The sequence below is a fragment of the Pseudoalteromonas sp. CH_XMU1449-3 genome, from assembly GCF_037027245.1.
GTDB classification, from domain to species: domain Bacteria; phylum Pseudomonadota; class Gammaproteobacteria; order Enterobacterales; family Alteromonadaceae; genus Pseudoalteromonas; species Pseudoalteromonas shioyasakiensis.
In genome coordinates this window covers 115,344-230,686 of record NZ_JAYMDY010000006.1, presented here as the reverse complement: position 1 = coordinate 230,686, position 115,343 = coordinate 115,344, and the positions used below count along the sequence as shown (strand labels likewise).

At 42.6% G+C, this 115,343-nt stretch carries 111 protein-coding genes (2 of these 111 cut by a window edge); 44 read left to right on the top strand and 67 right to left on the bottom strand.

Going from position 1 to position 115,343, the window contains the following annotated elements:
• Positions 1-24, bottom strand: the start of a protein-coding gene (locus WA256_RS10010) for an aldo/keto reductase (RefSeq protein ID WP_208855481.1). It extends 873 nt beyond the left edge of the window; 24 of the gene's 897 nt are visible here — the first part of the coding sequence; it begins with the start codon at positions 22-24; the stop codon falls past the left edge of the window.
• A 167-nt stretch (positions 25-191) separates the two neighbouring features.
• On the opposite strand from WA256_RS10010, the gene WA256_RS10005 reads away from it, so the two are divergent.
• Genes WA256_RS10005 through WA256_RS09990 form a run of 4 tightly spaced genes read left to right on the top strand, consistent with a single transcriptional unit; the run spans position 192 to position 4,055 of the window.
• Positions 192-902 carry a YIP1 family protein gene (locus WA256_RS10005; RefSeq protein WP_058586182.1) on the top strand — a complete coding sequence of 237 codons (711 nt, stop codon included), beginning with the start codon at positions 192-194 and terminating at the stop codon, positions 900-902.
• A 48-nt stretch (positions 903-950) separates the two neighbouring features.
• On the top strand, positions 951-2,117 hold the full coding sequence (locus WA256_RS10000) for an efflux RND transporter periplasmic adaptor subunit (RefSeq protein WP_251604009.1): 1,167 nt from the start codon (positions 951-953) through the stop codon (positions 2,115-2,117).
• Entirely contained in the window at positions 2,117-2,824 is a 708-nt protein-coding gene (locus WA256_RS09995) for an ABC transporter ATP-binding protein (RefSeq protein ID WP_054562823.1), read from the top strand. Before WA256_RS10000 ends, WA256_RS09995 begins: the two co-directional genes overlap by 1 nt.
• A complete protein-coding gene (locus WA256_RS09990) occupies positions 2,817-4,055 on the top strand; it encodes an ABC transporter permease (protein ID WP_335990934.1) in 1,239 nt (412 codons plus the stop codon). Before WA256_RS09995 ends, WA256_RS09990 begins: the two co-directional genes overlap by 8 nt.
• Here WA256_RS09990 and WA256_RS09985 read toward each other — a convergent pair whose 3' ends face one another.
• Positions 4,056-4,379, bottom strand: coding sequence for a Bor/Iss family lipoprotein (locus tag WA256_RS09985; RefSeq protein ID WP_063530016.1), 324 nt, complete (start codon positions 4,377-4,379; stop codon positions 4,056-4,058).
• Positions 4,376-4,690 (bottom strand): Bor family protein, encoded by a 315-nt coding sequence (locus WA256_RS09980; RefSeq protein WP_054554401.1) that lies wholly within the window; start codon positions 4,688-4,690, stop codon positions 4,376-4,378. Before WA256_RS09980 ends, WA256_RS09985 begins: the two co-directional genes overlap by 4 nt.
• Before the next feature lie 175 nt (positions 4,691-4,865).
• Here WA256_RS09980 and WA256_RS09975 point away from each other — a divergent pair, with 175 nt between their 5' ends.
• From WA256_RS09975 to WA256_RS09965, 3 genes are read left to right on the top strand one after another with little or no spacing between them, the layout of a single operon-like run.
• On the top strand, positions 4,866-5,720 hold the full coding sequence (locus WA256_RS09975; RefSeq protein ID WP_063530015.1) for an endonuclease/exonuclease/phosphatase family protein: 855 nt from the start codon (positions 4,866-4,868) through the stop codon (positions 5,718-5,720).
• An 8-nt stretch (positions 5,721-5,728) separates the two neighbouring features.
• Complete coding sequence (locus WA256_RS09970; RefSeq protein WP_240701518.1) at positions 5,729-6,091, top strand: DUF5329 domain-containing protein; 363 nt, start codon at positions 5,729-5,731, stop codon at positions 6,089-6,091.
• 29 nt (positions 6,092-6,120) lie between these two features.
• Positions 6,121-6,798: a nitroreductase family protein gene (locus WA256_RS09965; RefSeq protein WP_055198623.1), complete on the top strand. Its 678-nt coding sequence runs from the start codon at positions 6,121-6,123 to the stop codon at positions 6,796-6,798.
• Here the strand turns inward: WA256_RS09965 and WA256_RS09960 are convergent.
• The 3 genes from WA256_RS09960 to WA256_RS09950 are packed head-to-tail and all read right to left on the bottom strand — an operon-like array spanning position 6,791 to position 11,438.
• Complete coding sequence (locus WA256_RS09960; protein WP_062564817.1) at positions 6,791-7,852, bottom strand: efflux RND transporter periplasmic adaptor subunit; 1,062 nt, start codon at positions 7,850-7,852, stop codon at positions 6,791-6,793. The two genes, WA256_RS09965 and WA256_RS09960, sit on opposite strands and share 8 nt — an antisense overlap.
• The gene (locus WA256_RS09955) at positions 7,842-11,129 is read right to left on the bottom strand and encodes an efflux RND transporter permease subunit (RefSeq protein WP_130167413.1); all 3,288 of its coding nucleotides are present in this window, start codon (positions 11,127-11,129) and stop codon (positions 7,842-7,844) included. The genes WA256_RS09960 and WA256_RS09955 overlap by 11 nt, the downstream gene beginning before the upstream one ends.
• Positions 11,130-11,132: 3 nt before the next feature.
• Positions 11,133-11,438, bottom strand: a complete 306-nt coding sequence (locus WA256_RS09950) for an ArsR/SmtB family transcription factor (RefSeq protein ID WP_335990925.1) — start codon at positions 11,436-11,438, stop codon at positions 11,133-11,135.
• Between the two features lie 133 nt (positions 11,439-11,571).
• Here WA256_RS09950 and WA256_RS09945 point away from each other — a divergent pair, with 133 nt between their 5' ends.
• From WA256_RS09945 to WA256_RS09935, 3 genes are all read left to right on the top strand, one after another.
• On the top strand, positions 11,572-11,760 hold the full coding sequence (locus WA256_RS09945; RefSeq protein ID WP_054562832.1) for a YgaP family membrane protein: 189 nt from the start codon (positions 11,572-11,574) through the stop codon (positions 11,758-11,760).
• Between the two features lies 1 nt (position 11,761).
• Entirely contained in the window at positions 11,762-12,106 is a 345-nt protein-coding gene (locus tag WA256_RS09940; RefSeq protein WP_335990922.1) for a rhodanese-like domain-containing protein, read from the top strand.
• 62 nt (positions 12,107-12,168) lie between these two features.
• On the top strand, positions 12,169-13,959 hold the full coding sequence (locus tag WA256_RS09935) for an alkaline phosphatase D family protein (protein WP_335990920.1): 1,791 nt from the start codon (positions 12,169-12,171) through the stop codon (positions 13,957-13,959).
• Here the strand turns inward: WA256_RS09935 and WA256_RS09930 are convergent.
• From WA256_RS09930 to WA256_RS09905, 6 genes are all read right to left on the bottom strand, one after another.
• Positions 13,956-14,498: a PH domain-containing protein gene (locus tag WA256_RS09930; protein WP_335990980.1), complete on the bottom strand. Its 543-nt coding sequence runs from the start codon at positions 14,496-14,498 to the stop codon at positions 13,956-13,958. The genes WA256_RS09935 and WA256_RS09930 overlap by 4 nt on opposite strands.
• Before the next feature lie 99 nt (positions 14,499-14,597).
• Positions 14,598-18,914: an alpha-1,6-glucosidase domain-containing protein gene (locus tag WA256_RS09925; RefSeq protein ID WP_335990918.1), complete on the bottom strand. Its 4,317-nt coding sequence runs from the start codon at positions 18,912-18,914 to the stop codon at positions 14,598-14,600.
• Between the two features lie 22 nt (positions 18,915-18,936).
• On the bottom strand, positions 18,937-21,831 hold the full coding sequence (locus tag WA256_RS09920; RefSeq protein WP_239963179.1) for a TonB-dependent receptor: 2,895 nt from the start codon (positions 21,829-21,831) through the stop codon (positions 18,937-18,939).
• A gap of 187 nt (positions 21,832-22,018) precedes the next feature.
• A complete protein-coding gene (locus WA256_RS09915) occupies positions 22,019-22,636 on the bottom strand; it encodes a LysE family translocator (RefSeq protein ID WP_062564810.1) in 618 nt (205 codons plus the stop codon).
• Positions 22,636-22,815 (bottom strand): DUF4177 domain-containing protein, encoded by a 180-nt coding sequence (locus WA256_RS09910; RefSeq protein ID WP_054554414.1) that lies wholly within the window; start codon positions 22,813-22,815, stop codon positions 22,636-22,638. Before WA256_RS09910 ends, WA256_RS09915 begins: the two co-directional genes overlap by 1 nt.
• A 1-nt stretch (position 22,816) precedes the next feature.
• Complete coding sequence (locus tag WA256_RS09905) at positions 22,817-23,221, bottom strand: DUF3224 domain-containing protein (RefSeq protein ID WP_335990913.1); 405 nt, start codon at positions 23,219-23,221, stop codon at positions 22,817-22,819.
• A gap of 77 nt (positions 23,222-23,298) precedes the next feature.
• On the opposite strand from WA256_RS09905, the gene WA256_RS09900 reads away from it, so the two are divergent.
• A complete protein-coding gene (locus tag WA256_RS09900) occupies positions 23,299-25,071 on the top strand; it encodes an ABC transporter transmembrane domain-containing protein (protein ID WP_335990911.1) in 1,773 nt (590 codons plus the stop codon).
• 61 nt (positions 25,072-25,132) lie between these two features.
• Here WA256_RS09900 and WA256_RS09895 read toward each other — a convergent pair whose 3' ends face one another.
• Both WA256_RS09895 and WA256_RS09890 read right to left on the bottom strand, forming a co-directional pair.
• The gene (locus tag WA256_RS09895; RefSeq protein WP_054562840.1) at positions 25,133-25,765 is read right to left on the bottom strand and encodes an OmpA family protein; all 633 of its coding nucleotides are present in this window, start codon (positions 25,763-25,765) and stop codon (positions 25,133-25,135) included.
• Between the two features lie 80 nt (positions 25,766-25,845).
• The gene (locus WA256_RS09890; RefSeq protein WP_335990908.1) at positions 25,846-26,715 is read right to left on the bottom strand and encodes a substrate-binding periplasmic protein; all 870 of its coding nucleotides are present in this window, start codon (positions 26,713-26,715) and stop codon (positions 25,846-25,848) included.
• A gap of 33 nt (positions 26,716-26,748) precedes the next feature.
• Here WA256_RS09890 and chrA point away from each other — a divergent pair, with 33 nt between their 5' ends.
• Entirely contained in the window at positions 26,749-27,885 is a 1,137-nt protein-coding gene (chrA, locus tag WA256_RS09885) for a chromate efflux transporter (protein ID WP_335990906.1), read from the top strand.
• Here chrA and WA256_RS09880 read toward each other — a convergent pair.
• From WA256_RS09880 to speA, 4 genes are read right to left on the bottom strand one after another with little or no spacing between them, the layout of a single operon-like run.
• Complete coding sequence (locus WA256_RS09880; protein ID WP_058586162.1) at positions 27,882-29,132, bottom strand: mechanosensitive ion channel family protein; 1,251 nt, start codon at positions 29,130-29,132, stop codon at positions 27,882-27,884. The two genes, chrA and WA256_RS09880, sit on opposite strands and share 4 nt — an antisense overlap.
• Positions 29,129-30,052: an acetyltransferase gene (locus WA256_RS09875; protein ID WP_062564805.1), complete on the bottom strand. Its 924-nt coding sequence runs from the start codon at positions 30,050-30,052 to the stop codon at positions 29,129-29,131. Before WA256_RS09875 ends, WA256_RS09880 begins: the two co-directional genes overlap by 4 nt.
• A gap of 28 nt (positions 30,053-30,080) precedes the next feature.
• Complete coding sequence (locus tag WA256_RS09870) at positions 30,081-30,959, bottom strand: acyltransferase (RefSeq protein WP_055020517.1); 879 nt, start codon at positions 30,957-30,959, stop codon at positions 30,081-30,083.
• Positions 30,960-30,980: 21 nt separating this feature from the next.
• The gene (speA, locus tag WA256_RS09865; protein WP_055198634.1) at positions 30,981-32,861 is read right to left on the bottom strand and encodes a biosynthetic arginine decarboxylase; all 1,881 of its coding nucleotides are present in this window, start codon (positions 32,859-32,861) and stop codon (positions 30,981-30,983) included.
• 198 nt (positions 32,862-33,059) lie between these two features.
• Here speA and speE point away from each other — a divergent pair, with 198 nt between their 5' ends.
• Positions 33,060-33,923, top strand: a complete 864-nt coding sequence (speE, locus tag WA256_RS09860; RefSeq protein WP_054562846.1) for a polyamine aminopropyltransferase — start codon at positions 33,060-33,062, stop codon at positions 33,921-33,923.
• Positions 33,924-33,979: 56 nt separating this feature from the next.
• Here speE and WA256_RS09855 read toward each other — a convergent pair whose 3' ends face one another.
• The 3 genes from WA256_RS09855 to WA256_RS09845 form a co-directional block, all read right to left on the bottom strand.
• The gene (locus WA256_RS09855; RefSeq protein WP_335990900.1) at positions 33,980-35,581 is read right to left on the bottom strand and encodes a methyl-accepting chemotaxis protein; all 1,602 of its coding nucleotides are present in this window, start codon (positions 35,579-35,581) and stop codon (positions 33,980-33,982) included.
• 74 nt (positions 35,582-35,655) lie between these two features.
• Entirely contained in the window at positions 35,656-36,885 is a 1,230-nt protein-coding gene (locus WA256_RS09850; protein WP_063527418.1) for a hypothetical protein, read from the bottom strand.
• Positions 36,872-37,489 carry a methylamine utilization protein gene (locus tag WA256_RS09845; protein ID WP_130167404.1) on the bottom strand — a complete coding sequence of 206 codons (618 nt, stop codon included), beginning with the start codon at positions 37,487-37,489 and terminating at the stop codon, positions 36,872-36,874. Before WA256_RS09845 ends, WA256_RS09850 begins: the two co-directional genes overlap by 14 nt.
• 160 nt (positions 37,490-37,649) lie before the next feature.
• On the opposite strand from WA256_RS09845, the gene WA256_RS09840 reads away from it, so the two are divergent.
• Positions 37,650-39,692: a glycoside hydrolase family 97 protein gene (locus tag WA256_RS09840; RefSeq protein WP_269407783.1), complete on the top strand. Its 2,043-nt coding sequence runs from the start codon at positions 37,650-37,652 to the stop codon at positions 39,690-39,692.
• Positions 39,693-39,858: 166 nt separating this feature from the next.
• On the opposite strand, the gene envZ is transcribed toward WA256_RS09840, so the two are convergent.
• On the bottom strand, positions 39,859-41,154 hold the full coding sequence (envZ, locus tag WA256_RS09835; RefSeq protein ID WP_054562852.1) for a two-component system sensor histidine kinase EnvZ: 1,296 nt from the start codon (positions 41,152-41,154) through the stop codon (positions 39,859-39,861).
• Positions 41,155-41,159: 5 nt separating this feature from the next.
• Positions 41,160-41,879, bottom strand: coding sequence for an osmolarity response regulator transcription factor OmpR (ompR, locus tag WA256_RS09830; protein WP_054554428.1), 720 nt, complete (start codon positions 41,877-41,879; stop codon positions 41,160-41,162).
• Positions 41,880-42,045: 166 nt separating this feature from the next.
• On the opposite strand from ompR, the gene greB reads away from it, so the two are divergent.
• The 4 genes from greB to WA256_RS09810 all read left to right on the top strand — a co-directional run bounded on the left by greB (position 42,046) and on the right by WA256_RS09810 (position 46,030).
• Entirely contained in the window at positions 42,046-42,528 is a 483-nt protein-coding gene (gene greB, locus WA256_RS09825) for a transcription elongation factor GreB (RefSeq protein WP_054562853.1), read from the top strand.
• A 114-nt stretch (positions 42,529-42,642) separates the two neighbouring features.
• Entirely contained in the window at positions 42,643-42,948 is a 306-nt protein-coding gene (locus WA256_RS09820) for a hypothetical protein (RefSeq protein ID WP_063528318.1), read from the top strand.
• 49 nt (positions 42,949-42,997) lie between these two features.
• Complete coding sequence (locus WA256_RS09815) at positions 42,998-43,579, top strand: CBS domain-containing protein (protein WP_058586152.1); 582 nt, start codon at positions 42,998-43,000, stop codon at positions 43,577-43,579.
• A 135-nt stretch (positions 43,580-43,714) separates the two neighbouring features.
• A complete protein-coding gene (locus WA256_RS09810; RefSeq protein ID WP_304636975.1) occupies positions 43,715-46,030 on the top strand; it encodes a Tex family protein in 2,316 nt (771 codons plus the stop codon).
• Between the two features lie 122 nt (positions 46,031-46,152).
• Here the strand turns inward: WA256_RS09810 and WA256_RS09805 are convergent, their stop codons facing one another.
• The 5 genes from WA256_RS09805 to bioH all read right to left on the bottom strand — a co-directional run bounded on the left by WA256_RS09805 (position 46,153) and on the right by bioH (position 54,421).
• On the bottom strand, positions 46,153-51,183 hold the full coding sequence (locus tag WA256_RS09805) for a S8 family serine peptidase (protein WP_335990890.1): 5,031 nt from the start codon (positions 51,181-51,183) through the stop codon (positions 46,153-46,155).
• Between the two features lie 279 nt (positions 51,184-51,462).
• Complete coding sequence (locus WA256_RS09800) at positions 51,463-52,194, bottom strand: outer membrane beta-barrel protein (protein ID WP_130167401.1); 732 nt, start codon at positions 52,192-52,194, stop codon at positions 51,463-51,465.
• Between the two features lie 207 nt (positions 52,195-52,401).
• Positions 52,402-53,268 (bottom strand): putative metalloprotease CJM1_0395 family protein, encoded by an 867-nt coding sequence (locus WA256_RS09795; protein WP_335990887.1) that lies wholly within the window; start codon positions 53,266-53,268, stop codon positions 52,402-52,404.
• Positions 53,269-53,273: 5 nt separating this feature from the next.
• Complete coding sequence (locus tag WA256_RS09790) at positions 53,274-53,582, bottom strand: hypothetical protein (RefSeq protein WP_054554434.1); 309 nt, start codon at positions 53,580-53,582, stop codon at positions 53,274-53,276.
• Positions 53,583-53,683: 101 nt separating this feature from the next.
• On the bottom strand, positions 53,684-54,421 hold the full coding sequence (gene bioH / locus WA256_RS09785) for a pimeloyl-ACP methyl ester esterase BioH (protein WP_130167400.1): 738 nt from the start codon (positions 54,419-54,421) through the stop codon (positions 53,684-53,686).
• Between the two features lie 58 nt (positions 54,422-54,479).
• On the opposite strand from bioH, the gene WA256_RS09780 reads away from it, so the two are divergent.
• A complete protein-coding gene (locus WA256_RS09780; RefSeq protein WP_063528313.1) occupies positions 54,480-55,196 on the top strand; it encodes a ComF family protein in 717 nt (238 codons plus the stop codon).
• Between the two features lie 6 nt (positions 55,197-55,202).
• On the opposite strand, the gene WA256_RS09775 is transcribed toward WA256_RS09780, so the two are convergent.
• Positions 55,203-57,755, bottom strand: a complete 2,553-nt coding sequence (locus WA256_RS09775) for a M14 metallopeptidase family protein (RefSeq protein WP_335990882.1) — start codon at positions 57,753-57,755, stop codon at positions 55,203-55,205.
• Between the two features lie 144 nt (positions 57,756-57,899).
• Here WA256_RS09775 and nfuA point away from each other — a divergent pair, with 144 nt between their 5' ends.
• Positions 57,900-58,475, top strand: a complete 576-nt coding sequence (gene nfuA / locus WA256_RS09770) for a Fe-S biogenesis protein NfuA (protein WP_054554437.1) — start codon at positions 57,900-57,902, stop codon at positions 58,473-58,475.
• 14 nt (positions 58,476-58,489) lie between these two features.
• A complete protein-coding gene (locus WA256_RS09765) occupies positions 58,490-58,759 on the top strand; it encodes a hypothetical protein (protein ID WP_054562862.1) in 270 nt (89 codons plus the stop codon).
• A 1-nt stretch (position 58,760) separates the two neighbouring features.
• Here WA256_RS09765 and dinF read toward each other — a convergent pair whose 3' ends face one another.
• Positions 58,761-60,095: an MATE family efflux transporter DinF gene (gene dinF, locus WA256_RS09760; RefSeq protein WP_239962341.1), complete on the bottom strand. Its 1,335-nt coding sequence runs from the start codon at positions 60,093-60,095 to the stop codon at positions 58,761-58,763.
• Between dinF and WA256_RS09755 the strand changes: the two genes are divergently transcribed.
• Positions 60,072-61,103 carry a polysaccharide deacetylase family protein gene (locus tag WA256_RS09755; protein WP_269407789.1) on the top strand — a complete coding sequence of 344 codons (1,032 nt, stop codon included), beginning with the start codon at positions 60,072-60,074 and terminating at the stop codon, positions 61,101-61,103. The two genes, dinF and WA256_RS09755, sit on opposite strands and share 24 nt — an antisense overlap.
• Here WA256_RS09755 and WA256_RS09750 read toward each other — a convergent pair.
• The 13 genes from WA256_RS09750 to WA256_RS09690 all read right to left on the bottom strand — a co-directional run bounded on the left by WA256_RS09750 (position 61,090) and on the right by WA256_RS09690 (position 73,147).
• A complete protein-coding gene (locus WA256_RS09750) occupies positions 61,090-62,124 on the bottom strand; it encodes a protein-glutamate methylesterase/protein-glutamine glutaminase (protein WP_054562864.1) in 1,035 nt (344 codons plus the stop codon). The two genes, WA256_RS09755 and WA256_RS09750, sit on opposite strands and share 14 nt — an antisense overlap.
• A gap of 8 nt (positions 62,125-62,132) precedes the next feature.
• Positions 62,133-62,750, bottom strand: coding sequence for a chemoreceptor glutamine deamidase CheD (gene cheD, locus WA256_RS09745; RefSeq protein ID WP_054562865.1), 618 nt, complete (start codon positions 62,748-62,750; stop codon positions 62,133-62,135).
• Positions 62,747-63,565, bottom strand: a complete 819-nt coding sequence (locus WA256_RS09740) for a CheR family methyltransferase (protein ID WP_062564789.1) — start codon at positions 63,563-63,565, stop codon at positions 62,747-62,749. Before WA256_RS09740 ends, cheD begins: the two co-directional genes overlap by 4 nt.
• Positions 63,566-63,630: 65 nt before the next feature.
• Positions 63,631-65,958: a methyl-accepting chemotaxis protein gene (locus WA256_RS09735; protein WP_062564788.1), complete on the bottom strand. Its 2,328-nt coding sequence runs from the start codon at positions 65,956-65,958 to the stop codon at positions 63,631-63,633.
• 29 nt (positions 65,959-65,987) lie between these two features.
• Complete coding sequence (locus WA256_RS09730) at positions 65,988-66,473, bottom strand: chemotaxis protein CheW (RefSeq protein ID WP_054562868.1); 486 nt, start codon at positions 66,471-66,473, stop codon at positions 65,988-65,990.
• A complete protein-coding gene (locus WA256_RS09725) occupies positions 66,470-68,551 on the bottom strand; it encodes a chemotaxis protein CheA (RefSeq protein WP_175083007.1) in 2,082 nt (693 codons plus the stop codon). Before WA256_RS09725 ends, WA256_RS09730 begins: the two co-directional genes overlap by 4 nt.
• Positions 68,552-68,566: 15 nt before the next feature.
• Entirely contained in the window at positions 68,567-68,929 is a 363-nt protein-coding gene (locus tag WA256_RS09720; RefSeq protein WP_054562870.1) for a response regulator, read from the bottom strand.
• A gap of 9 nt (positions 68,930-68,938) precedes the next feature.
• The gene (locus tag WA256_RS09715) at positions 68,939-69,211 is read right to left on the bottom strand and encodes an STAS domain-containing protein (protein ID WP_054562871.1); all 273 of its coding nucleotides are present in this window, start codon (positions 69,209-69,211) and stop codon (positions 68,939-68,941) included.
• Positions 69,212-69,380: 169 nt separating this feature from the next.
• Positions 69,381-69,998, bottom strand: a complete 618-nt coding sequence (locus WA256_RS09710) for an SCO family protein (RefSeq protein ID WP_239962335.1) — start codon at positions 69,996-69,998, stop codon at positions 69,381-69,383.
• The gene (cyoE, locus tag WA256_RS09705; RefSeq protein WP_335990870.1) at positions 69,995-70,903 is read right to left on the bottom strand and encodes a heme o synthase; all 909 of its coding nucleotides are present in this window, start codon (positions 70,901-70,903) and stop codon (positions 69,995-69,997) included. The genes WA256_RS09710 and cyoE overlap by 4 nt, the downstream gene beginning before the upstream one ends.
• Positions 70,904-70,912: 9 nt before the next feature.
• Entirely contained in the window at positions 70,913-71,902 is a 990-nt protein-coding gene (locus tag WA256_RS09700) for a COX15/CtaA family protein (protein WP_055020533.1), read from the bottom strand.
• 20 nt (positions 71,903-71,922) lie between these two features.
• Positions 71,923-72,417, bottom strand: coding sequence for a hypothetical protein (locus tag WA256_RS09695; RefSeq protein ID WP_054562875.1), 495 nt, complete (start codon positions 72,415-72,417; stop codon positions 71,923-71,925).
• Positions 72,398-73,147, bottom strand: coding sequence for an SURF1 family protein (locus WA256_RS09690; protein ID WP_335990868.1), 750 nt, complete (start codon positions 73,145-73,147; stop codon positions 72,398-72,400). The genes WA256_RS09695 and WA256_RS09690 overlap by 20 nt, the downstream gene beginning before the upstream one ends.
• A 14-nt stretch (positions 73,148-73,161) precedes the next feature.
• Between WA256_RS09690 and WA256_RS09685 the strand changes: the two genes are divergently transcribed.
• Positions 73,162-73,473, top strand: coding sequence for a DUF2909 domain-containing protein (locus WA256_RS09685; protein ID WP_082710866.1), 312 nt, complete (start codon positions 73,162-73,164; stop codon positions 73,471-73,473).
• On the opposite strand, the gene WA256_RS09680 is transcribed toward WA256_RS09685, so the two are convergent.
• From WA256_RS09680 to lexA, 5 genes are all read right to left on the bottom strand, one after another.
• Positions 73,373-74,248, bottom strand: coding sequence for a cytochrome c oxidase subunit 3 (locus WA256_RS09680; RefSeq protein ID WP_054562877.1), 876 nt, complete (start codon positions 74,246-74,248; stop codon positions 73,373-73,375). The genes WA256_RS09685 and WA256_RS09680 overlap by 101 nt on opposite strands.
• A 37-nt stretch (positions 74,249-74,285) precedes the next feature.
• A complete protein-coding gene (locus tag WA256_RS09675; protein WP_054554454.1) occupies positions 74,286-74,816 on the bottom strand; it encodes a cytochrome c oxidase assembly protein in 531 nt (176 codons plus the stop codon).
• Complete coding sequence (gene ctaD / locus WA256_RS09670; RefSeq protein ID WP_054554455.1) at positions 74,816-76,411, bottom strand: cytochrome c oxidase subunit I; 1,596 nt, start codon at positions 76,409-76,411, stop codon at positions 74,816-74,818. Before ctaD ends, WA256_RS09675 begins: the two co-directional genes overlap by 1 nt.
• A complete protein-coding gene (gene coxB / locus WA256_RS09665; protein WP_269407796.1) occupies positions 76,411-77,553 on the bottom strand; it encodes a cytochrome c oxidase subunit II in 1,143 nt (380 codons plus the stop codon). The genes ctaD and coxB overlap by 1 nt, the downstream gene beginning before the upstream one ends.
• A gap of 437 nt (positions 77,554-77,990) precedes the next feature.
• Positions 77,991-78,608, bottom strand: coding sequence for a transcriptional repressor LexA (gene lexA / locus WA256_RS09660; RefSeq protein ID WP_054554457.1), 618 nt, complete (start codon positions 78,606-78,608; stop codon positions 77,991-77,993).
• A gap of 161 nt (positions 78,609-78,769) precedes the next feature.
• Between lexA and WA256_RS09655 the strand changes: the two genes are divergently transcribed.
• A complete protein-coding gene (locus WA256_RS09655) occupies positions 78,770-79,207 on the top strand; it encodes a PaaI family thioesterase (protein ID WP_274168554.1) in 438 nt (145 codons plus the stop codon).
• Between the two features lie 7 nt (positions 79,208-79,214).
• On the opposite strand, the gene WA256_RS09650 is transcribed toward WA256_RS09655, so the two are convergent.
• A complete protein-coding gene (locus WA256_RS09650; protein WP_054554459.1) occupies positions 79,215-79,595 on the bottom strand; it encodes a hypothetical protein in 381 nt (126 codons plus the stop codon).
• A gap of 158 nt (positions 79,596-79,753) precedes the next feature.
• On the opposite strand from WA256_RS09650, the gene WA256_RS09645 reads away from it, so the two are divergent.
• Positions 79,754-80,479 (top strand): hypothetical protein, encoded by a 726-nt coding sequence (locus WA256_RS09645; RefSeq protein ID WP_335990858.1) that lies wholly within the window; start codon positions 79,754-79,756, stop codon positions 80,477-80,479.
• Here the strand turns inward: WA256_RS09645 and WA256_RS09640 are convergent.
• A complete protein-coding gene (locus WA256_RS09640; protein WP_054562881.1) occupies positions 80,454-80,807 on the bottom strand; it encodes a VOC family protein in 354 nt (117 codons plus the stop codon). The genes WA256_RS09645 and WA256_RS09640 overlap by 26 nt on opposite strands.
• A 116-nt stretch (positions 80,808-80,923) precedes the next feature.
• On the opposite strand from WA256_RS09640, the gene WA256_RS09635 reads away from it, so the two are divergent.
• The 3 genes from WA256_RS09635 to WA256_RS09625 all read left to right on the top strand — a co-directional run bounded on the left by WA256_RS09635 (position 80,924) and on the right by WA256_RS09625 (position 83,666).
• Positions 80,924-81,577, top strand: a complete 654-nt coding sequence (locus WA256_RS09635) for an endonuclease (RefSeq protein ID WP_335990852.1) — start codon at positions 80,924-80,926, stop codon at positions 81,575-81,577.
• 99 nt (positions 81,578-81,676) lie between these two features.
• Complete coding sequence (locus tag WA256_RS09630; RefSeq protein WP_130167390.1) at positions 81,677-83,299, top strand: S41 family peptidase; 1,623 nt, start codon at positions 81,677-81,679, stop codon at positions 83,297-83,299.
• On the top strand, positions 83,292-83,666 hold the full coding sequence (locus WA256_RS09625) for a hypothetical protein (protein ID WP_269407799.1): 375 nt from the start codon (positions 83,292-83,294) through the stop codon (positions 83,664-83,666). Before WA256_RS09630 ends, WA256_RS09625 begins: the two co-directional genes overlap by 8 nt.
• A 32-nt stretch (positions 83,667-83,698) precedes the next feature.
• Here WA256_RS09625 and hmpA read toward each other — a convergent pair whose 3' ends face one another.
• Entirely contained in the window at positions 83,699-84,862 is a 1,164-nt protein-coding gene (gene hmpA / locus WA256_RS09620; RefSeq protein WP_269407800.1) for an NO-inducible flavohemoprotein, read from the bottom strand.
• 20 nt (positions 84,863-84,882) lie between these two features.
• A complete protein-coding gene (locus tag WA256_RS09615; protein ID WP_335990848.1) occupies positions 84,883-86,115 on the bottom strand; it encodes an NnrS family protein in 1,233 nt (410 codons plus the stop codon).
• Between the two features lie 156 nt (positions 86,116-86,271).
• Between WA256_RS09615 and norR the strand changes: the two genes are divergently transcribed.
• Positions 86,272-87,834 carry a nitric oxide reductase transcriptional regulator NorR gene (gene norR / locus WA256_RS09610; RefSeq protein ID WP_269407802.1) on the top strand — a complete coding sequence of 521 codons (1,563 nt, stop codon included), beginning with the start codon at positions 86,272-86,274 and terminating at the stop codon, positions 87,832-87,834.
• Here the strand turns inward: norR and WA256_RS09605 are convergent.
• On the bottom strand, positions 87,831-88,724 hold the full coding sequence (locus WA256_RS09605; RefSeq protein ID WP_054562888.1) for a LysR family transcriptional regulator: 894 nt from the start codon (positions 88,722-88,724) through the stop codon (positions 87,831-87,833). The two genes, norR and WA256_RS09605, sit on opposite strands and share 4 nt — an antisense overlap.
• Positions 88,725-88,839: 115 nt before the next feature.
• Between WA256_RS09605 and WA256_RS09600 the strand changes: the two genes are divergently transcribed.
• On the top strand, positions 88,840-89,409 hold the full coding sequence (locus tag WA256_RS09600) for an NADPH-dependent FMN reductase (RefSeq protein WP_054562889.1): 570 nt from the start codon (positions 88,840-88,842) through the stop codon (positions 89,407-89,409).
• A gap of 16 nt (positions 89,410-89,425) precedes the next feature.
• Here the strand turns inward: WA256_RS09600 and WA256_RS09595 are convergent, their stop codons facing one another.
• Positions 89,426-89,872, bottom strand: coding sequence for a tellurite resistance TerB family protein (locus WA256_RS09595; RefSeq protein WP_058586124.1), 447 nt, complete (start codon positions 89,870-89,872; stop codon positions 89,426-89,428).
• A gap of 127 nt (positions 89,873-89,999) precedes the next feature.
• On the opposite strand from WA256_RS09595, the gene WA256_RS09590 reads away from it, so the two are divergent.
• The gene (locus tag WA256_RS09590) at positions 90,000-90,365 is read left to right on the top strand and encodes a hypothetical protein (RefSeq protein WP_055198597.1); all 366 of its coding nucleotides are present in this window, start codon (positions 90,000-90,002) and stop codon (positions 90,363-90,365) included.
• A 2-nt stretch (positions 90,366-90,367) separates the two neighbouring features.
• Here WA256_RS09590 and WA256_RS09585 read toward each other — a convergent pair whose 3' ends face one another.
• The 7 genes from WA256_RS09585 to fabR form a co-directional block, all read right to left on the bottom strand.
• The gene (locus WA256_RS09585; protein ID WP_269407803.1) at positions 90,368-90,961 is read right to left on the bottom strand and encodes a hypothetical protein; all 594 of its coding nucleotides are present in this window, start codon (positions 90,959-90,961) and stop codon (positions 90,368-90,370) included.
• 90 nt (positions 90,962-91,051) lie between these two features.
• On the bottom strand, positions 91,052-91,978 hold the full coding sequence (locus WA256_RS09580) for an SRPBCC family protein (protein ID WP_335990840.1): 927 nt from the start codon (positions 91,976-91,978) through the stop codon (positions 91,052-91,054).
• Between the two features lie 169 nt (positions 91,979-92,147).
• Complete coding sequence (leuD, locus tag WA256_RS09575) at positions 92,148-92,747, bottom strand: 3-isopropylmalate dehydratase small subunit (RefSeq protein ID WP_054562894.1); 600 nt, start codon at positions 92,745-92,747, stop codon at positions 92,148-92,150.
• Positions 92,747-94,147, bottom strand: coding sequence for a 3-isopropylmalate dehydratase large subunit (gene leuC / locus WA256_RS09570; RefSeq protein WP_054554474.1), 1,401 nt, complete (start codon positions 94,145-94,147; stop codon positions 92,747-92,749). Before leuC ends, leuD begins: the two co-directional genes overlap by 1 nt.
• Before the next feature lie 58 nt (positions 94,148-94,205).
• The gene (gene leuB / locus WA256_RS09565) at positions 94,206-95,282 is read right to left on the bottom strand and encodes a 3-isopropylmalate dehydrogenase (RefSeq protein WP_054554475.1); all 1,077 of its coding nucleotides are present in this window, start codon (positions 95,280-95,282) and stop codon (positions 94,206-94,208) included.
• Positions 95,279-96,826 (bottom strand): 2-isopropylmalate synthase, encoded by a 1,548-nt coding sequence (leuA, locus tag WA256_RS09560; RefSeq protein WP_063528590.1) that lies wholly within the window; start codon positions 96,824-96,826, stop codon positions 95,279-95,281. The genes leuB and leuA overlap by 4 nt, the downstream gene beginning before the upstream one ends.
• Before the next feature lie 357 nt (positions 96,827-97,183).
• Positions 97,184-97,813, bottom strand: coding sequence for an HTH-type transcriptional repressor FabR (fabR, locus tag WA256_RS09555; RefSeq protein WP_054562898.1), 630 nt, complete (start codon positions 97,811-97,813; stop codon positions 97,184-97,186).
• 116 nt (positions 97,814-97,929) lie between these two features.
• Here fabR and WA256_RS09550 point away from each other — a divergent pair, with 116 nt between their 5' ends.
• Positions 97,930-99,063, top strand: coding sequence for an acyl-CoA desaturase (locus WA256_RS09550; RefSeq protein ID WP_269407805.1), 1,134 nt, complete (start codon positions 97,930-97,932; stop codon positions 99,061-99,063).
• Between the two features lie 13 nt (positions 99,064-99,076).
• Positions 99,077-100,507, top strand: a complete 1,431-nt coding sequence (gene sthA, locus WA256_RS09545) for a Si-specific NAD(P)(+) transhydrogenase (protein WP_054562900.1) — start codon at positions 99,077-99,079, stop codon at positions 100,505-100,507.
• Between the two features lie 59 nt (positions 100,508-100,566).
• Here sthA and hemE read toward each other — a convergent pair whose 3' ends face one another.
• Positions 100,567-101,631 (bottom strand): uroporphyrinogen decarboxylase, encoded by a 1,065-nt coding sequence (hemE, locus tag WA256_RS09540; RefSeq protein WP_054562901.1) that lies wholly within the window; start codon positions 101,629-101,631, stop codon positions 100,567-100,569.
• Positions 101,632-102,254: 623 nt separating this feature from the next.
• Between hemE and WA256_RS09535 the strand changes: the two genes are divergently transcribed.
• Positions 102,255-102,725, top strand: coding sequence for an Rsd/AlgQ family anti-sigma factor (locus WA256_RS09535; protein WP_054562902.1), 471 nt, complete (start codon positions 102,255-102,257; stop codon positions 102,723-102,725).
• Between the two features lie 141 nt (positions 102,726-102,866).
• Positions 102,867-103,913 carry a S66 peptidase family protein gene (locus tag WA256_RS09530; protein ID WP_171037153.1) on the top strand — a complete coding sequence of 349 codons (1,047 nt, stop codon included), beginning with the start codon at positions 102,867-102,869 and terminating at the stop codon, positions 103,911-103,913.
• 54 nt (positions 103,914-103,967) lie between these two features.
• On the opposite strand, the gene fkpA is transcribed toward WA256_RS09530, so the two are convergent.
• Positions 103,968-104,723: an FKBP-type peptidyl-prolyl cis-trans isomerase gene (gene fkpA / locus WA256_RS09525; protein ID WP_062564767.1), complete on the bottom strand. Its 756-nt coding sequence runs from the start codon at positions 104,721-104,723 to the stop codon at positions 103,968-103,970.
• 200 nt (positions 104,724-104,923) lie between these two features.
• Here fkpA and WA256_RS09520 point away from each other — a divergent pair, with 200 nt between their 5' ends.
• Both WA256_RS09520 and WA256_RS09515 read left to right on the top strand, forming a co-directional pair.
• Complete coding sequence (locus WA256_RS09520) at positions 104,924-105,922, top strand: WD40 repeat domain-containing protein (protein WP_063529198.1); 999 nt, start codon at positions 104,924-104,926, stop codon at positions 105,920-105,922.
• Positions 105,909-106,121: a SlyX family protein gene (locus WA256_RS09515; RefSeq protein ID WP_054554490.1), complete on the top strand. Its 213-nt coding sequence runs from the start codon at positions 105,909-105,911 to the stop codon at positions 106,119-106,121. The genes WA256_RS09520 and WA256_RS09515 overlap by 14 nt, the downstream gene beginning before the upstream one ends.
• Positions 106,122-106,163: 42 nt before the next feature.
• Here WA256_RS09515 and WA256_RS09510 read toward each other — a convergent pair whose 3' ends face one another.
• Positions 106,164-106,367 carry a YheV family putative zinc ribbon protein gene (locus WA256_RS09510; protein WP_130167384.1) on the bottom strand — a complete coding sequence of 68 codons (204 nt, stop codon included), beginning with the start codon at positions 106,365-106,367 and terminating at the stop codon, positions 106,164-106,166.
• Positions 106,368-106,496: 129 nt separating this feature from the next.
• On the opposite strand from WA256_RS09510, the gene WA256_RS09505 reads away from it, so the two are divergent.
• Positions 106,497-108,416, top strand: a complete 1,920-nt coding sequence (locus WA256_RS09505) for an ATP-binding cassette domain-containing protein (RefSeq protein ID WP_130167383.1) — start codon at positions 106,497-106,499, stop codon at positions 108,414-108,416.
• Positions 108,403-108,834 (top strand): TIGR02444 family protein, encoded by a 432-nt coding sequence (locus WA256_RS09500; RefSeq protein ID WP_130167382.1) that lies wholly within the window; start codon positions 108,403-108,405, stop codon positions 108,832-108,834. The genes WA256_RS09505 and WA256_RS09500 overlap by 14 nt, the downstream gene beginning before the upstream one ends.
• Positions 108,835-109,116: 282 nt before the next feature.
• Here WA256_RS09500 and WA256_RS09495 read toward each other — a convergent pair whose 3' ends face one another.
• The 3 genes from WA256_RS09495 to WA256_RS09485 all read right to left on the bottom strand — a co-directional run bounded on the left by WA256_RS09495 (position 109,117) and on the right by WA256_RS09485 (position 112,501).
• Positions 109,117-110,532 (bottom strand): mannose-1-phosphate guanylyltransferase/mannose-6-phosphate isomerase, encoded by a 1,416-nt coding sequence (locus WA256_RS09495; RefSeq protein ID WP_335990819.1) that lies wholly within the window; start codon positions 110,530-110,532, stop codon positions 109,117-109,119.
• 65 nt (positions 110,533-110,597) lie between these two features.
• Positions 110,598-111,371: an amidohydrolase gene (locus WA256_RS09490; RefSeq protein ID WP_335990817.1), complete on the bottom strand. Its 774-nt coding sequence runs from the start codon at positions 111,369-111,371 to the stop codon at positions 110,598-110,600.
• A complete protein-coding gene (locus WA256_RS09485) occupies positions 111,359-112,501 on the bottom strand; it encodes a methionine aminotransferase (RefSeq protein ID WP_335990815.1) in 1,143 nt (380 codons plus the stop codon). The genes WA256_RS09490 and WA256_RS09485 overlap by 13 nt, the downstream gene beginning before the upstream one ends.
• Before the next feature lie 99 nt (positions 112,502-112,600).
• On the opposite strand from WA256_RS09485, the gene WA256_RS09480 reads away from it, so the two are divergent.
• The 5 genes from WA256_RS09480 to WA256_RS09460 all read left to right on the top strand — a co-directional run.
• Positions 112,601-113,230 (top strand): methylthioribulose 1-phosphate dehydratase, encoded by a 630-nt coding sequence (locus WA256_RS09480; protein ID WP_335990813.1) that lies wholly within the window; start codon positions 112,601-112,603, stop codon positions 113,228-113,230.
• Complete coding sequence (gene mtnC / locus WA256_RS09475; RefSeq protein ID WP_269407813.1) at positions 113,227-113,913, top strand: acireductone synthase; 687 nt, start codon at positions 113,227-113,229, stop codon at positions 113,911-113,913. Before WA256_RS09480 ends, mtnC begins: the two co-directional genes overlap by 4 nt.
• A complete protein-coding gene (locus WA256_RS09470) occupies positions 113,910-114,452 on the top strand; it encodes a 1,2-dihydroxy-3-keto-5-methylthiopentene dioxygenase (RefSeq protein ID WP_335990810.1) in 543 nt (180 codons plus the stop codon). The genes mtnC and WA256_RS09470 overlap by 4 nt, the downstream gene beginning before the upstream one ends.
• Before the next feature lies 1 nt (position 114,453).
• Positions 114,454-114,795 carry a gamma-glutamylcyclotransferase family protein gene (locus WA256_RS09465; RefSeq protein WP_055020559.1) on the top strand — a complete coding sequence of 114 codons (342 nt, stop codon included), beginning with the start codon at positions 114,454-114,456 and terminating at the stop codon, positions 114,793-114,795.
• Between the two features lie 95 nt (positions 114,796-114,890).
• Positions 114,891-115,343, top strand: partial view of a winged helix-turn-helix domain-containing protein gene (locus tag WA256_RS09460; RefSeq protein ID WP_335990807.1) — the start only. The gene runs 1,710 nt beyond the window's last position; only the first 453 of its 2,163 coding nucleotides appear in the window; it begins with the start codon at positions 114,891-114,893; the stop codon falls past the right edge of the window.

Sequence of the window (115,343 nt, the reverse complement as noted above, 5' to 3'; positions counted from 1 at the left end):
ACAACGACCTTTGCTATTCACCATAACGACCTACTATTCCTAATAAATTCGACTCAAATTAATCCTTAAACCATATCACAGATTTACTAATCACAGCTGTTAACATACAGTTACAAAACAAATTGCTAATTTGTTACTAAACAGGATATTTTAGTACCTAAAAACAAATGTTATAAAACAAGGAATAAAAAATGAAATCATCAAATGTCATGACCGCATTGGTTGATATTTTTATCAGCCCGAGCAAAGCCTTTAATGGCTTAAAAGAAGCAAAAGGTTGGTCTTTTGTTGCCTTTATTTTACTTGCCGGCATCCTCGCTGCCAGCATGTTTGCTTTTTACAATAAAGCTGACCCGCAGTTTTTAATCGATCAACAAGTGGCAGCGGCCAGTGTTGATGCCACCATTGCAGAACAAAAAATGATTCGCCAAAGCATGGAGCAAACCATAGATATGCAAGTATGGTTTGCTATATTTGGTGGCATCATTGGTTTGGCTGTTATTAATGCTCTAATGGCAGGCTACTACCTATTTGTATCTAAGCAAGATCCAGAAGCTAACTACGGTTATGGTGCGTGGTATGGCTTTGGTGTGTGGACCATGATGCCAATGATTATCTCAAGTCTTGGTTTACTCATCTTAGTATTAACTGCGAGTACCGACCAAATCTCACAGACGTTATTTAACTATGCTTCGATTAACCAACTTTTAATTGGTTTAGAAATTGGCCACCCATTTTACACCTTACTTGAAAGTCTCAATATCTTTTCTATTTGGGGTATTTTCATCGCAGCTATCGGTTTAAAGAGCTGGACTAATTTCACTTTCAATAAAGCGCTACTGTTTGCAGCTCTACCAAGTATTGTTATTTACGGTATTTGGACTGTAATCGCTCTCGTTTAATTCTGCTTTGAGCGGCAATATGCCGCTCTTAACTACCAAGGAAGTAACATGAAAAAAGCCATTATTATTGGCCTCGCTGTTACGGCATTTGTCGCTTTACTGATTTCAAAACAAGTCACAGGCAATAAAGATGCACCAGAAATGCATATTGCAGAAGTTGAACAAGGCAATATTGCCGATTCAATTTTAGCCTCTGGCAACCTAGTCTTTAACACCCAAGTGCAACTGCGCTCAGAAGTGACAGGCCGTGTAGCGAAAGTGTTTGTAGAGGAAGGTGAAAGTGTCACTGAGGGCGATATTTTAATGCGCCTAGATACGACTGCGTTTGAATCTGAAGTTGCACGCAACAAGGCCGTGCTTCGCGCAACCGAAATCGATATTAAACATAGCGAAACCCGATTAAAAAATATTGAGCGCCAATTAAGCCGCCAAAAAGAGCTTTATGAAGTTGGCCTTGCTGGCCAAGAAGTGTATGAAAACCTACAAAATGCCCGCGATCTAGCAAAAATAGATATTGAAGCAAAACGTGAAGCTTACAACCAAGCCCAAGCATCGTTATTGATTGCTGAAGACCGTTTAAATAAAAGCGTGTTTCGCGCTCCAATGAGTGGCCTACTTGCTTCGGTCAATATTAAAGAAGGTGAAACTGTTATTGCCGGAACAACTAACATTATTGGCTCAGACCTGATGTTAGTAGCAGACCCCAGCGCAATATTAGCCGAGCTTCGAGTGGATGAGACCGATATTGCCGGTATCAAATTAGACCAACATGCAGATATCTATGCCGCCGCTTACCCAAATCAACCTTTCACTGGCAAAGTAATAAACATTGGCACATCAGCAAAAAATCAAGCCGGTTCTCAGGGCTTATCATTTAAAGTCAAAGTACTGCTTGATGCCACTGACCGCCAGCTTTATGCCGGAATGAGCTGCCGCGCAGAAATCGCCACAAGCATTGCCGAAAATGGCTTAAAACTGCCTATTGAAGCTATTCAAAAAGAGGATGATAGCTACTTTGTCTGGAAGCTTAATGCAGATAATACAGTAACTAAAACAGCGGTAACGGTAGGTATTTCTTCAGATATCGAACAAGCACTAACCAGCGGTGTTGTTAAAGGAGATCGTATTGTTATCGGCCCTGCTAGACCACTTAGCTCACTAAAAGAGGGTGATACGGTAGCCGTTAAAAACAGCCCTGAAAAAGGTGCTAACTAATGTCTGCGGTGATCAAACTCAGTAATATCAATAAACAATACAAAATGGGCGAACAAGTTTTCAAAGCCCTTGATGATATTAATATTGAAATTGCACAAAATGAGTATGTTGCCATCATTGGCCCTTCTGGCTCAGGTAAATCAACCCTGATGAACTTGCTTGGCTGCTTAGATACTCCCACCAGTGGTGACTACTATTTAAAAGATAAGCTAGTAAAGCGCATGACCGAAACGGAGCTTGCTCATCAGCGTAATGAAAGTGTTGGCTTTATTTTTCAAAGTTTCAATTTATTACCACGAGCATCCGCTCTTGAAAATGTTATGCAGCCTTTGGTGTATCGATTTATTTCTGCCAAAGAGCGAAAGCAACAAGCGCTCGAATCATTACAACGGGTTGGTCTTGGCGATAAGGTAAACCACCTTTCAAGCCAGCTTTCTGGTGGCCAACGGCAACGTGTCGCTATAGCTCGCGCACTCGTTACTAAGCCCCACATTCTACTTGGTGATGAGCCTACCGGTAACCTAGATAGTAAAACCACCACTGAGATCATGGCGTTGTTTGATGAGCTTCATAACGAAGGGCACACCATCATTTTGGTTACTCATGAACAAGATATTGCTGATCACTGCCAACGTGTTATTCGCTTAGTTGATGGCAAGGTTGTTAGTGATACCCGTAAAGGCGAAGGAACAAGACAACATGTTTAAATCTGCTATCGCTGTAATGGAAGGTACAAAAGCCGCACTGATGGCAATTAAAGCCAATGCGATGCGCAGTGCCCTTACCTGCTTAGGCATTATTATTGGTGTTGCAGCGGTTGTTACCGTGGTGGCAGTGATGCAAGGGTTTACCAAGCAAATTAATGATCAGCTTGCTGATATGTCTCCCGATGTCACCAATATAAAACCTTACACTAGCGTAGAAAAAGAAATGGTAGGTCAACAAGCAAAGTTAACCTACAGCGACTTTTTAACTCTAAAAGCACGCGTAAAAGAAGCCGAAACCTTTACTGCGCTAATGTTTACTTGGCGCTTTTCTGGTGCAGCAGAGTATGGCAATAAAAGTCATGCTTCACGGGTAATGGGCACCGAGCAAGACTACCAAAAAGCTTATCGCACCTACCCAGAACTCGGGCGGTTTATTCACGCAGAAGATGATGAAAAACGTCGTCGAGTAGCGTTTATTGGACCTTCAATTATCGAAAAGCTTAACCTACCTGAAAACCCTGTAGGTGAATATATCAAACTCGGTGGTGAGTGGTTTCGCATTATTGGCGTTGCTGAAAAACAAGGTAGCTTATTGGGATTTGACCAAGACGATTACATTAATATTCCGATAAGTACCATGAGTGCGTTAGAGGGCGGCAGTGTTGATACTAATGTGCAAATGATGTTTCGTTTAAAAGACGATGCTAACGAAGTGCAAGTACTGGCTAAAATTCGCCGCATCTTACGCCAATTACATAAACTAAAAGACGGCGAAGATGACGACTTTGAGTTTGAAACCGCCGAAAAAGCCCGTGCTAATATCGATAAGTTTACTGGTAGTGCTACCGCAATTACCGCGGGGATAGTGGGTATCAGCCTGGTAGTTGGTGGTATCGGAGTGATGAATATCATGCTGGTTTCGGTAACAGAGCGTACGCGTGTGATCGGCACCTTGAAAGCATTAGGGGCAACACCTGGCTTTATTATGCTGCAATTTTTAGTTGAAGCGGTGGTGCTATCACTTTTTGGAGGCTTAATTGGTTTAGCGATAGGGTATGGTGCTGCGGCACTAATATCAGTGTTAGTGCCGAGCATGCCAGATGCCTACATACCGGGTTGGGCGATTATGCTGTCATTTGGCTTTACTTCATTGATTGGTATTGTGTTTGGCTTAGCGCCCGCTATTAAAGCGGCACGCTTAAACCCAATTGATGCACTGCGTTATGAATAACTAGTCTGGCTTATAAGGTACTTGAGCGCAGCTTATTTCAACTGTTTTCGGGTACCAAATAGGCCCAACTTGGTTTACTGCAGCTTCAGCTAGACCATTGGTGAACGACTTATAAGTGTGAACAGTTTGCCATTCGGAATCAGGGCACTCCTCAGATAGGTCGACAGGCTTTGAACCTTCGTAAAGCGCTGCGGCAAAGTTATGATGCCATTGCTCTGTTGCAGGCGCTTTATTGGCTTGTGCAGCACTGCCATTATCAAAGTAGATATTTGTGCAACCACTTAAGGTTGCTACTAACACTGTTGTTACTAGTAGGCTTTTCATAGTTGTTGCTCCTGTGCTTGTTGCTCACACCATACTTTTACTGTGTGAGGAGCATAAATTCCGAGTGTAACGAGTCCTAATGCGCCATCAGCGAATGTTTGTTGCGATTGCATTTGGGCAACTTTTTTATCTTGGCAAATAGCCTTTACATCAACGCGTTCTTCACCAACGAGGCCCCACAAAAAGAATGGGCGGCTATCTTGGTAATCAGCTTTAGTGGCTAATTTATTGGTTGTTTTTTCTGGCACTATGGTGACTGATGAACACGCTGTCACCGATAAGGCAAGCAGCATACAGGCCATTTGTTTCATGAGTAGTTCCTTTGTCTGAGTTGTTAAGCTCAGTAAGTATAAGAATATGAGTACTCATTTTGGGTAAGAAAGCGTATAGAAATTGTAGGAAATACTACAGTTTCTAACATTTAGCCTTTGAACTAAACTGGGGCTATCGACGACTAACTCTTGAGAAAAGTAACTAAAGGTCATTATGACGGCATATCTGCGTATATTTTTATTACTTGTGTGTTTGAGTGTGCTGTCTTGGTATAGCTTTTCAAGCGATCCTAGCTCTGATGAGCAACAAGGTATAACCAAAACCGCTGTGAACCTTGCAAATTGCCAACAGCAATTAGCGCAAAGCCGCATGCAAACTTATGCTGAACATTATATTTTGCCCTATCAGTTCAAGTTATTGAGTTGGAATATCTACAAAGCACAAATAGATGGCTTACTCACAGATTTGCAAAAGCTAAATGCCGATGCTGATATTGTGTTACTACAAGAAGCTATCGAAGAACCTGCACTTACAAAGCTCAAACCCTATTGGCGCTTTGCTAAAGGGTATAAGAGTGGCGGCGTGCAATCAGGGGTTATGACACTCAGCCGCTGGCCAGCTACTGTGCATTGTACACTCACCCATAAAGAGCCTTGGCTACGTAGCCCAAAAGCCACCAATATTGTGGAGTATGCGCTGCCAGATCAACAGTTATTACTGAGTATTAACCTTCATGCCATTAACTTTACGATTGGCGTAAGTGACTTTAAGCAACAGCTCGACGATGCAGCCGCTATTATGCGAACGCATAAGGGCCCAATCGTATTTGCCGGTGATCTCAATACCTGGAGTGATGAGCGTCAAGCCTTATTACAGCAAACATTAACCCAACTAGGTTTGCACGAAGCTATCTATTTAGATGATAAGCGCACCAAAGCATTTGGATTAGCACTTGACCAAGTGTGGGTGCGTGGTGTCAAAATAGAAACAACCGTTGTGCCTGAGCTTGCAAGCTCAGATCATAACCCAATTATTGCAACCCTGACGATAGAGCATCAAACGCTATGAGATTATGTATGAGAGGATATTGGTTTATCGCGTTAATATTATTGAGCATTAGCCAATTCAGTGATGCAGCCACCCCCGAACAAGAGATAAATCACCTCATTGATTTTGTTGCTAAAAGCGATGCCGTATTTATTCGCAACGGCACAGAGCACTCAAGCCAAGATGCTGCCGAACACCTTGCTATGAAGTATCGAAAAGCGACCCGCTATGCAAAAACTGCAGAAAAATTTATCGAAAACCTAGCGAGTAAAAGCTCATGGAGCGGTAAGCCCTATAAAGTAAGACTCAGCAATGGGTCGTTACTCAATGCAAAAGATTGGTTGAGCAATGAATTAAAAGAGTACCGCCGAAACCAACATATTCATAATTAAAATCATCAACACACAAGAAGCGAAAAGCCATGCAAGAACACAAAAATCAGCCACTCAACGACTTTATTGAGTACCCTCATGACGAGATGCTAAAACGCGCCGAAGAGTTTTTAGCCGTGAGTCAGCGTCGCCACAGTATTCGCAGCTTTAGCGACCGCCCAGTGCCAAAAGAAATAATCGAAACCTGTATTAGAGCGGCTGGCACTGCACCGAGCGGTGCCAATCATCAACCTTGGCACTTTGTAGCAATACACAGCAGCGATGTGAAAAAACAAATTCGAGAAGCCGCTGAAAAACTAGAGCGCTCATTTTATGAAGGTCGCGCAGGTGAAGAATGGTTAGATGCCTTAAAACCACTTGGCACAGATGCCAGTAAGCCCTACCTTGAGCATGCGCCTTGGCTAATTGCCGTGTTTAGTCAAAAGAAAGGCGGTATTTCTGCCGATGACAAAAATACCAATTACTATGTTCATGAATCTGTTGGCCTAGCAACCGGCTTTTTAATTCAAGCACTACACAGAGCTGGCCTTGCAACCCTTACGCATACACCAAAGCCAATGAGCTTTTTAACCGAAATTTGCGGCCGCGATAAAGATAATGAGCGCCCTTACATGCTGCTAATTGCAGGCTACCCAGGAACAGATGCAACCATCCCTGAGCATGCCTTAGTGAAAAAGTCGCTAGACGAAATAGCGACCTTTATTTAGCTTTAAAATCAACAGCCAGCACATCACCCGGGTTTAAACCTGAAACGATGTGCTGCTGGCCATTGACCATTTCGCCAAGCCGCACATAGCGGCGCACTATCTGATTATTTTCAAGTAAATAGACCATACTCAATTGGCCATATTGGTGCACCCAGCTTGATTCAATCAACACCCCTTTTTCAGTGGCGAGCGGTAATTGTAATTGCGCATAAAGCCCAGGCATTAACCCAGTTTGCGCATCTGTTTCTAAACGGATTTCCATACTACGCGCAGCACTATCAGCAACAGGCACAATTTCTGTCACTGTGGCAGGCATTGACGTAGATAAAGCAGGTAGTTTAACCGTTAGAGTTTGCCCAACATTCAACTTAATTGCTTGTTGTTCTCTGACATTAAATGCTAATTGCAATTGCTGTGGGTTATAAAGTGCGAGTAATGGCGTGCCAGGAGTTGCGGTATCGCCAGGCTCTGCAAAACGTTCAACCACGACACCTGAAATCGGCGCTTTAATTTGCGTAAAACTCAATGCAACTTGCGCTTGTGTTTGCTGCTGCTTAGCAATTGCTAGGTTCGCTGTTAAGTTATCGAACCTTGCTTTTGCATCGTCGTATTCGCTAACAGATACCAAGCCTTGCTTGTATAAGTCGTTAATACGCTTTAGTTGTTTCTCAGCTTGAGTCAGCGAGGCATTAATTGCATTTATTTGTGCTTCGCTTTGAGCAAGTCCTGCTTTAAAGTCATCTTGCTGCAAGGTAATTAGCACGTCACCTTGTTTTACAGTATCGCCAGCGCGTACATTTAAACGCTCAACTTGTGCCATTACACGAGAAGAGATTTGCGTATTTTGTTTTGCAATCACGGTGCCCGGTACAACTTCATCACGTGCAATATCTGCCAGTGTCACAGTCACTAACTGACCAGTGTAATCATTTGCTGATGGGTTTTTCATGCCTGCGGCTTGCTTATCAGAAAAACTGCCCGCCATGTAAAGTACCGCCACAATAATCACTGATAACGCGATGATTGAACCAATAAGTTTCGATTTACCCTGCATGAGCTTGTTCCTCTTTGGCTGCATCCTTTGCAAACACTAAATAATAAACCAGCGGCACAACAAATAATGAGAACAATGTTGATGCCACAATACCAAAAATAATTGCGATCGCTAGACCGCTAAATACCGGATCTAGGGTGATCACCAAGTTACCTAATAAGGTGGTTCCCGCTGTGAGTAACACAGGGCGCATACGCACGGTGCCTGCGGCGATTAAAGCCTGTTTAATTGCCATACCTTGGCCGCGAGCTTGATTTATAAACTCAACTAAAATAAGTGAGTTACGAACCACAATACCGGCAAGTGCAATCATGCCTATCATGGCTGTTGCGGTGAATAGCACCGGCTCTGGAGCACCAGCAATACTGCGCTCTCCAAATTGATTTAATAGCCAAAAGCCCGGCATGATCCCTATTACGGTTAATGGAATAGCCGACATGATGATCAGTGACAAACTCGCAGAGTGTGTTTGAATGCGTAAGATGATGAAAATTGCAGTGAGCGCAAACGCAAAGGCAATACCCATATCTCTGAATACATCAATGGTAATTCGCCATTCACCTTCACCACTAAAGGTCACGTCAGTGCCAGCAGGTAATTGCCAAGCTTGGCTACCACCATTGTTGAAAAAGTGCCTACTTTGCCAATCTGTTTGGCTAAATTCGTCAGCGCTGATGCCTAAGTCGGCATTGACGTCAGCAATAATTTCAGCGGGTGTACGGCCATTTAGCTCAGCCATAACATACACAACATTACGCTGATCTTTACGCATAATTGGCTTAGCAACCTCTTGATGCTGAAATTCACCTAACTCAGATAGCGCCACCAGCGGACGCGGTGCACTTTGCAGCCCAAATTCGTCACTGGTTTTTGCAAGCTCCCTATCACCACGAACTTGTAATGCCAGCAATTGAGCAAATTGGTTACGGTCTTGATATGGCAGTTGCAGTTTTATATCGACAGGATCTGTTTCGCCGCTAACATATAACACCCCAGCATTTTGCCCATGCGAGGCAATGGCTAAGGTCTGGGCAATATCTTGCGTAGAGACCGCCGACAATGACGCTTTACTTTTATCAGTAACAAAACGTTGTAACGGCGCATTGGCAGCAATACTGGTATCAACCTCAACCACATGCGGCTCTTGCTTTAATCTTGCTGCAACGGCAAGGGCTGCTTGATAGTGAGTGTCTGTATCAACAAATGGCTCACTGTAAACTTCGGCCACTAAGGTACTTAAAACCGGCGGACCAGGTGGTACTTCAACCACTTTAATTACAATGCCATCGGTTGCCAGTGGCGCTAATGCGGCACGCAAGCGCATGACCACGCCATGAGATTGATGATCACGCTCAGTTTTATCAAGCAGTAATACTCTGAGCTCAGCTAAATTAGCAGCTTCACGTCGATAATAACCACGCACCATACCATTAAAGTCCATGCTTGATGGCTGACCAACGTAGGCTGCCGCCTCGCTTACTTCATTTAATTGCCAAGTGATGGTTTGTACTTGTCGAGTAAAAGCGGCGGTTTGCTCAAGGCTTGTGCCTTCTGGCATATCAATTAAAACTTGCAACTCGTTTTTATTATCAAACGGTAATAGCTTTAGAGGTACTGCACGCATTACGGGTAGCATGGCACTGGCGACAAACAAGGCTAATGTGGTCCATAGAACGAGTTTGGCGCGGCCTTTAGACTCAAGTAATGGTGACAATATGCGCTCGTATAAGCTATGGGGATTAGCTTCTAGTTGCATGCTGTCATCGACTGGCGCTTTAAGTAATTTCATGGCTAACCATGGCGTGACAAAAAATGCCACTATGGTTGAAACCATCACACTGACCGGTACATTGAATGCCATCGGTGCCATATACGGCCCCATCATGCCGGTGATAAATGCAAGTGGGATAAATGCCACCATAATGGTCAATGTAGACATAAACAGCGCCACACGAATTTCGCTCATGGCATCAACTATGCGTTGTTTTTTATCGCCTTTTTTTGTTAAAAAGCGACTTATGTTGTCTATCCCAGTAATGGGATCATCAACCAATAAACCTAAAGAAAGTATTAATGCAAACAGCGTGACTCGGTTAATCGTATAGCCAAAGGCAAAATCAAGTGTCAGGGTGATGCCGTAGCAAATAGGTACCGCTAGCCCCACAACAATCGCTGGTCGCCAACCTAAAAATACGCCAACAAAAATAACCACGGTAAATACCGCAAACACTAAGCTCGATGTAAGGTTATTTACTTTTTCATTCGCGGTTTGGCCATAGTCACGCAGTACGGTGTAGCCCAGTTCATCTGGTAGTAGATTAGCCGATAAGCTATCCATCATGCTGTGCACTTCATTGGCTACAGCTACCGCATTGGTACCTGCTTGTTTAGCGACACTAATTGTGACTAAAGGAAGTTGTTGCTGATTATCTGATTGAGCCAACCATTGATAACTTTGTGCTTCGCTTGGCCCATCACTCACCTGGGCCACATCACTTAGGTAAACACTCTTACCATTAACCACATTGACAACAAGCCGTTCAATCGCAGATTGAGAGCGTAAAACATCACCCACTTGTAAGGCGATTTGCTGCTTACCCTCAACAACGCTGCCCACATTCACTAATTGGTTAGATACGCTAAGCGCATAATACACATCAGTTAGGGTTGTTTGATGTGCAGCAAGGGCACTTGCATCAAGGTTAATCGTTAATTGACGAGTTCTACCTGCAATCACTTTCACTTCGCTGGTATTTTCGATGCGCTGTAAACTGTTAGCGATTTCGTTAGCAAAGCGAGTTAGTTGGTAATCATCGTAAAGTTTTGGATCTTTACTAAATAAGCCCAGCATCACAATGGGTACATCGTTCACTTCAACCGGACGTATTTGCCATGAGCTGATCACTGACGCCATCGTGTGTTGATAGCTATAGAGTTTAGCGTAAGTGTCGAGGATGGCTTGCTCACGGTCGTGACCAACTTCAAAGCGAAGAGTGACAACAGCAGCATTACTTTGTGTAGTCGAGTAAATATGCTCAACGCCCGTCAATTGCGCTAATAACTTCTCCAATGGTTCAGTTACCAGCCTAGCTACTTCTGGCGCTTCGACGTTTGGCGCTGCCACATATATATCAAGCATAGGAACCACAATTTGCGGTTCTTCTTCACGGGGTGTTTGCTTTAGTGCCATTAGGCCAAGCAGCACCGACATAATAAAAATAATGACAGGGAGTCGGCCGCTCAAGCTGTTTTTTACTGCATTATCGATAGCATTCATTGCTTAATTACCTTTGCAAAATAAGCCATGTAAGGTCGCTAGGATTGATACCACGTTTTCATCCACTACGCGGTAATAAATAGTTTGGCTTTCGCGTCGAGTAGCAACTATCCGAGCTTTTCTCAGCGCCGCTAAGTGTTGCGATAATGCTGACTGCGCCAATGGCACTGCTTCATTTAATTCGCTCACGCTCATTTCACCATCTTGCAGCGAACATAAGATCATCAAGCGATTTTTATTCGCCAATATCTTTAGCATTTGCTCTGCTTGTTCCACATTGTCGGCCATAGCCGCAAAATCGATGTTCATAATCACACTACTCTATATTCTTAAAATACCGCTAAAGTATAGATTGATATATTAGAAAAGTCTAATATTAGAATTTACTAATGTAGAATTATCTAATATATTAAATACATCACTCTGTTATCGAGGTCTTATTATGAAACTAAATGACGCGCTTCGCCTAATTGCTGGTGTAATGATCTGTATTTCATTGTTGCTACAACAGTTTCACAGTCCGCTGTGGATTTGGTTTACGGTATTTATTGCTCTAAACTTAATTCAATCGGCATTCACTAAGTGGTGCCCAATGATCACCATTTTACGCAAACTTGGCATGGAGGATTAGTATGCTGACCCCAATTCCTGACTTAATGAAAATTATTGCCCCAAACCAGCGCCGTATTAGCGCTGACCAAGCAAAACAAGAATTAAGCGAAAACCACGGTTTATTAATAGACGTACGAGAACCTGCTGAGCACGCAACTAAAGCAGCAACAGGTGCAATTAATATCCCACGTGGTGTACTTGAAATGAAATTAATGGAAATTGAAAAAGACCCTACAAGGCCTATTTACTTACACTGTGCAAGTAGTGCCCGTGCCACACTCAGTGCCGAAGCTCTGACTCGTGTTGGCTACGAAAATGTCACTGTAATCACCTGTAATGCCGAACAAATTTGTCAGGTGTTTTAACTTCATAGAACAGTAACACTGGTCGGATAAGCTCGTACTTTTCTACTTATAGGTACAGAGCAATGACTTTTACGCGCAGACGCTTTTTAAAAGCATCGGCGGCTGGTTTTGGAGCCGCCGTTTTATCTTTTGGTTTAACGGGCTGTAGTCTTAATGACGATGATGACGAAACCACAAAGCAAATCCCTGTCAGCTTTGATCACGGTGTTGCCAGTGGCGACCCGCTCGCTGACAGTCTCATTATTTGGACTCGCATAACTCCACTTGAAAACGTCACGAGTGTTAACGTTGTTTGGCAAGCCTCAACAGATGCTAACTTTACAACCATTAGCCATGATGGCGAAACACAGGTAAGCGATGCAACCGACTTCACCTTAAAAGTTGATCTGCAAGGTCTCGATGCCAACACTACCTATTACTACCGCTTCATAAGTAATGGTAAAACCTCACCTACTGGAGCAGGTAAAACGCTTCCAACCGACAACATAGAACAAGTAAAATTTGCCGTTGTCTCTTGCGCTAACTATCCTGCAGGCTACTTCCATGTATATGGTGAAATCGCAAAACAAACCGATTTAGATGCAGTACTGCACTTAGGTGACTACATCTATGAATATGGTAATACAGGTTATGCCACTGAAGATGCCGCCGAACTTGGCCGTTTATTACCTGATGACAATAGCGATGAAATCATTTCTTTAGCGGATTATCGCAAACGTTACGCCCATTATCGTAAAGACGATAACTTGCAAGCTGCCCATAGTCATTGTGCATTTATTACTGTTTGGGACGACCATGAAATAACTAATGATACATGGCATAGTGGCGCTGAAAATCACAACGACGGCGAAGGTGAATTTAGCGAGCGCAAAATGCATGCGTTACAAGCCTACTTTGAATGGATGCCTATCCGCAATGTTGCCGATAAAGAACGTATTTATCGACGCTTTGAGTTTGGTAATTTAGTTTCATTACACATGCTCGATACCCGTGTTTTAGCTCGCGACGAGCAAGTTAATTATGCGGATTTCGACTTAACCAGCAGCCAAGGACAAACTGACTTTGTTGCAGCAATTAGCTCACCTACTCGTGCTCTATTAGGTAACGAGCAACTTACATGGCTGACTGATGGTTTAACGACAGCAACAACACAATGGCAAGTACTTGGGCAACAAGTGCTGATGACCAAAATGCATTTGCCATTCGAGATTTTACAGTTACTAGTGAATATTCAAGTGACTCAAGCAAACGGTGCTGATCCATCTGCATTACTTGCTCAAGCAAATACCTTATTTAGTGAGCTTGCGCAAATTAAAGGGCGCGTATTAGCTGGTGATCCAACAGTTACTAGTGAGCAGCGAGCACGCGTAGAAACAACAGCGCCTTATAATCTTGATGCATGGGATGGCTATGCTTATGAAAGAGAGGTAATACTTGGGACTGCAATTTCTGCACAAAAGAACTTGGTGGTTTTAGCGGGTGACACGCATAACAGCTGGGCAGGACAATTAGTCACTGATGCAAGTAACCCTGTTTCTGCTAACGCTGCAGCTGGTGTTGAGTTTGCAACATCTTCGGTTTCTTCTCCTGGTCTTGAGAACTACTTAGCGTTAAATACGCAATCGAGTGAGGCTGTCGCACAAATTGAGCAAGTTATTGCATTACTGGTTAACGACTTAGCCTACAACAACTTAGTTGAACGCGGTTACTTAACGGTCACCTTTACTCAACAGCAAGCGCTTGCCCAGTGGCATTATGTAAGTAGCGTTAAAACAGCCGATTACACACTGCTTAACGAGCGTAAAAAAGCGCTCAGCGTACAAGCTGGTAGCTCTACTTTACAAATGGCTTAACGCTTTTCATCTAATAGCGTAACTAACATTTGCTCAATGTTTTTTACGCTATAAGTAAGTGATCGCAGCAGCTCTAACTGAGTATCTTCAGGTTGATGCTCAGGTTTAGTATTGCTGCTTTGAGTCATTTGATCTTTTTGTTTTAAGATTGCTTCACGAAACTTCTCAGCATCAACCACTCCGAGCAATGATACCAATGCACCTTGTCCTGATTGACCTGCCGTTTCAAAACTCAGTCGATAAAGGCCAAATTGACGCATTAAAGGACCTTGGCTAAGTGCCACATCGGTTATTTTTTCAAGTGGGATCGATTTTTCTTCTTTAAAGAATACACCGCGTTTTACCACTAACTTACGCGTTAGCAACGTGGCTGACATCGCCGCTAAAATACGCCCTGCCACCAGCCAGATTATTAACGCAACAATGGGAATGAAAGGGATACCTACCATACTAATCACACAGGTAAAAATACCCAGTAATAACCAATACTGTTTTACTTTTGGATCAAAGCTGGCACTCAATAAACTGGTTTCTGTCATCATAGGCTCCTTGATAAGTAGTTATGACAATATACAAACTTTTCATTAAATACAAAAAAAGCCGAGCAAAAGCCCGGCTTAAGGGTACTGCAGGGAAAGCTATTCCACTGCTTCAACCGTCACTGTTAATTTACTCAGATCAGGTCCTTGCACTGTAAAACGATAATCGCCAGCAGCTGCAATACTAAGGGCGATATTGGCGCCAACCGCTTCTAGTAAAGCCGCTTCGCCAAGCACAGCAACAGGGGCATCACCACTGCCACCGTAATCCACCGTATTCCAGTCTTCAGAAGCGACTTTAAACTCATAGTCATCGGCTTCTAATGTCATGGTGGTACTGTACATCGCATCACCAGCATAAATCAGTGGGTTATCTGTGCTCCAATCATTTACACTACCACGTAAGTACACTTGAGTTTCGCCAAACATTTCTGCATTGAATACAGTCATAAGTGGTTCTTCAAGGTTACTGGCATCAAAGACAAACTGATATTGACCATCACTTGCAATATCCATTGTCATATTTGCGCCTTTTACTGCGAGTAGTTTTTCAGTACCCACTGTAACTGCTGCACTACTTTCACCTGAACCATAATCCACCGTGTTCCAATCTTCAGAGGCCACTTTAAACTCATAGCTACCCGCAGTTAACTGTTTAGTGAAGGTATAAACACCTTTACCTTGATACATCAACTCATCACTGGTACCCCAATCGTTTAAGCTACCGCGTACATAAATTGGCGTACCAACAAATGGCTCTTCATTATAGATCTTAAGTACTGGGTTTTCGGTGTCTGTGGCATCGAATGAGAATACATAAACAGCATCCATTGCCGCCGTAAAGGTCATATTGGCACCACTGCGTGTCAGCGGCTCATCTTCACCTTCGATCACTTCAGCAACATCGGCAGAAAGCGCACCAAAATCAACGGTAGACCAATCTTCAGAAGCCACTTTAAATTCATAGCTACCTGCTGTTAGAGGAATGGCAATTTTGTACTCGCCATTACCTACATATTCAAAGCTATTTGTCGTACCCCAGTCATTTAACGAGCCACGAACATAAACTGTTGTGCTACCAAATGGCACAATATCTGGCGCACCCACAGTCGCATCGGCACTTAAGCCTTCACCTTGTGCATCACCTTGTGGTTTAACAAACACAGCAACAGTATATGGCGGAACATTAAAGGTACCTTCGCCTTCACCAGCCATAAAGCTTGCTGCGGACATACTTGAGTCAACACTCGCTTTTAAAACAGGGTGAAGCTCAAAACCCGCAGCCGTTGATACCGTATGCGATAAGCTTTGCTCAGTGCCGTTCATCACCACGACAATGGCATCGTATTGGCTATCTAGATCAGTCAAACCAACACCATCATCGATACTCATCACGACTAAGCCTTGCTGTTGACGCTTACCAATATTGTGGAAGCCAACGCGGTCTAAGATGTCTTGCTCTGTGGTTAAACTAAATAATGGGCTGGCACTACGAATTGCTAAGAATTCAGTAAATACATTACTTGCGTACTCAATGTCGCTTGCCATCGCTTGTGCATTAGGATTTGCTGAAATAGGCGCAATTTCGCTCCACTTCGCTTGGTTATCTTGCGCAGGAGGTAGGCCTACATTCCAGTTATTGGTATCCATACTGAAATCAACAAAGTTGAACCAATCACCAGAATCATAGCTGTTACGATCCATTGATTTAGAACGCAGCAGATCGGCACCCATTTGCATAAATGGAATACCTTGACTCATTAACGGCATAGCTAAAGCCATATTATGAACACGCACACGCTCTTCAATACTTAAGTTAGTGCCATGTTTATATTGCAGCTGATCCCATAGTGTTTCGTTATCATGCTTAGAGACATAGTTAATGCTGTCAGCCGGATCGAGTGCATAAGCCGCAGGCTGACCACTCCAGCTAAAGCTGCTGCCTTTTGCTGAATTACCTTTAAAGTCTTTAAGAATGTAGTTTTGTAAGTTACCTGCCAGTGATAAACGTAACGTATCTTGCTCAGATAAATTGCCATCTGTGGCATTATTACTAAAGAATGCACCACCGCGAATTGCCTCACGGATACGGTCATTAAAGGTGCCTACTTCAGTGCCAGCCATATCCATTTGTTTAGCTTGCACAAATAAACGGTTATCTGCGACTTCACCAAAGTTCCACCCTTCACCGTAAAAGTAGGTATCAGGGTCAACCGCTTGTACTGCACTAAGCGCGGTCATAATTGATGCTTTTGGCATATGCCCCATCACATCAAAGCGGAAGCTATCGTAACCAAAATCACGGGCTAGAATCACCATAGAATCAGCAACAAACTTATCCATCATGACATGCTCAGTAGCGGTATTTTCACAACAGGTTGAACGCTCAATATCACCAGAGGTTTCGTTGTATCTGTGGTAATAACCTGGTACCAGTTTATCGAACACTGATTTATCCCAAACACCTGATGAGGTCGTGTGGTTGTAAACAACATCAAGCACGACACGTAAACCAATTTCTTGTAAAGACTGGATCATCGCACGCGTTTCTTTAACTCGTGCAATACCTTCAGGCGATGAAGCGTAAGAGCCTTCAGGTGCAATAAAATGATGCGGATCATAACCCCAGTTAAAGCTATCAACACCACGCATTGCATTAGCAAGTGCTTGAGCATCATCAGAACCCGGTAGATATGACGCCATTAAATCAACAATTAAAGCGCTCTTGTCTTCGGTTTTACATGCATCGGCATCATCGCCAATGCGGCTACATAAATCACCTAAGGTTGCAGTAATATCAACACGCTGACTGGCATCTTCATCAATGGTGCCAATATCTGTCAGTGGTAGTAAATGGAAATGGGTTAAGCCATTATCTGCCAGCTTTTTGAGATGTTGCATTGGTGCGCTATCAAGCTCAGTAAACGCAAGATACTTACCACGGTTTGCTTCACTGACGGTTTCATCACGTACACTAAAATCACGCACATGGCCTTCGTAAATGACCGCTTGCTCAGGGTAATCAACCGTTGGCACCATACGCTCATCCCAGCCGGTTGGTTTAGTATCTTCATCATCAAGGTTGATCAGTTGGCTATATAGACCATTGGTTGAAACATTTAATGAATAAGGATCTGTGCTCCATAAGCTTTCAATTTGCTTAGTCGTCGGATGATAAACATCAAACATAAAGCGGTAGTAATGGCGATCATGACTGATATCGACATTGCTAGACCAAATACCCGTTGCGCTATCAAAGGTCATCACAAGTTGTTCAAGCTCTGTTTTATCAGCATCATACAGCGCTAATTTCATATTGCTTGCCGTTGGAGCCCATACCGACACATCAATGCCATTATTGGCGTAATGCACACCTAGTTGTGCTTCATTAGCATCACTTTCGCCACTGGTGTATAAGTCATCGAGGGCTTTAGCGGCTTGCACATAAGTGGCTTCTGTTAGCTTGCCATCAGCATCATAGCCTGCCACAACCAGTTGTTGTTTAATAAGCTCTTTTGCAGCGGCTGCATCCCAGTTACCTTGGTATGCATTCCATCCAGCAAGGTGCGGCACTTTAGCGATTTGTTCATCGCTCAAAGATGTCGATGTAAGCTCAACCACTTGACCATTTAACTCACCAGTATCTTCATCGACAGCTAAATCTGCACTGTTTGATGAGTGTAATTTAATGATGCTTGTCAGCTCATTACTTGGCTGGTAAATCACAGTAGATAAATCAATCCAATGCGCTGAAGCACCAGAAATACTCACCGGGCGCTCACCTAAGCTAACAATTGGATATTCAAATACTGATGGTTCACCATGAATAGTAAAGTTCATTCGTTGGAACTTTTCATCGTCCTGCATCAATGGCATTTTTAAATCAACATCACCAAACGCTTTGCCAGACCCTTCGGTACCAATATGCACGATGAAGTTAGCACACTCGTTGTAACCTTCTTTTAATTTTACAATCCAGTACGCGCCATAGTTAGGGTCAATACCATCGTATTCATGCCCATTGGCCCAATCAGTGGCATCAAACGGCGCTGCGTACGCATCGCAGTCATCGTTATTCCATGAGTGTAATCGATAACCTTCGTAGGCATCATCACTGGTGCGGTTATAGAATAAGATGGCTTCGTCATCTGCAGGGAAAACTACAGGATCAGGCAAAGTGGGATCAGCGCCTACCACGCAGCTTTCATTATTCTCATCGGGTACCGTTGGTGCCGGACAACTAATCGGCGGAGGATCTACACACTCAGTCCCCGCTTCATTGGGAACTTGCGGGACACTACAGGTCAATAAAACTTGCCCAGAATCTATATCGTTACTAGCGCCACCACCACATGCAGTTAGCAATACCATGCTACATGCAATCAGTAAGCGGCTAAAATTAGCTATTATTTTCATATTATTATCTCCAGCTTACTGATCAATGGTTATAGGTAAAACCTAGATAAAACTGACGACCAAAGAATTGCGTGGTGCCTGTTTTACTGGTTGTTCCAAAGTAGCTTTGTGTTGGTTCATCGGTTAAGTTATTCACTTGTAATAACATGCCGAATGAATCTGTGAACTGATACGACGTTTGGAAATCGACAACCGTTTCCGCATCAAAATTCACCACTTGCTCATTGACAGCAACTTGCTCTGAAACGAAATCATCGCGATAACGCACATTCAAACGTGTTTCAAAGTTTTCATAGCTGTAAAAAAGTGTGCCGTTAAAGACATTGTTTGAAAGGCCAGGCAAGTCTTGCGACACAGAATCACCACCTAAATCGGTAATAGATTGCACCTCACTCTCGGTATATGAGTAACTGGCGTTTATGCCTAAACCTTCAAACGGCGAGGGTAAGAAAGAGAAAACTTGCGTATAGGCAAGCTCAATACCACGAATATAACCGCCTTTGGCATTGTTAACCGCAGTTGTGTACACCCCATTCGTGGTTTCGATTTGCTCACCGCTGACAGGGTCAACAATGTATTCTGGTACGTTAAAACCATTACCTTTAAAGTCAAAGTTCTCTATGGCTACCGTATCTATGAATGAGTCGATATTCTTATAAAACGCAGCAACAACCAGCGCACCATCGGTGTCTTCAAAGTATTGCTCGTAGGAGATATCGTATTGATCAGCATAGAAAGGTTTTAAGAATGGGTTATTGGTACTTGAACCGTTAATTTCGCCGTCATTGTTAACCGATGCACTGGCATCGCCCGCTAAACGGTTAATCGGAGCACGCGCCATCACTTTTGCCGCAGCAAAACGAATTTGTGTCGCGTCACTCACTTTAAAGTTCAGGTTTAATGAAGGCAGGTAGTCTGTATATTTAATGCCTAACACGCTTGGTGCATATAGGTCGTTAACAATGCCATTGTCATCAACAATATACTGCGCACCGAGTTGCGGATCGCCACCGACGTTTTCGAGTACCGTCGCTGACTGATCGGTATCTACTCGGCGAATACCAATATTACCTGTAACGGGTAGAGTGCCAATTTCAGTATCAATGTTAAGCATAAGATAGGCTGACACTACTTCTTCATACACTGAGCCACTTTGTAACATGGTCCATGAGTAATTAGTGGTATAGCCTTGCGCATCTGGCTCACCATCACCATCTAAATCCACAACACCATCGGCGTTACCCCAGGTCTGTACTGGCTGCGGAGTCCCATCAGGAAACCATGCGTTGAGTGCTTTATCTAAATCGATCGCTAAATATGATGGGAAATAACTAAACTCACCTTGCCAATCAACCACGGTGGTCATGTCATCGGTAAGACGAAGCGGTGGTTGAGTCGAAGAAAATGCACCATCGTTACCGTATTCAAATACAGAGCGATTATTGCTGTACTCACGGTCTGAATAACGAGCGCCAAATTCAATGGAGCTAAACCAGTTATTCTCTAACTCATACTTAAAATCGAGTCGAAATGCTTTTACTTCATCTTCATTTTCATACGGGTAAATACCGTATTTACTGACCATAACTCGGTCAATATCGCTAAATGCGTCGGCTTGGTTAAAACCTACATCAGGCAAGTTTAAGCCGTTCAATTGATAGTTAAGCGATACATTGGTATCGAACACAGGGTTCTCAACAGTGGCATCTTCTGCTACCAATGCCCAAAGTAAACCATTGCGGAAATTACTCTTAGCACGTGAAAGCGACACGTCAGCATTGACGTTTAAACGCTCAGTAACTTGCCAATCGGCATTAATGCCATAGCTGTCTACTTCATCAAAGTCTTGGTTATCATCATTAACGATTTCAACACGGGTAAAGCTATTTGATGTGCGGTTAATTGCACCACCAATCACCGCATTACCGTCAAGCACAGGGTTAGCATACACCGCAGACGGACCACCAAACTTAACCCGAAAACCACGGGCAAATGATTCGCTATCAAAACGAGATAAAAACGCATCACCTTTTAGTTTAAAGTTATCGGTTGGCACCCATTCAATTGAGGTTAAATAACCATTACGGGTTTCTTCACCACCTAAGTGCTGAAGCTCAAACCCTTCACTGATGTATTCATTAGCAGGATTATCAGCAGGGCCATCGGTATCATTTGCTAGCCCATCAACGTCTTTATTACCGTTATATGCTAAACCGATAAATTGCGTCGCCACACTTGGTTGGAATAAGCGCGCGTAACCCACTGCGACACCTAGCGTATCGTCAAGAAACTTGCCTTGGTAAGAAAAGCTAATACGGTCGCCATATTCGGTCGCATCAAATACCTCTGAAGCACGGTCGTTATACATACCACGCACATTCGCAGTAAATTTGTGTTGCTGGTCATTATCCAATGGGCTGGCTGTTTGTAGCTCGACTGTACCCGCGACGCCCCCTTCAATGAGCGATGCCTTAGGCGACTTATAAACCGCCGCTGAGCTGATTAACTCAGACGGGTATTGGTCAAACTCAATACTGCGACTACCACTAGTAGATACTTGCTCTCGACCATTTAATGTCGAAAAAACAAATCCACCAGATAAACCGCGAATGTTGATTTCGGCAGCTTGGCCACCGGTACGTACCGCCGAGATCCCCGGTAGACGTGTTAATGCATCTGCCATAGACACATCAGGTAATGCCCCTAAGTCATCAGCTGATAGTTGCTCAGAGACAGTGTCGCTAAAGCGTTTTTGATTTAATGATTGAATTAAGCTGCGACTAAAGCCGCGCACTTCGATTACTTCTAGCTCAGGATCGATTTCCTTTGCTGATGTGCGTTCTTCTTCCGTCGCCGCTATTGCACTATTTGCTGCCACTAAAGCCAGCATAAGCGCACTTAGCTTGAATTTCCCCATTGGATTTCCACCCTGTTGTCGTTGGAGGTGTTGTATTTGTGGTTATTGTTGTTGTCAAAAAACAACCAATAAAGTGTAACCAAAAGGTAAATATTGTGTGATGAATACGTATGCAATAGGAAGTTGCTGGGGAGAGCAGCGATCACAACCCTTTTTTATTCGTGATGTAATCGCAACATAGAGGGATTTATAGGGTAATAACAACGCGAACAGCTAAGGCAATAAAGATCACCCCTAGCAATTTTTCGAGCCATGGATTTGTCTTGGTAAAACCAAAACGCTTTTTTGATATTTCGGTTAACAGTGCAACAAGTAGATACCAGCCCGTATCAAGCACAAATACCGTTAAACACATGATTAAACCAACTTGCAAAGTCAGGTTCTCAGGGTCAATAAATTGCGAAAACAACGCTAAAAAGAACACCGCAAGTTTTGGGTTTAAAAAGGCAATAGCAAAGCCATCTTGCAGCGCGCTGCGAGGGCTCGGCTTAGTCTGCTCAACATTCAGTGTTTGCGAGCTGGGTTTAGCTAACAGAATACGAATACCCAAATATGCGAGATAGGCTGCACCACCATAGACCAGCACTTGATAAAGCGTTGGTAACTGAGTCATAAGCGCACCTAAACCTAGTAACGAGGCACATGCATAAAAGCCAACCCCAATACCGTGGCTCAACGCCGCTAACATGCCGTTCTTCATACCGCCATGTAAACTGTGTTTTAAAACCACTGCTAAACTCGGCCCCGGCGACATTGCCCCCATCACGCAAATTAAAACTAAACTCAACCACTCAGTTAGTGTCATTATTCGTTATTCTCAATTAGTAATAAAACGGATGTTATCTGACCATAAACACCAGTGGCAGTGGTGATTGTTTTCACTTGCCAGCCAGCTTGACCTAATTCGAACACCCGTTGATTTAATGCATCAATATCGATACCGCCGAAAAAGCGCTTCTTTTTAAACTCAACTACTTTTTGCATGTTAGTCCATCAGTTGGTATTCAAAGTCATAATGATGAATACCCGATTCAATTCGAATTGCCATTTTACCAGAAAGACCTTCAAGCTCTCCTGCGCCAGAGTCAGGCACCACTTCTAAAATCAATCGATCAGTCCCCTTATCCATAGTGCCAAAATGTTGCAGCACAAAACTGCCTTGCTTACCTTCTAAGCTACCGACGACCTGTTCAATCGCTACATAACCTGCACTGCCCTGAGTTGCAGTCATGGCACTGAGCATTTCGCCTTGGCTTGTTGCCTCTAATGGACCTGAAAACTGTTTATCAATCGACATGCGTCCTAAATTTACGCCATCTTTACCTGTGGCATAGCCACCAATTGGGTTTAATTTTACGGTGAATTGACCACTGATCGTTGTAAATTCCATACTAATCCCTTAATAACTGTTGATTTTTAGAGCATTGATAACCATATCTATACCCTATTCACCAACAAGAATCTAGCATGTCTAACAATAAAGAAAAGGCCGCATTTAGTAGCCTGTTACCGATTTTAGCTTTTATAAAACCCTACAAATGGGTGGTGTTTGCAGCCCTTGGCGCCTTGTTGCTTACGGCCGGTGTTAACTTATCACTCGGACAAGGCGTTAAATTTGTTATCGACCATGGCTTTATTGCAGGCTCGCAAGCTCAGCTTCAACAAGCGGTGATGGTGTTGATTGGTTTAATAAGCTTATTGGCTGTAGGTACTTTTTGTCGCTTTTATTTAATGTCGTGGATTGGTGAGCGAGTCAGTAACGATATCCGTAAAGCCGTGTTTGATCGCATCGTTACATTACACCCAAGCTACTTTGAAGAAAACCGCAGCGGCGAACTGATGTCGCGACTAACCACCGATACCACCTTGTTGCAATCTATCATTGGTTCCTCTTTTTCGATGGCATTACGCAGTAGCTTAATGCTGATTGGTGGCTTGGCTATGCTACTTATAACCAACCTAAAGCTAACCCTTGTGGTTGTTGCCTGCGTGCCAGTGGTATTACTGCCGATGATGATTTTTGGCCGAAAAGTAAGAAAACTGGCAAGCTCAAGCCAAGATGCCATTGCCGATATCAGCACCTATGCCGGTGAGATCATTCAAAATATCAAAGTCGTGCAAAGTTATAGTCATGAAGAGCGTGAAAAAGCAGCATTTAGCGAAGAAACCAACAAAGCATTTCAAGTAGCGAAGAGCCGAATCAAACAGCGCTCGTTTTTGATTGCAGCGGTTATATTTTTGACCTTTAGTGCCATTAGCGTGATGCTGTGGGTCGGTGGCAGCGACGTATTAGCTGGCACCATGACAGGTGGTGAGCTAGGTGCTTTTGTGTTTTATGCGATTATGGTGGCGATGTCTGTAGCAACCGTTGCCGAAGTGTATGGTGAGCTGCAAAGAGCAGCAGGTGCAGCTGCACGATTATTAGAGCTACTCGCCGTTGAAAGCATGATCAAAAGTCCAGATACAAATCATGATGCACAACTTGAGGAAAATAAGCTTAATCACCCTGCTATTCAGTTTAATGATGTGTCTTTTCATTACCCTTCAAGGCCAGATAAAGCCGCTTTAAATGCGCTAAATTTACAAGTAAAACAAGGGCAAACTGTTGCCATCGTTGGCCCATCAGGGGCTGGTAAAACAACATTGTTTGAGTTACTGCAGCGCTTTTACGACCCTAGCTATGGGAGTATTTCGCTAGCAGGAATAAACATTAAAGCACTATCTCTTGATTGCTTGCGCCAGCAAATGGGGATGGTGGCACAAAACCCAATTTTATTTAGCTCAGACGTAATGCATAACATTCGCTATGGCAACCCAAGCGCCAGCGACGAGCAAGTATATGCTGCGGCTAAATATGCCCATGCCGATGAGTTTATTAAGCAACTCCCTGATGGTTACCACAGCTTTTTAGGGGAGCAAGGTGTTAGGCTCTCAGGTGGGCAAAAACAACGTATAGTACTAGCGCGCGCAATATTAAAAGACCCTGCCATTTTATTGCTTGATGAAGCAACCAGTGCACTCGACGCACAAAGTGAGTTTCATGTACAAGCTGCCCTTGAGCATCTAATGAAAGACAGAACAACACTGATTATTGCCCATCGTTTAGCCACAGTTAAACACGCCGATGTGATTGTCGTGATGGATAAAGGAGAAATTATTGCAACGGGTACGCATCAGCAATTGTTTGAGACTAACCCATTGTATAAACAATTGTGCGAATTACAGTTTAATCGAGATTAAGAAGGGAAATGTCAGGTTTGAAAGGGCATATCAAACCTGACCACAAATCTAGATATAAAATCTAACCTTGTGTATTCGGTACGATCTGAATTTCTACGCGGCGGTTTAAAGCTCGACCATTTGCTGAGTCATTGCTCGCCACAGGACGTGTTTCACCATAGCCTCGCGTGCTGATACGCGCAGACATAATCTGATGATTAACTAAGTAATCTTTTACGCTTTGCGCACGTTGTTGAGATAACGTCATGTTGTAGCTATCTTTACCTGTGCTGTCGGTATGACCTTCAACGCTTAAGTAGGTTTTTTCGTATTTGTTCATTACCTTAGCAATCGCATCTAGGGTGCTATGAAAGCCAGACGAAATATAAGATTGGTCAGTTGCAAAGGTAATATTTGATGGCATCACTAAACGAATATTGTCGCCTTCACGAACCACTTCAACACCTGAACCTGCTAGTTCATCGCGAAATGCTTCTTCTTGCTTATCCATATAATCGCCAACGGCTGCACCTGCTAATGCACCAATAGCCGCACCAATGAAGATACGTTTATCGTCGTGGTCGCCAGTTGCTTTACCTAGTACTGCACCTGTAGCAGCACCAATCGCAGCGCCTTTACCTGTATTCGTTGTCTCACAACCTGTTAATAGAACGGCTAATACGCCCACTGTTAAAACTGATTTTGTAAAAGTCATGTGTCTCTCCATGGCAATTATTCGAATTGAATTGTTAACAATTATGAATGAACGTCTATGAACAAACTATGAAGAATGGGTTACTTATCGATTGCTACAGCAGTAACTGGAGGTAAGTTATAACTTTTGACCAATTCTGTTAAACGGCCATTGAGGACTAACGTATTGAGGCGGTCTTGAATTTTTTCGGCTAAACCCGAGCTTGCAAACTGCTTACTAAGGGCAATGTGACCATAAATAACATCTTTATAGCGATAAGGCATTTTTACAATTTCTTGTGAAGGTCGCTGCAAAAATACTGAGGCGTGATCAGCAGTGGTTTCAACAGCAATTACCAGTTCAACACGGTCTTTTAGTAACATGTCAAACGCATTATGTTCGCTTAAGGCTTCGACTTTGGTGAGTGTTTTATCATTATCGAAACGAGGAAAGTGCGCAGCACCTCGCATTACCGCAATACGCTTACCGACTAGGTCTTGATAATTGTTTATTTTAAGCTCGCTATCGGCTCTGGCATAAAACACAAAAGAAGATGACAGCATCATGTATGGTGGAGTAAGAAACTGCATTTTTTGCTCACGCGCTTCTGTGCGAATAAGCCCGCCCATTACATCTAGCTCATTTTGCTCGAGCATTTTTAAACAACGAGAAAACGGGCAAGCGACATACTCAAGCTTGATAGGCAAGGTACGCTGTATTTCACGCATAATATCCACTATTGCGCCACTGACTCTACCATCTTCAGAGACCATGCCATAAGGAGGCGCATGATCAACAGCCACCACAACTTTCTCAAAAGAGGTTGCAAATGCAAAGCTGCTGCATAGTAATAACAATAAACTGATAATATAGCGTTTCATAGTGATACTCATAACTACGTTCACTCGTTCTCTATATTGTAGACGGCCTTGTGTCATAAAAACCACAAAAATGTCATACAATTTTGTCATAATAGAAACAATCACCCTGTAACGGTAAAAGTAATGTTATTTATCATCTTTAAACAATTCTTTTTATTAGGCTGTATGAGCTTTGGTGGTCCTGCGGCACATCTTGGTTATTTCAAGCGCCACTTTGTTGATAATTTAAAATGGCTCACTGCTGAGCGCTATGCACAATTGATTAGCCTAAGCCAAGCATTACCAGGCCCTGGTTCAAGCCAAGTTAGCTTTGCCATGGGGGTTGAAAAAGGAGGAGTACTGGGAGGCCTGTGTGCATTTGTTGGCTTTACCCTGCCCTCATTTTTAATTATGTTCTTTTTGGCTCTTAGCGCTCACCAGTTTGGTGATATTTACTTTGCGGTCATTGCTGGGCTTAAACTCTTTGCTGTGGTGATTGTTGCCGATGCGACCTACAGCATGGCAATGAGCTTTTGCAAAAACCAATTACACAAGCTTATCGCGGTATTGAGCACGATTGCACTGATTGTTTTCTCACAGTTATCGAGTCAAATTTTAGTACTGATTGCGGCTGCGGCCATAGGTTGGTTTTATCCTCAGCTTAAACTGCCAGAGAACCAAGAACATAAACCTGTGAAAATTGCTTGGTTACCGCTTTGTTTATTTACCGTCTTGTTACTAATTAGCTTTTTGCCTTTAGGCGAAGGGTTTTCTTTGTTTGCCCCATTTTACCAAACTGGCGCTATGGTCTTTGGTGGCGGCCACGTTGTGTTACCTATTTTACAAGCTGGCGTGCCGAGCCTTGAAACCGAGCAGTTTTTATCTGCTTATGCCAGTGCTCAGGCCATACCTGGACCGATGTTCACTATCGCCACATACCTAGGCGCACAAGTGTCGCCAAATACGCCACTTTTAGGTGCGATTGTTGCGACCATCATGATTTTCTTGCCGGGCTTTTTATTGATGTTAGCCTTTATGAAAAGCTGGCTACAGCTGGCTGATAAGCCTCGCTTTGCGGGCAGTATTGCAGCGCTAAATGCCGCTGTTGTGGGCTTTTTAGCTGCCGCCGTTTATTCACCTATTTGGCAATCGGCAGTGCAAAACCTGTGGCAAGTAGCTTTAGTCATTGTGGCATTTACGTGGCTAAGAATGGCAAAGCCACCTATTTGGTGGCTATTGTTAGGTTTTATTGCACTGAGCGTGCTAGTTAGTCAGTTTTAAGTTTTTTCGCGCACAGGGTTAGCGACCTTGATACTTGGTTTTAGCCCTGTTTGAGCTTCGCTTGTACTTAACTGCCCAGTAACACTTTGATATGGCCTGAGTCCAAAGATTGGCAACACAGCAAGCAGGTGATCCATGATCTCTGCTTGCAAGTGCTCGTATGAAATCCAGCGCTTATCTTCACTAAAGCAGTAAAACTCAATAGGTAAGCCGTGATTCATCGGTTGTAGCTCACGCACCATTAAGGTCAAATCACGATTAATTTTTTCATGTTGTTTTAAGTAACCTTCAGCATAACGACGAAACAAACCAAGGTTTGTCACCGGATCGGGCAAGCTTGAAACGCGAATATAGTCGTTAAGTGGAATAGCAGCATCAATTTGCTCTCGAAACGCATCATCAACCAAACGAATACTGTTCATATCAATGTTTAAAGCACGCTTGATACGACGACCACCCGACTCTTGCATGCCACGCCAGTTTTTAAATGACCCAGCAACCAGCATATAAGTCGGAATCGTTGTGATAGTGTTATCCCAGTTACGTACTTTTACCGTATTTAAGCCAAGGTCGATAACCTCGCCATCCGCGCCATAGCTATCCACTTGGATCCAGTCACCATAAGTCACTAATCGGTTAGCTGCAATTTGAATACTGGCGACAAATCCCAAAATGGTATCTTTAAATACGAGTAAGGTCACCGCCGCTATCGCACCAAAGCCAGACAAAATATAAGTTGGCGACTTCTCTAGCAAAATACTCACAATGAGAATGGCGCAAACCATAAAAGTGATAAGTTTTACAACTTGGATCAAACCCTGAATCGGAATATCACGGGCAAAATCAAGTTGGTTATAAATGCCACCAGCAATGCTCACCACACTACTTAAAATGAAGCCACCATAAATGATCAATGCCACTTGGCCTACGGTTTTCAAAACCAACGCAGCAACATCATGAACTGGGTAAACATAATCAAAGGTTGCCAAATACAGTACACAGCACAATATACCCGCAAAACGACGATTCAGTTTATTGAGCATTGGAGTAAGCGCACCAATGCGCTCTGGAGACAGGCGTGTAACAACCTTTTGAATACCCGGCAGCAGCAGTCGACGGGTAAACATATAAATTAATAGTAATGAGCCAACGCCAATCGCTGTAGCCGTTAATGCACTTAACAGCGCCGCATCTGGCATTGATTCAAACCAAGGCATCACCAGCTCTTGCAGGTGAGTTTGCTTCATGGTGCTTCAACCTCTTTATTGATGTTGGCAAGGTACTCAGCTTGTTGGGCTTGATGATAAGTTAGTAGCTGAGCGTCTTTTTGCAACCATAACTCATTAATATGTTGTTGAAAAGCCGTTCTAAATGCGCGGTCATGCTGATAATCACCAATCATCTCTGCACTAATTGCTTGTACGTGCATTTCAACTTTGATCACATTAAGGCGGCCACGCATCAGGTTACGGCAAATATGATCGCCCTCGCCTTGGTAAATAATCGAGGTATTTAATAATGCATCAAACTGTTCGCCTAACACCTCAAGGGCAAATGCAATACCGCCCGCTTTAGGTTTTAAAAGATAAGTAAACGGACTATTTTGCTTTTTGTGTTTTTGGCACGTAAAGCGCGTGCCTTCAACAAAGTTAATTATCGTTGTTGGGTGATTACGAAAGTCGCGGCAACTGCGCTTAGTACGCTCTACATCGAGTCCTTTCAGCTTAGGATTTTTTGTCAGCTGCGCTTTGCTAACACGTTTCATAAAAGGCATGCCCATGGCCCACGCGCCGGTACCAATGAATGGCACATACTTCAGCTCATCTTTTAAAAAGAACTTTGGCGCGGGTAAAACATCAATCGCACTTAGAACAACAATGTCTAGCCAACTCATATGATTAGAGATAAGTAAGTACCAACCATCTGTACTGACTTTGCCTTTAATATCAATATCGATTGTCGGGCAACCTAACCACAAAGCTAAGCGGTTACCTTTACACCAACCGCGATAAGCCACATGAAGAATGTCGCTAACCACTTTAAATGGCAGTATTAATTTAAGCACACCAAACAGCAGCACAAGCGTGCCCCAAATGATTACATTAGCAAACAAGACAATGCTAACTAGAACGCCTGTTAACCAATTTGGTAAAAATTTCTTTAACATAAGTGTGCTCTCGACTGCGTTAGCAATACTACTGCGTTTTTGCTTCTAACTCGGCTAGCTGCTGGTTTTTTTCATTCCAAATGCGGTTTAATTCAGCTTGAAAGTTAACTCTAAACTCAGCATCACCGGTATAATCACCGATTAAATTAGGGCTTACTTCCATCACTTCTACTCGCACTTCGACTTCTTTTACACGACCACTGGCAAAGTCTACAAAGCTAGGAATACCACCAGGGTAATGAATAGTGACATTGACCACTTTGGAAATTTGCTCACCCATTGCTTGCATAACAAACGCAACACCACCCGCTTTTGGCTTTAATAAGTGCTCAAAAGGACTATTTTGGCGCGAGTGCTTTTGCGGTGTAAAACGCGTACCTTCAACAAAGTTAACGATACTTACTGGCATTTCTTTGAATTTTTCACAAGCTTTGCGCGTTGTTTCTAAGTCTTTACCACGCAATTTAGGGTTTTTCTTTAACTGCGCTTTACTCGTGCGAGTCATAAATGGGAAATCCAATGCCCACCAAGCAAGACCTAAAAAAGGAACGTAGATAAGCTCTTTTTTCAAGAAAAAGTTTAAAAACGGTATGCGGCGATTAAACACGCGTTGCATTACAACGATATCTACCCAGCTTTGATGATTTGCGATCACCAAGTACCAGTCTTTCGCTTTTAGTTGCTCAAGACCTGTCACGTTTAGCTTATATGAAGCAAATATGTTTTGATTGATGCTGTTGCAACTCACCCACATAGTGGCGCATTGCTTAGCTATCCAACTCATTGCTTTTTGTAGAGGTTTAATTGGGATCAGTTTAATCACGCCACAAATAAAGATGGGCACAAACCAAAAAAGTGTATTGAGGGTGTAAAATATAAAACTGAACACACAACGGATCATGGACATTACTACTTATTCCTTTAATGCTTAATCTTCAAAATACGTATAGCCAGCAAGGCCTGCATTTAGTTCTGACAAATATTGTGCCTTAGATTGCTCATCAATTGCCAGTGAGTTAACCCGTTTTGCAAAGTTTTCAGCAAGAATGTCGCTATCATAATCAACAAACTTTAATACGTCCTTAACGCTATCACCTTTAATTGCGTTAGTCAGCTGGTAACCCGCTTCAGTAAGCTCAACATGCACTGAATCTGTGTCGCCAAATAGGTTATGTAAATCACCTAAAATTTCTTGATACGCGCCCACTAAGAACATGGCAATGTGGTATTGCTGACCTTGCTTGTACTCAGGAATAGGTAAACTACTCTCAATACCTGTACCTTCAACATAGTTACGAATCTGTCCATCAGAATCACAGGTAATGTCTTGAATAATAGCGCGTTGCGTTAATGGCTGATGAAGGTTTTCTACTGGCATCACAGGGAAAAGTTGCTGAATCCCCCAGACATCAGGCAGTGATTGGAATAATGAGAAATTAACGAATAGCTTATCGGCCAGCTTTTCGTTTAAATCATCTAACACTTCACGGTGGGCACGGGCATTTTCGCTGAGAGATGCACGAACGCGGTGTAAAATGGTGAAATACAGCTGCTCGAGCTTCGCCCATTCAAGCATAGTGAGTAGGCCATGCACATATTGGTCATGGGCTTCACTAAATAGATGCATTGCATCATGATAAATTTCTAGTGCCATACGTGGTGTTAAACGCTGTAAGCACTGCCACATTTCATCTAACACTAATACGCTGTCAGCCTCAGGCGCCGTTGGATTCGCATGGTTAGGTGCACGCTCAACATCAATAACATCTGTAATTAATACTGCGTGGTGCGCAGTTAACGCACGGCCAGATTCAGTAATAATGGCAGGGTGCTTAAGATCATGTTGTTGGCACACTTCAGCAAATGCATTCACTACATTACGTGCATACTCTTCAACACTGTAGTTCATCGAACACGAACTACGTGAACCAGACCCTTCATAGTCAACACCTAAACCGCCACCAACATCAACTGTATTAAGTGGCACGCCTAACTGTGTTAACTCTGCAAAATGGCGGGCACATTCACGCAGTGCTCGATGAATATCACGGATATTGGCTATTTGAGAGCCGATATGAAAATGCACAAGTTGCATTAAATGGAGTTTATTACGTGACTTAAGTAGCTCAACCGCAGAAAGTACTTGGCCTGCAGTTAAGCCAAATTTGCCTTTTTCACCACCGGTGTTTTGCCATTTACCTTTACCTACCGAGTTTAAGCGAATGCGAATACCGATTGATGGCTCAATACCTAAGTCATCAATTTCAGCCAATAAGGTAGTTAGTTCAGACAGTTTTTCTACAACAATATGAACCTTATGGCCCATGCCTTGACCGATACAGGCTAAACGTAAAAACTCACTGTCTTTGTAGCCATTACAAACAATGGTAATTGGCTCTTGTGCTACACCTAAAATCGCCATAAGCTCAGGCTTTGAGCCGGCTTCAAGGCCGACTAAACCACTTGGATGGGCAAGTAGTTTACTAACCACAGAGCGCTGCTGATTAACCTTGATTGGGTAAACACAGGTATAACTACCTTGGTATTCACGGGCATTACAGGCTTTGGTAAAAGCACTCGTTAGGGTATCAACACGATTTTGTAAAATGTCGGTAAAGCGTACTAGTACAGGTAAAGTAAGACCTTGCTTTTTGAATTGCTCGGTTAGTTCAGATAAAGACACCGCAGCTTTTGTTTGATCGCCATCAGGGTAAGCCACCAGCTCACCTTGCGCGTTAATGTCAAAGTAACCGTCACTCCAATGAGCAACATTGTATGTATCGCGTGCTTTGTCTAAACCCCAAGTCATGGCAATGTCTTCTGTAATTTCATTAAATATAAACGCACATTTTAATACGCTAGGGCTGACCACGCTAACAAAAATTGCGCTATATGCCAAAGTGATAAAAAATATTCGCTATACTGATTAAAATTTGATTGAGCAATTGGTCAAGCACTGGCAAAATTGCCCCCCTTTTTTACCATTAACCAAAAGTGTATAAGCAAGATGGCTAATTTAGATCAAAACAACTGGTTCACTGAAATTAGTGACCGTGATGGTAGTGCCTTTTCATTACGCATTACTAAAAAGCTTGATGAACAGCAATCGCCATTTCAAAAAGTAGAAATGTACGAAACAACTGACTTCGGTAATCTGATGATTATTGACGGTTGTACTATGGTAAGTAGCCGTGAAAACTTTTTTTATCACGAGATGATCAGCCATCCGGCATTGCTTGCACACCCAAATCCAAAAAATGTTGTGATCATTGGTGGTGGTGACTGCGGTACTTTACGCGAAGTTTTAAAACACCCAGGTGTTGAGAGCGTAACGCAAATTGATATCGACGAAGTCGTGACACAAATGTCACTTAAATACTTCCCTGAGCTGTGTGAATCAAACCAAGATCCTCGCGCAACAGTGATGTTTGACGACGGCATCAAGTACATGCGTGAAGCAGCGCCAGAATCAATCGATGTAGTAATTGTTGATGGTACAGATCCAGTTGGTCCGGGCGAAGGTTTATTCAACCACGCTTTCTATACTAGCTGTTTAACTGCACTTCGCCCAGGTGGCATCTTAATTCAGCAAAGTGAATCACCACTTATGCATATGCCACTACTAGTAGAAATGCGTGATGCAATGACAGAAGTGGGTTTTGTTGACCTACAAACGCTGCCTTTCCCACAGCCAATTTACCCAAGCGGTTTATGGTCAGTAACCCTTGCTCGTAAGTCAGAAGCATTCGCAGGGTTTCGTGAAGATGATGCAAATACACTGGCGCAAAGCACAGAGTACTATAATGCAGGTATTCACCACGGCGCATTAGCGACACCAAATTATATGAAACGTGCTTTTGAGAAAAAGTAAGCGTTTTAGTTAGATGTAAAAAAGGGCTCATTGAGCCCTTTTTTGTTGACTTATGATTAGACTTTAAATCGATTCACTAAATGATTGAGCTCATCAGTGAGTTGGTTCATACGATTAGCCACTTCTTGTGTTGAACTTGCTAAGCCGCCCCCTTGTTGGGTTTGGTCATTTAGGTCTGATAAATTTTGACTAATTTCATCTGCTACAGCAGTTTGCTCTTCAGTCGCTTGCGCTGTCTGCATCGCCATATCATTGACCTTAACTGATGACTCTTGCATTGAGTTAAGCACATCATTGGTTTGTGTGAATGACTCAACCGCTTCATCGGCATAGCGCTTACCACTGTTAATAGCTTGCAGTGACTGCTCAACGCTTGTAGCAAACTGCTCCACCATAGTTTGAATGTCATTAGTACTCTCTTGCGTGCGAGTTGCAAGGGTACGAACCTCATCAGCTACTACCGCAAAACCTCGCCCTTGTTCTCCGGCACGGGCCGCTTCAATTGCGGCATTCAGTGCAAGTAGGTTAGTTTGCTCGGCAATAGCACGAATAACTTCAAGTACTTTAGCAATGTTGTCTGAGCTTTGTTGCAGCTCAGTTGAACGCTGGCTGGCATGCTCCATGTTGTCTGATAGCGCAATAATTTTACGGCTTGAATTATCAACCGCAGCTAAACCTTGTTTAGCTAGCTGCTGTGAATTATCAGCTTCATGAGATGAGTTTTGCGCCACATTAGCTACTTCGCGACTTGCTACACTCATTTCATGTACAGCACTGACTATCGACTCAGAAGCTTGGCTAAGCTTTTGGTTAACTTGATGGTTTTGATTAGCAAAGTTATCTAAGTCGTTACCTAGATTATGTAGCTCTTTCGCTTGCTCTAAAATATCTTTGATTAACTGCTGCAGATTATCTAAAAAACGATTAAATGCGGTTGCTAACTCAGCAAACTCATCTTGCGTTTTAACATTGATACGACCTGTTAAATCACCATCTCCAGAGGCTATCTCGTTAATCCGCTCTGTGACAAAGTTAATTTGTTTTGTAAGCTGACGCGGCACAAAATAACTAAACCAACCAGCAACAGCTAAAACCACTGCAATCATCACCATAAGCATCACTTTAAAGCCTATTACTTTATCCATCAGCTTTTCTGTTTCTGCTTGAGAGGTTTTGTCTGCCGCTTCTCCGGCTTTATCTAAAATATCACGTAGTGCTGAAAAGCTTTGCTCAGACGCTTGTTTTTGTGAAGCATTTGCTGGGTTATTAATATGAGCTGTTGATGCTGCATACCAAGCGTTAAATGCGCTATCAAAGTTACGAAACTGAGCTGTCACCTCAGAGTATGGCGACATATAAGATAAATATTGCTTGAAACGGTCTTTAACCTGTTCGGCATTTTCTTGATGATCATTAAGTTGGCCTTTATCCCCTTTCATTAGGGTAACGAGTTGCAGCTCTGCGACTTTAGCTTGGTATAGGTCTCGGTCAGCATTAACAACCACAGAGACAGCATTTAAGAAGCGTTCTGACTGTGCATCAATCGCTTCTTTTTGAAGGTTAATTAGATAGGTATAGCCAGCAATTAAAATGACGATAGCAATGCCGAGTAGCACAATAGGCAAAGAACTTTTGACGCGAATGCTTTGTAACTTCATACATTATCCTAATTTAAATTCTAATCAGCACGTTCATTAGAATGTTAGTAGAAAAACTGAAAAAGTGTATGAAATTAAAAGTGCCAACTCGCTGAAAGTTGCAATTGCTGCTGCGAGTTATGCTCATTAAATCCCATACCGGGTCTATTTTGAGCGTCACTGCTCAGCACTGAATATTCAGCACCTACTTGCCACTTGGTCGACAGTTGATAACGCCAACTTGCGGTTAAAGCTTCTCCACGACTTTGGTTAGGATCAAATTGCCAATCATCATGATCGCTAACCTTAAAATAATCATACCTAATTGTGAGACGATGCTGGTCCAACTTGTGACTTAATAGAACAAAATGACTATAAAAATCATTGTCTACCCCACGATTTGTACCCATCGCTGTTTTACCATCAAGGATCTGTACAATAATGCGGGTTTGCTTATTAAACTTATACAACCATGCCGCACTTAAAAAACGTGTATCCCACGCATATTGACCAGTACGGGTATTCAACGCACCTGGATCGCCATTGTTGTCATAATAATAAACACGTAATTGCGATTTTTTTTGATAATCCCAGTGTGCACCGACGTAATAACCAAAGCGCCCATCTACTTCTTCGAAGGGTTCCACATGCTCTGCTTGCTTATCTAACTGCGTCCATTCAAAAGAATGAGGAATAGCAAAATCGATTTGTTCGTTAAAGGTGGTTTGCCTGTCATGCATAGCGAACCCTCGCCATGACAAGAGTGTTCCAGCTGGATCGTTACCTTTAAAAACCGCAGCAAAGCCTTCAAAACTATGGTTACTTCTAAATTTCCTACCTGGGCGCTTGATGTTTGCCTCTAAACCAAAGGCCCGCACCTCTTCGCCAATCCAGCTATTAATCGCAGAATTAGTGTAGTTATAAGGTGACATCCAACCACTTTGTGGGTTTTCAAGTGACATTTTTGGATAAAAGCCACCGGCTTTAACAGCCCATTTGTAACGACTTGCAGTGAGCGGTTGATATTGTAAATAAGCCTGAGTAAAACCGACTGTTAGTTCAGGATCAGGATGGGCGTTAAGCACTGTATGCGCAGACCAATCACTCGTTAACTCAAAACGACTACTCAGCATAGCTTGGGATATCACAACACCATCATGCTCTTGGTCATAACGGTATAAGCCAATTCCTTTGCGCTGATAGCTCGCTAGTTGGTCACCACGCACAGCCGAAACAGTTACCAGCCCATCATGCTCAGCAAATGCCACTGCGGGCAACCCAAAAACACTCGCCAGTGCTAAAGCTTGCCATTTATTCATAATCATCAAACTCGTCACTGCTTAATTCTAGTTTTGGTAATAAGGCTTGTTTTAGCTGGTAGCTCAATGACTTTGCATTGTTAGTCATATCGATGGTTTCTGGTGTGCTGATATCATTAAAGCGGTCATGCCAAACAGCCAAAGTAAACTTACCTTCTGGTAAGCTTAACTCAACCATACCTTGCTCATCTGTTTGCCCATAAATCCCACCATCGACAACCACAATGTAACCCAGCATCCAGTCATGAATGTTACAGCCAAGCTCAACAACCCCCGATTGTGCAAAGTTAATCGGTTTTTCTGGTTTATCGTGGTAAAGCTTTAACTCAAATTGCTTTGTTTTAGAAAATGAATAAACGTGGTGCATGATTGAATCAAGGTTAGGAAACTCAACATTAGCCCCTTGTGGCACTGCCAACACATGAGGCACAAAGGCACGTTTTTTTTGGCTCATAGTGTAATGACTATCAATAGATGTAAGTTGTTTTGAGCCTTTAAGCCAAACCACTGCATTTTTGACAGGTTGATTCTGCTTATCAACTATCTGTATTTGCTGTGCCAATAAACATTGACTAAACAATAGTAGTAGCAACAGGGTTATTCTTGTCATTTTGCTAAACCTTTTTAGGTGCTGGGCTGGATATCGCCGCGTTCACTTTGTTGAATACGTATGCAGATCTCTCGTATTAACCAGCAAGTCACTTTATGCTTTAAGGATATATGTGAATACATGACAACAATCCATAACCATAAGCCGCCAAGGAACAACAATGCGATTAACTGCCTTAATGTTAGCAGCCTTTTCAGGTACTTGCCTAGCACAAACCACAACCGTCAGTTCACCTGATGGGCAGATCAAAGTAACTATCTCAGATGAGCAACACACACCTAGCTACGAAATCAGCTTTGCCGGTAAACAAGTCATTGCTAACTCTTCGTTAGGCCTTGTTTTTAAACAACAACCAGCAATGAGTGAAGGTTATAAAATTAGCAGCCAAACCACTGATTCGGTAAAAAGCAGCTGGGAGCAACCTTGGGGTGAACGCCAAACTGTGGTTGATAACCATAACGAAGTCGCTGTTACCTTTAAAAAACCACAACCACAAGGTGGCACATTTACGGTACGTTTTCGTGCTTTTAATGATGGTGTCGGCTTTCGATACGAATTACCAAAACAAGCTGGCTATGATGCTGTAGAAATCACTAAAGAGCTTACAGAGTTTGCTATTACAGATTCATCAGATGCAACAGCTTGGTGGATCCCCGCTCGTGGTTGGAACCGTTATGAATATGTTTATAACACCACCCCACTTCATAAAGCGGCACTTGTACACACACCATTTACTATAAAAAATAAAGAGGGTGTGCATATCAGTATTCACGAAGCCGCCCTTATTGATTATGCAGGCATGGTTTTAAATCAACGTCGTGATGGTACTTTCCAAGCAGATTTAACACCTTGGTCAGACGGTGTCGCGGTTAAAAAGCACGGCGCATTTAATACTCCTTGGCGTACAATTCAAATTGGTGATGAAGCCGTTGATTTAATCAACTCAGATATCATCTTAAACCTAAACGAACCAAATAAACTGGGTGATGTATCTTGGGTTAAACCAGGTAAATACGTAGGTATTTGGTGGGGGATGCACATCAATGAAAATACTTGGGGTAGCGGTAAAATTCATGGTGCAACCACTGCAAACACTAAATATTACATGGACTTCGCTGCTAAATATGGCTTCGATGGCGTGTTAGTTGAAGGCTGGAATATTGGCTGGGATGGCGACTGGTTCTATAACGGTGATGTTTTTAGCTTCACACAACCTTACGACGACTTTGATATTGAAGAGCTGACACGTTACGGCAAAGAAAAAGGCGTACAATTAATTGGTCACCACGAAACTTCAGGCAACGTGACTAACTACCGTAACCAAATGGAAGATGCATTTGCGTTATACGAAAAATCAAATGTAAGCCAAGTTAAAACTGGTTATGTTGCTGACGGTGGTAACATCAAGCGTATCGATGAAAACGGCATTGTACGCAAAGAGTGGCACGATGGTCAGTTCATGGTTAATGAATACCTACACAACGTAAAACTTGCTGCAAAACATAAAATTAGTATCAACACACATGAGCCAGTGAAAGATACCGGCCTACGTCGTACATACCCGAACTGGATTGCTCGTGAAGGTGCCCGTGGTCAAGAGTTTAACGCATGGGGTACACCGCCGAACCCACCAGAGCATATTCCAATGCTAGCTTTCACCCGTATGCTTGCAGGCCCAATGGACTTTACGCCAGGTATTTTTGATATGGGCTTTAACGGTTTAGGTGCTGATACCAACCGCCCACAAACAACCCTAGCGAAGCAATTAGCGCTATACGTTGTAATGTACAGCCCAATTCAAATGGCCGCAGATTTACCACGTAATTATTTAGCGAAGCCAGATGCATTCCAGTTTATTCAGGATGTACCAACTGATTGGCAACAAAGTATTGCACTACAAGGTGAAGTTGGCGATTTCGTTGTATTTGCGCGTAAAGAACGCAAGCGTGATCAATACTCAGGTAACGACTGGTATCTAGGTGCTGTTACAGACGAAAAAGCTCGCACTTTAGAAGTGAAGTTAGACTTCTTAGATAAAGGTAAAAAGTTTGAAGCGCAAATCTACCGTGACGGTGACAAAGCTGAATGGGTAAATAACCCTTACGACTTAAAAGTAGAAAAACGCATAGTGACTGCTGATGATAAGCTAACGTTAAAGCTTGCCACCAGCGGCGGCACAGCGATTCGATTTAAAGCGATGTAAGCTGCTAGTTGCTAGTTGCTAGTTGCTAGTTGCTAGTTGCTAGTTGCTAGTTGCTAAAAAATTATGAAAAGCGCGGCATTTGATGTCGCGTTTTTTTATTGCCATAAAAAAGCAGCCCACTCGGGCTGCTTGAAACTTATAGCTTAAGGCTTAAAGCTAAATACTTTTAAAAAGGCAAATAGATTTGTGCGCTGAGGCCTCCCTCTGGGCGATTAAGTAGTTGTACTCGGCCGCCGTGCATATCGACAATACGTTTAATTATCGCAAGGCCTAAGCCACTGCCTTCGCTACCGCGAGCGGCATCACCTTGTTTAAACGGTTCAAATACAGTTTCAAGTTCGCTTTCTGGGATCCCCGGGCCGTGATCGTTAACCACGACCATGGCAAACTTTTTATTACTGCTCACGCGGGTTTCAACCTCTATATCACCATCTGAATAGCGAATTGCGTTTTCAATCATATTAGTAACAACACGCTTTATTGCTACCATACTCACTGGCACTTCGCTTAAGCTTGGATTCTCTTTAAAGGTAATAGTGCGGTGATGTTTTTGTTCTGCTTCGACAACTTCTGAAACAATCGCGTTTAAGTCTTCTAGCTCAAGTTCTTCACGTTTGTGATGGCGTAAATATTCAATGAATTGGTCAATAATGGCATTCATGTCTTCAATATCATGAATGATCCCTTCACGCAGGTAATCTTCATCGTCCGACATCATTTCGGTGGCAAGGCGAATACGTGTAAGCGGCGTACGTAGGTCATGGGAAACACCTGCCATTAATAACCGACGGTCATTCTCAAGAGCTGCAATACCACGCGACATTTGATTAAACGCACGGGTTACTTCAATAACTTCAGTAGAGCCTTGTTCTTCTAATTTGGTAGAAAAGTCACCCACCCCTACTTTCACAGCTGCTTGTTGCAATGCTTTTAAAGGTCTATTTAGATGACGGGCAAACAACCACCCACCGAGTACACTTAAAAAGCCAATACTCGATAAATAAAAGGTTAAGAACTTTAAGTTGTTTTCTTGCAGGCCGGTGAGCGGCACACGCACCCAATAACCCGGTGCTTGCGGTGCTTCAACCCAATAAACAAGTGGATCGGTTTGGCTAATACGTACTCGAGCAGAGCCATTGAGCTCTTTCGACATACTGCGCGAAAGCATCGAGTACTCACGAGTTTCAGCCAACCCTTCACTCATCGCTTGGCGCTGGGTCATCACTTCGATGCCGGTGATCTCAAAAAACTTATCTGAGGCTTCTTTGCTTACCTCAACCCCTTCTTCCCATTCGATAAACACGGTTTTCACCTGTTTAGATAGGATCAGGTTTACTTGTTCTATAGTTGGTTTAACAACATAAAAACTAACCGTGATATAAGAGACAATTTGATTGATTAACAGCAGGGCTGCAACCAAAAATACCGTTTGTCCAAACGCACTACGTGGAAACATGCCCATTACTGTTATTTTTCACCGTCTGGCACAAATACGTAGCCTAAGCCCCATACTGTTTGTATATAACGAGGATTAGCAGCATCCACTTCAATCATACGGCGTAAGCGTGAAACCTGAACATCGATACTGCGCTCAAGCGCACTGTAATCTCGGCCACGCGCTAAGTTCATCAGTTTATCGCGACTAAGCGGTTCACGTGGATGAGTCACTAACGCTTTTAATACCGCAAACTCACCACTGGTTAACGACATTGTTTTATCACCATGGCTCATTTCGCGGGTCGCAAGGTTTAGCGTGAAGTCGCCAAAGCTAATTTCGTTTTCTTCGGCAGCAGGCGCACCAGGCACTTCTTTAGCACGACGACGTAAAATTGCTTTAATACGCGCTAACAGTTCACGTGGGTTGAATGGTTTAGGAATGTAATCATCAGCACCAAGCTCTAAACCGATTATACGGTCAACTTCATCGCCTTTGGCTGTAAGCATTACAATTGGAATGTCATTTTCTTTTTGGCGTAAACGACGGCAAATTGATAACCCATCTTCACCTGGTAACATTAAATCTAATACAATCAAGTGGAAGTTCTCGCGCTCTAATAAGCGATCCATCTGCTCTGAATTTGCTGCTGAGCGAACAATAAAGCCTTGTTCTACAAGGTAACGCTCTAGCAAACTACGTAAGCGCATATCGTCATCAACAACCAATACTTTTGTCGTTTCGTGTCCCATAACTTTCATTCTTTTTGTAATATGTTACTTATTAATATAAATGAAAAAGTTAAGAATAAAAAACGAATTACGCGCTTAGATTGTTACTGAACATTTCAAAATCCCACTCGACAAAGGTAAAAGACTTTTATACCTTGCGGCTGGTTTTCTTTTTAGGCTGAATAAAATGGCAAAGACAAATTTAATAACCCGAGAAGGGTATCAGCAATTACAACAAGAACATGATTATTTATGGCATGAAAAACGTCCTGAAATTACCAAAATTGTTACTTGGGCAGCAAGCTTAGGCGACCGTTCAGAAAACGCAGATTATCAATTTAATAAGCGAGTTTTACGACAGATAGATCGCCGTGTACGCTATCTTCGTAAACGCATGCCAGATCTTAAAATTGTTGACTACAACCCACAGCAAGCGGGAAAAGTGTTTTTTGGTGCTTGGGTCGAAATTGAGAATGAGCAAGGCGAAACAAAGCGCTTTCGTATTGTCGGCCCCGACGAAATTTACGAGCGCAAAGATTACATTTCGATTGATGCACCTATGGCTCGAGCGCTACTTGGCAAACAGGTTGATGATGATTTTTCGGTGAACACGCCTGAAGGCGCAAAAGAATGGTATATCAACGAGATAACTTATCCGGATGCGAAATAATTTTTGCCAGAAAATTCAGAAAGCGTTAATTAGTGATTGTTTAGTCTAAAAATGTGATCTATAACTAAAGGTACTCAAGATAAATCATTACTTGAGTTTTAGAAGGTAGTAAGTATGTCAAACGCAATACAACGCATAATGAGTAATGCCATTGTATTCGCACTATTAATTAGTGTGAGTTTGATATCTTACGCCAGTGATATAGAAAGCCATTCAGACAGTGTTACGCCAACCGCTCACTTTATTGCGTGTGATAGTGCAGACCCTGCCAACTTAGATACCGACCTCGATAAACATACTCCTGCGTTCATTGCTAATGTAGCCCAACCACTGCCAGATGCACGTGTGGTTTCGTATGTTCACCCTTGTAATAAGGTGTCTGTTTATAGCGCGCACCAGCGAGGGCCACCTGCTTTTTAATTAACTCAAATTTTCTATTTCAGTTTTATTAAAATGTATGGTGACCAAAATGAATAATTTCAAAGAATTACGTCTTCAAGATATCTCTAATGGCGCATTATCTAATGCAGTGAATGAAGTTGAGCCAACACTAGATCTCACTTCTTCAGCTTTAAAAGTACTTAATAGCTTTACTAAAAAAGACCCTTTACGTGCACATTACGGCACCACTATTGTTGATGCTTTAAAGCAAACAAATAGCTGTTGCTCAGATTTTATTTTAGTGGTTGATAGCGAAGATAAACTACTCGGCATCACCTCTAGTGCTGATCTGCAAAGCTCAAAAATTATGATCCTTGCACAGCGCTTGAACTTACACCGTGACGAAATTACCTTACACGATGTAATGACGCCACTTAGCAGCTTAGCTGGTGTGAGCCTGCAAAGCATCAGCTACGCAAGTATTGGCGATGCACTGCAAACCATGGAACACCAAGGTATGATGTTCTTATTAGTAACCAGTGCTAAACAAGAAATATGTGGTTTGATTTCAGCTCGAGAGATCGCTAAAAAATTACATATCCCTGTTAATATCAACCCAATTGCTAATGGCTTTAGCGAAGTATTACAGCAGGTTGATCACCCGCACTAAGCGTTAAAATCTGCGTTGTATAAGACTATTTTTGCAGGCCTTAAAAGCAGTGCTTTTAAGGCCTTCTTATTGTGATATTATTCAGGCAATTAATCTTCAGTTTTACTGATTTTCTATTTTTAAAAAGGTTTATGCATGAGCAATATCTCTGCACGCTTAGCAACCGAGCTAAGTGCCCAGCAACCACAGGTTGTTGCTGCAATCAAATTACTTGATGAAGGTGCCACAGTTCCTTTTATCGCCCGTTATCGTAAAGAAGTAACTGGTGGCTTAGATGACACGCAACTACGTTTACTTGAACAGCGCTTATCGTATTTACGTGAATTAGAAGAGCGCCGTAGCTTTATCCTTAATACTATTGAAGAGCAAGGCAAACTAACAGCCGAGCTAAGTGCTGATATTAATAACGCTGACAGTAAAACTGAGCTTGAAGATTTATATCTGCCTTTCAAACCTAAGCGTCGTACAAAAGGGCAAATTGCCATTGAAGCGGGTATTGAGCCGCTTGCCGATGCGCTATTTAACAACCCAAGCCTCGACCCAGAACAACAAGCAGGTGACTACATTAATGCTGATGCAGGCTTTGCAGATAATAAAACGGTGCTAGATGGCGCTAAATTTATCTTAATGGAACGCTTTGCTGAAGACGCAAAATTGCTAGCTAAATTCCGTAGTCATATCGCACAACATGGTCAGATTGAAAGTACTGTAATTGCTGGCCAAGAAAATGAAGGCGTAAAGTACCGCGACTACTTTGAGCATCAAGAACCGCTTAAAAAAGTACCATCACACCGTGCACTTGCTATGCTGCGTGCTCGTAATGAAGGCGTATTACAACTTAGTATCAACCCTGAGCCAAGCGCAGAAAACCCGGCGCAAGTGTGTGCACAAATGATTGCCGATCATTATCGCTTAGATGTTAGCAATTCTGCTGCAAGCAGTTGGTTAATGGGCGTAGTGCAATGGGCATGGAAAATTAAGTTAAGCCTTCACCTTGAGAATGAATTTTTAGGTGCAATGCGCGAAAAAGCAGAAACCGGCGCAATTGACGTTTTTGCTAAGAACTTAAAAGATTTATTAATGGCCGCACCTGCAGGTCCACGCACCACGTTAGGTCTGGATCCTGGTTTACGTACTGGTTGTAAAATTGCTGTCGTAGATAGCACAGGCAAGCTGTTAACAACACAAACGATTTTCCCGCACGCACCACAAAATCATTGGGATAAATCGCTTCGTACTCTTGAGCAATTATGCCGCCAGCATAAAGTTGAGCTAATCGCTATTGGTAATGGTACCGCTTCACGTGAATCTGACAAATTAGTAGCAGAACTGATTAAAGCCAACACTGAGCTTAAACTTAATAAAGTGATGGTTAGTGAAGCAGGCGCTTCTGTTTATTCAGCATCTGAGTTTGCCGCTAATGAATTCCCTAACCTTGATGTTTCACTACGTGGTGCTGTGTCTATTGCACGCCGCTTACAAGATCCACTTGCTGAGCTGGTAAAAATTGAGCCTAAATCAATCGGTGTAGGTCAATATCAGCACGATGTATCGCAAAGCCAACTTGGTCAAACGCTAACATCAGTGGTTGAAGACTGTGTAAACTCAGTAGGTGTAGACCTAAATATGGCGTCAGTGCCACTACTTACTCGCGTATCTGGCTTAAACAAAACGTTAGCACAAAACATTGTTAGCTACCGTGATGCGAATGGCTCATTTAGCAAACGCTCTGAACTTAAAAAAGTTGAACGTTTAGGGCCTAAAGCCTTTGAACAAGCTGCCGGTTTCTTACGTATCAGCACAGGCTCAGATCCTCTTGATAACTCGTCAGTTCACCCTGAAGCCTACCCGGTTGTTAAGCGTATCTGCGAGAAGAACAGCTTAGATGTAAACAGCCTAATTGGTAACTCTGACATCCTAAATAAGCTCGTTGCAAACGACTACACAGACGAAAAATTTGGTTTACCAACGGTTACCGACATTATCAAAGAACTTGATAAACCGGGTCGTGACCCGCGTCCTGAGTTTAAAACAGCTGAATTTAAAGCCGGTGTTGAAACCATTAACGACCTAAAACCAGGTATGATTTTAGAAGGTGTAGTGTCTAACGTTGCTAACTTTGGTGCCTTCGTTGATGTGGGCGTACACCAAGATGGTTTAGTGCATATTTCTGCTATTACTAACAAGTTTATTTCTGACCCACGTGAAGTGGTTAAAGCTGGCGATATTGTAAAAGTAAAAGTAGTTGAAGTAGATGCTGCGCGTAAACGTATTAGCTTTACCATGCGTTTAGACGATGATGTTGATACTAGCAATAAAGCTGCACCCGCTAGCAAACCTAAGCCAGCTGCGAAAGCGAAAAGCGCACCTAAGCAAAAACGCGAATTTGGCAATGTTGCCATGGGTAATGCCTTTGCAGATGCATTTGCCAATGCAAAAGTGAAAAAATAATAGGCTGTAGGCATAAGTCGAAAAAACCGCGTAAGTGTAAACTTACGCGGTTTTTTATTTGTATAGCAATTTAATCAGTCTCGTTGCTATGAAAGGCTCAATAAACTGAGCCTATATCGCTATTACTTACGACGACGAAGTGCAAGTAATGGCAGGAGTAACACAATGAAGTGACCTAATGAGCCGCTTGAAGAGCTCTTTGTTTCAGCTTCAGTTTCTGGTGTTACTTGTGAAGCGAATTCACAGCTACCATCATCTTCATTCGCAGTCGCATCATAGTTAGTTGCAGCAGCATCAGTACAGCCGAGCTCTACACCATCAGACTCAACCATAAGCAAGAATTCTTTGCTTACTTTGTCTGCTGGGTTTGCTTTGTCTTGTACTGTAACAGTCACCATTGTTTCACCATGGAAATGTGCATCAGGGATTAAGTTAAACGACATTCCGTCAACTTCAGCCGTAACATTCTCACCGGTTACCACTAATTCATTTGGCGACTGGTCTGCATCAACAACCATCACATCAACACCATCGATACGGCCATTTTCTGCTACCGTCATATCAGCGATGTCGCTCATTTTCAGGTTGCTTTGTACGCCGATTGAGTGCATTAACGAGCCACCTTCTTGGCTACCTAGTTGGTAATCAAGGGTGATATCTTGCACAGAACCTTTCGCATCAGGCATAACCGTAGCAGTAAAGTTAAACTCAACTTCACTTTGCTCTGGGCCAACATAATCAAAACAGATCACTAAGTCATCTTGTAAGATCTTGCCAAGGTCGTCATAACCAACCACATTGCTTAATGCACCGTCTTTAAAGCCGGCAGTTGTAGAGTAAACACTATCACCACCTTCAATAAAGATAGTCCCTTCATCAACACCTGCGCCTAGGTTATCGTAAGCAAAAATAGCTTCGAACATACCTTCATGGTCATCGATACCACTACGTAAAATCACTTCATAGTCAAACGTGTCGCCTGTGTATTTATCAGTCACATTATCGAATTCCATGAATACGAGATCACCTAAGTCAGGACGCTCTTCTTTATACTGAGAAGCAATTGTTAGACCTGTTGGATCCGTTGGATGGCGAAGGTTTTCAATTTCAAACGAGCCACGCCAGAATGGTGCAAGCGCTTCAACTAAGAAACCAGGACCGCGGTGTGCACTCATCATCCACCAAATAGGTGTGAACTGCATTGCACCTGTTGGGTGTAAACGTACTTCGTTATTATTTACTTGGTTGTAAATTTCAAACTTCGCACCCTCTTTATAGAATAACCAATCAATTGGCACATCAAAGTACACATTTGAGCCACCTTCATACCAAGCAGCTTCAGGTTGAATGCGGAAATCACCCCATAAATCGATATATCCTCCTGTCGAGAATTCATCAATCATTGGCGTTTTACACATCTCATTAGTGATGTTGTTAGTTACCACATAATCACGTTGTACGTTACGCGTTGCGTCTTGTGTACCTTGAATAGTTAACGTGTTGCCTTCTACAACTAACGAAGCTGCAACTTCTTCATTGTTTGAAGTTAGCGTTTCAGGCCAAACTTGCATGCCATCAGGAATCGTCAAAGACAATGAATAGTCACGCGCTTTAGATTCATAGTTAGCTTTAAGTTTTACATTAACGTTAACTAGGTCCATAGCGCGAGCAGTGTCTTGGTCAACATTTAAAGTAAGTGCTTCTGCATCACGCTTTAAATTAACCGATGTGAAACCAAGGGTGCCTTCAGCTCCCGCAGCATTACCTAATGCAAAGCCGCCATAATAAACATCATTCGGTTGCGCATCTGGTAAATCCCAATTTACAGCAATTTCATAGTTACCATTGCCGCTGTGCTGCTGTGGCGCTGATACACTGAATTCACCGGTATTTTGCTCTTTAACAATGGCGTAATGCGTCACTGTTTGGTAACCAACATCACGTAAACCTGCTAGAGCTGCAGTCGCAAACCAGTATTTACCTGGCTTAGGGTCAATAATGTTACAGTAGTTATCTTCAACACTACTTGAAGAATAACAAATCATCTCTTCATTTAGCGCTTTGATCAGTGCAGTAGAATCTTCCGCAATCTCTTCATCAGACACCATGAATGAGCCGCTTTCATTAGCATCATAACCCACAACCAAGTGTGCTTTTTTCATTTGCCAGCGAGGCTCAGCAAGATCTTCTAAATCAGTCGTTTGCTCGGTAGATGCAACTTTAACCATTAAGCGTTTTGTACCTTCTGGTACTTCAAATGCCTGGATATCCCACGCTTTTTCAACGCGGTCTTTTGTCACATAAGGTGCAACACCTAAGATATTTGCGGTAACCTCAGTTGGTTTTACTAGACCATAATAAGTCGGCGTAAATTCACTGTAGCTATCGGTATTAACAACGATTGATTCTGATGCACTTGCACGTGCCATATCGATATCAACCATGGTTGGTAGCTCATCAATGACGTTTTTCGCAACTAATGTGAAATGAGCATCAGGCGAGTCGCCATCAGTGTTCTTGAATAACACTTTACCGTTGAACCAAGCATCTTTATTTAAGATATTGTCCCAAGGCGCACCTTCTTCAACAGGATCAAGCTTAGATTCGATGATATTTGGCAACTTCATAGTAACCATCACATCTTGTGTTTCACCAGCTTGAAGTGTGAAATTACTTGGTGTTACGCTAACTTCTACACCAAAGCTTTCTTCTTCACCTTCAACAGCCCAACCATAAGCAGTTGCATCCCAAGTACCATCTTTTGTTGCTTTAACTGTTCGCATCCACGTACATTCAAGCTCACAGTCATTGTTAACTAAAGAAGGTAGGTTCAACCACTCAACTAAACCACCATTGCGCGGGTTCGCATTATGATAATTTTCAATAGTCTCATCCATGATAAGACCCGCATTTGCAGCTTGTGCTACGTCAATCGCACCGCCACCAGCCATGAAGTTGTAGTATGGGTCAATTAAAGTAACGCCGTTAGAAATACGTACTTTATTTGCCGTCATCATTAGCGCTGATTGAATTTCTGCTGGCGTCCAATCTGGGTGCATTTGCATCATTAGCGTCATTGCACCCGTAACATGTGGCGTAGCCATTGAGGTACCGCTCATGAAAGTCCAATCAGAAGCACTTGGATAAGCTGTAAATGGTTGGTCATCAGCATTCGCAGCATAAATATCAACACCTGGTGCAGTCACGTCTGGAACAAGGTTATTGATGTAATAACTTGGTCCCATAGAACTAAAGATAGCAAGTTGATTACCTGCTTCTTCATCAAATGAATAGTTATTTTCTGGCTCGCCAATTGTCGCAATAGCTGCGCCATCAGGGTTAGCATTAACCCAATTACGAATTGTATAGCGTGCGCTTGCTGGTAAGTGAATACCTGGGATCACATAGTTATCAGCAACAAGGCTCTCTGCAGAACTAATGTTTTGTAGAATAAAGCCGCCCGCTCCACCAGCTGCCACGTTCTTTGCTTTATCAACACGCGCAATGTCACCACGTAAACATATTACAATTTGGTCAGCTGTAAACGTGCCAGCAGGGAAAGGTGCGTTACAGCTTGCTGCATCGTAACCATCACTTTCATTAGGATCGTCGTATTTTTCAGCAAGAACAACTTCGCCAGTAATACCGCCAGAGAAACTCTTACCTGTATACTCACCAGCATAAGGCGTGCGAGTACCTTGGAAGTTATTTATGGTTTTAACACCTAAATCCATCACGCGGTCATGAGTTGATGCACCAACAGTGGTTACCCACGGTGATGTATGATCCGCTGAAATATAATAAGGACCCGAGTTACCCGCTGCAGCTGCCACTGAAATACCTGCTTCGCGTGCACTTAAGAAAGCCATTTCCATTGGATCTTCCCATGGGAAGCTTTCGCTACCACCAATTGAGAAGTTGATTGCATCGACACCATCTTCAATCGCATCTTCAAATGCAGATAAAATTGCTGATTCAGGACAGCCTGAGTAAAGATCGCCAGAACGGCCTGCATAACAAACTTGGTACGAAATGATATGCGCACGAGGTGCCACACCACTGGTACTTTCAAACGTAAATGGTAAGTTTTCACCATCACTTACTTTTTCACCGGTTGCAGCTTGAAGCGGCGTGTTTTCGATGTAATTACCCGCCGTAGTGCTTGCTGTGTGAGAGCCATGACCATTATAGTCTTCACCATTTTCAGGGCGGCGATCTGCACGTGCAAATTGATAATCAGCATTCATTGCTGTGACTTCTGGATACGAGCGAACACCAATTAGCTTGTCATTACATAGCTCAGGTTCTTCCTCACAGTCACCTACGAAGTTACCTGCACCTAGTGGATTTTTCTCACTGTACTCTTCGTCGCTTGCAAATGCAGGATGGTCTGTATTGATACCTGTATCAATAATACCTACAACCATACCTTCACCTTTAACACCTACCGATGAAGCCGGTGTTGCACCCTGCCATAATTGATCAGCACCAATAAACTCAGGACCACGGTCTGTGCGTAATTCAAAAATACGGTTAGGAGTAATACGCTTTACGCCTGATTGTGTCGCAAGTAGCTCTGCATCAGCTTGTGTCATTTCGACCACTACCGCGTTATTTGCAAGAGTAAATTGCTTTTTAATCGCAATATTGGCACCTCTTGCACGCGCCTTACTTAATACTGCTGTTTGACGTTGCTTTAAAAAACCTTGATACGCGCGCACACTTTGCGACGCTGTATCAATACGCTCTTTAACCATTAAAGAGCGAGATTCAGTAATAGCTGTAGCGCTGAAACCTTGAATATTACCTTGATAACTTGCTACAGGTTCATCATGCATTTGCACAATGTATGTTTGAATGCCTGTCACCCCATCTTGAGGTTGAAAAACATGTTCCGGCTGCTGACTTTGATAGTGCTGGTTTAAGCGTTGAGCACTTCCTTTGAGTAAGCTTGGATGATCTTCGATTTGTTTTTCTTGTTGATAATTCGCGATATCTTCAGCTGTAAATGTTGGCTGATAAAAGCCTTTATCTGACACTTTGTTAAAGCCAGGCTCTGCCGCAGCATAGCCTGTAGCGCCGACATACAAGGCTGTAAGTACGGCTACTGAACTTTTCTTCAAGTGTGCGATTTTCTTATTGCAAGGTTGCATATGATTCCCACTGATTTAATTCTAAACAGCTCATAAATTGCTTGAGCTGACACACTAAATTATTTAGCAGGCAAACATATACAGAGGGGGGGTTACATGGTCAAACCGACCTGTACACACTTGAGACACGAAATTAACATTAAATAAACACCAGAGCGGTAAAAATAAACGCATTGCAGGATATTTATACAAAATGTAGCGTTTTGTACAAAATACGATTACAGAAACAAAGTGAGTAGTGAAAACAGCTAGGGAAAGGCATCCCTAGCTGCTAAAAAATTAGAAGTTATAACGAACCGAAAGTGCAAGGTCTGAGTAATCATTTGCATCACGATAGCTTGCGCTTATCAGCCAAGCTGGTGTAAAGGCATAGTTTGCCCCTAAATGAAATACAGCATTATTTTCGCTCTCTTCGTCGTGCAAACGCTCGTAGCCAACGCCAGCGTTGATCTCAAATGAATCAGTTAATAGATGTCTGATTTGCGCGTTAGCAGACAAAATATCTGCGGTTTCTGAATTTGAGTGATTCTCTGAAAAGCTATTAAAAACTTGATCTTGGTATGAGACAACTTCTTTAACATTAAGGTCAATTTCTCTCTTTAACTGGCCAATCTTTGCTGAAAAATCAACTTTAGTGCGATCGGATAGCGAATAAATATAACCTAAACCAATTTCGTAACGCGTCATATCAATATCATAATCGAAAGTATAAGCTATGACAGTATCACCTAAATAATTATCATTGCTATCGTAAACACCTGAGCCATTGAATTCATTCGTTGCAGTCACATCATCATTTAAAATTGAATAATGACCTGTAACATACCAATTCTCAGCAAACTGCTTACTGAAATTAAAGCCATAACCTTTAAGAGATCGCTCATCTAAGCCATCAATTTCTGTCTTTTTATATCCTGCTTCAACAAAGTCATAGCTTAGAGGCGAGGTGTTTTCTGCCATGACAGCGGTAGAAGCAAGTGATAATGCGCAAGCAAGAAGAGTGTATTTCATTGTTTAATCATCCTAATTATAAATCGTGGACAATCTACCAAAGCGAGTAAGGACCCGCAATGGAAACAATATTCGTTTTTGTAGTCTAAATGTAAGAAACTGTTAGAGTCATTAATAAAATAAGTGAGTAGTTATGTAGTATTTAAACTTCGTTAGCGACAAGTTTTAACCACAAAGTGATTAACTGATACTGTTAATTGATATTAGTTAAATAAAGGCAGAGAACTGATTTTGATTAGTGGGCGAAGTAGCTGCTTGATAAAAATTAGCAATACGCGCTGCACGCTCGTCTACTTCAACATCACGCTTGGCTGTTTTAGTTTCGCTGGTTTGAGTAGCGCTATCTTCGGCATACTCACTGTTTATTTTGAAAGTCGATTTGCCTGAGTCAGCATCGCCATCAGCTGATTGACTGGCAAGCTCAGCTTGCGCTGCCATAAGCTTTTGTGTGGCATCGGCAGCAATTGAGCGGTCAGCACTTGAAGGCTCTTGTGGTGCAAGCGCAGCTGCACGCACCGTCTGCATTTTTTCGATTGTAGCTTTTGGGTCGCCTTTAATTTCAGCAACGTCAATTTGCACCTCGCCGCCCACGGCATAGTTTGTACCATCAGGGCCGCGTTGATACTCATAGCTTGGCGAGCCAGCATATTGCCCCCCTACGGTTGCATGCGCTTGTTCATGAATACGCACTTCGGTATCTCGGGCTTTTAGCTCTTTAATTTGCTCAGCGTCTTGTTGCTCTTGCTCAGCAACCTTTTGCTCTTTTTGCTGCTCTTGTTTAGCTTCTTGCTGTTCTTGCTCTGATTGTTCAGGCTCGCCTTGTTCGCTACCTTGTTGGCGCTCTTCAATCACTTTGTCTTCAGCAAGACGACCTTTAGCATCATAGGTACCAACCTCAGAACCCGGTTGTTTGGTTTTATCACCATCGCTAAGCGTTTTATTTTCGGCATTACTTGGTTTAGTAGCAGCAGGTGGCGGGATTACTTCACGTAACTGATTATCACGGCGAGCACTTTCGGTGTGCACATTCGCCGTGTTGATATTAATCGAGGGAAACGGAGTAACGATATTCATAAGTACTAAACTTTAATATCTATTAATGTACCGAGCACTTCATCAGCAGTCTGAATCGTGTTGATATTGGCTTTTGCATTAAACTCTTCAACTTTTAAATTAACAAGCGACTCATCGATTGGGGCAGGTTGTGAAACTGGCGGAGTTACAGCTTCATTTGGAGTTGCCGCTTGTAATTGCCGTTGTTGAGCTAATTGGGCATCATCTTGCTGATCAATTGAGGCACGGCTAATCTCAGCGCTCGCCTTTTCGATACCTTGGCTTGCACGGTTATAACCTTCTACCGCATTATTAAAAACAGAACTGATTGGCATAACACCCTCCAACAGTGAGATCTACTCGTTAAGTATCGCTCATAAAACGAGCAAAATAAAGCTAAATCCCGCTATTTTTGTGGCCTACGGCCGAGTTTAAATTAACACATTGATTTCAGTGCTGATATAAATGCCGCTTTATGTGAAATAAAAGGCGCGTGTGAGGCCTTATCTAAAACTTCATATTCAAACTGAGGTTGTAAGGCATGCATTTTTTCAATCGCGCGATAAGGTACTAATGAATCTAAGCGACCGAAAATACCACGCACAGGTACGCTAAGGTTAGCGAATAGCTCACGTAAATCATCCTGCTGTAAAATGTCTAAGCCCGCACTTAAAGCTTGTTCTTGAGGCGCTGGGTATTGGTTTAAAAGTGCTTTAAGTTGCTTAATGTCATCTCGTGCTGATTCACTGCCCATTGCTTGTATCGCCAAAAACCTTTCTATCGTTTTTTCTCTGTGACTAACTAGCTGATCTTTAAATGCGTTTAATACGTCAGGTTTGATACCTGGCCATTCGTCGGTTTGCGCAAAAAAGGGGGTTGAGGCAACCAATACAACCTTTGCGACTTTGTCAGGCCAATGTGCTGCAATATACAAGGCAAAAAGCCCACCCAACGACCAGCCAACAAGAATAGACTTTTCATTTAGCTGTGTACTTAGTTGCTCAGCTGCAGCGTGCAAAGTGTAAGGTGTGGGAATAGACTGTGCGTTACCAAAGCCAGGTAAATCGAGGCAACGGACTTCACCATCATGAAAAAACTCAAGCTCAGGTTTGATCACTTGCCAAACCCCTTGGTTCATTCCCCAGCCATGTAATAGCACCATATCATTTTGCATATTTTGTATTTCCCAACCACACTTAGCGCTCATAATAGCGTTTAAAGGAATGAATGCAATGTCTCACTTACCTCATGCCTTAAAACTAGGGCTAGACGCACTATTCCCCAACTTTTGCATTAGCTGCCAGAATCACATACAGGCTGATCAAGCTTTGTGTCAGTATTGTTTAGATGACCTCAATTTATTTGACCTTACACACCATCCAAACCTGTTACATCGACCTGATATCTGTGATGCATTTCCTGATAGTAATTTTGATCATTTAATTGCCTGTGCTTGGTATCAAGCGCCTTTTAAACTTTGGCTCAAGCAATTGAAGTTTAATGACCAGCAGTATTTTCGTGTGGCGCTACAACAAGTAATACAGAGGCAGCTGCAATTAGCTCATCAAGTTAATTCAAGTTGGCCCGATCTTTTTATTGTGCTACCACTGCATAATCAACGCTTTTTAGCGCGCGGCTTTAATCAGGTAAGCCAAACTTGGCTGCCTGTTTTGAAAAACCAGCAATGTACTGTTAGCTCAGCTCTTTACAAGCAAAAAGCAACCAAAGCGCAATCACAGTTAAGTAAAGCGAAGAGAGTTAAAAATCTACAAAATGCCTTTGTTTGTCAGCAAGATTTAACAGGAAAAACCGTGGCGATTATTGATGATGTGATGACCTCTGGCGCAACCATAAATGCTGCGACAGAAGCCATAAAACATGCAGGGGCAAAGCAAGTATGGGCTATGCTCACTTGCCTAACGGGGTTAGGCAACCTGCATTATGATTAATTGTGATTACTTATCACCAGAGGCATGAAAGGCATTACCAAAAAATAAGGCATTGCTTAGTAATCGACTCGTGCCGTACCAGTAACCACGGAATACAGGGTTATCTGTCATGCCTATCACACTGCCTTTGCCATATGAGTGCGCAATGAGGCCTGCCGCGCCCGCGACTTGCTCTACATTTACGTCATCAGTAAAGCCAGCTAGAAGCGGTTTATCTGTGTAAGTAAGCACATTAACAAATGGGGCATCTGACTTCTCAAGTAGCCAAGTGCTATTCTTAAATACAGGTAATGTATTACGGTTAAGCGAATACGTAAGTGGATGAGATAAATCCACTGAGGTATTAAAAATTGCACCGGCAATACGCTGACGACCAGCTAAGTCATCTTTATCAGCATAAGTAAGTCCTGTTGTATCAAAGGCACTGGCTACATCGCGACGAGATAAGTAGTTTGCTTTTAGTAGCTGCTGATCAGCTAAGAACTTAGCACCACCTTTATGACCCCAAATAACACCGCCTTTACGAACCCACGACTTAATAGCAACTTTAGTCGCATCATCAAGGCGATTGAAATTTCCGTGCGCTAAAATAATATGGCTGTAGTTTTCAAGGTCGATGTTACCTAAGCGCTCCATTTCGATAATGCTTGGCGCGGTGCCTACAAAACGATCTAAGTAATACCACACTTCACCAAGCTCATACTGGCTAGTTCCTTGACCACCCACGAGTAATACTTTAGGCGCTTTCACAACCGCCATTGCACGAGAACCTAAATCAGCACCTTTAACCGTTAAGCCCGAACTAATTGGCGTAATTTCAATGCCAAACTCATTCTGTGCTTGGTTTAAATAACTAACCCAGTTGCTATCAGTTTGCAGACCAGCAGGAACAAGAATACTACCTGGTTCAAAAGCTATTTCACTTGATGGCGTTTTTGCTGTAAGTGGGCTTAATGCCACGCGTGCTTTCACACCTTGTTCAAGCAAGCTATTAAGCATTTTTGGCGCTAGGTAATCATCCCATTTAAATGCATAGGCATAGCTTTGCGGTAATGCTGCAAAGCTTGACTTAACACTTTGCTGCCAAGGCATTTTTGCCACATTTAAGCCCCAGTTGCTGCTTACCTTTGCAAATTCTAAATTAAAGGCATGAGCAAGTGTCCAGCCAGATACATCATAAAAGGTATTATCAACAAAACGCTGTTGCTCACTGAAAATCGCTTTAATTAAACGAAATTGTGGCTGTGCTAATGGCACATAATAGCTCTGCTCAGAAAAGCTTTGACCGTTTACTTTTAGCGGCTCTTCTAACATGTACGCATTGATTTGATGTTGTCTAAGTAAATCAAGGAAGTATTGCATGCGGCTTTGATCAGCGCCGCCTTTAACTACATACCCTTTAAAGTCTTCATCACCAGCAAGATCAACTGCTTTGTTGTAAAATTTTGCTTGATAATCAAGTAAGTCTGTACGGTTATCAATCGCCGCTTGGAACGTCGATAAGCTTGTTAATAACTGATTTTTAATCGTAAACGGGAAGCTTAACGGGCCGTTGATAGTTTCTTGTAAGTGACCACGCGAGCTCGCTTGTTCAAATAAGATGCCCACACCACCATTTACGTCTGGGTAAGTTGAGCCTTTACCATAGTAAAAGTCATCAAAGCTTTCTTCAGTGAAGTAAAGTGCGTTGTGCTCATCAAGTGTTTTTGCATGATAGTTTGCAATGGCTTTAGTCAGCGTGACATTTTCTTCTGGCGTGATTGGGTGCTTACGAGTTGGGATCCCTGGTTGGAAAAAGTAAGTGCTGTTTGGGCCCATCTCATGGAAGTCAGTTAGGATATTCGGTTTCCATTGGTGAAACTGTGCAATACGCGCACGCGATTCAGGGTGCTGCAGTAACAACCAGTCACGGTTTAAATCAAACAAGTAATGGTTAGTACGACTGCTTGGCCAACTTTCGATATGCTCGCGAGTTTGTGGATCTGATGATAACTTCATGCCGCGGTTGCTGTTTGCCCAATTTGCAAAACGCGCTAAGCCATCTGGGTTTAATGATGGGTCTAGTAAAATAACCGTGTTGTTAAGTAAGGCGTCAATTTCTGGCCCCTGTGCTGCAGCAAGGTAATACGCAACGAGAAGCGATGCATTGCTGCCTGATGATTCATTACCGTGAACACTGTAACCCATCCAAACAACCGCAGGCTGTTTGCTTGAGTCACTCGCTTCACCATTTAGGCGAGCTAAGTGAGCCTTGCGGATTTGCTCTACTTGGCCAAGTTTGTCGGACGCTGTAACCGTTAGCATCACCAGTGGACGCTGCTCATGAGTGCGACCGATTACTTTAAAATTCATTCGGTCACTTTTTTCAGCAAGAATTTGCATATATTGCACAAGTTGATCGTGACGTACATGCCACTCACCCACTTCGTAGCCTAACACCTGCTCAGGAGTCGGAATACTTGGGTCAAATTTCACATCTTGTTCAAAGTAATAAGAAAGAGGTTTTGCTAATGCGCTGACGCTCACTAGCATGGTTAATATTGTTATTATGAAACGCATAGATAGCACCCGTAATTATTTGATGTTTTAACGCTACCATTCGATAAAATAGATGCAACTTTTTACGCTCAACACTGGCGACAACACGATGAGCGGAGTATGATACACAGTATCCGAGTAATTTAGTCAAGTATAGTCCGTTTTATGATCTCTATTTCTGAATCTGCACAATCTCATTTTGCTAAACTTTTAGCAGACCAAGCTGAACAAACAAACATTCGTGTGTTTGTAGTAAACCCAGGTACTTCGCAGGCTGAGTGTGGTGTTTCTTACTGCCCAGAAGACGCCGTTGAAGCGACTGATATTCGTCTACCATTCAATGGTTTTGATGCCGTTGTTGATGCAGAAAGCGCCCCTTTCTTAGAAGAAGCTGAAATCGATTTTGTAACTGACAAAATGGGTACTCAGTTAACGCTTAAAGCGCCGAATGCAAAAGCACGTAAACTTAGCGACGATGCATCACTGCAAGAACGTGTTCAACATATGCTTGAAACCGAAGTGAATCCACAGCTCGCTAACCACGGCGGCCAAGTTAGCCTAGTAGAAATTACTGCTGACGGTATCGCGGTACTGCAATTTGGCGGTGGCTGTAACGGTTGTTCAATGATTGACGTCACACTAAAAGAAGGCATCGAGAAAGAAATGATCGCCAAGTTTGACGAAATCAACGGTGTAAGAGACATTACTGATCACCAATCTGGTGAGCACTCTTACTACTAACCGGTATATTAAGCATGCTTAAAAAATGGGTATTTCGCTTAGGTAGCGACCCCAAGTTAAGCTTAAAACGCTTTCTTCGCGGCCTAGCACTATTTGTGCTAGCCGTGATTTTTATTGCCATAGGTTACTATGGACCCGCACTATTTCAATTAATTGGCCTAGCCATACTAGCAGTGGCTTTATTCTTTGCTGGTTGGGGCTACTTAGGTATTTTTGCCAACCGTTTTGCGCAAGTTTTAGAGCGCTCGTCTCCCAAAAATCACGACCCTGATTTGTGGAAGTAATTTAATCTAATAATTGCTGATTATTGATAATTTTACGGTAGCGAAACCACAGCGTTAACCCGCGCATTAGCATAAAGCTGGTCATCGCAAACCATAAACCATGATTTTGCCAGCTACTCACTACCCAAAACAGTCCAAAAAAGCCCACTAGAGCACTAAATAGCATAGTATTACGCATGTCTTTAGCACGGGTTAAACCGACAAATACGCCATCAAATAAAAAGCAGCCCATCGCCGCGATAGGCAATATAATCACCCAAGGAAGGTAAACCGTTGCAAGGCTGATAACTTCGGGCACATCGGTAAGTAAGCGAATAATTGCCTCGCCAAATAATAAAAATATAAGGCTATAAAACACCGCAAATAACCCACCCCAAAACAAGCTCAAATTAACCCATAACTTAATCTGCTTAGCGCTGTGCTCACCTTTCGCTTTACCGACCTTTGCCTCACTTGCATAAGCAATACCATCAAGCGCAAAGCTCACCAACATTAAAAAGTTTAGCAATACGGCATTAGCCGCTAAGGTTGTTTCGCCGATCCGTGCGCCATAAAAAGTCATAAAGCTAAAACATAGCTGAAGTGCTAGTGAGCGAATAAAAATATCGCGATTTAAGCTTACTAAATCAAGTAACTTAGCAACACTTAACCAGGCTTTCACAGCAAGATTAACCCCCTGCTTTTTGGCAAGCTGTACAACTAACATCAGTGCAAAAGCAAGGGCGATATAATCAGCGATTAAAGATGCCCACGCAGCTCCAGCCACACCCCAATCAAGAAACACCACAAAATAAATATCGAGCACAATATTGGTTATATTGGTGATAAGTAATAAATAGAATGGCCCGCGGCCATAATGAACACCTAGCATCCAACCAAGTAAAACCAAGTTACATAAAGCAGCTGGCGCACTAAAAATACGAATCGAAAAATAGCTATTTGCTTGCTCTAAAACGGCTTCATTAGCATTTGATAAATATGCCATTAAGGATTGAATAGGTATACTCAGCGCTATTAATAACAGCGCTACCGCTGTTGCTAGTAACAAGCTGCGCTTTAATAGCTCAGCGAGTAAGGTGTGATCGCTTTTACCATAAGCCTGCGCAACTAAGCCTGTGGTGCTCATGCGCAAAAAGCCTGCTAGCCAAAATAATAACGAGATAACTGCTGAACCGAGCGCTATACCAGCTAAATAGTGAGCGCTTCCTAAGTGGCCGATTACAGCAGTATCAACTAAACCTAACATTGGCACGGTAATATTTGATAAAATCATCGGACCGGCTAATAACAGTAAACTTTTATGGTGTGCCTTATGACGTTTAAGAAAATGTTTCATTTAGTATTTGCAGTCCTGTTAGGTTTATCTTTGCGTGCCCATGGCGCAGTCATTCTACAGTATCACCACGTCAGTGAAAGCCTTCCTGCGGTAACCAGCGTCAGTAACGAAACATTCACTGAACATATGCAATATTTAAAAGATAATAACTTCAACGTTATTCCACTAGATGAACTCATTACCTCGTTACAAGCTGGCCAACCGCTAACAGATAAAACCGTCGCAATAACCTTCGATGATGGCTACAAAAATAACTATGAAGAAGCTGCGCCCATCTTAGAAAAATTTGACTATCCGTACACTATTTTCGTAAATCCCGAGCTAATTGATGAAGGCAAAAGCTATGTAATGACGTGGCAGCAGTTAAAGGAGCTATCGAAAAAAGGCGCCTTAATTAGCAACCATACGCAAATTCATAATTACTTACACCGCAAACAACCAGGCGAGACTGAAGAAGCATGGCTTGCACGTACTAAAGAAGACATTTTATCTGCCCAGCAGCGCATTAAAGAAGAAATTGGCCATGATTACAAATACCTTGCTTACCCTTATGGCGAGTTTAATAATTCACTGCAACAACTAGTAAAATCGCTAGGATTTGTTGGTATAGGTCAGCATTCAGGGGCTGTAGGTATCCATTCTGACTTTACCCGGTTACCACGCTTTCCGGCATCGGGCTTTTATTCAAAGCTTGATACGCTTGCCACTAAACTCGACTCTCAAGCATTCACTATCAAACAGCTCAGCTATTCAGATAGCGTGACGGACGAAAACCCGCCAAGTTTAAGCATTCAATTTGATATGCAGGACTTTCATAAAAGCCAGTTTGCTTGTTATGTATCAGGTATTGGTCAAGCTGATTTAACCTGGCTTAGTAAAGATACGGTGAAGATCACCTCACCTGAAAAACTGAAAAAAGGCCGCTCTCGCTTTAACTGCACAGCCCCTTCTATCGCGAAAAAAGGCAGTTACTACTGGTTCTCTCAACCTTGGGTTATTGTACCTTAGCAGCTTGTTTTAGCATTTGCGCTGCAACCTTATCAAGGCGAACCACTTCATTAGCCGCATTGAGTTCGACTGCGGCTTTAGGCATGCCCCATACCACTGACGACAATTCATCCTGTGCTATGGTGTAAGCCCCAGCTTGATTTAATGCAAGCATGCCTTTGGCGCCATCGCTGCCCATACCTGTCAATAACGCAGCTACCGTCGCTTTAGGGCAAGCCACGACTAAGGAGTTAAATAGCACATCAACCGCTGGACGATGGCGATTAACCAGCTCACTTGAATCAAGCTGACAAAACAGACCTCCGGCTTTTTTTACTACACTCAAATGCTGATCGCCCGGTGCAATATACGCCCAGCCTGGTTGTAGCTTATCGCCATGCTCAGCTTCTTTAACGTTGATTTTACACGTTCTATCCATGCGCATTGCAAACGAGGTACTAAATACTGGAGGGATATGTTGTGTAATAACAATCGGTGGGCAGCTTTCTGGCATACGCACGAGCACTTCTTTAATTGCTTCTGTGCCGCCTGTTGAAGCGCCAATTGCAAGCACGCTGTTTGCCTTAAATTGCAATGCTGTTAAAGAGCTGTCGTCTTCAACTTTTGTTTCTTTAAAAGCTCGCACTCTAGCGCCAGCTGCAGTACGCACTTTTTGATGTAATAAATGGGCATAACGCTGAAGATTTTCAGTGACATTGATAGTTGGCTTAGCAATAAAGTCAACAGCACCAATTTCGAGGGCTTCCAGTGTGATTGGTGAGCCTTTTTGAGTCAGTGTAGAAATCATCACAACTGGCATAGGACGAAGGCGCATCAAGTTTTTTAAAAAACTTAACCCATCCATTTTCGGCATTTCGATATCAAGCGTTAAGACATCGGGATTAAGCCGCTTAATTAAATCTCGGGCTTGATAAGGGTCTTCTGCCGCACCAACGACCTGAATGTCTTGCGCTTGCTCGAGAACTTCCTTGAGTAAACCACGGATCAAAGCAGAATCATCAACTATGAGTACTTTGATCATTTGCTCTCCTAAAATAATTCAATATCCGTTTCTGCATCTTGCTGCTCAATATCGTGTAAGTATTTAATTTCACGTTTTTCAAGCTTATCAGAATGCAATTCACGCATTTTCTTAACCTGCGCCTTGCCTGTTTGTGGATCAAACATCACCTTACGTGGCCAAGGCCCGCCAACATCATGGGATACTAAATCTAAACCTTCCTCAAGTACATAGGCATTTGCAAAACGAATGTTACCAACACCAATATCTGTCATTGAGCGGATTATTTTCCCGCCGCCAAACAGCTTTACTTTGAGGTTGCGTCTAGAAGCACCATTTTTTAGGATTTCATTGATCAAGTATTCCATTGCCCAGTTACCATAACGGCAATTAAGGCTATGTGCGTTACTCGGATCAACACCTTTTTCTGCTGGCAGCATAAAATGATTCATACCACCAATACCTAAGCCTTCATCGTAAATACATGCAGCAATACACGACCCTAACACAGTTGTGATCAACTCATCAGACTTAGACACATAAAATTCGCCTGGTAATACTTTAGCAACCACTTTATGGCGCTTGCCATCCCAAAACCGTTTAACGTGCTCAAAACCAGACAATACAGGTTTAAAATGACTACTCATAGACCACCTTTTTGATAGATAGTTTGGCCTAAATTCTTAAACTCTTTGTGGTCCTTACCCAGTGTTTCGGAATGCCCCAAGAATAAATGACCTGAATCGGTCAACAAATCGTAATAACGTTTAAATAGAGTATCTTTCGTCGGCTTATCGAAGTAGATAACTACATTGCGACAAAAAATAACATCAAACGGCCCTTTCATAGGCCAGCTCTGTAATAAGTTTAGACGTTTAAAAAAAATATTCTTTTGTAGTTCAGGTTTTACTTTATATAACTGACCGTCATGGCTTTTTAGAAACCAGCGCTTAAGTTGGCTTTTGTCTAAACCATTCACATTGGCAGCGGTATAGGTGCCAGCCTGTGCTTTAGCGAGCACATTTGAGTCTAAGTCAGTAGCTAGAATTTTCACATCCCAATCAGATGGGAATAAACCGCTTAAGGTCATAGCAATGGTATAAGGCTCTTCGCCGGTCGAGCAGCCAGCAGACCACACCCTTACACGCTTTTGTTTAGCATTACTAATCAGCAGTTTGGGGACTATGGTATTTTTTAGATAACTAAAGTGATGTGGCTCACGAAAGAAAGAAGTCAGATTAGTAGTTATGGCATTAATAAACTCACTAAACTCTTGTTCTTTATTCTCTTCAAGAAAGTCTAAATATTCTTTAAAGTTCTTAAGCTTATGTTGGCGAATACGCCTTGCTAAGCGCGAGTAAACCATCTCGCGCTTATGCTCAGCTAAAACAATGCCGCAAGCATCGTACACTTGTGACGAAATAGCTTTAAAGTCACTATCCGTTAGTAAAAACTCTTTCATGTGCTTGACCCTGCAGCTGTAACATTAGATGCAATTAACTAGTTAGAATTTAATTGGGAAGAGTTTTAAAACTCTTCCCACTCATCACTAGGGTCAACAAAGTTATTACCTTTAGGTGCCGAACGTACTGGTGAGCTTGGCTGTTTAGCTGCAGGCGCTGAACTTGCACGGCTTGTAATATCCATCTCGTTATTCGATAACGAGAAGAAGTTTAACAAGCGGCGCATATCATTCGCTTGCTCTGCCATTGATTCACCCGCGGCAGAGGCTTCTTCAACTAATGCTGCATTTTGCTGGGTCATTTCATCCATTTGGGCAATGGCTTTATTGACCTGCTCAATACCAGAGCTTTGCTCTTCAGAAGCTTGGGCAATATCAGAAATCATTGCAGTAACTCTTTGTACTGCAGTAACAATTTCTTGTAATGTTGAACCCGATTCATTAACCAGTAATGTACCATCTTCAACTTTTCCAACACTGTCTCGGATCAATTCTTTGATTTCTTTTGCTGCAGCTGCTGAACGTTGCGCTAAGTTACGGACCTCACCAGCAACAACCGCGAAACCACGGCCTTGTTCACCTGCACGTGCTGCTTCGACAGCGGCATTAAGCGCAAGTAGATTTGTTTGGAAAGCAATTTCATCAATGACACTGATAATGTCTGCAATCTTCTTACTTGATTCATTAATTGCCGACATACTGGTTACAGCGCGATTTACAACTTCGCCACCTTTTTGTGCTTTAGTACGTGTTTCTTCAGCAAGTTCATTCACTTCTTTAGCATTATCAGCATTTTGACGAACCGTACTGGTCATCTCTTCCATGCTTGATGCTGTTTCTTCAAGTGATGAAGCCTGCTCTTCAGTACGTTGACTTAAATCAGCATTACCTTGTGAGATTTCTTCTGCACCACTGGCAACCAGCGTTGCCGAAGTATTAATGCGATTAATCACTTCAGTAAGCTTATCAGCCGTGGCATTTGCATCACGTTTTAACTTATCGAACGAGCCTTGGTAGTCTTGCTCAATACGTTTTGATAAGTCACCGTTCGCCATAGCATCCAGCATATTGCCTGTGTCTTTTACTGCATCATCAACAATACTAACTAGGCTATTTAAGCCCTGCGCTAGACGTAAGAAGAAACCTTGTTTACCCGCTTCTTCTACACGGGCTTCTAAGTCACCACTACCCGCTGCAGCAACAAGGCCGGCAATTTCTTTTTCAATAGCGACTTCAGCTGTTCTATCTTCCCACTCCACAACCGTACCAATACGCTCGTTGTCTGGGGTAAAAATAGGGTTTGCAACCAAACCAAAAGTACGGCCGCCGACTTGAATTTCAGTACTGTACGTATCACTTAACTTAGCAAGCATGTTACGTTGATGTGCTGGATTCTTATGGAACACATCAATATTTTGACCAATTAAATTATTACTGTTGAAGTTAGGTAAATCTTTACGTAAATCACTTTCAGCAATTTTCATCATGTTCAGAACGGCTTCGTTCATGTAAATAATGTTGTTACCAGAATCAGCAATCATGGTGTTAGTTGCCACGCGATCAAGTGCTCGGCGTACTCGCAAGTTTTCTTCTGCTGCACGCTTTTCAGCATCCGCTTTATTTACGCTATCAGTAATATCTTGCCACTCAACAATAGTACCTAAACGCTTACCCGAAGCGCTCACCCAAGGAGTCGCAATCAAGCTAAAAATAAGCCCCGCCAAACGCAATGTGGTTTTGTATGGTTCAGATAATGTTTTTAGTAATTCACGTTGATGTGATGGTTGTTTATGAAAATCATCAACACACGTACCCACTAAATTCGCCACAGAGAAGCTAGGTAGCACTGTTTGTAAAGTTGATTCGCGAGCTTGCAGCATTTGCTTTACTTGCTCATTAACAAAGATAATTTTTAAATCGTTATCGGCAATCATCACATTAGCTTGGCATACACGCAGCGCATTTGATAAATCAGCATCACGTTTTGACTGACGTTCAAGCTCTTTTTGCGGTGTGATGTCTGTAGCAAATTTGATAACTTTAGTGACATTACCATTGCTATCAATAATTGGGTTATAGGTACCTTGGATCCAAACTTGTTTGCCATTTTTACCGACACGCTTAAATTCATCAGTGAAGAACTCACCGCTGCGTAATCGCTGCCAAAACTGTTGATACTCAGGGCTTTGCGACTCTTTTTCAGCAACAAACATAGAGTGGTGTTGCCCTTGGATTTCTTCGAGTCGGTAACCCATGGTGTTTAAGAAATTAGCATTGGCAGTTATGATCTGCCCCGACGGTTGAAACTCAATCATCGCTTGCGACTTTCTAAGTGCCGCAATAACTAAATCATTTTCCGACTCAACATTTTTAGGACTGCTAAACCATCCCATACCCTTCACCTTCTTGTTAATCTACCCAGTTAAATGTCCATTGTTTTTTGTAGGTCAAGTAATGCGACCATTTTCTCACCCACATTGACTAAACCCGCAACAAATTGCGCGTTGTCTGAGTCAGACAAATGTGGCACTGCCTTCGCTTCATGCTCAGCAATGCTATAGACATCCGAGACGGCATCAACGGCGATGCCCATAATTTTACATGTATTTTCAAGCTGTACTTTTAGAACAATTACAACGGTTAACGGTCCGTATTCAATGGCTGAAATACCAAAACGTAGCCTTAAATCAATAATCGGCACTATGGTGCCGCGCAGGTTGATAACCCCTTTGACGAAATCCGGTGAATTAGGGATCACCGTAATTTCTTCCCAACTGCGAATTTCTTGCACCGTTAAAATATCAACACCATACTCTTCTTCAGCCATGAAGAAGGTTAAAAACTGTTTTACATCTTGATCTTGTTCAAGGTTTAGTTTGTTATGCAGGTCGTCGTGCTGTGCAATCATGACGCCTCCAAATTCGCTTTTGATTCAATAATCAATTCTTGGCTCCCAGGCTTTCTAAGCCCAGATAATTTAATCAAGCCACTAATATCAACAATCAAAGAAACACGACCATCCCCTAGAATTGTCGCCCCTGAGACACCATCAACTTTTTGATAATTGGCCTCTAAGCTTTTGATTACCACTTGCTGTTGCGACAATAAGTCATCAACCAATAAACCTACTTTTTGGTTGTCACTCTCAACGACAACCAACAGGGTTTTATCAAGCGTTTCAATCGCCCCTTTATGATTGAAAATATTATAAAGCCTTAAGATTGGAATATATTCGTCACGTAAACGCAGCACATCTAAGTCTTTGCCTACTCGACTCACTTTACTAATATCGATTTGCAATGACTCAATTATCGAAATCAGCGGGATGATGTAAGTGTGCTCAGCAATTCGGACTAACTGCCCATCTAAAATAGCCAACGTTAGCGGTAGACGAATTGTAAATGTCGACCCCACGCCTGGTGCAGAAGCCACTTCAACAGAGCCGCTAAGTGCTTCAATATTGCGCCTTACTACATCCATACCAACGCCACGACCTGATAAGTCGCTGACTTGATCGGCTGTAGAAAATCCTGGTAAGAAAATAAGCTCGTTGATTTCGTTATCAGACAACTCATCGGTTTCTGAAATTAGGCCGTTTTTAATTGCCTTTTCACGAATTTTAGTGGTATTCAGGCCCTGACCATCGTCCATAATTTCGATAACGATATTGCCACCTTGATGAAACGCATTGAGCGTTACAGTACCAACAGGGTCTTTTCCCGCTGCAACGCGTTTATCAACGGTTTCTAAACCATGATCTAAGGAATTTCTCACTAGATGCACCATAGGATCAGAAAGCTTCTCCATCACGGTTTTATCTAGTTCGGTTTGTTCACCAAGTAATTTAAGCTCGACTTGTTTATCAAGCTTTTGCGAGATATCGCGTACTAAGCGAGGAAAGCGACTAAACACAAAGCTGATAGGCAACATGCGAATACGCATGACATTTTCTTGTAAGTCACGGGTATTATGTGCCAGTTGTGCTAAGCCCTCTTGTAATGAGGCTATAGTTGCTTCAGTGATCTCTTGCTCACCCAATTGACTTAACATCGCTTGGGTAATCACTAATTCACCCACCATGTTGATCAGTGAATCGACTTTATCGATACCAACCCTGATTGAGGTTGATTCTGCATTGGCTGTGGTTGCTTTAACTGGCGCTGGCTTTTTCGTATCAGTGATTGGTTTAACTGCTGCAGGTTCAGCCTCTTGCGCTGGCGCAGCCTCTTCAGCAACAGTTTCAACAGCGGCAACCTCTTCATCACCAAACAAACCACCACATAGGGTGATGGTGATATCAGCATCATCTTCAACCCATTCGAAAATTTCTTCGATGCAGCTTTGCTCTTTGTCTGTGGTTAAGAAAAAGCGCCACGATAAGAAACAGTCTTCAGGGGCAAGGTTAGTAATATCGGGCACATCATCTTGAAAGGCTTGTGTTTCAAGCTCACCTAGCTCAGCCAACTCACTGATCATGTACAGTGGTTCATTACCGGTTTTAAATAAATGATGGTGTGGTTTGAAATCGATTTGATAGGTGTTAAAGCTGCTTTCGCTAACAGCTTCTTGCGTTGGCTCTGGTGCTTTACTTGCAGCACGCATACCAAGAATTTCTTCAAATTTAATACGCAATTCATCAGCTTCAGTTAGATCTGGCTGCTGCTCAGCTTGTAAAGTTCTGAGTAAAGCCCGTAAACAGTCAACTGATTTTAAAAGTAAATTTACATGCTCAGCAGTAAGATCTCGTGAACCTTCACGAATTTGATCTAAAAGGGTTTCGAGAACATGAGTAAAGTCTGCAACAGCACTAAAGCCAAAGGTACCGCTGCCTCCTTTTATTGAATGCGCAGCGCGAAAAATTGTATTTATGGTCTCTAAGTCTTCTTCGCCAGGCACTAAGTTTAATAACTCAGCCTCCATAGCGTCGAGTCCTTCGAAGCTTTCTTCGAAGAATACTTCAAAAAATTGGCTTAGATCTATACTCATGCCCCGCTCCTATTATTAGCGAATCACTTTTTTCAATACCGCTAACAATTGCTCAGGATTAAATGGCTTAACAATCCAACCAGTTGCACCAGCAGCTTTACCTTCAGACTTTTTATCAAGACCCGACTCTGTGGTCAGCATCAGTAAAGGTGTGAACTTATAATTAGGTAAGCTACGTAATTCACGAATAAGGGTAATACCATCCATTACCGGCATATTCACATCAGAAATAACAGCATCAAAGCCTTGTTGTTTTGCGATATTTAAAGCTTCGCTGCCGTCTTTCGCTTCTGTCACATCAAAGCCAGCTTTTTTAAGCGTAAAACCAACCATTTGGCGCATAGATGCAGAATCGTCTACTGCTAAAATTCTTTTCATAAAAACCTCTTAATTGGCATTCTCAAGCACAAGATAATGGCTTAAGCCCAAACTATTAATTGCCTGTTGCAACGGCTTACTCTCGCCAACCCAAATAATTTTGTGTTGCACCGAAAGTAAATGCTTCTGTAATGCACATAAAAGCTGAATTGATGCTGTGTCAGCACGGGTCACTTCACTGATATCCAAACAGATATCATCATTTGCTGACAACTCTTGTAGCAAATCTTGATGGAGTGTTTCGACCTGACTAATAGCTAATTCTGTAGGGAGCTTTAACATTACTTATACCTTCCCTGCTTTAAACAATTCATAACAAAAGCTTAGACTGACTAAATAAAAATGCCATAATTTGAATCAAAAAATAGTAAAATTTTTTAGTAGCTTAGACATTTATGTCAAAAAAGGAAGCTTTTCTTTTGCGGAAAATGACTCCCTTAACCAAGAAAATTTACTTTGCGTAATAATCTGCTATTTTTTTGAACTCTTCAGTCAAAGTTGTGGCGTTTATTAATGGCACGCTGCCTTGTTTAAATTCAGGTTTAAAAATCGCACGTACCGAGCCATCGCCATCAACCATCACTACCGACGCGCTATGATCAACGGCATACTCTTGCTCATCACTATCGTTAATTGCGTAAATTAAGCCAAGCTCTCTAACAAATGGAAAAAGTTGCTTGTGCGGACCTGACACAGCAAGAAAATCGGGATTGAAGTAATCAATGTAGGCTTTGCGTTTTTCGGTTGTATCACGCTTTGGGTCAACGGCAACAAACCATACCTGCACTTTGTAATCTTGGCTTAACTGCTTTTGTACTGCCGTTAGTTTCGCCAATGTCATTGGACATATATCAGGGCAACTGGTATAGCCTAAAAAGACCAAATTCCAATGCCCCATAAACTGACTGTTATCAGCGGGCGCACCATGTTGATCGGTTAATAAAAACGGACTAATCGGCTTTGCCTGCTCATAAACCAGTGCTTCGACTTCAGGTGCGCTGTTGTTTTTACCACAACCGGTTACAAACAATACCGCACTGAAACATAAAAAAGCGACGATTCGCGTCATAAAACTAACCATTTATCAATGAATAAGGCGATAAAGAGTAGCATTAAATGCACGATTGAAAAACGAAATAAGTCCATTGCTGTATCATCTTTTGGGGCAATTTTTAGTTTTAACGCTTTATAAGTGAATATCGCGTTTAAAACGCTTGCACCTAATAAGTAAATTAGCCCTGACATGCCAATTAAATAAGGCAGCACACATACCAAAGCAAGCAAAATGCTGTAGCCAACAACGCAAGTTTTACAAAATTCGATACCGTGAGTAACAGGCAACATAGGAATTTTTGCCCGCTCGTAATCACTTTTACGTGCAATCGCCAAGGCCCAAAAATGCGGGGGAGTCCAAGTAAATATAATCATCACTAACAGCCAAGGAGCCGCGGCCATATGGCCTGTTTCAGATACCCACCCTAGCAACGGCGGCATAGCACCTGCCAAACCACCAATAACAATATTTTGCGGTGTGGCACGCTTTAAAAATGAGGTGTAAATAAAGGCATAGCCGACAAGTGCAAACAAAGTAAGAATGGCGGTGAGTGTATTCGCCCATACCATAAGCATAATAAAACCTAGTATTCCTATAGTCGCAGCAAAGCTCAAAGCATGTTGTTTACTGAGCCGACCTTTTGCCACAGGACGATGACGTGTACGTGCCATTTTACTGTCGATTTCACTATCAACAACATGATTGATCACGGCAGCAGCAGCCGACAGCAAGCCAATACCTAGCAAACTTGCAAGCTGCACAAATACCCCTCGCCCAACATCGGGAGCCAATGCCAAACCAACCCAAGCAGTGAGTACAAGCATAGCAACTACTTTAAATTTACTGATAGCTAAGTAATCTTTAAGTAACTCTGAGCTTTGAATAAATAATGATTTTTCTGAGCTTAGTAATAATGCCATCACAGCCTCCTAGGTTCTTATTTTTAAGTGGAAGCATAGTCTTACCATGCTAAGCAGTAACAATGCGGCCATTAGGTTGTGCGCAAGCGCTACACTTAATGGGAAGTGCCAGTGCACAACAGCTAGGCCTAAACAGATTTGGCACAACAAAGCGATTAATACAGTGACTGTGCAGTGCTTAATTTTTCGAGAGTAACAGCGTGAATATATGCGCCACATGATCAGCGCTAACACCACACAAGTAACCAGCGCCCAAATACGGTGTAGCAGATGAATAGACATACGCGCCTGCTGCGATAAAACGCCATATTCATAGGTGCTGTGCTCAAGCGGTAGCTGAAACACACTCTTCAAAGAAAACGGTTGTCCGTAGCTACACAGCGGTAAGCCATTACAATGCGGAGCGGCGTAATTTGCTGCAAGCCAGCCACCCAACGCAATTTGCAGTATTAGCACCACCAAGCCCACCAGCGCTAATCGGTAATATGGCTTTGCGCCGCTATCACTGCTAGCAACAGGGTCGGTCTTTAAACGTAGATACAATAAAAACAGCAACGACAAGATACTAAAACCGCCGAGCAAATGCCCCATAACAACCAAAGGCTGTAGGTTCATAGTGACAGTCCACATGCCCAATACGGCTTGGAATACCACCAATAATAATAGTGCTAATGGCAGTTTAACCGGCGTATTTGGATATTGGCGTTTTAACCAGGCAAAAACAAACAAGGCTAAAATAAGTAAACCAAGGGCACCGGCAAAATAGCGATGGATCATTTCTTTCCATGCTTTTGCTGCTTCAAACATCATATCAGGGTAGTTTTGTTCAACATGTAACAGAGCAGTTTCATGTTTTGGCACGGTTAAAAATCCATAGCAACCAGGCCAGTCAGGGCAACCAAGCCCAGCATCACTCAGCCGTGTATAGGCACCAAGCCCAACAACTAAGATAGAGAAGAAAACCGTAATTAAGACTAAATATTTATAATTTTTATACATCTTTATCCCCTTAATGAGGTTTAACTTGAACGCGCATAGTTAAGTAGTTTCTTTAAGTCTTTAAGTAAGCCTTTTTGAATAAGTCTGTTTTGTTCTGGCTCAGCCGTGTAGGGGTAATGCAAAACCACTAAACCCATGTGATCAACCAAATATAAGTCTCCCGCTTTGAGCGCAGGACTTACTGCTAATTGACGCCAATTTGCTGATACCTGCTGTTGATTTGTCAGTACCGCCACATCCACTTTTTGCTGATTTTTACCTAAAGCGACATATAGGTTATCTAGACTGGCTAATTGGTTTGCACAAACTTCACTGCACTCTTTTGGATAATTAAGCGCAATTGTCCATTGTTTAGGATCGCCTTGTTGCCAATCAGCTAATTTAACTTCTTCGCTTAAAAGCTCACCATGATTACTCGAACCACTCGGTAACCACTCAAGCTTTAATGCTGCATAAGCAAGTGCCAGCGGCACAAAACAGCATAAAACGAATAAACTAAGCGGGTTTATTTTCATAACCTCTCCTTCTCATCGCAAAATAAGCAATAACAACACACGCTAAGCCGATTAATAACCACTGCACGGCATAGGCGTAATGTTTATCTGGCCCCATCACAACACTCTGGTAATGCGGGGTTGCAATACCATCTGCTTCATTGCGATAACCAATAAAGTCTTGTAAGGGCTTTGCTAATTGAGCACTAAAAATTGCTAAGTCGATGCCTTGAATACGCTTAGGCCAACCTTGTTCTGCACCAATCTCATCGGCAAGTGTGAAGCCTTGTAAGTTGCCTTGTTTTAATTGCACAGTAGCCGTAAAGCTTGTTGATTCTGGCCACACAACGGTTGGCAACTGGCTACGGTTTGTTGGAGCTTTTAGCCAACCAAAGTTAACGATTAAAGGCGCGGTTTCACCTGCAATTGTCATCGCTACTAGTAAGTCATAGCCCACTTGCCCCTGATAAATTTGATTATCAAGCAGCCAGTAATGTTGTTTATTTACCTCGCCAGAGACTTTGACTTGCAAGCCCGTTTTGTTCAGCTCACTAGGTAAATTTTGCAGTTCTTGCCAGCTCAAAACGCCTTGCTCTTTCGAAACGGCTAACTGGCTTAGTTGCTGCTGTTTTTGCTCGCCTCGCTGGTATTGCCAAACGCTTAGTCGCAAACAAATAAGCACTGCAAGTATCACAACGCAAATTGCGATAATTGAGCTAAGCTTTTGTTTACGCCATAAAATTAACTGCATTTGGAATACCTAATATGATTAAAATCATTATTGTTTTGTTATTACTTTATATTCTGTTCAACCTATTTAGAGCACTGTTTGTGATGATGTCAGCAAAAGAGCACTCGAAACCCATGTCGCATTACTTAGGTCGTCGAGTGCTGTTTTCAGGTATTGTGCTGGTGCTCATCATTGCCGCAATGAAATTGGGCTTTATTCACACCAACCCGTCGCCGCTTCACAAAGCTACAGCACGTACACAAACACAAATAAACACAACCACACCACATCAACAAAGTGCCAATACCAAGCAGCCGCTTGAAAGGCAAAATGCTTTTCACTCGTGAAGTGGCCTTTAAAAATTCTGAGCAGCACCACAAATAAAATAATGGTGCCTAGTGTCACGTGCATACCGTGAAAGCCAGTTAACAAGAAAAAGGTATTCCCATAAACGCCCGCATCTAAGGTCAAACCTAAATCTTGGTAAGCATGCATATACTCGTAAACTTGTAAGCCAAGGAAAATCACACCTAACAGCACGGTTAAAGATAAAAATACCTTTAGGGCGCCGCGCTTATTGTTTTCTATCGCAACATGAGCAAAGTGAATTGTGACCGATGAGGTAAGCAGAATAAGCGTGTTGATCAGAGGTAGACCTTGCCAACCCATAGCCTGTGTGGTCTCGCCCGCTGGCGTAGTTAATAACGGCCATACGGCTTCAAAGGTTGGCCAGAGCACTTCGTTGGTCATGGCATTATTACCAGCACCACCAAGCCAAGGCACCGAAATCATACGTGCGTAAAAAAGAGCGCCAAAAAATGCCATAAAGAACATAACCTCAGAGAATATGAACCAGCTCATACCTTGTCTGAATGAGCGGTCCATTTGTGCTGAGTAAAGCCCTTTATGAGACTCTTCAATAACGTTTCTAAACCAACTAAAAACCATATAAATTAATATGGCAATGCCTAGATACAAGACATACTGGCCACTACTGCCCTCACCACTTACTTGCATCACAGTTAAACCAGCACCGACAGCAATTAAAAACATCGCGATGGCACCAACTATTGGCCAAGGACTCTCGGCTGGAACATAGTATTTTTCATAATTTTGATTCATTTTGTTTGCTCCCAATTAGCAATTAGCTTGGCGGCTTTTAATCGTTTTTAGCCACAACATGCCCGCTAATATCAAACACGGTATACGACAACGTCAGTTCCTCAACGTCGTCGGGTAACTCAGTATCAACATAAAACAACAAGGTAAATTCCATTTCTTCACCGGCTTTCATTGGCTGCTGATCAAAGCAAAAACAGGCTATTTTATGTAAGTACTTTGCCGCTTTACCCGGTGATACTGATGGAATTGCTTGCATGACTTTGTCTTCATTACTGGTGTTCTTTGCTGAGAATTTAACTTCACGCATGGCACCTGGTTGTACCGCCACGCTGTATTGCTCAGACTGCACCTTAAATGGCGCGCCGCTTTGGGCGTGAGTGGTAAAGCTGACATCAACTTGGCGCTGTGTATTTATTGATTCACTCGCGCTCGCTTTTTCTAATGATGGCTTACCATTCAACCCTGTAACGTCGCAAAACACGTCGTAAAGCGGCACCATTGCAAAAGCAAATGCGAACATGAGCAAGCATGTAATCAGCAGTTTTTTTAGCAAAGGTGCATGGTTCATTACTTAATCTCCGGCGGTGTTTCAAAGGTGTGATAAGGCGCTGGAGAATCGACTTCCCACTCTAAACCTTCAGCTCCATCCCATACTTTGGCAGGTGCCTTTTCGCCACCTCGAGCACATTTAAATACCACCAATACAAACAACAGTTGCGATAAGCCAAATGCAAAACCACCAATACTGATAATGGCGTTAAAGTCAGCGAATTGCAGAGCATAGTCAGGAATACGACGCGGCATACCAGCAAGGCCAACAAAGTGCATAGGGAAGAACAACACGTTGACACTGATTAGCGATAACCAAAAATGCCATTTCGCCAGCGTTTCGTTGTACATGTTGCCAGTCCATTTCGGTAGCCAATAATAGGCTCCCGCCATAATTGAGAACACAGCCCCTGTCACAAGCACATAATGGAAGTGAGCCACCACAAAATAGGTATCGTGATACTGAAAATCTGCTGGTGTAATCGCAAGCATCAAGCCAGAGAAACCACCTAAGGTGAATAACACAATAAAGGCGATGGCAAACATCATCGGAATTTCGAAGCTAATTGAGCCGCGCCACATGGTGGCCACCCAGTTAAACACTTTAACGCCCGTTGGTACCGAGATAAGCATGGTGGCGTACATGAAAAACAATTCGCCTGCCACAGGCATCCCAGTGGTAAACATATGATGTGCCCAAACGATAAAACTTAGCAGCGCAATCGATGAAGTTGCATACACCATAGACGCATAGCCAAATAGCTTTTTGCGCGAGAAGGTAGGTACGATAGTCGATATAATGCCAAAGGCCGGCAAAATCATGATGTACACTTCGGGGTGCCCGAAGAACCAGAAAATATGCTGGAACATCACAGGGTCGCCCCCACCAGCTGCATCAAAAAAGCTGGTTGCAAAGTATTTGTCGGTCAACACCATAGTGACTGCCCCTGCTAGAACAGGCATAACAGCAATTAACAAGAATGCCGTGATTAACCATGTCCAAACAAATAGCGGCAGCTTCATCCACGTCATACCTGGCGCTCTTAGGTTGACGATAGTCACGATAACGTTAATCGCCCCCATAATTGAGCTGATACCCATGATATGTACGGCAAACACAAAAAGTGCAGTGTTATCGTTGCTGTAAGTTGTTGATAGTGGTGCGTAGAAAGTCCAACCAAACGCAGGACCACCACCAGGCATAAGTAACGAGGCCAATAGGATTAAAAATGCGAACGGCAATATCCAAAAGCTCCAGTTATTCATACGTGGTAAGGCCATATCTGGTGCGCCTATCATCATAGGTACCATCCAGTTTGCAAGCCCAGTAAATGCAGGCATAACAGCACCAAACACCATGATCAAACCATGTACGGTAGTCATTTGGTTGAAAAAGTGCGGGTCGACTAACTGTAATCCAGGCTGAAACAGTTCAGCGCGGATCACCATTGCCATCGCTCCACCAATTAAAAACATGGTGAGTGAAAAAATCAGGTATAAACTACCAATGTCTTTATGGTTGGTAGTGTATAGCCAGCGCTTAAAACCTTTAGCTGGATGATGATGGTCGTGATGCGCATGCCCTGTTGCTTGCTCGTTAATAACATTACTCATTAGTTCGCCTCCGCTGCTGCATCAATCGCGGCTTGAATTTGACTCGGTTGGATAACATCGCCGGTATCATTACCCCACGCGTTTCGCTTATAAGTAATAACCGCAGCAAGTTGCTTAATTGAAAGCTGTTTATCAAACGCTTGCATTGCTGTACCAGGCTTACCGTGTAACACAATGTCTATGTGATCTTTTACATCACCTAATACAATCGGGCTGCCTTTAAGTGCTGGAAAAACGCCTGGTAGGCCCATACCGGTAGGTTGGTGACATGCAGCACAGCTTGCCATATACACTTGCTCACCTAAGACCATAAGCTCTTCTTTCGGTAATGTTTGATCAAGCAAAGCAACATCTGCTGCGGCCGCATTGGCTTTTTCTTGCTTGGCATCTGCAAGCCAATTAGCAAATTCATCTTCAGGTAAGGCTTTCACCACAACAGGCATAAAGCCATGATCTTTACCGCATAACTCAGCACATTGACCACGGTATACTCCTGGCTCGTTAATACGAGTCCACGCTTCATTGATAAACCCAGGATTTGCGTCCTTTTTAACCGCAAAATCAGGCACCCACCATGAATGAATTACATCGTCTGAGGTCATTAAAAAGCGAACTTTTTTATTGATAGGAAGTACTAGCGGTTTATCTACTTCAAGCAAATAATGCTCAGTTTTCTCTGCTTGGTTGTCTATTTGGTCTTTAGGTGTAGATAGAATCGAGTAATAAGCAATGTCTTCGCCCATGTACTCGTAATGCCACTTCCATTGTGAGCCAGTCACTTTAATGGTGATATCGGCTTTAGAGGCATCTTCCATGGCAATTAAGGTTTTTGTGGCAGGCACAGCCATGGCGATTAAGATGACAAATGGAATGGCAGTCCAAAGTATTTCAACTTTTGTACTTTCATGAAATTGGGCAGGCTTGGCCCCTTTGGATTTACGGTGGTGTATTAAAGCCCAAAACATCACCGCAAATACGATGATGCCGATTACACAGCAGATAATAAATATCGTCATGTGTAACTCATAAACATTATTACTTATATCGGTCACCCCTTTACGCATATTGTATTGGCTATTTGCCAATGCAAGCTCAGGAAGTGCAAACAATATAAGCCACAAGGCGTAACGCAGTTTACCCATGTGACGGCTCCTTTAGATGCTATTGCAAGACGCAAAGCGAAAAGGCGATACAACAAGGTGCCCATTCGTTTTTCTTATTGTTCAGAGCGACTACGTATCATTTTGACCCACTTATGATACCGACCCCTTGACTAACACCTCGCACATTTTTGTGTCTTTTTATTAATTAGGTGTTAATACAGTGTATTAACCAATTAGTTAAAAAATGACCAATAAGCAAGTTTTAATGATAATAAATGTTTATTTTGGTACAGAAATAACAACTATAATCAGCGCGTTATTTAATGTTTAGGAGTAAGAACGAAATATAAAAAGAGAGGAAAACTGCGCCATATAAGGCTTTAAATGAAGAGTAAGGATTCACAAATCCTAATTAAGTAGTAAAATTTTAGCGGCGCACCAAATTGAGTCAATTTAATGCACCAAATTGGGAACGCTTACATCCAGTCAGCGTTACGAATAACACCTACCGCTAACCCCTCGATGTTGAACGACTCATGCTCAAGATCAACCTCAATAGGCGAAAATTCTTCGTTCTCAGCGTGTAAAAGTACTTTGCGACCCGCTTTTTCTAGACGCTTAACTGTTACATCTTCATCGACTCGAGCTACAACTACTTGCCCGTTTTCAGCAACTTGTGTTCTGTGTACTGCAAGCAAATCGCCATCCATAATACCAATGTCTTTCATACTCATACCATTTACACGCAGTAAGAAATCGGCAGCAGGTTTAAATAATGAAGGATCAACTTGGCAGTGACTTTCAACATGCTCTTGAGCCAAAATAGGTTCACCAGCTGCAACACGGCCAATTAAAGGTAATCCTAGTTGCTCTGGCTCATCTTCTTCAATTAACTGAATACCGCGACTCGCCCCAGGCTTCATTTTGATCATGCCTTTTTTTGCCAGTGCTTTTAGGTGTTCTTCAGCAGCGTTGGCACTTTTAAAACCTAATGTTTGAGCTATTTCAGCACGCGTAGGTGGCATGCCTGTATCTTTAATAAAGACTTTAATTAGTTCTAAAATTTGCGATTGGCGTTTAGTTAATGGGCGCATACAACTGGTTTTCCATACAGTACATTTAACTGTGAGTATATACAGTTATTTGAAAATCGCAAATTTAAATTAAACCCATCATATTGCTACAAAACTAACATTGAACCACACCGAAAGATGCCATAAGGTATTAGCTTTAATTAGCAGGCTAAGGAAACACAATGAGCATTTGGCACCACCCAATCACATTAGAGCAATGTAAAGAGCTGGAACAAGGGATTACCGGGCAAGGCACTTTAATGAAAACTATGGGCATTGAGGTAACTGAAATTGGCGATGATTATTTAATGGCAACCATGCCTGCTATTCCTGAGCATCATAACCCTATGGGCATGGTCCATGGCGGAGCAAACGTTGTATTAGCAGAGACAGTGGCAAGCTATGCAGCCAATTTCGTGGTTGATTTCAATAAGTTTTATGCTGTTGGCCAAGAAATTAATGCCAACCACATGAAAGCGTCACGCAAAGGAACGTTAACAGCAACTGCGAGACCGCTGCATTTAGGTAAGCGAACTTCTGTTTGGGATATTAAAATTACCAATGCCGCAGGAGAGCTTTGCTGCGTATCAAGAATGACCGCAGCTGTTGTAGAGCGATAAATTCTGGCTATTTTTCAACAGGATAAATAGTAATTTCAATCCCTGCGCCAATTGCAGAGATACGTAACAAGGTATCGGCATGCAGGGGTTGGTTAAAGCATTTAGGCGAATTACCTGATTCAAAGCCTATATCAAATGTACGCTTTGAGCACGATAACCACTGTTTTAATGCATTGCGCGAGCAAGACTCAATAAGCTCGCAAAGCTGGTTAATTGCTTTATCTGGAGAGCTGATATCTGCGGTTGCTTCAATACGTGCTAGTTGGCGGTATTCATCTTGGTCATAATGTAAAACCATGGCGTTTTTCTTCAAATCAGCAACAAGCGCACTTATATCGTGCTTTGACTCAAGCTCCAGATCTACATTTAAAAATTGAATTTCCGACATACTCTCGTTTTTACCCTCTATTTATATCGACTGAAACTTTAACTCAGTTTTGTATATATACCAAATCTAGAATACAGTTAATGCGACATTATGCCGCATTGGCAATCTAGCTAAACAACCTAAAATAGCGCCCACATAACAATAATAACGGGGTAATAATGAATAAACGCCTGTTTAAGTATGCTCGTAAAGGGCATAAATGGCTTGGCTACTTACTTGCTTTGCAGATCTTTTTTTGGCTCTTAGGTGGGCTGGTAATGAGCTCATTACCACTTGAAAAAGTGCATGGTAAGCACCTGGCTAATCGCAGTTTAAGTAGCCCATTTTTATTGTCGGACTACCCTGCTTCAATTGATAAAATAACAGCGCAATTCGAGCAAATCGAGGGTATTAAATATAGCCATTTTTTAAATACCCCGATTATAGAAGTTACATCCTCTAGCGGTAAGTTTATTTTTGATGGCAGAACAGATGCTAAAATGCCTGCACCGAGTAAAGCGCAAATCATTGAAAATGCGCAAGCTCACCTGCTTATTGACGCAAAAATAACGCAAGCGCAGTTATTAACAAAAGGGCCTAGAGAAGTCGGTCACAAAGCCAATGTTTGGCAAATTAGCTTCGATGATTGGTTAACAACAACCTTATATTTAGATAGCCAAACCGGTAAAGTTATAACTGTGCGCAGCACCCTGTGGCGCATTTTCGACTTTTTCTGGATGCTACACATTATGGATTATGATGAGCGTGAGAACTTTAACAATCCACTACTCATCAGCTTCTCAGCCACCAGCGTACTATTTTGTATTACAGGAGTTCTCTTGTTACTACAAAACGTTCGAATTAAACGTAAAAAGCCAGCTACACGTGTTGGTCAATCAAAATAGGATTGCCATCTGGGTCGGTGATAATAAAACTCGCGTCACCGGCCTTTTGTATTTCTAATCCTTGTTGCTGAAATTGTGCAGCTAATTGCTCAAAGGTTGCAAATTCATCCAAAGCTTCAGCATTTTGATCCCACCCAGGATTAAAGGTCAGCATGGTTTTATCAAACATACCTTGAAACAAACCTATCAGATGTTCACCGTTTTTCATTATTAGCCAATGCTGTTCTATCTCCCCAGCAAACTCTTTGAAACCTAGCTTTTCATAAAACTGCTTTGAAGCACGAATATCTTTTACATTTAGACTTACAGAAAAAGCACCTAATAACATGGTTGTAATTCCTTTAATAAAAACGGCCTAACAACTATAGCTGAGTTGAAAAACTTTTCCTTTTTAGAATAGTCGCTCTAGAATAGCTGTTCCTGTAGTTCACTGATGTGATGGATATGCGTTTATTTTTATACTTAGCCCTTTGTTTTATTTTCACTTTTCCTATATCCGCTAAAGAATTTTCGAGCTTTTACAGTGCCAAAAAGCATTTAATTAAGAATCTACCAAGCAATAGTAAAAGCTTATATTGTGGTTGCGATATCAAGCGCCAAGGTAAAAAACTTGTGCCAGACCCTGATGCGTGTGGTTATATTCCTAGAAACTCTGTCACCCGTTCAGGAAAAGAGAATGCTCGCGCAAAAAGAATAGAGTGGGAGCACATTGTGCCTGCCTGGGAGTTTGGTCATCAATTACAATGCTGGCAGGATGGCGGTCGTAAAAACTGCGTAAAGGTCAGTGAAAAATTTCGTCAAATGGAGGCCGACATAAATAACCTTGCCCCCGCAATTGGTGAGATCAATGCAGACCGTTCAAACTTTCGCTATGGGATGGTGACAACATCAAGCGCAAGTTACGGTGCTTGCCCAATAAAAATCGATTTTAAACAACGCGTATTTGAGCCACCCATTTATGCAAGAAAGCAAATAGCCGATACCTATTTTTATATGCAAAAAACCTATGGCTTAAAAATATCTGATAAACAGCGTAAATTATTTGAATCGTGGCAAAAGCTTGAAATAGCTGAAATTAGCAATCGTAAGTCTTTATAACTAGCAGCACATTCGTTTACATTTTAGACACTATAATTTATTGCTTTCAGATTAAGTAATTGTTAGTTTTTAAACAATTTATATAAGAAAGGAAGCACCATGTTTAAAAATAACAAACTCGCTTTAGCTGTCTTCTTAGCGGCTTCAGGCATGTCTTTATCTGGCTGCGGCGGTGGTGGCTCATCGAGCAATACCGATACCACGAATCCACCACCAACAACTTCTGAACCCACTTGGACGGCTGGTGTCTTTGATCCATCAAGCGAATTTAAAGATCAATGCGCTGTACCGCGAACTGGCAATGATCCATATAACGATAATCAACCTTACCCAGATACAGCAGGCTCTGAGTTTACTGAGAAGATGTGGCTACGTTCATGGAGTGACGAAACCTATCTTTGGTACGATGAAATAGAAGACAATGACCCAGATAACTTCAGCTCTGTCGCCGCTTATTTTGATCAATTAAAAACCTTCGAAAAAACAGACTCTGGTGCTTATAAAGATCAATTCCATTTCAGCAGGCCGACAGATGAGTATTTTCAAGAGTCGCAATCAGGTGTGGTTTCTGGCTATGGTATCAATTGGGCATTTATCAGTAATGTTCCGCCACGAGAGTTACGTGTTGCCTATTTAGAGAGTGGCTCACCAGCTGCAAATGCAGGCTTACAACGCGGTGATACTATTTTAATGGTCGACGACGTCAGCATTGACACTAATACCCAACAAGGCGTAGATATTCTAAATGAAGCGCTATTTGGACCGACAGCTGGCGACTCGCACAATTTTGTTGTACGCAGTAATGATGGCACCGAAAAATCGTTTACTCTAGTCGCAGGTAATATAACCCAAACACCTGTACAAAATGTCGATACTATTACCACAGGAGATGGCACTAAAGTTGGCTACATGCAGTTTAACAGCCATATAAGTATTGCTCAGCCTGAGCTGATAAGTGCTGTGAATAAGTTCAAAACCGACAATATCGACGAGCTTGTGATCGACCTTAGATACAATGGCGGTGGTTTATTAGCGCTTTCTTCGCAACTTGCCTATATGATTGCAGGTCCAGCCAATACGAGTGACTATTTTTACTATCAAGTCATTGAAAATGACAAGCAGCCCGAGAGCGACCCATACCCGTTTATTGATATTGAAGTCGATTATTCTACTTTCGAGGGAACAGGTAACACACTACCTGACTTAAATTTATCGAAAGTCTATGTACTCAGCACTGATAATACATGTTCAGCATCAGAAGCACTTATCAATGGCTTAAAAGGCATAGATACTGAAGTTGTTTTAATAGGTGGTAAAACCTGCGGTAAACCATATGGTTTTACCCCAACACATAACTGTGCAACCACTTACTATACCATTCAGCTAACGGGTGTGAATTACAAAGGCTTTGGCGAATACTCTGACGGCTTAGTACCAACTCCTTCACCGCAATTCGATGCAGATGTAAAAGGCTGTGAACTCGATGACGACTTTAACCACCAGTTAGGTGATAGTGATGAAACACTTCTGAGTGCAGCGCTTTATCATATTGAGAATGATAGTTGCCCAGTGGTAACGCAAAGTGTCACAGCTAAGCAAGCGACAACCTCATCTTATGCTGCTGATGAAGCTGGTATTGCGCTAAAAGCTAATACTACACTTTACAAAAATAATATGGATTTAACCCGTCCGCTACCAGCTAAGGAAGGTGATAATGAATAAAGCACTGTTCTTAACCTGCACCTTACTGGCAAGCATAGCAGGCTGTAAAAGTACTCAAGCAGAGCAACCGGAAGATGCTACGCTTGTTCGGGTAAACCCGGGAGTGATTACTGATATACAGCAGGCTATTCAGTCTGCTAAAGGCGGTGCACTGGTCACCTTAGCCGATGATGTATTTACTAAAAGCGCAGAGTTACTGATTGACCACGGCACCAACAAAGGGCCTGATGGCCTGCCAATTATGGGTGCCCATTCAATTCCTTCTGAGAAGTTTGTGTTGCAAAAAGCAGGTGAGCAATGCCTGCTTTACTACCCCAAAAAAGAACTCCGTATTCCACTTCCCAATGTAGAGTGCGAAGTTAACTAACAAAAGGCGCAGCTTAGGCTGCGCCTTTTACATCATAGGCTTTGGTGAGGGCCAAACACCTCATAATGAATGCGTTCACTTGCAACCCCAATACCTAGTAGTTGCTCTTTTATCATTGCCATAAATGCGATTGGGCCACACAGGTAAAAGTCACCTTTGCTTATTGGTAAGCTTTCAGCGATGTGGTTTACATCCATTAAGCCCGCAAAATCGCTCCCCTTGCCATCTTTAAACCAGGTAACACAATGTAATGAAGCGTGCGCTTGCTGTTGCTTAAATAAGTACTCTTTAAAGGCAAACTGCGTCTCACTGTCGCAAGCATGCAGGTAATGAATTGGCTGATTAGGTTGATTACTTAATAGTGTTTCGAGCATCGCCATCATCGGGGTTTGACCAACTCCCGCTGAAATCAATACAACAGGCGAGTCAATTTCGCGAAGCACAAAGTCGCCTGCAGGTGGGTAAATTTCTACCTCATCCCCCTCAGTTAAGCTATGTAGGTAGTTAGATACCAAGCCTTCTTTTTTCACGCTAATTCGGTAATTACGGCCATTACTTTGCTGCGATAAAGAGTATTGCCTCACTTGCGTTAAATCACTGTTTGCAGGCGTTACTTTAATCCCTAAATATTGGCCTGGTAAATACGCCACAACAGGCTTTGCATCGGCAGGCGTTAATGTGAAACTACAAATTTGCGATGACTCCATACGTTTTTCTGTAATAGTGAAAGCACGGGTACCAAACCATCCTCCCGGCGCCTTTTTGGTTTTTTGATATAGCGACATCTCCTCATTAATACATACATCAGCTAATAACGAATAGGCTTCACGCCATGCATACTCAACCTCAGGGGTAAATTGTTCTGGCAATAACTCTTTTAAAGTCGCAATCAAATGTCCACCAACAATAGGATAATGCTCTGGCAAAATATGGTAACTGGTGTGTTTATGATTAATGCGCGCAAGCGCATCTTTTAACACTGCCAAGTTATCAATATTTGCCGCGTAGGCAGCTAAGGCATTAAACAGCGCAAATTGCTGAGAGCCCGATTGCTGATGTGTCATATTAAAAATATTTTTAAGCTCAGGGTTGTAGCTAAACATACGATCATAAAAATACTCAGTCACTTGAGGGCCTGCTTGTGCAAGCAACGGCAAAGTACTTTTAACAATCTGGATCGTTTTTTCAGATAACATAGTTTTTCCTATTGGAGAGATTAACCGCGGCGACCATCAACACGACGATTCACTAAGATGGGCGCACAATGAAATAAAAATAAGCTAAAGCCAGCAACCCACAGCAACGCACTTAGCTGCCATGCAAGGTGATGACCTAAATAAATGGGAAGTAACGAGCGTACAATGGCAGCTATCACAATGAGTACAAATGCCAAACTAATGTACGCAGGGGCTTGTAATGCGCGCCCTGTATGACCGTGAGAGACACGAACCATCATGGCGATGATCATCACACCTATGGTGCCAACAGTGATCAGATGAAGCGCGTCTTTGAATAAGATAATAGAGCTGAAATAACTCAGCGCGATGAGTATTAAACCCACAGATAAAGCCCAATAAGCCACGTGTAATGACCATAGCAAAGGTACTTTTAGAATGCCTTTATGCCACCACAAAACACACCGAGCCCCATGTAAACAAGCAAGCCAAACAAAGATCCAGCCGGTACTCATTGCGCTAAAAAATAGCTGACTCATAAAGAACCAAGCAATGGCGAAAAATGAGCTAAATACGACTAATTTATCGAGCTTGGGGGTTCTAACTTGTTCACTTAGGTTAAGGCCGCGCGCGGTAAAAAATGGCACAACTCGCCCAGCCACAACACCAACTAGCAGTGTCATGATAAGTACAGCGGTATCAACAACCCCCAGTGCCAGCGACATTTTATTAAGTACAACTAAACTTAAAAAAATCACATTGAGCGCACAGAGCAAAGATGCGATGACAACAAATAAGTAGTTATGGCTGCTTTTCGCCTGTATCAGCATGTCAGCTAAGATAATAATTCCAGCTAGCCACCAAACGAGTTGTAGCGCACTAACAAGATAAAGGTTCAGCTGCTCGAACCCCGCAATCTCAATAAAAAAACTAAGCCTTGCAACAAGCCAAATCATGCTAAGCAAACAAAGCTTAATACCACTTACACTCGGCACACCTGTCCATGTTTGTGCGGCGGTTAGCAAAAAGCCCATGGCAACCACGCCTGCAAAGCCAAACAGCATTTCGTGAGCATGCCAAAGCGTTGCGGGCATTGTTAGGTGCCACTGTGCATAGCCCGTCAAGATTAAAAACCAGTAACTCATAGCAAATACAGCTAAGGCACCTGCCGCCAAGAAAAAAGGCCGAAATGCTAATGCCCATAACGGCCACTGGCTGAGTTGATAAAATTTGATCTTAGTTGGCATAGGTTCAGTTAAATTAATGACTTTCATTCGTGCTCTCAGCGTTTAATTTCCCCAGCTATTGCACAGTTCAAGCCAAAAATAGAAACCATTAAATATCAATGCATTAAATTTGAACACTTGATAAATAAGTCAAAATGACACACAATTAAAAACATCAATAAAACACATTCAGGTCAAATTGACATGATGCTCAAAAAATCCCTTCTTGATGTTGCACTTGCACTTACCAAAGCAAGCAGTGTTGATCATAATTTCAGTTATCTGTTGAGTTGCATTAATGATTGGCTTGAATGTGATGCAGTTGCCTTATTATTGAAACAAGGCGATGTGTTAAAGCCCGTAGCCCTTCATGGGTTGTCGGACGATACGTTAGGAAGACGCTTTAAAATAGCGGAGCATCCGCGCTTATTTGAAATATGCCGTGGCAGTGAACCGCTAAAATTTGCCAAAGATTGTGGCCTACCCGACCCCTACGATGGTTTATTACAAAGCCAGCATGGAGACTTTCCTGTTCATGCCTGCATGGGCGTGCCGCTGCTGAGTAGCAAAGATAACAACGAACTATTGGGTGTTTTGACCTTTGATAGTTTAGATGAACATGCCTTTGACGCTTTAGCAATGAACGAGCTCAATCAACTAAAACAGCTAGCTGCAGGCTATGTTGAGCATGCCCTAACCTTGCAGCATTTTATGCAGCACGCACAGCACAACCATCAAGTTGCGCAGCAGCTTAACCTTGAGGCACTAACACGAGAAGGTGTCGAAATTATTGGTAATAGCCAAGCAATGCAGACCCTTAAAAATGATATTCAGCTGGTGGCTGCCTCAGAATTTAGCGTATTGATACAAGGCGACACAGGCGTCGGTAAAGAACTCGTTGCGCGCAATATCCATTTAAACTCAAAACGCCGCGACATGCCGTTGATCCACTTAAACTGCGCATCGTTACCAGAGAACTTAGCAGAAAGTGAATTTTTTGGTCACAGTAAAGGCGCATTTACTGGGGCACATACTGCTCGCCAGGGTAAGTTTCAACTCGCCGATGGTGGTACCCTGTTTTTAGATGAAATTGGCGAGCTTCCGCTTGCTATGCAAAGTAAGCTATTGCGCGTATTACAAAGTGGTGAAGTACAAACGGTGGGGGAAGATCAGAGCCGTTATGTTGATGTCAGAGTGATTGCAGCTACCAACCGCGATTTAAAACAAGAAGTCGCTGCGGGGCGCTTTCGTGCAGACCTTTATCACCGCTTAAGCGTTTACCCATTGTATGTTGCACCACTAAAAGAGCGCGATAACGATGTTATTTTATTGGCAGGTTTTTTTATTGAGCAAACATCTAAAAAATTGGCAATTAAGCAACTTAAGCTTAGTAGCGATACACAGTTACTACTGCGTCAATATGATTGGCCAGGCAATGTGAGAGAGCTTGAACATGTGATCAGTCGAGCAGCACTCAAAGCCAAGCAGCAGCAATGGCAACAAAGCATTGTCACAATCGAGCCTGACCATTGTGATATCGCTAAAATGGCCGTTGCTGCACCAAGCCCTGTTGCAGTTAACGAACAAAAAGCCACTCGCTTATCGCTGAAAGAGGCAACCGACGCTTTTAGTTATCAATTGATTATGCAACAACTTGAACTACATAACCTAAACTGGGCTGCCACAGCACGTAGCTTAAGTGTTGATAGAGCCAACCTTGTGCGCCTAGCCAAACGGCTAGGCATTAGCGTTAAAAAGTCTGTTTAAGCTTTTAAATCTTTAAAATAGGCTTTTAAAAGCTGACTAAATGCTTGGACTTTGGCTGTGCGATGCACCAAGTGATGCGTTACCAGCCAAAGATCCGTTGGCCAGTTTAGCTCTTTAGGAAGCACTGGCAGCAGATCAGGGTATTGGCTTGCCACTTCATGCTGTAAACCACCAATTCCTAAGCCTCTCACAATCGCCCTTGTAGCTTCTGATGTTTCAGACACCCGTAACTTAATTTGCGAAGGTTCAATATGTTGATCAACCCATGCAAAATAAGGCACTTTACCGTTATAGCCAGCCACCCCAGAAACAAAACTATGCTGTTGCAACTGCTCAATATTCTTTGGCATGCCATACTTTTCAATATAACTTTTAGAGGCATAAAACCCTGACGAAAGTTCAGCTAAATGCTGGGCAATATAGTCGCCTTCATCAGGCCGAGGACCCGCTCGCACAGCAATGTGCGCCTGACCGTGATCAAGGCGTAAACGGTTTTGATCAAGAATAACTTCGAGTTGCACTTGCGGGTGCAGACTTTGAAACTGCTCACAGACATCACTAAGCACATCAATAAAACCACTAACCGTAGTTAATAATAAACTGCCTCGCAGTTGGCTATCAGCGGCAATAATATCGTTGTGAAGTTTTTCAAGTTCAGCGTTAATCGATTTTGCAGTCGCAAACAACTTAGCGCCTATTTCTGTCACTGTATAGCCACGGGCATGGCGGTGGAATAACCGCGCATCAAGGTTATCTTCTAAATTATTGATTCTTCTAAGCACTGTGCTGTGGTGAACACCTAACGATTCGGCAGCAGCGGTTAACGTGCCGAGCCTTGCCACCTCATAAGCGACTTTTACATCTTGCCAATCATCAAATTGAATCGCCATAACGGCTCCTTATGTGCATATACGCACATAAGTTTTGCGTTTATTTGGCTTTTCTGCAAGCTGTTTTTTGCTACAGTGAGTATATCAACAGTGAAGCTTAAAAAAGGAAGCCATCATGACAGCACCAAAAATTATTGCCCTAGCAGGCAGCCTACGTAAAGACAGCTTTAATCAAAAACTGATTAATGAAGCTGCACGCTTCGCCCTCGAAAGTGGTGCTGAAGTAGAAGTGATTAAATTAAGTGATTTAGACTTACCATTATTTGATGAAGATATTGAAGCGCAAGGTACACCTGCTGGCGCACAATTATTAAAAGATAAGCTTCGCGCTGCTGATGGCATTTTATTAGCAAGCCCAGAATATAATGGCTCAATTACAGCGCCACTTAAAAACGCAATCGATTGGGCTTCTCGTACAGAGCAAGGCGCAGTGCCTGCATTTCGTAATAAAGTGACTGCACTTTATGCATCTTCACCGGGTGGTTTAGGTGGCTTACGTGGTTTAAATCACGTTCGTGATATTTTATCAGGTATTGGTAGTTTAGTACTTGCAGATCAACTCGCAGTACCTGCTATCCACACTAAATTAGATGAGCAAGGCCGCATCAGCGATGCTGATACAGCCGAGCAAGTTGCCAGCCTTGCCCAGCAACTTGTGAGCGTAGCGAGCAAATTAAATAAGTAAGCCTGATTTAATAGCCCTAGCTTAGTTTTGTCGCTGCTAGCTTAGCAGCGATAAAGTCTTCATGAGTTACATACAGCAAGCTTGCGACGCGGCGAATAACCATTTCTTCATGCTTATCTAAATTGCCATCTGCGTAGGCTAAACGCCACAACAGCTCGATGATTTCAATACGCTGCTCGGCACTGCACTGGGCATTAACTTGTTTTGAAAACTGAAAGTAATCTATTGCATCATCTAAGCTTTGCGATGCACTTGCAACTAACTCTTGAACCTCTTCTTCGTTGAGCGAGAAATACTTCTTTAAGGTCTCATTCAGGGTCTGTTGCTCATCATCTTGTAACTCATTATCTGCACGCATAACCTCAATTAATAACGCAGCAACGGCGGTTTTTAGGTCATGCTCAGCAATGCTAGATTGGGTATCATTCAGCGCTGAAAACAGCTGTTTTATTTTATTGAGCATCACATTTTCCCTTTTTGGGTGTTAGACTACATGTAAGACGTAACGTTACCTTAGTTTGACTATGGATGCTAACTCAGGTTCAACATCACGATGAAACAAGGTATTAATCACATGGAGTTAAGTGTTTATGAGTGAAGTGAGAAGTACACAAGCACTATTAATCAGCGCCGTTTTAATGTTAGCGGGGTGCAGTAATGCGCAGGCAGCAAAAGGCGAAACCGAAAAGCTCTATGACTTCGACGAAAAAGTCCACTACTACCAAACTAAGTTGGCCGACGGCCGCTACCACCTCGAAATTCAGTCTGACGACTACAAGCACTTTCGCAATCAAAGCGTATTCTTACTGCGCCATGCAAGTCGCTTATGTAGAGACAAACCTTTTATGCTAAGAGTGACTGATGGGGTGCAGGAGTATGAACGTTTTCCAACTAAACCACGCGCCTATCAGCCACCTTTAACGGTTGTTTTACAGTGTGAAGACGAAGCTAAATAGCACTAGTCTTCATATCCCCACGGCGCGTTTGGCGGCGTGATAGGTTTAGTTAAGTCAAAATCAACACGAAATTCACGCCCTTCACGCACTAAGCGATACGTAAATTGCTTAGGATAAATATACATTTGCCACGTGTTACCCATTGATTGGGGAATACCTTGGCTCACAAACAACTCTTTTGAATACTGATCAGCCGGGAACGACTGCGCGTTAGCAAAACCCGCATCAAGGGTATGGCCACCATACATGGTTGATTTATCATCGCTGCCATCTTTATGACGATGGTCATGCTTTAAACTCAAACCACTGCCCGTTTTTGTGATGATCCAAGTACGAGATGCATCATCACCAACATGAAATGGCACTTGTAACTCACGCTCGTTACAACGACGTACATGCATTACTAACTTTTTGCCCGCAAATGAGCTCGGGCCAGCAGCGTTATCAACGCTCACTTTACCTTCGTAAGCTTTACCGCAATGGGCAGCAATATTATCAAAAAAGCCATCATGGCTTGGAATTGACACTAATGGTGCAGGTCGTGCAGCCGCTACTGATGATGCTGCCACGAGCATCGATGCTACTAAGTATTTCATGGTGTGTTCCCTAAATAAAATTTCAGTCTAGGCTAATGGTTTAAAGACCATAAAGAAAACAATTACGATAAGCTGCTAGACAGCGAGTGGTCATCCTGTTTTTACAACTAATTTGTTGTCATTTTCAGCGCGATCTTTCATTAGCTTGAGAAGTGCTCGGTGAAAATCCTGAAATATCACTTCCCCCCATACTCGCGAATAAATGCCAAAGTTAGTGTTATCAAGTACCGTCGTTTTAAGGCTTAACAGCGTTTGATTATTACCACTTGCAACTAACTCATAACCACCATGCAGTGGCGAAAAATATTCCCCACCTAATTTCACATGCTGATCAAGTGCATGATCAGGAATTAACTCTGGGTCAATCTCAAAGTTATAAAGCATTTTCTCATTCGGCAGCCACTCGGTTATCACTTCTTTAAATACAACATTTTTCTGCCACTGGCTGGTTCTAATTGCACCTACCCCACCACCACTCATATCAGCTCGAATTGGCCTAGGAATACCAATTAATTGCGAAAATGAGCTTGGATATTCGCCCTCATGAATTTGGCTAACATTAGCTAATTGTTGCCACACAACATCAACAGGCGCATTGATAACAATTGTATTTTTAACTTCGTAAGTTTTCGATAAGTGTAAAAAGTTGAGCTCTAAAGGAGAAAGGATCAACGGCAACAAAGCTACCGACATCACCGCTTTGTTGCTTTTCTTTTCCCAAAGGCAATGACATAGCCCTGCTAACATACCGCCAATACTAGCAAAAAACATAAATGCAGGGAGAGCCATTGCAACGCAGATACTTCCTTCTAAAAGAGTTACTACGCTGACAAATAAGAACACAAAAATAGGTTGCCAAGCGACTACCGCCATTCTTCCATATGTCATCGGCGATAGTTGATTGTACTCAAAATGTACCCGTATAAACCCAATAGCAACAGGCACTAAAAACATAAACGAAATAGTAACAAGGCTACCGAAATTAAAGGTTCCGCTAACTTCAAGAAAGATGCGCATGCTGATGCCATAAAGCACACCCATCAAGATGCCGATAGATTTAGGAGAAAGAGGCCACATAGTTATTTGTTGTTTTCGCTATTTTACCAACCAAATTAGCAACTTTCTTTTTTAGAAACAAATAAAAACGCGGCCTTGGCCGCGTTTAGGTTCACATGGAAAAAACAGGTTATTGCCAAGGGCGTTCTGCTGCAAGTTGCTGCTCAAAAGCATCAATTTGGCTGTTAAGTGTTTCAGTCACACCGATAAAGTCTAAGCCACTTAACAAACGCTCTTTAATGTCATGGCGAATATCAAAGTGAATAGTGTCAAACTTATCGCTACGAAGTTGTTGGTTTTCTAAATCAACTTCGATATGAATATCGTCATGCTGTTCACTCAGCACAAATAATTGCTCAAGCGTTTCTGCTGGTAATGCGATAGCAAGCATTTGGTTATTGCCGCAGTTATTAAAGAAAATATCGGCAAAGCTTTCCGCTAAGATAACTTCAAAACCATATTGCTTTAATGCCCATGGCGCATGCTCACGCGATGAACCACAACCAAAATTGTCGCGAGTTAAAAGAATTTGCGCACCTTGGTAACAAGGGCGGTTCAAAATAAACTCAGGGTTTGGCTCGCCGTTATCTAAATAACGCCAATCGTAGAAAAGCGCCGCATCAAAGCCATCACGGCTGGTCGAAGTTAAAAACTGCTTTGGAATAATTTGGTCAGTATCAACATTGTTTTTATCTAACGGGGCCATTAAGCCACTAAAAAATACGCTCATTAGGCTTCTCCTCTGATATCAACAAAACGACCATGAATTGCCGCTGCCGCAGCCATTGCAGGGCTCACTAAGTGAGTGCGGCCACCGCGACCTTGGCGACCTTCAAAGTTACGATTAGAGGTCGACGCGCAGCGTTTACCGGCTTCTAATCTATCGTCATTCATTGCTAAGCACATTGAACAACCTGGCTCACGCCATTCAAAGCCAGCTGCTTTGAAGATATCTGCAAGGCCTTCGTCTTCGGCTTGTTTTTTTACAAGGCCAGAGCCTGGAACAATCAGCGCTTCAACACCCGCTGCAACCTGCTTACCTTCAACAATTTGCGCAGCAGCACGTAAATCTTCAATTCGGCTATTTGTACATGAGCCAATAAAAACGGTATCAACAGTTGCTGAAGACAATTTATCACCGGCTTTTAAACCCATATACTTTAGTGCGCTGCGGATTGCATCAGCTTTGATTAGATCTGGTTCTTGCTCAGGATCAGGAATGAATTCATCTACGCCAATCACTTGCTCAGGGCTGGTACCCCACGTAATTTGCGGTTGAATATCAGCAGCTTCTAATTCAACAACATGATCAAACTCTGCGCCTTCATCAGTTTTTAGTGTTTGCCAGTAGGCAACGGCACTATCAAAGTCAGCACCTTGTGGTGCAAATGGGCGACCTTTTAAATAATCATAAGTTGTTTGATCTGGTGCGATTAAACCCGCTTTTGCGCCCATTTCAATACTCATATTACAAAGCGTCATACGCGCTTCCATAGACAGCGCTTCGATCCCTTCGCCACAAAACTCAGCAACATAGCCAGTACCACCCGCAGTACCTAATTTACCAATCACCGCCATGATTAAATCTTTTGCAGTAACAGTTGGGCGTAGGCGACCATTAATTTGAATTTTTAACGACTTGGCTTTTTTCTGCTGTAGCGTTTGAGTGGCTAGAACATGCTCAACTTCTGAAGTACCAATACCGTGCGCTAGTGCGCCAAATGCACCATGGGTAGAGGTATGGCTGTCACCACACACTATGGTTGTGCCCGGTAAGGTAATGCCCTGCTCAGGCCCCATTACATGGACAATACCTTGATTAATCGAATTTAAATCATAAAGCTGAATACCAAACTCTTTACAGTTTGCATCCAGTGCCATTAATTGATTTTTCGACACTTCACTCGCAGCATCTAATGAGCGACTTTTTGTTGAAACGTTATGGTCCATGGTCGCAAAGGTTTTTTCTGGGCAACGTACTTTGCGGTTTTTCTCACGTAAACCCGCAAAGGCTTGCGGCGATGTAACTTCATGAACTAGGTGACGGTCGATATAAAGTAAATCAGTTTGATCATTTATGCTGGCGACTACATGAGCTTGCCAAATTTTATCGTATAAGGTTTGGGCCACTTGCTATTCCCTCATTTTAGTTACGCTGAGTGACGAGCTCAGCGCAAACAATTTTTAATTAAATACGTGCCACAATTGCCGCAGCAACATCACTGGTGGTGTACCCTGCATTTGGGTAGATATCGGGCGTACCAACACCGGCCTCAACCGCTTCTGCTACCGCTTTTTCAATCGTACGAGCCGCTTCATCTTGACCTAGTGAGTAGCGCAACATAAGCGCAGCACTTAAAATTTGTGCTATTGGGTTTGCAACCCCTTTACCCGCGATATCAGGTGCTGAGCCACCAGCTGGCTCATACAAACCAAAGCCAGACTGATTTAAACTCGCTGATGGTAATAAGCCCATGGAGCCGGTGATCATCGCGCACTCATCAGACAGAATGTCGCCAAATAAGTTATCGCAAAGTAATACATCAAACTGACTTGGCTGTTTAACTAACTGCATTGCCGCGTTATCAACATAAATGTAGTCAAGGCTTACCTCTGGGTAGTCTTTGCTCACTTCAGAGACCACTTCACGCCAAAGTACGCTGGTCGCCAACACATTCGCTTTATCAACCGAAGTAACATGATTACTACGCAGCTTAGCGGCTTCAAATGCAAAGCGTGCAATGCGCTCAATTTCTTTACGTGAGTATGTTTGGGTATCGAAAGCAGCTTCTTGCTCCCCTTCGCCACTGCGGCCTTTTTCACCGAAATAAATACCACCGGTTAACTCGCGCACACATAAGATATCAAAGCCTTGTGCACTGATATCTGCACGCAGCGGTGATGCAGCACTTAGTGCTGGTAATAATTGTGCTGGGCGTAAATTACAGAACAAACCAAAATGCTTACGCAGTGGCAACAGTGAAGCTCGCTCTGGTTGCTCGTTCGGTGGTAAGTTTTCCCACTTAGGACCACCTACCGAGCCAAATAAAATCGCATCGGCATTTTCACAAGCACTAAGAGTGCTTTGCGGTAGTGCCTGACCAAACTCATCAATGGCAGCACCACCAATTGCGTGATGATGACGAGTCAAAGTAAAACCAAACTTTTCGCTTACAGCATCCAAGACGGTTTCTGCTGCTGCCATAACTTCTGGACCAATCCCGTCGCCTGCTAATACTGCGATACTGTAATTCGATTGACTCATCCTGCTTTCCTCTGTTGTTTTAAATCAGACACTTTTTGTGCACGATAAATTAAGTTATAAACGCGGATCATAGCGCGTACCGACGCTTCAACCACATCCGCTGCAATGCCCGCGCCGTGATATGGGCGACCATCGTATTTAGCGATAATATTCACTTGTCCTAGCGAGCTGGCACCTTGGCCTGTTGCTTCTAGGTTATATTCAATCATCTCAACCGACATACCCGTTAAGCGCTCAATTGCTAAGAATGATGCTTCTACAGGACCATTACCCGTTGCTGCCTCTTGCTTAGACTCACCATCAATTGTCATGCCGATTGTTGAGCTCGCCACCGATTGTGAGTTAGACGTCGAGTTAACAAACTCAAGTTGGTACTTCTCGTCTTTATCTTTGATTTGGTTAAAGTAAATCATCGCTTCTAAGTCGTAGTCATACACAGTGCCTTTTTGGTCTGCTAATGCTAAGAAGCTGCTGTATAAGCTATCCATATCGTAATCAGATTTTTGATAGCCTAACTCTTCTAAACGATGCTCAATAACATGACGACCTGAACGCGAAGTCATGTTTAATTGGTTATTTGGTACACCAACACTTTCTGGCGACATAATTTCGTAAGTGTTTTGGGCTTTTAATACGCCGTCTTGGTGGATCCCTGAGCTGTGTGCAAAGGCATTTTCACCAACAATTGCTTTGTTTGGTTGTACTGGCATATTACAAATCTTCGCGACTTGGCGCGAAGCACGGTAAATCTCTTCACTGCGAATATCGGTATGAACTTTTAAGTGGTCTTCACGCATCTTCATGATCATCGCCACTTCTTCAAGCGAGCAGTTACCTGCACGCTCACCAATGCCATTTATTGTACATTCGATTTGGCGAGCACCGGCTTGCACTGCAGCGATTGAGTTAGCAACCGCTAAACCTAAATCGTTATGACAGTGCACGCTTAAACGCGCCTTGTCGATATTTGGCACATTGTTCATTAAGTGATGGATCATCGCAGCGTATTCGTCTGGCGTTACATAGCCTACGGTGTCAGGTAAGTTGATAGTTGATGCACCGGCATCAATAGCGCTTTCAACGATACGGCATAAATCCCAATGCGGTGTACGACCTGCATCTTCACACGAAAACTCAACGTCATCGGTGTAGTTACGCGCAAGTTTAATCGACTTAACAGCCATTGCCGTTGCATCGTCTAAGCTCATACGTAATTTGTGTTCAAGGTGTAATGGACTGGTTGCAATAAATGTATGAATACGGCCCTGCTCTGCCGGGCGAAGTGCTTCACCACATGCTTCAATATCTTTTGCAACAGCACGTGCTAAGCCACAAATAATCGGCCCTTTTACTTCAGTCGCAATGCGCTGTACAGAGCGAAAATCTGCCGGGCTAGATACCGGAAAACCCACTTCCATTACATCCACATTTAAGCGGCTAATGGTATGCGCAAGTTGAATTTTGTCGTCTTCGGTTAGGCTTGCTTTTAATGCTTGCTCACCATCACGTAACGTTGTGTCAAAAATCCAAACCTTATCTTTCATAAACTGTCCTCGTTCCCAATGACCCATTAGCGAGATAAAAAAAACCCCGCGGTTGCGGGGTTTTTTAATGTTCTACAAATGCAAATACACTAAGCCCCGCTCACTGATTTAAGCAGTAAGAGGTTTAGTTTTAATGTAATTGAATGTGTAATTTGCATCTTAATTTACTAAATGTGTGTTCAGTGGCTGTATTTTTAACATTCAAAAAACCTGCTTGCAAGCATAATTTTTCCACAAAACCGATTTTTAAATCGCCTTACCGGAATTAAAAATCCACAAAAATGCATTTTTAAGGTTAACCAACCCTCATTGAGTGTATTGAACGTTTAAAGTTTCGGAAGGTAAAGCCTCTATTGCTTAGATTAACTTTTGCGATTGGTTACTATCACGCACGTATAAAGTGGCACCGCGAGCAATATAGCGTAATTGCCAGATCAAGCGTTCAACCAGTTCTTCACGTTGTGTCCCTTCAATATCGAGGGCTTCGGCACCGGCGTTAAATACTAAAGTCACCATGGCTTCGGCTTGAATATATGCATGAGTTGGATCGCATGGTGTTTCACTTTCAAGGTAATGCGCAAGCTCTAAAATGAAATGTTTAATTTCACGAGCAACCGCGGCACGAAATGCTTTTGAAGTTCCTGAGCGCTCACGCAATAACAATCTAAATTGGTTGCTCGAGTTATCGATAAACTCCATAAAGGTAACGATTGATGTCGTGATCACACTACCACCACTCTCAATACGGCGACGCGCTTGGCGCATAAGCTGGCGAAGTGTTAAACCAGCTTCATCAACCATGGTCAAACCAAGCTCATTCATGTCTTTAAAATGGCGGTAAAAAGAGGTAGGTGCAATCCCTGCTTCACGGGCAACTTCACGCAAGCTTAAATTAGAAAAACTATGATCGGCACTCAATTGATTGAATGCAGCCTCGATTAGTGCTTGTCGTGTTTTTTGTTTCTGTTGCGCTCTAACACCCGACATGGAAACTCCCAGCGTGAACTTTTAATGATTTTTCGGTTAATGAGACAGTCTAATACTTGACGCGGAGAGAATGAAACACTATTTTAGCGTACAACTGTACGCCGAGATTTATTCAGATGAAAAAACCACCGATTATTTGGACCAATGTGCTATTTTTTAGCCTTACATTTTTGGCCGCGATCACCCTTGTTCCTTGGTATGGCTTTAGCTACGGATACACCAGTACACAGTGGATAGCCTTTGTTGGCTGTATGTTCTACGCCGGACTTTCTATTACTGCAGGTTATCATCGTTTATGGGCACACAAAGCCTATGATGTGCATCCTGTTATTGAAGTGATTTTTGCCTTAGGCGGTGCTTTTGCATTACAAAATAGTGCCTTGCACTGGAGTAGCGATCACCGTATTCACCATGGTCAAGTTGATGATCCAATCAAAGACCCTTACGCCGCTACTAATGGCTTTTGGTATAGCCACATCGGTTGGATGCTGCGCGATTACCAAGGCGAACAATACGGTAACTACAGTAACTGCCGAGACTTACAAAAAAACAAAGTCGTTATGTGGCAACACCGTCACTATATGAAGTTAGTCGTCGCGACTAATTTTGGTATTCCTTTACTACTTGGTTTAATGCTTGGCGATGTATGGGGCATGTTATTACTGGTTGGTTTACTACGCTTGGTATTGAGCCAACATTTTACCTTTTTTATCAACTCGCTGGCGCATATCTGGGGCTCACGCCCGTACACAGAAAAAAACACCGCCCGTGATAATGGTTTTTTAGCGCTATTCACATACGGTGAAGGCTATCATAACTTCCATCACATTTTTGCTAGCGACTATCGCAATGGCATTCAGTGGTATCACTATGATCCAACTAAGTGGATGATCCGCTCTCTAGCGGCAATCGGTCTTGCTTCAAAGTTAAAGCGCACACCAATTGAGCGAATCGAAAAAGCCAAAGCAGAAACCTTGATGAATAAGACTCAAGGTCGCCTTGCAAAATTGCCTTTAGCGCAAGATAAGCTTACATTATTACAATCTGAGTACGATTTACTGCTGAAAAAACTGCAACACTTCTGTGCCTTGCAAAAACGCGTGTTAGAAATCAAACGTAATAAAATGATGAAACAGTGTGAAAAATCAGCATTAATGACACAATATCACGAGCTTGAAGCCGCTTGGGAAAACCAAAAGCAGGCTTGGCTTGCACTAAATGCGAGGTTGTTAAAAGCCTCTTTTAGTTAACATAGGAGCGGCTGTGGCCAAACAACAAGTAAAGCAAAAAGATACTCCATCTTATCAATATGATGCGATCATCATAGGTACAGGTCCTGGCGGTGAAGGTACCGCCATGAACCTATCTAAAAGTAACAAAAAAGTCGCTGTTATTGAGCGTCAAGAAGCGGTAGGCGGCGGTTGTGTGCACTGGGGTACTATCCCGTCAAAAGCATTACGTCATTCTGTAAGCCGTTATATTGAATATAAAGCAAATCCGCTATTTAATATTAGTGAGCGCCCTAACCGCTTAACTTTCCCAGATATTTTGCGCCACGCAAGTAACGTCATTTCAAAGCAATCTAATTTACGCAGCAGCTTTTATGAGCGTAACCGCATTCATATGTATCAAGGTGATGCTGAGTTTATTGATAAACACACCATTAAAGTGACGCACCTAGACGGTTCGTTTGAAACGCTTACTGCACAAACAATCGTTATTGCTACTGGCTCGCGCCCTTACCGTCCACCAGGTGTAGACTTTAAACACCCACGTATATACGACAGCGATACCATTTTAGGCCTTGAAGATGACCCTCATCGTGTGCTGATTTATGGTGCTGGTGTAATTGGTTGTGAATACGCCTCTATTTTTAAAGGCTTAGGCGCCAAGGTTGACCTAGTGAATACCCGTGACCGCCTACTTGCCTTTATGGATGCAGAAATTTCAGATGCTCTAAGCTATCACTTTTGGAATAGCGGTATTGTTATCCGTCATAATGAAGAGTTTGATCGCGTAGAAACTCGCGATGACTGTGTGGTAATGCACTTAAAATCAGGCAAGCGCGTAAAAGCTGACTGTATTTTATTTGCCAATGGTCGTACGGGTAACACAGACACATTAAACCTTGAAGCTGTTGGCCTAAAAGCGGATGGTCGTGGCCAGCTTAAGGTAAACGAAACATACCAAACAGAAGTCGATAACATTTATGCTGTGGGCGATGTAATAGGTTACCCAAGCCTTGCCAGTGCGGCATTTGACCAAGGCCGTATTGCAGCCGATGCGATTGCATGTGGTAACTGTGATGAAAAGCTGATCATTGATATTCCAGCAGGTATTTATACAATCCCTGAAATGAGCTCAGTGGGTAAAACCGAGCAAGAGTTAACTGCTGCAAAAGTCCCTTACGAGGTAGGCCGTGCTCAATTTAAGCATTTAGCGCGTGCGCAAATTGCTGGCACCGAGGTGGGTAGCTTAAAGATTTTATTCCATGTTGATACCAAAGAAGTACTGGGTGTGCACTGCTTCGGTGAGCGTGCCTCTGAAATCGTTCACATCGGCCAAGCGATTATGGAGCAAAAGAACGGCGGCAATAACATTGATTACTTTGTAAATACCACGTTCAACTACCCGACCATGGCAGAAGCCTATCGCGTAGCTGCATTAAATGGTTTAAACCGTTTGTTTAAGTAACGAAGTAAATTACAACAAAAAGCCCGCTTAATGCGGGCTTTTTTACGATTAGCTTTTGCTTATTTGTGGTATTTACCACTGAACTCATGAACCGCGTTGATAAATACACCTGCGTTTTCTGGATCTACATCTGGTGTAATACCGTGACCTAGGTTGAATACATGGCCAGAACCTGTACCAAAGTCTTCTAGGATAGTGGCAACTTCTTGGCGAATACGCTCAGGCGTGCCATGCAGCATTGCTGGGTCCATGTTGCCTTGCAGCGCGACTTTATCGCCAACACGACGTTTTGCATCACCGATGTTAATAGTCCAGTCTAGACCTACTGCATCACAGCCTGTTGCTGCAATTGCTTCAATCCACTGACCACCATTTTTAGTAAATAACGTCACTGGTACTTTACGGCCATCATGTTCGCGAATTAAGCCATCAACAATCTTGTGCATGTATTGTAATGAAAACTCATTGTAGTCACGTGGGCTTAATACACCGCCCCATGAGTCAAATACCATTAACGATTGCGCGCCCGCTTTAACTTGCGCGTTTAAATAGTCGATTACTGAGTCCGCTAATTTATCAAGTAATAGGTGCAGTGTTTGTGGTTCTGCAAAGGCCATTTTCTTGATTTTACCAAATGTTTTGCTGCTACCACCTTCAACCATGTAAGTGGCAAGTGTCCAAGGTGAACCAGAGAAACCAATTAGCGGTACTTCACCTTTTAATTCGCGACGAATCGTACTTACCGCATTCATCACATAACCAAGCTCATCAGTTGGATCGATATTTGGGATTTTTTTAACATCTGCTAATGAAGAAATCGGACGTTCAAATTTTGGACCTTCACCTGTTTCAAAGTAAAGGCCTAAGCCCATAGCATCAGGAATAGTTAAAATATCACTGAATAGAATTGCAGCATCAAGCGGATAACGACGTAATGGCTGTAACGTTACTTCACAAGCAAGTTCAGCGTTTTTACATAAACTCATAAAGTCGCCTGCTTGGGCACGTGTAGCACGGTATTCAGGTAAATAGCGGCCAGCTTGGCGCATCATCCATACCGGTGTGACATCAACAGGTTGCTTTTGTAGTGCACGTAAATAACGATCGTTTTTTAATTCGCTCATGCGTATAGAATCCTAGAACTGAATGAAATTGAGCAGATTGTATCACCATATTGCGCGTCTCACTATGGATAGATAATCAAGGCTAGATATAGATCATGTTTTTTCAGCCTCCCTCAGCCTAATGTGCGTTTTTTGAGCGAAAACAAAATAAAAACAAAATAAATTTAAAACTTTCTATTAATAAATTTGCAACATACAAAAAAGCTTGGTATAACTTACCCCGCGTTAACAAAAACAATAATAAAAATCTTATAACAATAAGAACAACAATCTTCCCATAATAATAAGAACGCTTGTTTTAACAAGTCTAAGAAAAAGAATTAAACCACCAATTTTGGTGGTTTTTTCTTTTCTAAATCAGCAAATTACAACTCATCCGCTTAGATAAAAATTGCAAAATTAATACTAGTAGTTTTGAATCAATTCCCATACACTGCAATGAGAGCAAAAAAAGTCCACTCTAAAAACGAGGTCATTTTTTGGCCTATTCAATGCTGAAAAGTATGTCTTTAGAATGACTTTTACAATCTGTTGCAATTAGACACTAAGAATTTAGTTGATCTTTGTGTCATATTTCCTTTTTATATATACAAAGGAAAACCTACTCAGCGAGGAGATGAAATATGCTGACGCGTTTGGAAAAAGCTCAACAAAAATGGGGTGGTAGTCACTCTGTAATTGACAAATGGCTCACAGAACGTCAAGAGCTGCTTGTGTTGTTCTGCCGTATTGCAGGCTTTTCACCGTACGAAAAGAAAGATCATGCCCTTCCTGATCAGCTGCAAATTCAAAACTTTTGCCAAATTCTGATGGATTACCTTTCTGCTGGCCATTTCGAAATTTACGACGACATTGCCAAAGCGTGTGAAGAAAAAGGTCCTGAGAGCCAAAAGCTGGCGAATGCCTTATACCCGCGCATTTCTGAAACCACAGATGTAGCACTCGACTTTAACGACAAATACGCAGAAGTTGACAAAGATGACTTGCTTGATGAGTTTGATAAAGACCTATCAATCTTAGGCGAAGCACTTGAACTGCGCTTTGAGCTAGAAGATGAGTTAATCGACAACTTATATTCTAATCACACCAGCTAACAGCTTAGTTGCACAGCAGAGAAACACTCTCTGCTGAAGTGTTTTTGCCTTGCCAAAAAGAATCATCTATTCCATTTCGTAACAAATATTTGAAATATTTTCTTCAATGCGATACTCATACTATAAAACATGAGGCTCGCTATGAATAAACGGTCATTTTTAAAGTCACTTTCAATCCTTGCTGCTGGCGCAAGTTTAACATCAGCTCCTTTAATGGCTGCTCAGAATGCTAGTACCCAAACATTAATTAAGCCAAAAGCGCTGGAAAAAGGCGGCACAATTGGTGTGTGTAGCCCGTCAGCTGCCACTGCCGAACAGGCTGATATCATACTAGCAAAAGGCGTTATAGAGGCACTGGGATACAAGGCTAAGCTTGCACCAAACATTTTAGCAAGACGCGGACATTTAGCAGGCACTGATGCAATGCGAGCCGGCGACTTAAATAGTTTATTCAGCGACAAAGAGGTTGATGCCATTTTGTGTTTACGTGGCGGTTCAGGCGCTGCCCGTATTCTACCTTTGCTCGACTACGCAATGATCCGTAACAACCCAAAACCTCTAATGGGCTATTCAGATATTACCGCTCTTCATAACGCCTTACTGTCTCAAGCTGGGTTAATCAGCTTTCATGGTCCAAATGCATCGAGTGACTGGAACTCGTTTCATGTTGCACAATTTAAGAATATGTTCGAAGCTCGTAAGTTGATGCATTTCCAAAACTTACCAAAAGCCGATGATGAGCTTGTTAACACTCAGTACCTGACCCAAACGATTACACCAGGTAAGGCCTCTGGACGATTAATCGGCGGTAACTTAACGGTACTGACAGCCCTCGCAGGCTCGAATTATTTACCTGACTTTGATGGCGCAATTTTATTTTTAGAAGATATCGACGAAGCGCCATATCGAATTGACAGAATGATGAGCACACTAAAACTTATGGGCGCACTGGATAAGATTGCAGGCTTTGTATTTGGCGATTGTAATGACTGTAAGCCAGGCCGAGGTTATGGCTCGTTAACCCTTGACGATATTTTTGCAGATTATATAAAACCGCTGGGAATTCCTGCCTATCGTGGGGCTATGATTGGCCATATTAAACGCCAATTTATTCTGCCTGTTGGCACTGTGGTTGAGCTTGATGCAGATAGTGGCACATTAAAAATGAAAGAAACGGCATTTAGTTAATAAAATTTGCGCATAAAAAAAGGGCTAAAAAGCCCTTTTTTATTGAGTTAAATATTACTCAGCTGGTACAGCTTTGTCATCGCTTTGGATTTCAAGTAATTCTACTTCGAAAACAAGCGTTGAGTTTGCTGGGATCTTACCAAGATCACGCTCACCGTATGCAAGTTCAGATGGAATAGTGAACTTGTACTTAGAGCCAACTGGCATTAATTGTAAACCTTCAGTCCAACCTGGGATCACACGATTAAGTGGGAAAGTAGTTGGTTCGTTACGAGAGTAAGAGCTATCGAACTCAGTACCGTCTAATAAAGTGCCTTTGTAGTGTACTTTAACAACGTCAGTTGCTACTGGCTTTTCGCCTTCACCTTCAGTGATCACTTCGTACTGTAGGCCAGACTCAGTTACTGTAACGCCTTCTTTTTTCGCGTTTTCAGCTAGGTATTTTTCGCCTTCAGCTTTGCTCTTTTCAGATTCTACTTTCGCTTTTTCTTGTTGCTTAGTGCGAATGCTTTGATCAAGCGCCGTTAACACTTCACGAATTTTTTCGTCATCAAGTTTAGCGTTACCCGCTAGTGCGTCTTCAAAACCACGCTTAAGAAGTGCTTCGTCTAGTTCAACGCCTAGCGCTTTTTTATCAGCAAGGTCTTGGTTTAAGAAGTTACCAACAGATGCACCAATACCGTATGCTTGTTGTTGAGCTTCAGTCTCTAGTTTAACTTCAACTTGCTGTTCTTTTTTTGCTTCCTGATTACAAGCTGTAAGCGCTAAAACTGACGCTGCAATCAATGACAATTTAATCGTCTTTCTCATTTTATATCTCCGACACACTTTGCAGTTGTCAATTATTGTATTATTACTAGTTAAAGATTAACGACCTACATGGTAGGCTGCTTGTCTAATAACTAACGTCATGCCTATGCATGATCAGCGATTAGACTAACAACCTAGGCCTTCAACGAGACCTAGTCTAACCTCTCAATCACTAAGAGTTAAGGGGAAATACTCGTAATATGTCGATATTTCGTACTTTTTTGTATCTGCTCAGCCTTTGCTTAGTTGTAGCCTGCTCTGAGCAACATGAGCAATCAACTGCACGCTATGAGCATGCGGCTAAAGGTGCCTTCGCCAGTGCGCTGTCACACGATGGCAAATACAGCTTAATCTCATCAATACACCATGGGGTCGCACTGTGGGATAATCAACAACAGGTGCTAAAATACCAATGGTTTCAACAACAAAATCAAGATAGCTTGGTTCATACTGTTGCTATCTCTTACGACAATAGCCATGCAGTTACCGCTGAGAAGTCCACCTTTGCAGTGTGGGACATTGCCACGGGCAACAACACGGGTTATTACAAAATACACGCCTCAACAATTCGAGATATCGCGATAAGTAACCAAGGGCGCAGTGTATTATATGGCCGCGCCGACGGTGTAGTCGTTTACCTCGACTTAGAGAGTGGCAGGCGCATAGAGTTCCTTGGCCACCAAGAAAAAGTCAATGTTGTTGATCTATCGCCTAACGGTCACTACGCCATTAGCGGCTCAAATGATTATGTTGCTTACTTTTGGGATACTCGCACAGGGCAAGTGATCCACCGCTTTAATCACCCAAGTCGCGTTACTCAAGTCGCCCTTGATCCACAAGGTCGTTACGCATTTACCGCAGACAGTATGAAGCAAGCAAATGTATGGCAACTGACTACAGGTGATCTTGTTAGCAAACTGGCGTATATTGCGCGTCAGAAAATTTTTACCGCCGTCCGTTTTAACGATGAAGGCACTTTAATTGCCACCGGTTCACCCAATCGATTGGTTGATTTATGGCAGCTAGAGTCGGGTAAAAAATTACAAACGTGGCAAGTGATTCCTCGTGAAGGAAGCCGCCCGAAATCAGCCGTGGTGTTAGATGTTGCGTTTACTGATAACAACCAAGCGTTATTAACCGAAAGCTCCAGCGGATTCGCTGAAAGTTTTAATCTAAGAGAATCAAATGAATACAATTGAAGATCGTCTAATGGAACTTGAAGCGAAAGTCGCTTTTCAAGATGAAACAATTGAAATATTAAACGATGAGCTTAAAGCGCACCAACAGCAGCTGGCTAAAATGAAACGCCAGACAGAGTTACTTGCAGAAAAGATTAAAGAAGCGCAGCAGCCATCTTTAATGTCACAAATGCAAGAGCCGCCACCGCCGCACTATTAATTAGGTAATGATAGAGTAATTAGGTAGTGATAGAGCCGGGAATTAATCGCCCGGCTTAAATACACCAATCACTTGCTCAAATTGGCGTGTTGAGGCTTGCACTGCCTGCTCTGGTTGCGTCATTTTGTGGCCACACTGTACGCACTCCACTTTTTCCACATCATGTTCTTTATAAAGCATCATGGTATCCATGGCCTTACACTCAGGGCATGATGCGCCAGCAATAAAGCGTTTCTTTTGTTTCATAGATGATCTCCCGTGGCATGTAGGCGGCTATTTTAGCCTAATAATTCTCTGTTTGATACGATTGCGAAGGCTAATGTGATCCGTGTTATGATAGCGGCAATTTAATCAGTGCTGTGCAAGTAAACATTCATGATCCAAATTTCAGACATCGAACTTCTACGTGGTGGTAACGCCTTACTAAAAGGGGCCTCTGCAACCTTATTCCCAGAGCATAAAGTCGGCCTTGTTGGCGCTAATGGCTGTGGTAAATCAACGCTGTTCGCGCTATTAAAGTCTGAATTGCAACTCGATGCCGGTGAATGCCAAATTCCTAAAGACTGGTCAATTGCCTCTGTGAAGCAAGAAACACCCGCGCTCGAAATCAGCGCTCTAGATTATGTATTACAAGGTCACCCTGAATATTACGCGCTAAGAATTGCACTACGCGAAGCTGAGCAAAATAACGACGGCGATGCGCAGGCAAAAGCACATATTGGCCTAGAACATATTCAAGGCTATAGCATTGAGGCAAAAGCAGGAGAGCTATTACACGGTTTGGGTTTTAGTAATGAGCAAATAGACAACCCAGTGAGCGCCTTTTCTGGTGGCTGGCGTATGCGCTTAAACTTAGCACAAGCACTTATTCGTGATGCCGATTTATTACTGCTGGATGAGCCAACCAACCACTTAGATCTCGATGCGGTTTACTGGTTAGAACGCTTTTTACGTGCCTACACAGGCACTCTAGTGCTTATTTCCCATGACCGAGAATTCTTAGATGCCGTTGTTGACCAAATTTGGCACATAGACGCACAAAAAATAAATGTTTATAAAGGCAATTACTCGCAATTCGAACGCCAAAAAGCAGAGCGCTTATTACAACAACAAGCGATGTTCGAAAAGCAACAAGAACAAATTGCTCACCTAGAAAAATTCATTACGCGCTTCAAAGCAAAAGCCAGTAAGGCTAAGCAAGCACAAAGCCGCGTAAAAGCCCTAGAGCGTATGGAAAAGCTGGCTCCAGCCCATGTTGACTCACCCTTTGATTTTGAATTTGCTGAGCCAACAGCACTGCCAAACCCATTAATGACTCTCGACCAAGCCAAAGCAGGCTATGGCGACACCACCATTTTGCATAGCATCAAGCTAAACCTAGTGCCGGGTAGCCGTATTGCGCTGCTTGGCCGAAATGGTGCGGGTAAATCAACACTGATTAAATTATTAGCTGGCGATTTACAGCCTCAAGCAGGTGAAGTATTTCAGCATCAGGGCTTAAATATTGGTTACTTTGCGCAGCATCAACTCGAGTCACTCGATTTAAAAGCCAGTGCAGTGACCCATTTACAACGTTTAAATCCGCAAGCTCCAGAGCAATCATTGCGTGACTTTTTAGGTGGCTTTGCATTCTTTGGCGATAAAGCACTTGAGCCAGTTGCGCCATTTTCTGGCGGTGAAAAAGCCCGTTTAGTACTAGCAATGCTGGTGTACCAAAAGCCAAACCTACTGTTACTGGATGAGCCAACCAACCACCTCGATTTAGAAATGCGCCATGCTTTAGTTATGGCGCTGCAAGGCTTTGAAGGCGCTATGGTTACCGTATCGCACGACCGTCATATGCTTAAAAATACCGCTGATGAGTATTACCTTGTTGATAATGGCGAAGTAACACAATTTGGTTATGACCTTGATGCCTATTACCAATGGCTACTCAATGCCAATAAAGAAGCTGCTAAAAGCCCTGAAGACGATGCGCCTAAAGCCCATTCAAGCGTTAACCGCAAAGAGCAAAAGCGCTTAGAAGCTGAGTTCAGAAAGTCAGTGCAGCCGTTGAAAAAGCAAATCGAAAAGCTTGAAAAGCAACTTGATAAGTATTCGACAGAGCTTGGAGAAATCGAAAACGCTCTTGCCGACAATGACTTATACAGTGATGAAAATAAAGCCAAACTGACAGAGCTACTCGGTAAACAAGCAAACCTAACACCCAAGCTTAATGACGTTGAAGAAGAGCTACTCATGGCACTTGAAGAGCTTGAAGAAAAAGAGCAGGCCTTTGCCGATGAAACCGCTTAACAGCGAACAGTTTTGGCAGTTTGCATGCAAGCTTTACAGCAAAGACGGCATGCAAACCAAGCTACTAGGCTATCAGGACCAGCAAGGCAAAAATGTGAACCTTTGCCTGCTGCTTTATTATCTTGATTCTTTAGAGCTGGCTGTAACACCCTCTCAACTGAGTGAGCTTGAGTCGTGCATTGCCGAATTTGACCAGCAAGCTTTACAACCCCTAAGAGCCACACGCGCCTACCTGAAAACTATTCAAAACGAGATTTCAGACTACCCTACCATCCGCAAAGAGCTACTTAGCGCAGAACTAAAGCTAGAAAAACAACAGCAACAATTACTGATAAACACAGCGAATACGATGGTATTCACTCAGTACACAAATGCTGAAAATATAAGGCTTTATGTCGGTACTGAGTTAGCGAGTTAGCGAGTTAGCGAGTTAGCGAGTTAGCGAGGGTAAAGATTCTAGGTTTTAGGTTCTAGGTCAAGCATAACCTTGGGAGTGATTTATGATGGTTTGGGTTTACCAAAGAAAGGGTTTACATGGATTGCGTTGGGTTTCGCTTCGCTCAAACCAACCTACCCGAAGAATGAATAGGGCGAATGCTGAGTAAGACACTGCACTCAACAACTCCACCGCTCAACTGACGTCTGACGGCTGAAAGCTGATAGCTCCGCTTACGTTGGGTTTCGCTCCGCTCAAACCAACCTACTCCCTCCCATATCTATCATCAAATCGCTCGATGTCGCTTTCATCAAGTATTGCACCGGTTTGTACTTCAATAACGATCAGAGGTGTGGCTTGTTGATTAGCGAGGCTATGTAATTGTTTAGCCGCAATATAACAAGATTGATCGGCTGTTAGCTCAAACTCGTCATCACCTACTCGCACACTTGCCACTCCAGATACGACAACCCAATGCTCTGCACGGTGCTGATGGCGTTGAGTTGAGAGTTTTGCACCGCTGTTGACGATTATTTTCTTTACCTTAAAGCCAGTACTTTCAATTAAAGTTCGATAGTTGCCCCAAGGTCTGAATACCGCTTGATGGTGGGTTAGTTTATCGTTATCGACAACAGCAAGCTGTTTAAGTAAATCAGGGAGCTTATCGAGCGCACTTTTGTCTGCCACTAAGGTGGCATCATGAGTATGTATAATTGCTTTATTACTCACGCCGAGCGCCGCAATAGTATGGTCGGCTTCGCTGATAAGTAGATTATTCTCGCTATCTAAGCTCACCCCTTGCGAAGCTAAATAATTGCCATGCTGGTCTTTTTCTACGATTTTCGACAATGCTGAAAAGCTGCCAACATCGCTCCAATTCAAATCAACAGGAATAACAGCAACGTTAGCGCTACGCTCCAAAATAGCATAATCAATAGAATCACTTGGGCATGCTGTAAGCTCAGCCGCAACAGGCCGTTGAAAACCTAAATCTGCGGTGAAGCTAGCCGCCTTTGCGATACTGTCAGCAATCTTTGGCGCAAAACGATTAAGCTCACTCAAGTACACATCCGGTAAAAATAAGAACATGCCGCTATTCCAGCCATACTCACCACTGGTAAGGTATTTTTCGGCTAATTGCAGGGCCGGTTTTTCTTTGAACTCAGCCACCTTAAAACAACCTTCATGAGCTAATGGCTCACCTTGGCGAATATAACCATAACCGGTATGTGGTTCAGTGGGAGTAATAGCAAAGGTTACTAATTGTTTTTGCTGACAAAGCGCTATCGCATTATCTAAGCAGGCAATAAGCTTATCAAAATCACTGATATGGTGATCAGCAGGCATGACTAGTAAGGGATCTTTTAGGCCATTTTGCAATGCAAATTCAGCTGCTAAGGCAATCGCTGGCGCGGTATTTTTACCTTCAGGCTCAAGCAATAAAGTATAGTTATCTGTGATTTCTGCAATTTGCGTTTTAGCAATAAAACGATGCTCTTCATTACACACTAAAATTGGCGCATTAAATCGTGAGTCAGCTACTCGTAAAAGCGTGCTCTGTAAGAGTGATTTTTCGCTAAGTAAAGATAAAAACTGCTTAGGCATCGCTTTACGCGATAAAGGCCATAAACGAGAACCTATGCCACCAGCAAGAATAACGGGGGTGATTTTGCGACTCATGATTGCTTATAGTAAATAATCCAATCATGAGTTTAACAAATTTTTGAGTATGCGGCTTCGAGCAATTACAGTAACTGAAATTGATCAGCATCTAAGTGAGCAGGAAACGCTCTTCGAAAGTCATCAAGCGGTGATTTTTCTAAGCGCTGAATAATGATACCCGATTGGTCATCATCAAGCTTAGCCAAGGTGTCACCTTTAAAATCATAAACGGCAGTACCACCACTGTGGGCAACATTATTACCATCAGCACCAATGCGATTCACACCCACGACATAACACAGGTTTTCCATCGCGCGTGCTTTTAGAAGAGTATCCCAGACATGGCGACGAGCTGCTGGCCAATTGGCTACGTTGATCATCACATCGTAGTCGTTGCAATTACGCTGAAATACAGGAAAGCGCAAGTCGTAACACACTTGCGGTAAAATGCGAAAATCATTGATAGCGAATATCTCGCGCTGCTCGCCTGCTGCGACGAAATTGCCTTCGTTACCTAAACAGAATAAATGGCGTTTGTCGTAATATTTCACTTCGCCATTTGGCCAAACCCAATAAAAGCGATTAGCCTTTTTGTCGCCTTTTGCAACTAAAACAGAGCCTGCAACCACAGCATTTTTTTGCTTAGCTGTGGCTTTTAACCAGCTAAGTACCTCGCCTTGTTCTGGTTCGCTGCAATCTAGATTAATCGCAAAACCCGTGGCAAATGTTTCTGGCAAGACAATTAAATCAACCTGCTCATTAAAACTGTTAAGCTGTTCTGTAAAGTTCGCAAGGTTAGTGCTTTTATCAAGCCAATGCAGTGATGACTGCACTAAAGCTAAGGTTAAAGTTGGCATAAAATCTCCGCGGCACATTTTAATGTGTCATCATTTTTAGCAAAACATAAACGAATCACTTTATCGCTGCTTGTACTGTTATAAAACACACTGAGTGGTACAGCTGCAACACCCGCTTGCTCAACCAACCATTGGCAAAACTCAACATCATCAAGATCAGACACATCACTGTAATCGAGTAATAAAAAGTAGGTGCCTTCACTTGGTAATATTTTAAAGCGGCTTTGTGCTAATGCTTCGCTGAGCAAGTCGCGTTTTTGTTGATAAAAACAACTAAGTTCATCAACATGTTCTGGCTCTAACTCGAGCATATCGGCTAGTGCATGCTGGGCAGGCGTAAAGCTTGAAAAAGTCACATATTGGTGAATTTTACGAAACTCCCCCATTAATTGGGCAGGTGCAACACAATAACCCATCTTCCAGCCAGTGCTGTGAAAGGTTTTGCCAAAGCTTGAGATCACAAAACTGCGTGCAAATAACTCAGGGTCGGTCAGCGCACTTAAATGCAAAGCGCCATCAAAGGTAATGTGCTCATACACTTCATCGCTAATTACATATAAATCATGCTTAGTAACAAGCGCTTTAAGGGCATTAATATCTTCTGTTTTAAAGATTTTACCGCTTGGGTTATGTGGCGTGTTGATGATGATGACACGTGTTTTGTCTGTTATAACATCAGCTACAGCTTGCCAATCGATTTTGTAGTCTGGCGCATGCAAAGCAACATGAACTGAGCGACCGCCAGCAAGCTCAATTGCCGGTTGATACGAGTCATACGCGGGGTCAAATACCACAACTTCATCACCCTCTTTAACAAGCGCTTGAATTGCTACGAATAATGCCTCTGTTGCCCCAGAGGTGACGGTAACTTGTTGCTCGTAATTTATGTTGTTATGGTATTTTCTAGCAATCAAAGCCGCTATTTGCTGTTGTAGCTTTGCAACCCCACTTGAAGGCGCATATTGGTTTACTCCCTCAAGTACATAATGATTGAGCTGTTTTTTTAGTAATTCTGGTGCATCAAATTCAGGAAAACCCTGAGATAAATTAAGCGCTTGGTGCTTATTTGCTAGAGCGGTCATTTGACTAAAAATACTGGTGCCTAAATTCGGCAATTTACTTTCAAACACAGAGGTTCCTTAAAGATGGTTTTGCGCCCGAAGCGATGCTATCATTGCTTAAAACAGATGTATAGCCGTCTAAATAACTTTTAGAATGTCGAGGAATATATGCATAACAATACCGCTATTTCAGAACTAATTGAAGCTGGTAAATGGGTAAGCCAACGTGGCTGGGTCCCTGCTACTGGTGGTAACTTTTCAGCCCGCACTGTAAGCGGTTATGTCGTCACAGCAAGTGGCTTCGATAAAGGTCAACTCGGCACTCATGCATTTATTGAATTTGATCATGAAGGCAATCGTACTAAAGGCTCTGGCAATCCATCAGCTGAAACTGAGCTACATTTGAATATGTATAAGCTGATCCCATCAGCTAAATTTGTTTTGCATACCCATTCTGTTGCAGCAACTGTGTTATCGCGTGTGATCAAAGGCCACGCTATCAATTTGCATGGCTACGAAATGCAAAAGTCTTTAAGCGGTGTCAAATCGCACTTAGATACCTTAACTATTCCTATTTTTGATAATGACCAAGACATTGACCGTTTAAGCTTACTAGTCAGTGATCATCACCTTCACACGCCTATTGAGCATGCTGTATTAATTCGTGGCCATGGTTTATATGTCGTTGGTCGAGATATCAAAGAAGTACTTCGCCATTTAGAAGGCTTAGAGTTCCTATTTAGCTGTGAGCTTGAGCGCCTAAAACTAGAAGGTATTCAAGCTGGAGTTCAACCATGATCAAAGCGATTTTAACCGATATTGAAGGCACAATTACCCGTATTTCTTTTGTTAAAGACGTATTATTTCCTTACGCGGCAGGGCAATTACCTGAGTTTGTAAAGTCACATCAATCAGACCCAGAAGTTGCAGCTCAAATTGAGGCCGTTAAAGCACATATTGAACAACCAGAAGCCAATATCGACACGGTAATTAAGCATTTAATTCATTGGATTGAAACAGATCAAAAAATCACCCCACTTAAGCAGTTGCAAGGCTTAATTTGGCAAACGGGCTACGAAAGTGGTGATTTTACTGGCCACCTTTACCCAGATGCTTATGACTTTTTACAAGCCCAAAAACAAGCTGGAAAAAGTCTATATGTCTACTCATCAGGCTCAGTAAAAGCCCAACACCTGATTTTTGAGTTTTCTGATTACGGTGATGTTAGACCTTTATTTAGTGATTACTTCGACACTAAAGTCGGTGCAAAACAACAGCAAAGCTCTTATGAGAATATTATCGCCGAGCTGCCATTTGACGCTGCCGAAGTATTGTTTTTAAGCGATGTGGTGGCAGAGCTTGATGCTGCTAAAGCTGCTGGTCTTGGCACTTTACACCTTGTTCGCGATGGCCAAGCAGTAAGCGATGCTCACCCATATATCAACGACTTTTCGGAATTTAGTGCGGAGCTTTTAGCATGAGCCAATTAACTATTTATAACGATAACAACGCAAACAACATACTGTTTCACAGCGAAGACTTAAGCGCGATTGCCAATGAACTAAAAACAGTTGGCGTTCGCTTTGAGCAGTGGCAAGCAACAGCACAAATTGACCAAGAGACCAGTCATGACGCTATTTTAACTGCTTATGCTAAAGATATAGAGCGCTTAAAAGCTGAAGGGGGCTATCAAACAGTGGATGTTATTTCGCTTGCTAAGGGTAATCCAAATGCCAGCGAACTACGCGGTAAGTTCTTGTTTGAACATACACATAGCGAAGATGAAGTTCGTTTTTTTGTGAAAGGCCAAGGTTTATTCTGCTTACACTTAGGCGACAAAGTGTATCAAGTGCTTTGCCAACAAGGCGACCTAATTTCAGTACCAGAACTCACACCACATTGGTTTGATATGGGCAGCGACCCTGAATTCACAGCAATTCGCTTATTCAATAATACCGAAGGTTGGGTCGCTAAAAGTACTGAGTCAACTATTGCTACCAACTTCCCACTGCTGGACTAACATGGAAAAACTATTCTCGTACGGTACCTTACAGTACCCGCAGGTTCAGCTTGATACCTTCGGGCGTTTGCTCGAAGGTCAACCTGCTACGCTAACTGGGTATGTCATTGGTGAAGTCGAGATCACCGACGAAGCCGTACTTAAAAGTAGTGGTCAACGCTTTCACCCGGCTTTAATCAAAACAGGCAAACAAACTGATATTGTTAATGGCACTATTTATTTAATCACCGAACAAGAGCTTGCTCAGGCAGATACTTACGAAGTAGATGATTATCAGCGAATTGCAGAAACATTCCAATGTAACAACCAAGCTTGGCTATATGTTGCAAAAAACAGCCTTTAATTTACAAATATAAAACAAAAAGACCCAAATTAAGAACAAAAGCTGCTATTATCCTCCCCATTAATAAGTACTAATTATTTGCTAAAGGACTAAACATGGGGTCGGCATTTTCACCCTTACGCGATACCGTTATTTATGTGGGTGAGTGGCAACTTAACACTCAGCAGCAAACCATCAGCGATGGCACTCATAAGCGTGAACTAGAACCTTTATTATTTAAATTACTGTGTTTCTTTATTGAGCATAATGATCGCATTATCACTCGCCAAGAGCTGGTTGAGAATATTTGGCAACAAAGCTTTGTTGATGACAATGCCATTAACCGTGCCATCTCTGAACTAAGAAAAACTCTTAAATCAGAAAAACAGCCTGGGCAAACCATTAAAACCCATTATCGCAAAGGTTATAGCCTATTTATTGAAGTTAAGCCTCTTGAGCACACTGTGAGTACTGAGCCGCATAAAACAGAAAATGTAATAACAGTAGATAAAGACGCTGATACTCAAGTTAAACCTACGGCCATTAATGAACAAAAAGCGCATTCTTCA

Coding starts and splice junctions, on each gene's coding strand:
- WA256_RS09465 (WP_055020559.1), top strand. CDS start 114,454: ATGGAAAAACTATTCTCGTACGGTACCTTACAGTACCCGCAGGTTCAG.
- WA256_RS09805 (WP_335990890.1), bottom strand. CDS start 51,183: ATGCAACCTTGCAATAAGAAAATCGCACACTTGAAGAAAAGTTCAGTA.
- WA256_RS09810 (WP_304636975.1), top strand. CDS start 43,715: ATGAGCAATATCTCTGCACGCTTAGCAACCGAGCTAAGTGCCCAGCAA.
- WA256_RS09635 (WP_335990852.1), top strand. CDS start 80,924: ATGCGTTTATTTTTATACTTAGCCCTTTGTTTTATTTTCACTTTTCCT.
- WA256_RS09975 (WP_063530015.1), top strand. CDS start 4,866: ATGACGGCATATCTGCGTATATTTTTATTACTTGTGTGTTTGAGTGTG.
- WA256_RS09920 (WP_239963179.1), bottom strand. CDS start 21,831: ATGGGGAAATTCAAGCTAAGTGCGCTTATGCTGGCTTTAGTGGCAGCA.
- WA256_RS09490 (WP_335990817.1), bottom strand. CDS start 111,371: ATGCCAACTTTAACCTTAGCTTTAGTGCAGTCATCACTGCATTGGCTT.
- WA256_RS09855 (WP_335990900.1), bottom strand. CDS start 35,581: ATGAAGTTACAAAGCATTCGCGTCAAAAGTTCTTTGCCTATTGTGCTA.
- WA256_RS09605 (WP_054562888.1), bottom strand. CDS start 88,724: ATGGCGATTCAATTTGATGATTGGCAAGATGTAAAAGTCGCTTATGAG.
- WA256_RS09945 (WP_054562832.1), top strand. CDS start 11,572: ATGAAACTAAATGACGCGCTTCGCCTAATTGCTGGTGTAATGATCTGT.
- WA256_RS09520 (WP_063529198.1), top strand. CDS start 104,924: ATGTCGATATTTCGTACTTTTTTGTATCTGCTCAGCCTTTGCTTAGTT.
- WA256_RS09730 (WP_054562868.1), bottom strand. CDS start 66,473: ATGATTGCACAGCACGACGACCTGCATAACAAACTAAACCTTGAACAA.
- WA256_RS09790 (WP_054554434.1), bottom strand. CDS start 53,582: ATGCCAATCAGTTCTGTTTTTAATAATGCGGTAGAAGGTTATAACCGT.
- WA256_RS09505 (WP_130167383.1), top strand. CDS start 106,497: ATGATCCAAATTTCAGACATCGAACTTCTACGTGGTGGTAACGCCTTA.
- WA256_RS09800 (WP_130167401.1), bottom strand. CDS start 52,194: ATGAAATACACTCTTCTTGCTTGCGCATTATCACTTGCTTCTACCGCT.
- WA256_RS09935 (WP_335990920.1), top strand. CDS start 12,169: ATGACTTTTACGCGCAGACGCTTTTTAAAAGCATCGGCGGCTGGTTTT.
- WA256_RS09915 (WP_062564810.1), bottom strand. CDS start 22,636: ATGACACTAACTGAGTGGTTGAGTTTAGTTTTAATTTGCGTGATGGGG.
- mtnC (WP_269407813.1), top strand. CDS start 113,227: ATGATCAAAGCGATTTTAACCGATATTGAAGGCACAATTACCCGTATT.
- WA256_RS09925 (WP_335990918.1), bottom strand. CDS start 18,914: ATGAAAATAATAGCTAATTTTAGCCGCTTACTGATTGCATGTAGCATG.
- cheD (WP_054562865.1), bottom strand. CDS start 62,750: ATGAGTAGTCATTTTAAACCTGTATTGTCTGGTTTTGAGCACGTTAAA.
- WA256_RS09600 (WP_054562889.1), top strand. CDS start 88,840: ATGACAGCACCAAAAATTATTGCCCTAGCAGGCAGCCTACGTAAAGAC.
- WA256_RS09700 (WP_055020533.1), bottom strand. CDS start 71,902: ATGTATAAAAATTATAAATATTTAGTCTTAATTACGGTTTTCTTCTCT.
- ctaD (WP_054554455.1), bottom strand. CDS start 76,411: ATGAGTAATGTTATTAACGAGCAAGCAACAGGGCATGCGCATCACGAC.
- WA256_RS09990 (WP_335990934.1), top strand. CDS start 2,817: ATGTTTAAATCTGCTATCGCTGTAATGGAAGGTACAAAAGCCGCACTG.
- WA256_RS09875 (WP_062564805.1), bottom strand. CDS start 30,052: ATGTTAAAGAAATTTTTACCAAATTGGTTAACAGGCGTTCTAGTTAGC.
- WA256_RS09820 (WP_063528318.1), top strand. CDS start 42,643: ATGTCAAACGCAATACAACGCATAATGAGTAATGCCATTGTATTCGCA.
- WA256_RS09960 (WP_062564817.1), bottom strand. CDS start 7,852: ATGCAGGGTAAATCGAAACTTATTGGTTCAATCATCGCGTTATCAGTG.
- WA256_RS09995 (WP_054562823.1), top strand. CDS start 2,117: ATGTCTGCGGTGATCAAACTCAGTAATATCAATAAACAATACAAAATG.
- WA256_RS09755 (WP_269407789.1), top strand. CDS start 60,072: ATGACGTTTAAGAAAATGTTTCATTTAGTATTTGCAGTCCTGTTAGGT.
- speE (WP_054562846.1), top strand. CDS start 33,060: ATGGCTAATTTAGATCAAAACAACTGGTTCACTGAAATTAGTGACCGT.
- WA256_RS09675 (WP_054554454.1), bottom strand. CDS start 74,816: ATGAACCATGCACCTTTGCTAAAAAAACTGCTGATTACATGCTTGCTC.
- WA256_RS09585 (WP_269407803.1), bottom strand. CDS start 90,961: ATGAAATACTTAGTAGCATCGATGCTCGTGGCAGCATCATCAGTAGCG.
- WA256_RS09550 (WP_269407805.1), top strand. CDS start 97,930: ATGAAAAAACCACCGATTATTTGGACCAATGTGCTATTTTTTAGCCTT.
- WA256_RS09630 (WP_130167390.1), top strand. CDS start 81,677: ATGTTTAAAAATAACAAACTCGCTTTAGCTGTCTTCTTAGCGGCTTCA.
- greB (WP_054562853.1), top strand. CDS start 42,046: ATGGCAAAGACAAATTTAATAACCCGAGAAGGGTATCAGCAATTACAA.
- WA256_RS09985 (WP_063530016.1), bottom strand. CDS start 4,379: ATGAAAAGCCTACTAGTAACAACAGTGTTAGTAGCAACCTTAAGTGGT.
- hmpA (WP_269407800.1), bottom strand. CDS start 84,862: ATGTTATCTGAAAAAACGATCCAGATTGTTAAAAGTACTTTGCCGTTG.
- envZ (WP_054562852.1), bottom strand. CDS start 41,154: ATGGGCATGTTTCCACGTAGTGCGTTTGGACAAACGGTATTTTTGGTT.
- bioH (WP_130167400.1), bottom strand. CDS start 54,421: ATGCAAAATGATATGGTGCTATTACATGGCTGGGGAATGAACCAAGGG.
- WA256_RS09510 (WP_130167384.1), bottom strand. CDS start 106,367: ATGAAACAAAAGAAACGCTTTATTGCTGGCGCATCATGCCCTGAGTGT.
- WA256_RS09940 (WP_335990922.1), top strand. CDS start 11,762: ATGCTGACCCCAATTCCTGACTTAATGAAAATTATTGCCCCAAACCAG.
- WA256_RS09970 (WP_240701518.1), top strand. CDS start 5,729: ATGAGAGGATATTGGTTTATCGCGTTAATATTATTGAGCATTAGCCAA.
- WA256_RS09815 (WP_058586152.1), top strand. CDS start 42,998: ATGAATAATTTCAAAGAATTACGTCTTCAAGATATCTCTAATGGCGCA.
- chrA (WP_335990906.1), top strand. CDS start 26,749: ATGTTATTTATCATCTTTAAACAATTCTTTTTATTAGGCTGTATGAGC.
- WA256_RS09780 (WP_063528313.1), top strand. CDS start 54,480: ATGTCTCACTTACCTCATGCCTTAAAACTAGGGCTAGACGCACTATTC.
- WA256_RS09890 (WP_335990908.1), bottom strand. CDS start 26,715: ATGACAAAATTGTATGACATTTTTGTGGTTTTTATGACACAAGGCCGT.
- WA256_RS09685 (WP_082710866.1), top strand. CDS start 73,162: ATGATTAAAATCATTATTGTTTTGTTATTACTTTATATTCTGTTCAAC.
- WA256_RS09740 (WP_062564789.1), bottom strand. CDS start 63,565: ATGAAAGAGTTTTTACTAACGGATAGTGACTTTAAAGCTATTTCGTCA.
- leuA (WP_063528590.1), bottom strand. CDS start 96,826: ATGAAAGATAAGGTTTGGATTTTTGACACAACGTTACGTGATGGTGAG.
- WA256_RS09965 (WP_055198623.1), top strand. CDS start 6,121: ATGCAAGAACACAAAAATCAGCCACTCAACGACTTTATTGAGTACCCT.
- WA256_RS09530 (WP_171037153.1), top strand. CDS start 102,867: ATGAATAAACGGTCATTTTTAAAGTCACTTTCAATCCTTGCTGCTGGC.
- WA256_RS09870 (WP_055020517.1), bottom strand. CDS start 30,959: ATGTCCATGATCCGTTGTGTGTTCAGTTTTATATTTTACACCCTCAAT.
- WA256_RS09845 (WP_130167404.1), bottom strand. CDS start 37,489: ATGACAAGAATAACCCTGTTGCTACTACTATTGTTTAGTCAATGTTTA.
- WA256_RS09880 (WP_058586162.1), bottom strand. CDS start 29,132: ATGAAGCAAACTCACCTGCAAGAGCTGGTGATGCCTTGGTTTGAATCA.
- WA256_RS09470 (WP_335990810.1), top strand. CDS start 113,910: ATGAGCCAATTAACTATTTATAACGATAACAACGCAAACAACATACTG.
- lexA (WP_054554457.1), bottom strand. CDS start 78,608: ATGCGCCCATTAACTAAACGCCAATCGCAAATTTTAGAACTAATTAAA.
- speA (WP_055198634.1), bottom strand. CDS start 32,861: ATGACTTGGGGTTTAGACAAAGCACGCGATACATACAATGTTGCTCAT.
- WA256_RS09955 (WP_130167413.1), bottom strand. CDS start 11,129: ATGAATGCTATCGATAATGCAGTAAAAAACAGCTTGAGCGGCCGACTC.
- WA256_RS09950 (WP_335990925.1), bottom strand. CDS start 11,438: ATGAACATCGATTTTGCGGCTATGGCCGACAATGTGGAACAAGCAGAG.
- WA256_RS09900 (WP_335990911.1), top strand. CDS start 23,299: ATGTCTAACAATAAAGAAAAGGCCGCATTTAGTAGCCTGTTACCGATT.
- nfuA (WP_054554437.1), top strand. CDS start 57,900: ATGATCTCTATTTCTGAATCTGCACAATCTCATTTTGCTAAACTTTTA.
- cyoE (WP_335990870.1), bottom strand. CDS start 70,903: ATGGCATTATTACTAAGCTCAGAAAAATCATTATTTATTCAAAGCTCA.
- WA256_RS09695 (WP_054562875.1), bottom strand. CDS start 72,417: ATGAAAATAAACCCGCTTAGTTTATTCGTTTTATGCTGTTTTGTGCCG.
- WA256_RS09595 (WP_058586124.1), bottom strand. CDS start 89,872: ATGCTCAATAAAATAAAACAGCTGTTTTCAGCGCTGAATGATACCCAA.
- WA256_RS09650 (WP_054554459.1), bottom strand. CDS start 79,595: ATGTCGGAAATTCAATTTTTAAATGTAGATCTGGAGCTTGAGTCAAAG.
- WA256_RS09495 (WP_335990819.1), bottom strand. CDS start 110,532: ATGAGTCGCAAAATCACCCCCGTTATTCTTGCTGGTGGCATAGGTTCT.
- WA256_RS09795 (WP_335990887.1), bottom strand. CDS start 53,268: ATGAATATCGTTACTCCGTTTCCCTCGATTAATATCAACACGGCGAAT.
- WA256_RS09715 (WP_054562871.1), bottom strand. CDS start 69,211: ATGTTAAAGCTCCCTACAGAATTAGCTATTAGTCAGGTCGAAACACTC.
- WA256_RS09655 (WP_274168554.1), top strand. CDS start 78,770: ATGAGCATTTGGCACCACCCAATCACATTAGAGCAATGTAAAGAGCTG.
- fkpA (WP_062564767.1), bottom strand. CDS start 104,723: ATGAGAAAGACGATTAAATTGTCATTGATTGCAGCGTCAGTTTTAGCG.
- WA256_RS09930 (WP_335990980.1), bottom strand. CDS start 14,498: ATGACAGAAACCAGTTTATTGAGTGCCAGCTTTGATCCAAAAGTAAAA.
- WA256_RS09735 (WP_062564788.1), bottom strand. CDS start 65,958: ATGGGATGGTTTAGCAGTCCTAAAAATGTTGAGTCGGAAAATGATTTA.
- WA256_RS09980 (WP_054554401.1), bottom strand. CDS start 4,690: ATGAAACAAATGGCCTGTATGCTGCTTGCCTTATCGGTGACAGCGTGT.
- WA256_RS09535 (WP_054562902.1), top strand. CDS start 102,255: ATGCTGACGCGTTTGGAAAAAGCTCAACAAAAATGGGGTGGTAGTCAC.
- WA256_RS09840 (WP_269407783.1), top strand. CDS start 37,650: ATGCGATTAACTGCCTTAATGTTAGCAGCCTTTTCAGGTACTTGCCTA.
- WA256_RS09720 (WP_054562870.1), bottom strand. CDS start 68,929: ATGAAAAGAATTTTAGCAGTAGACGATTCTGCATCTATGCGCCAAATG.
- WA256_RS09910 (WP_054554414.1), bottom strand. CDS start 22,815: ATGCAAAAAGTAGTTGAGTTTAAAAAGAAGCGCTTTTTCGGCGGTATC.
- WA256_RS09775 (WP_335990882.1), bottom strand. CDS start 57,755: ATGCGTTTCATAATAACAATATTAACCATGCTAGTGAGCGTCAGCGCA.
- WA256_RS09640 (WP_054562881.1), bottom strand. CDS start 80,807: ATGTTATTAGGTGCTTTTTCTGTAAGTCTAAATGTAAAAGATATTCGT.
- WA256_RS09850 (WP_063527418.1), bottom strand. CDS start 36,885: ATGATTATGAATAAATGGCAAGCTTTAGCACTGGCGAGTGTTTTTGGG.
- WA256_RS09895 (WP_054562840.1), bottom strand. CDS start 25,765: ATGACTTTTACAAAATCAGTTTTAACAGTGGGCGTATTAGCCGTTCTA.
- WA256_RS09725 (WP_175083007.1), bottom strand. CDS start 68,551: ATGAGTATAGATCTAAGCCAATTTTTTGAAGTATTCTTCGAAGAAAGC.
- WA256_RS09590 (WP_055198597.1), top strand. CDS start 90,000: ATGAGTGAAGTGAGAAGTACACAAGCACTATTAATCAGCGCCGTTTTA.
- WA256_RS09615 (WP_335990848.1), bottom strand. CDS start 86,115: ATGAAAGTCATTAATTTAACTGAACCTATGCCAACTAAGATCAAATTT.
- WA256_RS09680 (WP_054562877.1), bottom strand. CDS start 74,248: ATGAATCAAAATTATGAAAAATACTATGTTCCAGCCGAGAGTCCTTGG.
- WA256_RS09645 (WP_335990858.1), top strand. CDS start 79,754: ATGAATAAACGCCTGTTTAAGTATGCTCGTAAAGGGCATAAATGGCTT.
- WA256_RS10005 (WP_058586182.1), top strand. CDS start 192: ATGAAATCATCAAATGTCATGACCGCATTGGTTGATATTTTTATCAGC.
- WA256_RS09710 (WP_239962335.1), bottom strand. CDS start 69,998: ATGACGCGAATCGTCGCTTTTTTATGTTTCAGTGCGGTATTGTTTGTA.
- WA256_RS09905 (WP_335990913.1), bottom strand. CDS start 23,221: ATGGAATTTACAACGATCAGTGGTCAATTCACCGTAAAATTAAACCCA.
- norR (WP_269407802.1), top strand. CDS start 86,272: ATGATGCTCAAAAAATCCCTTCTTGATGTTGCACTTGCACTTACCAAA.
- WA256_RS09625 (WP_269407799.1), top strand. CDS start 83,292: ATGAATAAAGCACTGTTCTTAACCTGCACCTTACTGGCAAGCATAGCA.
- hemE (WP_054562901.1), bottom strand. CDS start 101,631: ATGAGCGAATTAAAAAACGATCGTTATTTACGTGCACTACAAAAGCAA.
- WA256_RS09515 (WP_054554490.1), top strand. CDS start 105,909: ATGAATACAATTGAAGATCGTCTAATGGAACTTGAAGCGAAAGTCGCT.
- WA256_RS09750 (WP_054562864.1), bottom strand. CDS start 62,124: ATGATCAAAGTACTCATAGTTGATGATTCTGCTTTGATCCGTGGTTTA.
- coxB (WP_269407796.1), bottom strand. CDS start 77,553: ATGGGTAAACTGCGTTACGCCTTGTGGCTTATATTGTTTGCACTTCCT.
- ompR (WP_054554428.1), bottom strand. CDS start 41,879: ATGGGACACGAAACGACAAAAGTATTGGTTGTTGATGACGATATGCGC.
- WA256_RS09765 (WP_054562862.1), top strand. CDS start 58,490: ATGCTTAAAAAATGGGTATTTCGCTTAGGTAGCGACCCCAAGTTAAGC.
- fabR (WP_054562898.1), bottom strand. CDS start 97,813: ATGTCGGGTGTTAGAGCGCAACAGAAACAAAAAACACGACAAGCACTA.
- leuB (WP_054554475.1), bottom strand. CDS start 95,282: ATGAGTCAATCGAATTACAGTATCGCAGTATTAGCAGGCGACGGGATT.
- WA256_RS09480 (WP_335990813.1), top strand. CDS start 112,601: ATGCATAACAATACCGCTATTTCAGAACTAATTGAAGCTGGTAAATGG.
- WA256_RS09690 (WP_335990868.1), bottom strand. CDS start 73,147: ATGCAGTTAATTTTATGGCGTAAACAAAAGCTTAGCTCAATTATCGCA.
- WA256_RS09500 (WP_130167382.1), top strand. CDS start 108,403: ATGAAACCGCTTAACAGCGAACAGTTTTGGCAGTTTGCATGCAAGCTT.
- WA256_RS10000 (WP_251604009.1), top strand. CDS start 951: ATGAAAAAAGCCATTATTATTGGCCTCGCTGTTACGGCATTTGTCGCT.
- dinF (WP_239962341.1), bottom strand. CDS start 60,095: ATGAAACATTTTCTTAAACGTCATAAGGCACACCATAAAAGTTTACTG.
- WA256_RS09580 (WP_335990840.1), bottom strand. CDS start 91,978: ATGCGCATCTTTCTTGAAGTTAGCGGAACCTTTAATTTCGGTAGCCTT.
- leuD (WP_054562894.1), bottom strand. CDS start 92,747: ATGAGCGTATTTTTTAGTGGCTTAATGGCCCCGTTAGATAAAAACAAT.